General features: G+C 62.3%; 120 protein-coding genes, 1 tRNA gene and 1 riboswitch (2 of these 122 only partly in view). Of the genes, 63 read left to right on the top strand and 58 right to left on the bottom strand.

Annotated elements, in window-relative coordinates:
- The 3 genes in view from paoC to paoA are tightly spaced (at most 3 nt apart) and all read right to left on the bottom strand, a layout consistent with a single transcriptional unit that may run on beyond the window.
- Positions 1-86, bottom strand: partial view of an aldehyde oxidoreductase molybdenum-binding subunit PaoC gene (paoC, locus tag ACN9MX_RS13600; protein WP_363830700.1) — the 5' end (the start) only. It extends 2,128 nt beyond the left edge of the window; only the first 86 of its 2,214 coding nucleotides appear in the window; it begins with the start codon at positions 84-86; its stop codon lies off the left edge, out of view.
- A 3-nt stretch (positions 87-89) separates the two neighbouring features.
- Complete coding sequence (locus ACN9MX_RS13595) at positions 90-1,040, bottom strand: FAD binding domain-containing protein (RefSeq protein WP_363830697.1); 951 nt, start codon at positions 1,038-1,040, stop codon at positions 90-92.
- Positions 1,037-1,687 (bottom strand): aldehyde dehydrogenase iron-sulfur subunit PaoA, encoded by a 651-nt coding sequence (gene paoA, locus ACN9MX_RS13590; protein WP_363830695.1) that lies wholly within the window; start codon positions 1,685-1,687, stop codon positions 1,037-1,039. Before paoA ends, ACN9MX_RS13595 begins: the two co-directional genes overlap by 4 nt.
- A gap of 258 nt (positions 1,688-1,945) precedes the next feature.
- On the opposite strand from paoA, the gene ACN9MX_RS13585 reads away from it, so the two are divergent.
- Positions 1,946-2,020 (top strand) — tRNA-Gly (locus ACN9MX_RS13585).
- A gap of 351 nt (positions 2,021-2,371) precedes the next feature.
- Here the strand turns inward: ACN9MX_RS13585 and ACN9MX_RS13580 are convergent.
- Genes ACN9MX_RS13580 through ACN9MX_RS13555 form a run of 6 tightly spaced genes read right to left on the bottom strand, consistent with a single transcriptional unit; the run spans position 2,372 to position 14,202 of the window.
- Complete coding sequence (locus ACN9MX_RS13580; RefSeq protein WP_426387101.1) at positions 2,372-3,283, bottom strand: restriction endonuclease; 912 nt, start codon at positions 3,281-3,283, stop codon at positions 2,372-2,374.
- 3 nt (positions 3,284-3,286) lie between these two features.
- Positions 3,287-6,592, bottom strand: coding sequence for a DUF499 domain-containing protein (locus ACN9MX_RS13575; protein WP_426387100.1), 3,306 nt, complete (start codon positions 6,590-6,592; stop codon positions 3,287-3,289).
- A 12-nt stretch (positions 6,593-6,604) separates the two neighbouring features.
- A complete protein-coding gene (locus ACN9MX_RS13570; RefSeq protein WP_426387099.1) occupies positions 6,605-9,388 on the bottom strand; it encodes a DUF1156 domain-containing protein in 2,784 nt (927 codons plus the stop codon).
- Positions 9,388-9,816 carry a hypothetical protein gene (locus tag ACN9MX_RS13565; RefSeq protein ID WP_426387098.1) on the bottom strand — a complete coding sequence of 143 codons (429 nt, stop codon included), beginning with the start codon at positions 9,814-9,816 and terminating at the stop codon, positions 9,388-9,390. The genes ACN9MX_RS13570 and ACN9MX_RS13565 overlap by 1 nt, the downstream gene beginning before the upstream one ends.
- Positions 9,813-13,316, bottom strand: a complete 3,504-nt coding sequence (locus tag ACN9MX_RS13560; protein ID WP_426387097.1) for a helicase-related protein — start codon at positions 13,314-13,316, stop codon at positions 9,813-9,815. Before ACN9MX_RS13560 ends, ACN9MX_RS13565 begins: the two co-directional genes overlap by 4 nt.
- A 22-nt stretch (positions 13,317-13,338) precedes the next feature.
- Positions 13,339-14,202, bottom strand: coding sequence for a WYL domain-containing protein (locus tag ACN9MX_RS13555; RefSeq protein ID WP_426387096.1), 864 nt, complete (start codon positions 14,200-14,202; stop codon positions 13,339-13,341).
- Between the two features lie 103 nt (positions 14,203-14,305).
- Between ACN9MX_RS13555 and ACN9MX_RS13550 the strand changes: the two genes are divergently transcribed.
- The 8 genes from ACN9MX_RS13550 to ACN9MX_RS13515 all read left to right on the top strand — a co-directional run bounded on the left by ACN9MX_RS13550 (position 14,306) and on the right by ACN9MX_RS13515 (position 23,538).
- Entirely contained in the window at positions 14,306-14,542 is a 237-nt protein-coding gene (locus ACN9MX_RS13550) for a DUF2188 domain-containing protein (protein WP_426387095.1), read from the top strand.
- A 2-nt stretch (positions 14,543-14,544) separates the two neighbouring features.
- On the top strand, positions 14,545-15,552 hold the full coding sequence (locus tag ACN9MX_RS13545) for a CBASS cGAMP-activated phospholipase (protein WP_426387094.1): 1,008 nt from the start codon (positions 14,545-14,547) through the stop codon (positions 15,550-15,552).
- Between the two features lie 4 nt (positions 15,553-15,556).
- Entirely contained in the window at positions 15,557-16,807 is a 1,251-nt protein-coding gene (locus ACN9MX_RS13540) for a nucleotidyltransferase domain-containing protein (protein WP_426387093.1), read from the top strand.
- Positions 16,808-16,922: 115 nt separating this feature from the next.
- Complete coding sequence (locus ACN9MX_RS13535) at positions 16,923-17,504, top strand: hypothetical protein (protein ID WP_426387092.1); 582 nt, start codon at positions 16,923-16,925, stop codon at positions 17,502-17,504.
- A gap of 175 nt (positions 17,505-17,679) precedes the next feature.
- Entirely contained in the window at positions 17,680-18,885 is a 1,206-nt protein-coding gene (locus ACN9MX_RS13530; protein WP_426387091.1) for a DUF932 domain-containing protein, read from the top strand.
- 132 nt (positions 18,886-19,017) lie between these two features.
- Positions 19,018-21,159, top strand: coding sequence for a ParB/RepB/Spo0J family partition protein (locus ACN9MX_RS13525; protein WP_426387090.1), 2,142 nt, complete (start codon positions 19,018-19,020; stop codon positions 21,157-21,159).
- A gap of 115 nt (positions 21,160-21,274) precedes the next feature.
- Positions 21,275-22,309 carry a DUF7146 domain-containing protein gene (locus tag ACN9MX_RS13520; protein WP_426387089.1) on the top strand — a complete coding sequence of 345 codons (1,035 nt, stop codon included), beginning with the start codon at positions 21,275-21,277 and terminating at the stop codon, positions 22,307-22,309.
- 302 nt (positions 22,310-22,611) lie between these two features.
- Positions 22,612-23,538 carry a DUF2493 domain-containing protein gene (locus ACN9MX_RS13515; protein WP_426387514.1) on the top strand — a complete coding sequence of 309 codons (927 nt, stop codon included), beginning with the start codon at positions 22,612-22,614 and terminating at the stop codon, positions 23,536-23,538.
- Between the two features lie 105 nt (positions 23,539-23,643).
- Here ACN9MX_RS13515 and ACN9MX_RS13510 read toward each other — a convergent pair whose 3' ends face one another.
- From ACN9MX_RS13510 to ACN9MX_RS13495, 4 genes are all read right to left on the bottom strand, one after another.
- Entirely contained in the window at positions 23,644-24,147 is a 504-nt protein-coding gene (locus tag ACN9MX_RS13510; RefSeq protein WP_426387088.1) for a hypothetical protein, read from the bottom strand.
- A 97-nt stretch (positions 24,148-24,244) separates the two neighbouring features.
- The gene (locus ACN9MX_RS13505) at positions 24,245-25,426 is read right to left on the bottom strand and encodes an ImmA/IrrE family metallo-endopeptidase (protein WP_426387087.1); all 1,182 of its coding nucleotides are present in this window, start codon (positions 25,424-25,426) and stop codon (positions 24,245-24,247) included.
- Positions 25,423-26,799, bottom strand: a complete 1,377-nt coding sequence (locus tag ACN9MX_RS13500; protein WP_426387086.1) for a 7-cyano-7-deazaguanine synthase — start codon at positions 26,797-26,799, stop codon at positions 25,423-25,425. Before ACN9MX_RS13500 ends, ACN9MX_RS13505 begins: the two co-directional genes overlap by 4 nt.
- The gene (locus ACN9MX_RS13495) at positions 26,799-27,338 is read right to left on the bottom strand and encodes a hypothetical protein (RefSeq protein WP_426387085.1); all 540 of its coding nucleotides are present in this window, start codon (positions 27,336-27,338) and stop codon (positions 26,799-26,801) included. Before ACN9MX_RS13495 ends, ACN9MX_RS13500 begins: the two co-directional genes overlap by 1 nt.
- Positions 27,339-27,707: 369 nt before the next feature.
- On the opposite strand from ACN9MX_RS13495, the gene ACN9MX_RS13490 reads away from it, so the two are divergent.
- From ACN9MX_RS13490 to ACN9MX_RS13415, 16 genes are all read left to right on the top strand, one after another.
- The gene (locus ACN9MX_RS13490) at positions 27,708-27,872 is read left to right on the top strand and encodes a hypothetical protein (protein WP_426387084.1); all 165 of its coding nucleotides are present in this window, start codon (positions 27,708-27,710) and stop codon (positions 27,870-27,872) included.
- Positions 27,873-27,959: 87 nt separating this feature from the next.
- The gene (locus tag ACN9MX_RS13485) at positions 27,960-28,454 is read left to right on the top strand and encodes a hypothetical protein (RefSeq protein WP_426387083.1); all 495 of its coding nucleotides are present in this window, start codon (positions 27,960-27,962) and stop codon (positions 28,452-28,454) included.
- 578 nt (positions 28,455-29,032) lie between these two features.
- On the top strand, positions 29,033-29,359 hold the full coding sequence (locus ACN9MX_RS13480) for a DUF736 domain-containing protein (protein ID WP_426387082.1): 327 nt from the start codon (positions 29,033-29,035) through the stop codon (positions 29,357-29,359).
- A 196-nt stretch (positions 29,360-29,555) separates the two neighbouring features.
- Positions 29,556-29,810 carry a helix-turn-helix domain-containing protein gene (locus ACN9MX_RS13475; RefSeq protein WP_426387081.1) on the top strand — a complete coding sequence of 85 codons (255 nt, stop codon included), beginning with the start codon at positions 29,556-29,558 and terminating at the stop codon, positions 29,808-29,810.
- Between the two features lie 114 nt (positions 29,811-29,924).
- Positions 29,925-30,197, top strand: coding sequence for a DNA -binding domain-containing protein (locus ACN9MX_RS13470; RefSeq protein WP_426387080.1), 273 nt, complete (start codon positions 29,925-29,927; stop codon positions 30,195-30,197).
- 111 nt (positions 30,198-30,308) lie between these two features.
- Entirely contained in the window at positions 30,309-30,599 is a 291-nt protein-coding gene (locus ACN9MX_RS13465) for a transcriptional regulator domain-containing protein (RefSeq protein WP_426387079.1), read from the top strand.
- Positions 30,550-31,065, top strand: coding sequence for a DUF2285 domain-containing protein (locus ACN9MX_RS13460; RefSeq protein ID WP_426387078.1), 516 nt, complete (start codon positions 30,550-30,552; stop codon positions 31,063-31,065). The genes ACN9MX_RS13465 and ACN9MX_RS13460 overlap by 50 nt, the downstream gene beginning before the upstream one ends.
- A gap of 138 nt (positions 31,066-31,203) precedes the next feature.
- Positions 31,204-31,485, top strand: a complete 282-nt coding sequence (locus ACN9MX_RS13455; protein WP_337829523.1) for a helix-turn-helix domain-containing protein — start codon at positions 31,204-31,206, stop codon at positions 31,483-31,485.
- A 113-nt stretch (positions 31,486-31,598) separates the two neighbouring features.
- Positions 31,599-32,648 (top strand): replication initiator protein A, encoded by a 1,050-nt coding sequence (locus tag ACN9MX_RS13450; protein WP_426387077.1) that lies wholly within the window; start codon positions 31,599-31,601, stop codon positions 32,646-32,648.
- Positions 32,649-32,751: 103 nt separating this feature from the next.
- Positions 32,752-33,273, top strand: a complete 522-nt coding sequence (locus tag ACN9MX_RS13445; RefSeq protein WP_426387076.1) for a DUF2840 domain-containing protein — start codon at positions 32,752-32,754, stop codon at positions 33,271-33,273.
- Positions 33,270-33,827, top strand: a complete 558-nt coding sequence (locus ACN9MX_RS13440) for a S26 family signal peptidase (RefSeq protein ID WP_426387075.1) — start codon at positions 33,270-33,272, stop codon at positions 33,825-33,827. Before ACN9MX_RS13445 ends, ACN9MX_RS13440 begins: the two co-directional genes overlap by 4 nt.
- Positions 33,828-33,895: 68 nt before the next feature.
- Positions 33,896-34,243, top strand: a complete 348-nt coding sequence (locus ACN9MX_RS13435; RefSeq protein ID WP_426387074.1) for a DUF736 domain-containing protein — start codon at positions 33,896-33,898, stop codon at positions 34,241-34,243.
- Between the two features lie 4 nt (positions 34,244-34,247).
- A complete protein-coding gene (locus ACN9MX_RS13430) occupies positions 34,248-34,952 on the top strand; it encodes a lytic transglycosylase domain-containing protein (protein WP_426387073.1) in 705 nt (234 codons plus the stop codon).
- A gap of 231 nt (positions 34,953-35,183) precedes the next feature.
- Positions 35,184-36,923 carry a relaxase/mobilization nuclease domain-containing protein gene (locus ACN9MX_RS13425; RefSeq protein ID WP_426387072.1) on the top strand — a complete coding sequence of 580 codons (1,740 nt, stop codon included), beginning with the start codon at positions 35,184-35,186 and terminating at the stop codon, positions 36,921-36,923.
- Between the two features lie 24 nt (positions 36,924-36,947).
- Complete coding sequence (locus ACN9MX_RS13420) at positions 36,948-38,939, top strand: conjugal transfer protein TraG (RefSeq protein WP_426387071.1); 1,992 nt, start codon at positions 36,948-36,950, stop codon at positions 38,937-38,939.
- 5 nt (positions 38,940-38,944) lie between these two features.
- Positions 38,945-39,406 (top strand): CopG family transcriptional regulator, encoded by a 462-nt coding sequence (locus tag ACN9MX_RS13415; RefSeq protein ID WP_426387070.1) that lies wholly within the window; start codon positions 38,945-38,947, stop codon positions 39,404-39,406.
- Here ACN9MX_RS13415 and ACN9MX_RS13410 read toward each other — a convergent pair.
- The 3 genes from ACN9MX_RS13410 to ACN9MX_RS13400 all read right to left on the bottom strand — a co-directional run bounded on the left by ACN9MX_RS13410 (position 39,393) and on the right by ACN9MX_RS13400 (position 41,492).
- On the bottom strand, positions 39,393-39,680 hold the full coding sequence (locus tag ACN9MX_RS13410) for a hypothetical protein (RefSeq protein ID WP_426387069.1): 288 nt from the start codon (positions 39,678-39,680) through the stop codon (positions 39,393-39,395). The two genes, ACN9MX_RS13415 and ACN9MX_RS13410, sit on opposite strands and share 14 nt — an antisense overlap.
- A gap of 158 nt (positions 39,681-39,838) precedes the next feature.
- Entirely contained in the window at positions 39,839-41,086 is a 1,248-nt protein-coding gene (locus tag ACN9MX_RS13405) for a type II toxin-antitoxin system HipA family toxin (protein ID WP_426387068.1), read from the bottom strand.
- Between the two features lie 70 nt (positions 41,087-41,156).
- Positions 41,157-41,492, bottom strand: coding sequence for a helix-turn-helix transcriptional regulator (locus ACN9MX_RS13400; RefSeq protein ID WP_426387067.1), 336 nt, complete (start codon positions 41,490-41,492; stop codon positions 41,157-41,159).
- 390 nt (positions 41,493-41,882) lie between these two features.
- On the opposite strand from ACN9MX_RS13400, the gene trbB reads away from it, so the two are divergent.
- The 11 genes from trbB (at position 41,883) to ACN9MX_RS13345 (ending at position 51,601) form a co-directional block, all read left to right on the top strand.
- Positions 41,883-42,869 (top strand): P-type conjugative transfer ATPase TrbB, encoded by a 987-nt coding sequence (gene trbB, locus ACN9MX_RS13395; RefSeq protein ID WP_426387066.1) that lies wholly within the window; start codon positions 41,883-41,885, stop codon positions 42,867-42,869.
- Positions 42,866-43,198 (top strand): TrbC/VirB2 family protein, encoded by a 333-nt coding sequence (locus ACN9MX_RS13390; protein WP_426387065.1) that lies wholly within the window; start codon positions 42,866-42,868, stop codon positions 43,196-43,198. Before trbB ends, ACN9MX_RS13390 begins: the two co-directional genes overlap by 4 nt.
- A complete protein-coding gene (locus ACN9MX_RS13385) occupies positions 43,198-43,479 on the top strand; it encodes a VirB3 family type IV secretion system protein (protein WP_426387064.1) in 282 nt (93 codons plus the stop codon). The genes ACN9MX_RS13390 and ACN9MX_RS13385 overlap by 1 nt, the downstream gene beginning before the upstream one ends.
- A gap of 10 nt (positions 43,480-43,489) precedes the next feature.
- Positions 43,490-45,928 (top strand): conjugal transfer protein TrbE, encoded by a 2,439-nt coding sequence (gene trbE / locus ACN9MX_RS13380; RefSeq protein ID WP_426387063.1) that lies wholly within the window; start codon positions 43,490-43,492, stop codon positions 45,926-45,928.
- Positions 45,925-46,698, top strand: a complete 774-nt coding sequence (trbJ, locus tag ACN9MX_RS13375) for a P-type conjugative transfer protein TrbJ (RefSeq protein ID WP_426387062.1) — start codon at positions 45,925-45,927, stop codon at positions 46,696-46,698. The genes trbE and trbJ overlap by 4 nt, the downstream gene beginning before the upstream one ends.
- Positions 46,699-46,707: 9 nt before the next feature.
- Positions 46,708-47,004 carry a putative entry exclusion protein TrbK-alt gene (gene trbK-alt / locus ACN9MX_RS13370; RefSeq protein WP_426387061.1) on the top strand — a complete coding sequence of 99 codons (297 nt, stop codon included), beginning with the start codon at positions 46,708-46,710 and terminating at the stop codon, positions 47,002-47,004.
- A 2-nt stretch (positions 47,005-47,006) separates the two neighbouring features.
- A complete protein-coding gene (gene trbL, locus ACN9MX_RS13365; RefSeq protein WP_426387060.1) occupies positions 47,007-48,344 on the top strand; it encodes a P-type conjugative transfer protein TrbL in 1,338 nt (445 codons plus the stop codon).
- A gap of 9 nt (positions 48,345-48,353) precedes the next feature.
- Positions 48,354-49,037: a conjugal transfer protein TrbF gene (gene trbF / locus ACN9MX_RS13360; protein WP_426387513.1), complete on the top strand. Its 684-nt coding sequence runs from the start codon at positions 48,354-48,356 to the stop codon at positions 49,035-49,037.
- A complete protein-coding gene (trbG, locus tag ACN9MX_RS13355) occupies positions 49,034-50,098 on the top strand; it encodes a P-type conjugative transfer protein TrbG (RefSeq protein ID WP_426387059.1) in 1,065 nt (354 codons plus the stop codon). Before trbF ends, trbG begins: the two co-directional genes overlap by 4 nt.
- 113 nt (positions 50,099-50,211) lie before the next feature.
- A complete protein-coding gene (locus tag ACN9MX_RS13350) occupies positions 50,212-51,363 on the top strand; it encodes a TrbI/VirB10 family protein (RefSeq protein WP_426387512.1) in 1,152 nt (383 codons plus the stop codon).
- Between the two features lies 1 nt (position 51,364).
- Positions 51,365-51,601 carry a DUF2274 domain-containing protein gene (locus ACN9MX_RS13345; protein ID WP_426387058.1) on the top strand — a complete coding sequence of 79 codons (237 nt, stop codon included), beginning with the start codon at positions 51,365-51,367 and terminating at the stop codon, positions 51,599-51,601.
- A 90-nt stretch (positions 51,602-51,691) separates the two neighbouring features.
- Here ACN9MX_RS13345 and ACN9MX_RS13340 read toward each other — a convergent pair whose 3' ends face one another.
- From ACN9MX_RS13340 to ACN9MX_RS13315, 6 genes are all read right to left on the bottom strand, one after another.
- Positions 51,692-52,699: a LysR substrate-binding domain-containing protein gene (locus ACN9MX_RS13340; protein WP_426387057.1), complete on the bottom strand. Its 1,008-nt coding sequence runs from the start codon at positions 52,697-52,699 to the stop codon at positions 51,692-51,694.
- A gap of 179 nt (positions 52,700-52,878) precedes the next feature.
- Positions 52,879-53,721: a 3-methyl-2-oxobutanoate hydroxymethyltransferase gene (gene panB, locus ACN9MX_RS13335; protein ID WP_426387056.1), complete on the bottom strand. Its 843-nt coding sequence runs from the start codon at positions 53,719-53,721 to the stop codon at positions 52,879-52,881.
- Positions 53,715-54,188: a cupin domain-containing protein gene (locus tag ACN9MX_RS13330; RefSeq protein WP_426387055.1), complete on the bottom strand. Its 474-nt coding sequence runs from the start codon at positions 54,186-54,188 to the stop codon at positions 53,715-53,717. Before ACN9MX_RS13330 ends, panB begins: the two co-directional genes overlap by 7 nt.
- 22 nt (positions 54,189-54,210) lie before the next feature.
- A complete protein-coding gene (locus ACN9MX_RS13325) occupies positions 54,211-54,609 on the bottom strand; it encodes a VOC family protein (RefSeq protein ID WP_426387054.1) in 399 nt (132 codons plus the stop codon).
- Positions 54,610-54,649: 40 nt separating this feature from the next.
- The gene (locus ACN9MX_RS13320; RefSeq protein ID WP_220428616.1) at positions 54,650-54,958 is read right to left on the bottom strand and encodes an antibiotic biosynthesis monooxygenase; all 309 of its coding nucleotides are present in this window, start codon (positions 54,956-54,958) and stop codon (positions 54,650-54,652) included.
- Positions 54,955-55,401 (bottom strand): MAPEG family protein, encoded by a 447-nt coding sequence (locus ACN9MX_RS13315; RefSeq protein WP_426387053.1) that lies wholly within the window; start codon positions 55,399-55,401, stop codon positions 54,955-54,957. The genes ACN9MX_RS13320 and ACN9MX_RS13315 overlap by 4 nt, the downstream gene beginning before the upstream one ends.
- Before the next feature lie 100 nt (positions 55,402-55,501).
- Between ACN9MX_RS13315 and ACN9MX_RS13310 the strand changes: the two genes are divergently transcribed.
- On the top strand, positions 55,502-55,993 hold the full coding sequence (locus tag ACN9MX_RS13310; RefSeq protein WP_426387511.1) for a winged helix-turn-helix transcriptional regulator: 492 nt from the start codon (positions 55,502-55,504) through the stop codon (positions 55,991-55,993).
- Between the two features lie 288 nt (positions 55,994-56,281).
- Here ACN9MX_RS13310 and ACN9MX_RS13305 read toward each other — a convergent pair whose 3' ends face one another.
- The 3 genes from ACN9MX_RS13305 to ACN9MX_RS13295 are packed head-to-tail and all read right to left on the bottom strand — an operon-like array spanning position 56,282 to position 59,648.
- Positions 56,282-57,172, bottom strand: coding sequence for a plasmid partitioning protein RepB C-terminal domain-containing protein (locus ACN9MX_RS13305; protein ID WP_426387052.1), 891 nt, complete (start codon positions 57,170-57,172; stop codon positions 56,282-56,284).
- On the bottom strand, positions 57,169-58,053 hold the full coding sequence (locus ACN9MX_RS13300) for a plasmid partitioning protein RepB C-terminal domain-containing protein (RefSeq protein WP_426387051.1): 885 nt from the start codon (positions 58,051-58,053) through the stop codon (positions 57,169-57,171). Before ACN9MX_RS13300 ends, ACN9MX_RS13305 begins: the two co-directional genes overlap by 4 nt.
- The gene (locus ACN9MX_RS13295; protein ID WP_426387050.1) at positions 58,050-59,648 is read right to left on the bottom strand and encodes a recombinase family protein; all 1,599 of its coding nucleotides are present in this window, start codon (positions 59,646-59,648) and stop codon (positions 58,050-58,052) included. Before ACN9MX_RS13295 ends, ACN9MX_RS13300 begins: the two co-directional genes overlap by 4 nt.
- Positions 59,649-59,685: 37 nt before the next feature.
- On the opposite strand from ACN9MX_RS13295, the gene ACN9MX_RS13290 reads away from it, so the two are divergent.
- The 3 genes from ACN9MX_RS13290 to ACN9MX_RS13280 all read left to right on the top strand — a co-directional run bounded on the left by ACN9MX_RS13290 (position 59,686) and on the right by ACN9MX_RS13280 (position 61,837).
- On the top strand, positions 59,686-60,054 hold the full coding sequence (locus tag ACN9MX_RS13290; protein ID WP_426387049.1) for a hypothetical protein: 369 nt from the start codon (positions 59,686-59,688) through the stop codon (positions 60,052-60,054).
- A 176-nt stretch (positions 60,055-60,230) separates the two neighbouring features.
- Complete coding sequence (locus tag ACN9MX_RS13285) at positions 60,231-60,887, top strand: TauD/TfdA family dioxygenase (protein ID WP_426387048.1); 657 nt, start codon at positions 60,231-60,233, stop codon at positions 60,885-60,887.
- Complete coding sequence (locus ACN9MX_RS13280; protein ID WP_426387047.1) at positions 60,884-61,837, top strand: hypothetical protein; 954 nt, start codon at positions 60,884-60,886, stop codon at positions 61,835-61,837. The genes ACN9MX_RS13285 and ACN9MX_RS13280 overlap by 4 nt, the downstream gene beginning before the upstream one ends.
- On the opposite strand, the gene ACN9MX_RS13275 is transcribed toward ACN9MX_RS13280, so the two are convergent.
- The 3 genes from ACN9MX_RS13275 to ACN9MX_RS13265 form a co-directional block, all read right to left on the bottom strand.
- Positions 61,807-63,090, bottom strand: a complete 1,284-nt coding sequence (locus ACN9MX_RS13275) for an integrase arm-type DNA-binding domain-containing protein (RefSeq protein ID WP_426387046.1) — start codon at positions 63,088-63,090, stop codon at positions 61,807-61,809. The two genes, ACN9MX_RS13280 and ACN9MX_RS13275, sit on opposite strands and share 31 nt — an antisense overlap.
- Before the next feature lie 485 nt (positions 63,091-63,575).
- Positions 63,576-65,435: a phosphomethylpyrimidine synthase ThiC gene (gene thiC, locus ACN9MX_RS13270; RefSeq protein WP_363830692.1), complete on the bottom strand. Its 1,860-nt coding sequence runs from the start codon at positions 65,433-65,435 to the stop codon at positions 63,576-63,578.
- An 11-nt stretch (positions 65,436-65,446) separates the two neighbouring features.
- A complete protein-coding gene (locus ACN9MX_RS13265) occupies positions 65,447-65,854 on the bottom strand; it encodes a DUF2065 family protein (protein ID WP_363738669.1) in 408 nt (135 codons plus the stop codon).
- A 55-nt stretch (positions 65,855-65,909) separates the two neighbouring features.
- A riboswitch (TPP riboswitch) is annotated at positions 65,910-66,020 on the bottom strand.
- A gap of 83 nt (positions 66,021-66,103) precedes the next feature.
- Here ACN9MX_RS13265 and ACN9MX_RS13260 point away from each other — a divergent pair.
- From ACN9MX_RS13260 to kdsA, 6 genes are all read left to right on the top strand, one after another.
- Positions 66,104-66,400, top strand: a complete 297-nt coding sequence (locus tag ACN9MX_RS13260) for a hypothetical protein (protein ID WP_363738667.1) — start codon at positions 66,104-66,106, stop codon at positions 66,398-66,400.
- A 395-nt stretch (positions 66,401-66,795) separates the two neighbouring features.
- Positions 66,796-67,368: a hypothetical protein gene (locus ACN9MX_RS13255; RefSeq protein ID WP_363830689.1), complete on the top strand. Its 573-nt coding sequence runs from the start codon at positions 66,796-66,798 to the stop codon at positions 67,366-67,368.
- A 2-nt stretch (positions 67,369-67,370) separates the two neighbouring features.
- Positions 67,371-67,661 (top strand): winged helix-turn-helix domain-containing protein, encoded by a 291-nt coding sequence (locus tag ACN9MX_RS13250; protein WP_363830686.1) that lies wholly within the window; start codon positions 67,371-67,373, stop codon positions 67,659-67,661.
- Between the two features lie 240 nt (positions 67,662-67,901).
- Positions 67,902-68,681 carry a DUF4253 domain-containing protein gene (locus ACN9MX_RS13245; RefSeq protein WP_363830683.1) on the top strand — a complete coding sequence of 260 codons (780 nt, stop codon included), beginning with the start codon at positions 67,902-67,904 and terminating at the stop codon, positions 68,679-68,681.
- 284 nt (positions 68,682-68,965) lie between these two features.
- Entirely contained in the window at positions 68,966-69,205 is a 240-nt protein-coding gene (locus ACN9MX_RS13240) for a hypothetical protein (protein ID WP_414714662.1), read from the top strand.
- A 5-nt stretch (positions 69,206-69,210) separates the two neighbouring features.
- Complete coding sequence (kdsA, locus tag ACN9MX_RS13235) at positions 69,211-70,038, top strand: 3-deoxy-8-phosphooctulonate synthase (protein ID WP_363830681.1); 828 nt, start codon at positions 69,211-69,213, stop codon at positions 70,036-70,038.
- Between the two features lie 105 nt (positions 70,039-70,143).
- On the opposite strand, the gene ACN9MX_RS13230 is transcribed toward kdsA, so the two are convergent.
- The 3 genes from ACN9MX_RS13230 to ACN9MX_RS13220 all read right to left on the bottom strand — a co-directional run bounded on the left by ACN9MX_RS13230 (position 70,144) and on the right by ACN9MX_RS13220 (position 74,840).
- Positions 70,144-71,409 (bottom strand): glutamate-5-semialdehyde dehydrogenase, encoded by a 1,266-nt coding sequence (locus ACN9MX_RS13230; protein ID WP_363738662.1) that lies wholly within the window; start codon positions 71,407-71,409, stop codon positions 70,144-70,146.
- A gap of 313 nt (positions 71,410-71,722) precedes the next feature.
- Positions 71,723-72,367: a class I SAM-dependent methyltransferase gene (locus ACN9MX_RS13225; RefSeq protein ID WP_363738660.1), complete on the bottom strand. Its 645-nt coding sequence runs from the start codon at positions 72,365-72,367 to the stop codon at positions 71,723-71,725.
- 181 nt (positions 72,368-72,548) lie between these two features.
- A complete protein-coding gene (locus ACN9MX_RS13220; protein ID WP_363738659.1) occupies positions 72,549-74,840 on the bottom strand; it encodes a CDC48 family AAA ATPase in 2,292 nt (763 codons plus the stop codon).
- 338 nt (positions 74,841-75,178) lie between these two features.
- Here ACN9MX_RS13220 and ACN9MX_RS13215 point away from each other — a divergent pair, with 338 nt between their 5' ends.
- Together ACN9MX_RS13215 and ACN9MX_RS13210 are read left to right on the top strand one after the other, a co-directional pair.
- On the top strand, positions 75,179-76,060 hold the full coding sequence (locus ACN9MX_RS13215) for a LysR substrate-binding domain-containing protein (RefSeq protein WP_363738657.1): 882 nt from the start codon (positions 75,179-75,181) through the stop codon (positions 76,058-76,060).
- A 77-nt stretch (positions 76,061-76,137) separates the two neighbouring features.
- Positions 76,138-77,301: a GGDEF domain-containing protein gene (locus ACN9MX_RS13210; protein ID WP_363738957.1), complete on the top strand. Its 1,164-nt coding sequence runs from the start codon at positions 76,138-76,140 to the stop codon at positions 77,299-77,301.
- 38 nt (positions 77,302-77,339) lie between these two features.
- On the opposite strand, the gene ACN9MX_RS13205 is transcribed toward ACN9MX_RS13210, so the two are convergent.
- Positions 77,340-78,011 (bottom strand): glutathione S-transferase family protein, encoded by a 672-nt coding sequence (locus ACN9MX_RS13205; RefSeq protein ID WP_133652694.1) that lies wholly within the window; start codon positions 78,009-78,011, stop codon positions 77,340-77,342.
- 283 nt (positions 78,012-78,294) lie between these two features.
- Between ACN9MX_RS13205 and acs the strand changes: the two genes are divergently transcribed.
- Positions 78,295-80,238: an acetate--CoA ligase gene (gene acs / locus ACN9MX_RS13200; RefSeq protein ID WP_363830678.1), complete on the top strand. Its 1,944-nt coding sequence runs from the start codon at positions 78,295-78,297 to the stop codon at positions 80,236-80,238.
- Positions 80,239-80,258: 20 nt separating this feature from the next.
- Positions 80,259-80,771 (top strand): cytochrome b, encoded by a 513-nt coding sequence (locus tag ACN9MX_RS13195; protein ID WP_363738653.1) that lies wholly within the window; start codon positions 80,259-80,261, stop codon positions 80,769-80,771.
- Between the two features lie 57 nt (positions 80,772-80,828).
- Here the strand turns inward: ACN9MX_RS13195 and uvrB are convergent, their stop codons facing one another.
- On the bottom strand, positions 80,829-83,012 hold the full coding sequence (gene uvrB / locus ACN9MX_RS13190; protein WP_363830675.1) for an excinuclease ABC subunit UvrB: 2,184 nt from the start codon (positions 83,010-83,012) through the stop codon (positions 80,829-80,831).
- Positions 83,013-83,064: 52 nt separating this feature from the next.
- On the opposite strand from uvrB, the gene ACN9MX_RS13185 reads away from it, so the two are divergent.
- From ACN9MX_RS13185 to ACN9MX_RS13165, 5 genes are all read left to right on the top strand, one after another.
- Positions 83,065-83,601: a DUF3617 domain-containing protein gene (locus ACN9MX_RS13185; RefSeq protein ID WP_363738649.1), complete on the top strand. Its 537-nt coding sequence runs from the start codon at positions 83,065-83,067 to the stop codon at positions 83,599-83,601.
- A gap of 9 nt (positions 83,602-83,610) precedes the next feature.
- On the top strand, positions 83,611-83,886 hold the full coding sequence (locus tag ACN9MX_RS13180; RefSeq protein ID WP_133652689.1) for an HNH endonuclease: 276 nt from the start codon (positions 83,611-83,613) through the stop codon (positions 83,884-83,886).
- Positions 83,887-83,958: 72 nt separating this feature from the next.
- Positions 83,959-84,468 (top strand): DUF3617 domain-containing protein, encoded by a 510-nt coding sequence (locus ACN9MX_RS13175; protein ID WP_363738647.1) that lies wholly within the window; start codon positions 83,959-83,961, stop codon positions 84,466-84,468.
- A gap of 210 nt (positions 84,469-84,678) precedes the next feature.
- Positions 84,679-87,288 carry an EAL domain-containing protein gene (locus tag ACN9MX_RS13170; protein ID WP_363830673.1) on the top strand — a complete coding sequence of 870 codons (2,610 nt, stop codon included), beginning with the start codon at positions 84,679-84,681 and terminating at the stop codon, positions 87,286-87,288.
- 93 nt (positions 87,289-87,381) lie between these two features.
- The gene (locus tag ACN9MX_RS13165; RefSeq protein ID WP_363830671.1) at positions 87,382-88,122 is read left to right on the top strand and encodes a DUF72 domain-containing protein; all 741 of its coding nucleotides are present in this window, start codon (positions 87,382-87,384) and stop codon (positions 88,120-88,122) included.
- 304 nt (positions 88,123-88,426) lie between these two features.
- On the opposite strand, the gene ACN9MX_RS13160 is transcribed toward ACN9MX_RS13165, so the two are convergent.
- Positions 88,427-88,612, bottom strand: a complete 186-nt coding sequence (locus ACN9MX_RS13160) for a PspC domain-containing protein (RefSeq protein ID WP_133652685.1) — start codon at positions 88,610-88,612, stop codon at positions 88,427-88,429.
- Between the two features lie 427 nt (positions 88,613-89,039).
- Here ACN9MX_RS13160 and ACN9MX_RS13155 point away from each other — a divergent pair, with 427 nt between their 5' ends.
- On the top strand, positions 89,040-89,432 hold the full coding sequence (locus tag ACN9MX_RS13155; protein WP_414714661.1) for a gamma-glutamylcyclotransferase family protein: 393 nt from the start codon (positions 89,040-89,042) through the stop codon (positions 89,430-89,432).
- Between the two features lie 301 nt (positions 89,433-89,733).
- On the opposite strand, the gene ACN9MX_RS13150 is transcribed toward ACN9MX_RS13155, so the two are convergent.
- Positions 89,734-90,294 carry an FKBP-type peptidyl-prolyl cis-trans isomerase gene (locus tag ACN9MX_RS13150; protein ID WP_133652683.1) on the bottom strand — a complete coding sequence of 187 codons (561 nt, stop codon included), beginning with the start codon at positions 90,292-90,294 and terminating at the stop codon, positions 89,734-89,736.
- 83 nt (positions 90,295-90,377) lie between these two features.
- Positions 90,378-90,584: a 30S ribosomal protein S21 gene (rpsU, locus tag ACN9MX_RS13145; protein ID WP_004208618.1), complete on the bottom strand. Its 207-nt coding sequence runs from the start codon at positions 90,582-90,584 to the stop codon at positions 90,378-90,380.
- A gap of 224 nt (positions 90,585-90,808) precedes the next feature.
- Here rpsU and ACN9MX_RS13140 point away from each other — a divergent pair, with 224 nt between their 5' ends.
- The 6 genes from ACN9MX_RS13140 to ACN9MX_RS13115 all read left to right on the top strand — a co-directional run bounded on the left by ACN9MX_RS13140 (position 90,809) and on the right by ACN9MX_RS13115 (position 97,227).
- Complete coding sequence (locus tag ACN9MX_RS13140) at positions 90,809-91,579, top strand: class II aldolase/adducin family protein (RefSeq protein ID WP_363830666.1); 771 nt, start codon at positions 90,809-90,811, stop codon at positions 91,577-91,579.
- A gap of 139 nt (positions 91,580-91,718) precedes the next feature.
- The gene (locus tag ACN9MX_RS13135; RefSeq protein ID WP_363830663.1) at positions 91,719-93,587 is read left to right on the top strand and encodes a CHASE3 domain-containing protein; all 1,869 of its coding nucleotides are present in this window, start codon (positions 91,719-91,721) and stop codon (positions 93,585-93,587) included.
- A gap of 50 nt (positions 93,588-93,637) precedes the next feature.
- Positions 93,638-94,882 (top strand): putative DNA modification/repair radical SAM protein, encoded by a 1,245-nt coding sequence (locus tag ACN9MX_RS13130; protein ID WP_363830660.1) that lies wholly within the window; start codon positions 93,638-93,640, stop codon positions 94,880-94,882.
- Positions 94,883-95,011: 129 nt separating this feature from the next.
- Entirely contained in the window at positions 95,012-95,308 is a 297-nt protein-coding gene (locus tag ACN9MX_RS13125; RefSeq protein WP_363738955.1) for a hypothetical protein, read from the top strand.
- A gap of 53 nt (positions 95,309-95,361) precedes the next feature.
- Entirely contained in the window at positions 95,362-95,826 is a 465-nt protein-coding gene (locus ACN9MX_RS13120; RefSeq protein WP_363830658.1) for a hemerythrin domain-containing protein, read from the top strand.
- 6 nt (positions 95,827-95,832) lie between these two features.
- Entirely contained in the window at positions 95,833-97,227 is a 1,395-nt protein-coding gene (locus ACN9MX_RS13115; protein ID WP_363830655.1) for a UdgX family uracil-DNA binding protein, read from the top strand.
- Between the two features lie 45 nt (positions 97,228-97,272).
- Here ACN9MX_RS13115 and ACN9MX_RS13110 read toward each other — a convergent pair whose 3' ends face one another.
- Complete coding sequence (locus ACN9MX_RS13110) at positions 97,273-97,671, bottom strand: DUF1489 family protein (protein ID WP_363738629.1); 399 nt, start codon at positions 97,669-97,671, stop codon at positions 97,273-97,275.
- Between the two features lie 28 nt (positions 97,672-97,699).
- A complete protein-coding gene (gene mgtE, locus ACN9MX_RS13105; protein ID WP_363738627.1) occupies positions 97,700-99,127 on the bottom strand; it encodes a magnesium transporter in 1,428 nt (475 codons plus the stop codon).
- Positions 99,128-99,530: 403 nt separating this feature from the next.
- Between mgtE and ACN9MX_RS13100 the strand changes: the two genes are divergently transcribed.
- A complete protein-coding gene (locus tag ACN9MX_RS13100; RefSeq protein ID WP_363738625.1) occupies positions 99,531-99,983 on the top strand; it encodes a peptidylprolyl isomerase in 453 nt (150 codons plus the stop codon).
- 16 nt (positions 99,984-99,999) lie between these two features.
- On the opposite strand, the gene ACN9MX_RS13095 is transcribed toward ACN9MX_RS13100, so the two are convergent.
- From ACN9MX_RS13095 to rpsC, 20 genes are all read right to left on the bottom strand, one after another.
- Complete coding sequence (locus ACN9MX_RS13095) at positions 100,000-100,665, bottom strand: hypothetical protein (RefSeq protein ID WP_363738623.1); 666 nt, start codon at positions 100,663-100,665, stop codon at positions 100,000-100,002.
- Positions 100,665-101,240 carry a hypothetical protein gene (locus ACN9MX_RS13090; RefSeq protein ID WP_363830652.1) on the bottom strand — a complete coding sequence of 192 codons (576 nt, stop codon included), beginning with the start codon at positions 101,238-101,240 and terminating at the stop codon, positions 100,665-100,667. The genes ACN9MX_RS13095 and ACN9MX_RS13090 overlap by 1 nt, the downstream gene beginning before the upstream one ends.
- 126 nt (positions 101,241-101,366) lie before the next feature.
- The gene (locus tag ACN9MX_RS13085; protein ID WP_363830649.1) at positions 101,367-102,407 is read right to left on the bottom strand and encodes an acyltransferase family protein; all 1,041 of its coding nucleotides are present in this window, start codon (positions 102,405-102,407) and stop codon (positions 101,367-101,369) included.
- Positions 102,408-102,543: 136 nt separating this feature from the next.
- Positions 102,544-103,083 (bottom strand): SRPBCC family protein, encoded by a 540-nt coding sequence (locus ACN9MX_RS13080; RefSeq protein WP_363830646.1) that lies wholly within the window; start codon positions 103,081-103,083, stop codon positions 102,544-102,546.
- 197 nt (positions 103,084-103,280) lie between these two features.
- Entirely contained in the window at positions 103,281-103,937 is a 657-nt protein-coding gene (locus tag ACN9MX_RS13075) for an adenylate kinase (RefSeq protein ID WP_363830643.1), read from the bottom strand.
- 48 nt (positions 103,938-103,985) lie between these two features.
- On the bottom strand, positions 103,986-105,350 hold the full coding sequence (secY, locus tag ACN9MX_RS13070; RefSeq protein ID WP_363830640.1) for a preprotein translocase subunit SecY: 1,365 nt from the start codon (positions 105,348-105,350) through the stop codon (positions 103,986-103,988).
- A gap of 249 nt (positions 105,351-105,599) precedes the next feature.
- On the bottom strand, positions 105,600-106,124 hold the full coding sequence (gene rplO / locus ACN9MX_RS13065; RefSeq protein ID WP_025547286.1) for a 50S ribosomal protein L15: 525 nt from the start codon (positions 106,122-106,124) through the stop codon (positions 105,600-105,602).
- Positions 106,125-106,262: 138 nt separating this feature from the next.
- Positions 106,263-106,442, bottom strand: a complete 180-nt coding sequence (gene rpmD, locus ACN9MX_RS13060) for a 50S ribosomal protein L30 (RefSeq protein ID WP_133652666.1) — start codon at positions 106,440-106,442, stop codon at positions 106,263-106,265.
- Between the two features lie 6 nt (positions 106,443-106,448).
- A complete protein-coding gene (gene rpsE / locus ACN9MX_RS13055) occupies positions 106,449-107,156 on the bottom strand; it encodes a 30S ribosomal protein S5 (protein WP_133652665.1) in 708 nt (235 codons plus the stop codon).
- Between the two features lie 2 nt (positions 107,157-107,158).
- Positions 107,159-107,512 (bottom strand): 50S ribosomal protein L18, encoded by a 354-nt coding sequence (gene rplR, locus ACN9MX_RS13050; protein WP_133652664.1) that lies wholly within the window; start codon positions 107,510-107,512, stop codon positions 107,159-107,161.
- Position 107,513: 1 nt separating this feature from the next.
- Positions 107,514-108,047 carry a 50S ribosomal protein L6 gene (gene rplF, locus ACN9MX_RS13045; protein ID WP_133652663.1) on the bottom strand — a complete coding sequence of 178 codons (534 nt, stop codon included), beginning with the start codon at positions 108,045-108,047 and terminating at the stop codon, positions 107,514-107,516.
- Positions 108,047-108,442: a 30S ribosomal protein S8 gene (gene rpsH / locus ACN9MX_RS13040; protein ID WP_025547278.1), complete on the bottom strand. Its 396-nt coding sequence runs from the start codon at positions 108,440-108,442 to the stop codon at positions 108,047-108,049. Before rpsH ends, rplF begins: the two co-directional genes overlap by 1 nt.
- A gap of 12 nt (positions 108,443-108,454) precedes the next feature.
- Positions 108,455-108,760, bottom strand: coding sequence for a 30S ribosomal protein S14 (gene rpsN, locus ACN9MX_RS13035; protein WP_007707881.1), 306 nt, complete (start codon positions 108,758-108,760; stop codon positions 108,455-108,457).
- A 51-nt stretch (positions 108,761-108,811) separates the two neighbouring features.
- Positions 108,812-109,384 carry a 50S ribosomal protein L5 gene (gene rplE / locus ACN9MX_RS13030; protein WP_133652661.1) on the bottom strand — a complete coding sequence of 191 codons (573 nt, stop codon included), beginning with the start codon at positions 109,382-109,384 and terminating at the stop codon, positions 108,812-108,814.
- Complete coding sequence (gene rplX / locus ACN9MX_RS13025) at positions 109,384-109,695, bottom strand: 50S ribosomal protein L24 (RefSeq protein ID WP_133652660.1); 312 nt, start codon at positions 109,693-109,695, stop codon at positions 109,384-109,386. The genes rplE and rplX overlap by 1 nt, the downstream gene beginning before the upstream one ends.
- Positions 109,695-110,063 (bottom strand): 50S ribosomal protein L14, encoded by a 369-nt coding sequence (gene rplN, locus ACN9MX_RS13020; RefSeq protein WP_007686569.1) that lies wholly within the window; start codon positions 110,061-110,063, stop codon positions 109,695-109,697. Before rplN ends, rplX begins: the two co-directional genes overlap by 1 nt.
- Before the next feature lie 200 nt (positions 110,064-110,263).
- Positions 110,264-110,527 carry a 30S ribosomal protein S17 gene (rpsQ, locus tag ACN9MX_RS13015; protein ID WP_006960320.1) on the bottom strand — a complete coding sequence of 88 codons (264 nt, stop codon included), beginning with the start codon at positions 110,525-110,527 and terminating at the stop codon, positions 110,264-110,266.
- A 12-nt stretch (positions 110,528-110,539) separates the two neighbouring features.
- Positions 110,540-110,743 (bottom strand): 50S ribosomal protein L29, encoded by a 204-nt coding sequence (gene rpmC / locus ACN9MX_RS13010; RefSeq protein ID WP_066700948.1) that lies wholly within the window; start codon positions 110,741-110,743, stop codon positions 110,540-110,542.
- 3 nt (positions 110,744-110,746) lie between these two features.
- Complete coding sequence (gene rplP, locus ACN9MX_RS13005) at positions 110,747-111,178, bottom strand: 50S ribosomal protein L16 (protein WP_007686573.1); 432 nt, start codon at positions 111,176-111,178, stop codon at positions 110,747-110,749.
- Between the two features lie 21 nt (positions 111,179-111,199).
- On the bottom strand, positions 111,200-111,272 hold the 3' portion of the coding sequence (rpsC, locus tag ACN9MX_RS13000) for a 30S ribosomal protein S3 (protein WP_021239758.1). It continues 623 nt past the right edge of the window; 73 of the gene's 696 nt are visible here — the last part of the coding sequence; its start codon lies beyond the right edge, outside the window; it ends in the stop codon at positions 111,200-111,202.

Here is a 111,272-nt window from a genome sequence, read left to right as displayed (position 1 = left end):
GCGGCGCCATCAATGCGGTCATGGGGAATGCCGATGACGCGGCCCCGGTCGATCGGGTTGGTGGTGGCGGGCGTGTCGAACTTCATGGCTCAGGCCCCCTTCTGACGGTAGATCGAAGCAAGCGTGCGGGCGGTCAGTTGCTGCTTGAACGCATTATGCGCCGTGGGACGCGCGCCGGTGAGCGCAGCCTCCGCCACGGCCGCCGCGCCGGATGGAGCCGCCGCATCGGCGGCATCGGTGCGCCAGGGCCTGGCCCCTATGCCGCCGAAGGCGAAGCGCGCCTGCCCGTCCTTCGCGAACACCGCCGCGACGGAGACCAGCGCGAAGGCATAGGAGGCCCGGTCGCGCACCTTGCGATAGACATGGGTGCCGCCCAGGGGCGTGGGCAGCGTGACGGACGTGATGAGTTCGCCGGGTTTCAACGCATTTTCGATATGCGGCGTTTCGCCGGGCAGCAGGTGGAAATCGGCGATCGGGATGGACCGGCGGCTGCCGTCGGCCCCCACGGCGTCGACCTGCGCGTCAAGCAGGCGAAGCGCCACCGCCATGTCGGAAGGGTGCTGGGCGATGCAGGCATCGCTGGTCCCCAATATGGCGAGGCTGCGGCTCATCCCCTTGAGCGCGCCGCAGCCGCTGCCCGGAACACGCTTGTTGCAGGGCATGCGCGTGTCATAGAAATAGGGGCAGCGGGTGCGCTGGAGCAGATTTCCGCCCGTCGTCGCCTTGTTGCGCAGCTGCCCCGAAGCGCCCGCCAGCAGGGCCCGGCTCAATACCGCATAATCGCGGCGGACGACCTTGTCGGCGGCCAGATCGGTATTGCGGACCATCGCCCCGATCCTGATGCCGCCTTCCGCCGTCGGCTCGATACGATCAAGGCCGAGGTGGTTGACGTCGATCAGATGGGTGGGCGTCTCGATCTGAAGCTTCATCAGGTCGAGCAGATTGGTGCCGCCCGCGATGAAGCGCGCGCCCTGGGTGGCGGCAGCGGTGCTTGCCGCCTCCTCGACGCTGGCGGCGCGGCTGTAGGTGAAGGGCCTCATGCCTTGTCCTTCCCCGTTCCTTGGCCGGCGACTTCGCTGATCGCCGCGACGATATTGGGATAGGCGGCGCAGCGGCAGATATTGCCGCTCATCCGCTCGCGCACTTCGCTCTCGGAAAAGGCCACCCGGTCCAACTCCTCGGTAACATGGCTGGGTATGCCAGCCTCAATCTCCGCCAGCACAGCCACCGCGGAACAGATCTGGCCGGGCGTGCAATAGCCGCATTGATAGCCGTCATGGGTGATGAAGGCGCGCTGCATGGGGTGAAGCTTCTCCGGCGTGCCGAGACCCTCGATAGTGGTCACATGGTCGCCCTCATGCATCACGGCCAAGGTGAGGCAGCTGTTGATCCGCCGCCCCTCCACGATCACGGTGCAGGCGCCGCACTGCCCGTGGTCGCAGCCCTTTTTCGTGCCGGTCAGGTGCAGATGTTCGCGCAGCGCGTCGAGCAGGGTCGTGCGGGGATCGAGTTGCAGATGCACCTCGCGGCCGTTCACGGTCAGTCCTACTGCGCTCATGCGGGCTTGCTCCTTCTGGCTTTGCGGGCGGCCGGACGCTGCGGCCTGCGCCTCGCCCAGCACGGGAACGGCAGCGGCCGCCGCCGCGCTGCCCTGAAGCAGGCCACGGCGGGTCAATGGTTCTGGCATGCGTGCTCCTCCTCCGGCGCTCCGCCTCCAGGGCGAAGAGCGATCATATCCGTCGTTGCTCAATGATTTAACGGGCAAAATGGTAGCATAGGTTGGATCACCGCCAGGCCGCAAGCCGGATAAAGTCGTGAGGGCGTGGGGGCAAATCGGGCCTGAGCGGAAAAAAATGACTTTATGCAGATTCTCCCTTGCCGAGGTGGGAAGCCGCTGCTAGTTGCCCCCCACCCGCCGAGAGGGACACTTCCTCCGGCCGCCAGAGCGGGCGTAGCTCAGGGGTAGAGCACAACCTTGCCAAGGTTGGGGTCGAGGGTTCGAATCCCTTCGCCCGCTCCAGTTTTTCCACGGAAAAGCAAGCAGTTAAGCGATCCTACGGGTCGCTTTTTCTGCTTACGCGCCCTGCAAAACCACAAAAGTAAGCGCCGCGTAAGCAACGAAACCCGCAGAAATGGCGGTATTTGGGTGCCTCCCGGCGGAGTTCATCATCCAGCCGGCTATTTTGAGCGGTTTTCTGCGGCTCACGCTGGTCGATTGCGGGCGGCACGCGCCCAGACGCGTAGCATCGACGCTGCTTACGCAAGCCAAAATATCCGCTTACGCGAGACCGGATTCTGCTTACGCGACGATATGAGCCGGCTCTCGTCAGGAAGGCGTTGCAAACGTCGAGAGCCTGCCTCGCCAAAATTCTCAACTGCCCCGTAGATTGAGGTCGCGGACAGGCACAAACGCCCGATTCGTCTCAGCGGCTCTGCGAGCCTTTTCCTCTAGCACATCGATCAGGGACACCGTGCCGGACAGAGCCTGATGGAGATCGAGCGCATCCATGCAAATGAGGTTGGTCTGCCGTCCACGAGCAAAGGCCTCAAGCCCTTCATCGGTAAATCCGGAATAGCTGACAAACAGCCCACGTGACCAAGCGGCCTTGCCAGAGACCTTTCCCGAAAAGGTCATCAGATCAGCAAAGCCGATCTTGGGGCCGTGCCACTTTGCTTCGACCAGATAGGTATGGCCTTGCAGCTTGAAGCTGCCGTCGATCTGCTCGCCAACGACGCGAAACGATTCGCGTGATGCGAGGCCGAAGCCCGCAAACAGGTCTTTGATGAAGCCCTCAAAGCGCAGCCCGCGAATTTGAGGGGCCAACCCAGAAATCTCGATGAGCAATGCCCCGAGTTCTTGTCGTTTGGCAGCGCCGAGGTCTTGCGACGGTGGCTCACTTGCTGCGCCATTAGGTTCTGGAAACGTGCTCAGGAAGGCGGGATCGAGCAGATCAGGGATTTTGAATTGAACACCCGGTAAGAGGGTGTTCAGGCGATCGATCTCGCTGCGGCTCAGGGGATTCCCTTTGCCGCGCCGGTAGGTCATCGATTGTCGAACGATGGCCAAAATCAGCTTGGTGAAATGCGACCGTCGTTGCTCAAGAGTCGTGGTCAGGAGCTGGACGACTGCGGGTCGCTTGCTCCCTCCCGTCCAAAATTCTCCTACCCCAGCTTGGTCCGCCGCGATCGGAAATGCCGTTCGCGAATTCCCACTGCCGGGGAGGAAATCATAGAGCAAGTCCGCCAGGTTTTCGATGGCCTGGGCTTCGCCGAGCGTCAGCATAAGCTATTCGATCGACCTCTCAACGAAACCCAAGGTGTTGGCGTTCTCAACCAGCGTCCTGACCTTTGCTCGATCGAGACCAGATGGGACATCGGCCTCGATTTCGAGCCTGAGCTTCACAGCGCTACCGGGCAGGGTCGTGAGTTGCTCGACAATGGCTTCCACGATCTGGTGGATGTCTCTCGCAGGCCGATCGGCTGAGATCATGACGGCACCAGTAAAGCGGGTCGGCACCTTTTCCGTTGGCGGCGTCTCAGGCGGACCTCCCGGCGGGGTCTCTCCGGGACCTGGCGCCGGTTCTCCGCCGCCACCGTCGCCGGTCTCTCCACTGCCTGATGTCGGCTGCGTCGGTGCCGGACGGTGCGCCTCCGCGGCATCGGGCTTGATGATCACGCTGTCCCCGTCGATCACGACAGTCGCATTCGTCGCTCGCTCGATCGCCAGGCCAAGATACGTGCCTGACTTCTCATCCCAGCGCTCGGCGTAAGCAAACGGGCCAGGCAGCATGCCGGTCACCGCCGCTTGAACGGCCTTGATCAACACCTCCTGATTTTTCAGGCGGGGCAAGTAAATGTAGCGGTTGAGATATTCCCGCAGGTCTTTCAGGCTGAGGTGCGGTTTGCCGTTCCAGATGTATTTCTGGAGATCTCGATCCAGGCGCGTCGGCCCGAGTTCGGTGAGCAATCCTTCATCGGCGACCAGCTTCTTGCTCGCCCGTGCCAGCAATCCATCCTGGGCAGGAATCTTTCCGGAAACCCACTCTACGTCAGCCTGCGCGCGCTCCTGAGAAGGGTAGTGCAGATAGCACCACGCTTCTTTCAGGCGCGTCTTCATCGTTTCCTTCGCTTCGGTCAACTTCGCCTCAGCAAGCTTTTGGTCGCTGGGGCGAAGTTCCAGACGCTCCTTGTCCCGAACAATCTCTCCCCACGCCAGAACCGACCGCACCGCGTCCTTCAAATGGTCGAGCTGGCGGGCATCCGCAGCGATGAAGACGAGCATGTTGCGGTAGACACGAGGCGTGCTGCCCCGCTGCAACAGGATGTCCTTTGCCTCTTTAAGGGCATCAGAGCCGTCCCGGCCATGATGGGGGTGAGCAACCCCCAGGACTACGGCACGCACACCGCCCGCTTCGTCAGGCACCTCCGCCGAGGTGGTGGGCGCGACCTGGACCGCATCGAAATGACCACGATCGGCCAAGCCATTCACGTATTTGCCCAGCTCGGCATCGATGTTCATATCGACAAGCGCGGCTTCGATCTGTCCGGCTTTGTCGGCCGCAATGCGATTGAGGCTCGCTGACATCGAATACCAATACCGACCAAGGTCGGCATGCATGAACTTCGCCTGGTTGGTCAGACGGCGTAGCGCATCGCTGAAGATCGCGGGGCGCTCACCGGGCTGGACGACGCCCAAGTTGATCTGCTTGTCATCAAGGCCCGTATTCTGCTGCTGATGGGTCGGTGCAGTCCCCATGAAGATGGCGCGGGCCACACGCCTCGTCGCTGAATAGCGATTGAGGTTGGGAGCCGACTGATCGATCTTGTAGGGCGTTGAGGCCGTTCCATCGACATCGCCAGCAATGATCGACTGCCAGCTAACGTCAAGGTAATGCAGCAGCTCCGGTTCGACGCGGGGCGAACTAACTGCAACGCTGCCCGGCATGATCATGACCGAAGGGTCGCCGTTCATCCAAAGTTCGTGAATGGCCTGTGCCATTAATCGCAGCACGCCGCGCGTTCGCTGGAATTTTTCGAGCGAGCCCCAACTGGTATAGAGCTGGTCGAACAGTTCGGGGTGGATCGGGTAGGCCTTTTCCAGTTTGCGCCGGTAATCTTCGTCTGCGCAGCCTTGCGGGAAATCATCGGCATTTTCGCGATACAGCTTCGCAAACTGCTTCAGCGTGTTGTCGCGATGATGGAACTTGTCGCCCGGGATTTCCTTGAAAAGCCGTCGGCGAACGATCTCGTAGCTCTCTTCCTGGCTCGCAGGGCGCCATGACGATTCCACGCGGCTGAACGTCTGCTTGAGGCGGGCGAGAGCTTCCTGCCCACCTTCGCCGCCGACTTCGATCTGCGATGCCGGCAACGACGCAACCAGCAAGGTGCCGGGGCTGGCTTTAACGGCCTCCGTCAGAGACTGAACGAACGAAAGGTTCGCGTCGAACGACCCGGAGGGTAGCCCCTCGACCTTGTAGACTTGGCGGAGGTAAGCGACCCATTCGTCGATCAGAATGAGGCACGGCGCAAACTTCTTGAAAATCGCTTCAAGCAGATGAGAACCGGGCGCGATACCGTTGGCGTCATTCTCGGCAATCATGTCGAAGGCTTCGACACCACCGAGCTGCCATGCCAGTTCGCCCCAGGTGGTGCGGATCTTGCGGCCACCTTCGGCGTTCAAGACGTCCTGCGGTCCGCGCGATGTGCCGACGAGAACGGCACGGTTGATGCTGTTCGGGACGCTCAGGCCATGCTGTTCAAGCAATTGGTCGAGACCCGAGAGGTCCTGCGTCGGCGTAGGGCCGGCCATATGGTAGAGGGCCAGCATCGAGTGGGTTTTGCCGCCGCCGAAGTTGGTCTGGAGTTCGACGACGGGATCGCCGCTGCTGCCAGACAGCCGTTTGGCTGCGCCGACCAGCAGCGCACTAAGACCCTCCGTCAGGTAGGTGCGGCTGAAGAACTGGCGTGGATCGCGATATTCCGGCGGCGCGCTGCCTGAATGAACCTTGGCGAGGTCGGCCGCGAATTCCGCTTGCTGAAACTCACCGGTGGCAACGTCCTGATGGGGCTCGACCACGTCACGCCATGGCAGCAGGCCCGCCACAGTCTCGACCGAGATTTCCAGACGCTGCGTCTTGCGGCGTTCCTCGTTGCGCTGAAGCTCGGAAAACTTCGTCCGCAGGATGGTATCGCGCATCTTGGACAGCTGCTCTGCCGTCTCACCCGCGCTGATTGCTTCCATGAGGCGTCGCATCGTATCGAGGGCACGCTCGGCATCGTCGTATGTGAAGTTCTCGTTGTGGGAGAGCTTGTTCCGCACATCACCAAGTTCGTTCACCAACGACCGCTCGGCACGGCCGAGAACGGTCTTGAATGCCTCGCCCCAGAAGCGGTCCATCGCGTTGAACAAGGCGGCCTGATCCCACCCGACCTCACCGCTGCTGTTGGGCCGCAGGCTTGGCAGCTTCTCAAGGACCTGGACCTGCCAATGGCCCTTGAGGGAGTTTTCCAGCCGCTTTTCTACGAACGGGATGAGCGCCGCCGGCAGCAGCTCCATGCCTTCGAAAACATACTGACGGGTGCTTTTTGCCACGCCCTATACCCCTCAAATATCCATGCGGATCTGGCGATTTCCGCTCGTGTCGTGGATCGCCGCTGCTTGTCGCGTCATTTCCGTCCAGTCTGCAATCAGCCCGTTGTAAGCCATGGCTTCTTTCGCATCTTTCCGTTTGTTCGCGCTGATGTCGAAAAGGCAGTAGGCGAGATCCTTCACTGCCTCAGCTTGGGTGCCGAGCTTCTTCAGCAAGACCACTGAATCATGAGAGATTCCGCCCTTTTCGTGGCGCTTGACCAAGTGTTGCAGGCATTCCCAAACCGTCAGGTGATTGTCACTCTCAGGCTCCCAGTCATTTGAGAGCTCGTCACGAGACAGAATGCGAACCTTGCCGGCCGCACTTTCGACGATTCCGGCATGTTTAACACTCTCGACAGAAATACCGCGTGCCGTGGCAATGCTATTGGCCGTTCCGTAATCGCCTTTGCCCATGCCGTTCTGCTCGAACCACGTGATAGTGAAGCGCGTGTCGGCATCAAATTCACCTTGGATGCCGCCCAGATATTCGTCCAATTCACGGTTGATCAGCTGAAGCGCAGTCTTCACTGCCATGGGGCTGTCGTCGGATTCGAGGACTGCCTTGTATCGGGAAAAAACGCCCATTCCTGGGCCGATAGCCGACTGCGGCATGTCTGCCGGGGTGATATTAGCCGCCTGAAGTTCAGCAATGGCCGGTGGCAATTCACGCTTCAATGCCCTGATGAACTCTGCACGAGTAATAGATTCTGCATCGACCTCTTTCTTCCGGCAAACCAGAACGACCGAGCTCGCAAGAACATTCATGCCGACTTTTAGACCGGTATCGCGTTCCGTCCGGACCGGCCAAGTCCCGACTATGGCGTACCCGGCGTTCATCACTGCTGAAAGAAAAGTTGCCCAACCCGTGGAGCTTATTCCTTCGGCGGCCACCTCACTCTGCTTGAATGCGTAAAATATTGCAGCAGGGTACTCCCCAGAAGATTGGCTTGCCATTTTCGCAATGGCGGCAGTCATGCCGCTAAGGAAGAAGTTCTCGGCAGCCTCCTTGCCACCGTGACGGTAAGGGGCAGCGACTAGTTCATCCGCTTTCGGCGTTGCCAAAACGCTAAAAATCTCGGGATAAACAGATTTGAGTGCGGAACTCATCCACACGTAAAAGAAGTCAGATAGATCTGCATAACCTATATTGTCATAGTATGGCGGGTCTGTAGATATGGCCGCATCACTAGTATATTTATTTGATTGAGCGTCTGATTGAGTTTCGTATCCAAGGGCGGCAGGTGAAAATCTCAGTAAAACTTTAATTATGCTATTGAGTGATGTTCTATAGTCTCCGGCCATATCAGAGAACAGTCCGGTCTCGGCGAAGCTCCAGACCATAGGAATGGATTGTCGACCAAAAAGATGGACCGCCTGATTGGCGGAGCTAGACCAAACGCAAAGTGAGTTACAAATGTCTGCAAGTCTACTAATGCCGAATGTTAAATATACACTCACGGCTTCAGCATAGGCCTTCGCGCCAGTTCCGCCCTCGCGCAAAGGCTTTCCGTCAGATGAGAGGCCCGCCGCCAAGGCGTCTGCCTCGATTTGGGTTCGCGCTTCGTGCACCAACTCACTGTAGGTGTTCAGCGCAACCAACTGGCGATCAGTGAAGAGGTCGCCAAAGGTTGTCAGGCCATAATCCACAGTCCAGAAATTGCGCGGATCATTCGGCAGGCTGGTTGCGGGCTCCCAGTGCGGCTTCGCAGAGAACGCCAGCGCTTCGTGCTCTGCGGTTGGCGAAACAAAGGCCCGGCTCCGATTGCCTTCAGCGACGATGGCAATCAGAGTTTGTCCCATGCTTCCAGCTTTACCGTGCCGTTTCACGTATTCTGGAGTGATTGCTGTATCTGAGATGAGGCAGCTGAAATTGGCGCCGCGACCCGCCTTGGTACCTTCCTTTGCCGCCGCGATCTGTTCCTTTGTTCCCCCGTTCCTAACTCGGTAGGAGATGGTCTTTGCCTGCTTGTCGATGATTGGTTCCACCCACGACTCTTTGCCGCTCTTGGAACTCAAAAGGAAACTCGACGCGATAGGCACGTGAACACCCGAAAATGCTGGGTCCGGGCTGGGCACTGTCCTTGCCCAGATCCAGGCGATCACTGTCGCGTCTCCGCCGCCAAGTTCTTTCGGCAGGGTCACGGGCGGATAAAGATGGCCTATGCGGTCCAAAGCCCTATCGCGCATCCATTCGCCGTAGTGACGTACATCCTCAGCTAGACCTTCGGAATTTCGGTAAAACTGTCGCTCTCTAATGTCGGGATGAATTGGCCCACCGTCTTTGAATTTCGGGGGAATCTCGATCATCGCTTTGCCGATCATTACCGCGACAGGATTTAGATCAGATCCAAAGGCAGGAAGACCGAGCCTTTGCGCTTCTAACGGAATGGAGCAGCCACCGGAAAATGGATCGTAGACTGGCGGCAGTTCACCACCGCAACTCCGTCGGATCTCTGCCCGCGCCTCTTCTAGCACTTCCTCATTCGTGGAATTCTCCCACTGCACCAACTTCTCAATGATAGCGAACAGCCGCTTACGTTCCGCCTCCTGAGCGTCATGCGTGGGGAACTTGTCGGGGTGGCTCGACGGATCGTCTACGAGCTGAGTGAAAAGCACTGCACGGCAGGCAGCAAGCGGCCGTCGCGCCCACCACAAATGCATAGTCGATGGATGCCCGTGCCGGATCGACTTCTCTCTGGCTGAAGCTTCATTGATCGCCTCGAGTGGAATGGCAACTTCGATGAGCTTTTTCTTCACTATCTATTCTCCACGAGGCGGCGCTCGAAATTGGCACTTAAATTTGAGAAGCTTTGAGGAGGGTTGAAGCTGAACTCATTTCTCAAAGATTCGAGATCCATCGGATTTTCAAAAATGATCGCCTCTTTTAAGTGGATGGCGAATACATATCCGTCGGGCCCAATGTATCTTTCCAGTTCAGCTTCCGTAATGCAGCCTTCGTCTTTACATTTTATGGCTTCATCGAGCCCGACTTTCTCAATAAAATTGAGATCTGAGAATCCAATTATCTTTTTAACCGGAACGCCAACATAGAAAAATACGCGGTCGGGGGGCAGTACTGGCCTCCTTTTTCGGAAAAACACCTTCACCTTTTTGCGAACAAGAGATTTTTCCCATCGTCCATTAAATGAATAGACGACGGAATATTTCTCTGTTTTCCGTTTCATGCTGGCTCCCCCCCACGTTCCAATAACCGTGGCAAATGGAACTGAACGGCCGTCTCCAAAAAGGATGGCTCACGATCCAGCAGAGGGCCACGCACATAGCGCGGCGCATGCGCAAAACCGCCGTTGACCGACACGACCGCCAGAATGAACTTCTCTGGCTCGTGGAGCGAAGTGATGATCTCCTGCCGTGTGATCATCACTGAATTCGCACCGTCGATCCGCCCCTTCACTTCAATGAAGCGCAGATGGCCGGTGTCCGGATCATGCGAGGCGATGTCGTAGCCGATTTTCTGGGCTGACACATCGACTGGGCTGTTCCCCAACGCGCGCTCCGCCGCCATTACCGCTTCCATCGCGGCAAGCTCGATGGCCCGGCGCGCCGCCGGATCTTCGGCAAAGCGGTTCGGCATGACTGGAGCCCGGCGCTCTTCCAGCAGGCCGCGCGGTATGACCACCATGCCACCACGGACCCGCGGCGGCTGCGATGAAATGAACCGCTCCTTCTCGAGCTGATCCATCCGGCGCTTCTGACGCTCCGCCAGATCCTCGGCACGGCGTTGGGCATTCTGCCAGCTGAGCCGAGTCTTCTTGCCCGCCTTCTCCTCCTCCTTCAGTTCGAAAGCACGCGAATCCCAGTAATTGATTTCCTTCTTGAGGCGAGCGCGAACCTCGCTCTCGACCTTGTCAATCTCGGGGATACGCCGCGCCTTGACCTCCGCGACATGGCCCTGCGCCAACTCGACTGTGGCGAACCGAATGGCGACCTTCTCCAGCTCGGTCGTCAGCCAATCCTCGTCGAGAAGGTCGCGCACGGCATCGACCTCCTCCGGTTTAGCCGGGCGGAGATTGAGGTGGGGAGCAATACCCGCGTTGACGGCGTGTCCGGTCTTGTCGATCGCCGCGAACTGAAGCCGCTGCGAAATCACATGCGGCTTGCCAAGGCTCGTCATGCGACCGTCCTGGATGCTGTGTTCCAGCAGGAAGATAGCGGACAGCGTATCGCCGGCATCGGTATCGTCGAGGAGGATCGCACCTTGCCGCATGATCTGGTCATATTGCTCGCGGATTAGGCTGATCACCGCCTCCAGCAGCGGATGCCCGGGGCAGACGAATGCGGCCACAGGCTGCTGGTTGATCTTGCTCTTCTCGAAACAGATGCGCTCATACTGCTTCTGAACCGGCGCGGCCGTGCCGATCTGGCGATCCCGCTCGCGGATGCGTACCGGGACATGGGTGATCTCCCAGCGCCCTTCTTCGCGGCGCTTGATGCGCCCGCCGAGGTGCTGGAAAGCTTCAACGAAGAAGCTCTGGATGTGGTGCGGCTGAAGGCGCAGCACTTCTGCCCGCTCCATGTCGAGGCGCAGTTCCTCGACCTTGGCCTCGGGCATTGTGTCGTTGGTAAGCGCCCGGCGGCGAAGCAGTTCGAGCAAGTGTCCTTGATCGACAGCACCATCGACTTGACGGAACAGGCGTGCCTTCACTTCCTCCTGTTCGCCGTACTGGATGGCTTCAAACAGCAGATCCTTGAGCGCCGTACCCTCAAACAGTTCGCCAAGCACATCATAGACCCGGCCGCCGAGAGCTTCGCGCGCAGCCTCCAGCTTCTCAAGCAGGCGGGCATAGACCTCGCCCTCGCGCGTGTCAGCGGCAACAAGGTTCCACAGGTGGCACACCTCGGTCTGGCCGATGCGGTGGATGCGGCCGAAGCGCTGTTCGATCTTGTTGGGGTTCCAGGGCAGATCGTAATTCACCATCAGATGGCCGCGCTGGAGGTTCACGCCTTCACCGGCGGCGTCATTGGCGATCAGGACCAGCATGTCCTTGTCCTGCATGAAGCGTTCGACAACCTTGCGGCGCTCCTCACGCGACACACCGCCATGGATGACGTCCACGGCCTCGGGATTGCCGAGACGGGCGCGCACCTTGTCCAGCAGGTAGTGAAGCGTGTCCTTTGGCTCGGTGAAGATGATGAGTTTGCGGCGATTGCCCGACCCATCAATCATCAAATCGTCGTCGAGAATCTGGTTCAGCTGGGACCACTTGGTATCGACGCCTGAGCGCAGCACGCCGAGCGCCATTGTCTCGAGCCCCTTGAGCGTCTCGACCTCGAGCGCCAACTGCTCGACCGTCTCTGCAGTCGTCGCGCCGGTCGAGATCAGATCTTCAAGCTCGTCGATTTCCTCCTGCCCATATTCCTCGATATTGCGGAGCATGTCCGCGCTGAACTTCGGCTCCTCGATCCCGACGCGCCGCCCCTTCGAGGCAAGCCGGGCTTCGGCCAGCTCGTTTTCCAGTCGTTCGCGGCGGCGTTTCAGGGACTGGTAGATCGCAGCCGGCGACGAAGCGAGGCGGCGCTGGAGGATCTGCAAGGCGAAGCCGACATTGTTCCGCTTCTTGCCATCCCCTTCGGCGAAGCGCTGCACCCGGTTCATCTCGGTGCGCACATATTCGGTCACAGCGGTATAAAGGGCGGCCTCGCCCTCCGACAGCTGGTACTTCACCGTCCGCGCCCGCCGCTCAGGGAAAAGCGGTCGCCCATCGAACTTGAGCAGCTCTTCCTTGGTCAGGCGCCGCATCATGTCGGCGGTGTCGGCATAGTGGACGCCGTCGCGGAACCGGCCCTCGAACCGGTCGCCGTCGAGTAGGGCCATGAACAGCTGGAAGTCCTCTTCCTTACCGTTATGCGGCGTTGCCGACATGAGCAGCAGGTGACGGCAGGCCTGCCCGAGCTTCTGTCCGACCTGGTAGCGCCGGGTATATTTGACCTCGCCGCCAAAATAGGTGGCCGACATGCGATGGGCTTCGTCGCAGATGATGAGGTCCCATTCGCGGGCGCTCATGAGCTTGTCTTGAAGGTCTTCGTTGCGCGCCAGGACGTCCAGGCGAACGATCAGTCGATCACGGTCGCTGAACGGATTTCCCGACCGGGAATTCTCGATCATGTCGCGGCTGAGGATGTCGAACTCGAGATTGAACTTCTGGCCAAGCTCATCCTGCCACTGTTCGACCAGGCTGCCCGGGGCAACCACGAGGCAGCGCTCAAGATCGCTGCGCGCGATCAGTTCCTTGATCAGCAGACCGGCCATGATGGTCTTGCCGGCGCCGGGATCGTCCGCCAGCAGGAAGCGCAGAGGCTGGCGGGGCAACATCTCGCCGTAAACCGCCGAAATCTGATGCGGCAACGGATCGACCAAGCTGGTGTGGATGGCGAGATAGGGATCGAAGTAGTGGGCCAGCTTGATGCGGTTGGCCTCGGTCACAAGTCGCAACAGTTCGCCGTCGGCATCGAACGACCAAGGCCGCCCGTTCTGCTCTACTTCCAGGCGATGTTCATCGTCGCGATAGAGAACCGACTCGGCCACCGTGCCGTTGTGATCGCGGTAGACGACATTGATCGCCTGATCGCCAATCCAATCCACGGATAGAACCTGCGCCGACTGCGTCGAGGCAATACCTCGCACAGATGCGCCGTTCTTGATGTCCTCAAGCCTCGCCCCCATTACTTGTCACATCCCCATACCGTCACAAACGCAACTCCGCTTTCTCAAGCGCAGCCTCTGTTTCTTTGCGGTTTATCGTAACAATATGCTGAGTGCGAGCGCTCTGCTTGGCAGCATCCCCTAGCAGCCCCAGCCGCTTGAGCACATAGAACAGCATCGCATAGCGAACGCTGAGCACGCCGTTGCCGTGGTCCAGCCCATAATCCTTCGCCACAACCTTTTTCTGGCTGTCGGTCAGATCAGGGTGCGGTCCGATCTGGACATCGAAATAGTTGTTCCAGAGCCAGTCCTCTTCGCCAGTGGCGCCCGGCTTGTCCTTCCCGCGAACCTCGAGAATGCGCGGCAAGAGGAAGTCCTTGAACTTATGCTCGAGGTGGCAAAACCCCCGAACGTGCCAGCGAAAGCCGTCATGGCCGAACGCATGCGGGGTAATGCGCCGCCACGTGGACTCCGGCCGCGCAGCGTTCATGGACTGGTAGAAAACTTCGATCGAGGCGCCCTCCCGCACCGCGTCGAGCACCTTGCGCAGGACCTCCATGTCGATGTCGCGCTTGGGCGTCAGAGCCACATCCGCGCTCGGCAAATTGGCAATCCACGATTCGTGTGACGGAACCGCGCCTTCGGCCACCGAGCGCAGCTGCGAGAGGTAGACGTAAGGGTCAGGGTTCAGGAACCGCAGCATGAACTTGTCGGCGGCAACGTACCGCTTGCCGCGCTTGTCGTACTCCATGTTTCCGGGCGCACGCTCTTGGTAGAGGGCGAGGTCTTTCGACGCCTGCGGAACCGACACAGCGAAGTAATCCACGATATCAGCGCGGTTGATCGTCCCCTCCCAGAACAAGCGGAACTCAATAAATTCAAGCCTTTGCTCGATTCCCCAGCGCACCCAATCGCCCTTAATGAGAGTAGAAACTATACGTACTTGACAAAAGTCACGTATAGTTTCTACTCTCATGGTGTTAGTGAGTCAACGCCGAAAGGGGGCCGCCATGGCCGATCGATACGTTACCAAGCATCCGCGGGGCTGGGCCGTTCAGGCTCCCGGCGGCGAACGCGCAAGCAGCGTTCATACCACCCAGAAGGCTGCCGAACAGGCCGCCAAGCAGACGGTGCGCAACCTCGGCGGCGGCGAGGTCCGCATTCAGGGGCGCGATGGCCGCTGGCGCGACTCGGACACCGTGGCCCCGGGCAACGATCCGTGCCCGCCCAAGGACAAGAAGTACTGAGCATGGCCAGCCAGCCGATCATGCCCGTGCCCGAGGATAGGCCCGTGAAGCGGATACTGACCATCGATGGTGGCGGTATCCGTGGCACGTTCCCGGCCGCGTTCCTCGCGAACCTCGAACAGGACCTTGGCGAGCCCATTGGCCGCTATTTCGACCTGATCTCCGGCACCTCGACCGGCGGCATCATCGCGATTGGCCTCGCGCTCGGCATGCGCGCTTCCGACATCCTCAAGCTCTACGAAGAGCAAGGGCCGGCGATCTTCGCGCAGACCCGCACCGGCATTGCTGGCTGGATCGATCGCCGTGTCCGGACCGGGCGCTGGCTGTTCTGGGGTCCAAAATACAGCACGCAGCCCTTGCGCGATGCGCTTCATGGCGTGCTGGGGGATCGCAAGCTTGGCGAAGCCCAGACCCGGCTCGTCATCCCGGCGTGGCATCCCCAGACCCAGGGCGTCTACATCTTTAAGACCGCGCACCATCCGCGCCTGCGGACCGACTTCAAGGAACTGGCCATCGATGCGGCCTTGGCCACGGCGGCGGCTCCCACGTATTTCGCCCAGCATGTGACGGCCAATGACGTCGGGCTCGCCGATGGCGGAATGTGGGCGAACAATCCGACCGGCATCGCGGTGGTGGAGGCGGTGGCGACGCTGGGTTGGTCAGCTGACGAAATCCGCGTCCTGAGCATCGGCTGCCTCGACGACATCAAGCTTGTTCGCGAGGCCTATGGTGCCGCGCGCCTTGCTCCGCAGATGGCCAGTCTGTTCATGGCCGGCCAATCTCACGGATCGCTTGGTATTGCACAGATTCTGACCGGCGACCCCCATGATCGCAAGGCGATCTACCGGGTCTCCCAGCCAGTGCCCGACGGCTTCTATTCGCTCGACGACACCAGCCGCATCCGCAGCCTGAAGGACCGGGCCTTTGCCGAGGCCCGCATTCAGAAGCCCATTCTCCATCCGCAATTCTTCGGCGCGCCGGCCGAAGAATTCGTGCCGCACTACAGGTGACATCATGACCATCTACGATAAGAATCTCGCCAAGTCGCACGACGACATCCTCGAACGGATGGCCGAAGCGCTCGATATTCCGCCCTCCAAGTTTGAGGAGGCCAGCAACCGCTACCATGCCATCGGCAACTGGCTCGATCGTCCCGAATCCGAGATCGCGCAGTTCAAGCCCGCAATCTCGCCGCAAGGCTCGTTCCTGCTTGGCACCGTGACGCGCCCGTTTACGGATGCCGAGGAATACGACGTCGATCTCGTCTGTCGGCTTGAGGCCACCAAGGCCGACTTCACCCAGAAGACCCTGAAGGAGGCGGTGGGCCGCGAGGTCGCGCTTTACGCGGAGGCACATGGCATGGCCGACCCGGACGAGGGCCGGCGCTGTTGGACGCTCAACTATGCCGCAGGGGCGCAGTTCCACATGGACATCCTGCCCGCCCTGCCGGATGCCCAGCACTATCAGGGTGTTCTGCTCGAAAAGGGGTTCCGGGCCTTGGCAAGCGATGCCGATCTCACCGGGCGCGCCATTGCCATCACCGACAATACCCTGCCCAACTATGAAATCGCGTCGGCCAACTGGCCTCTCGGCAACCCCTCCGGGTATGCGGTCTGGTTCCGCAACCGGATGAAGGTGCGGCTCGATGAAGCCAAGCTCGCCTTCGCCAAGCGGGCGCACATCTCCGCCAGCGTCGATCAGATCCCCGACCACAAGGTGAAGACGCCGCTCCAGCGCGCGATCCAGCTACTCAAACGTCACCGCGACTGCATGTTTGCCGGTGATTGCGAATTTCGGCCTATCTCCATCATCATCACGACACTGGCCGCCCATGCCTACAACGAAGAGACGACCATTGCCGGTGCCTTGCAGAGCATCCTGACCAACATGGACCGCTATATCGAGGATCATGACGGGGTGGCATGGGTGGCAAACCCGGTGAACCCGAGCGAGAACTTCGCCGACAAGTGGGTGGGCGAGCCCAAGAAGCGCGCGAATTTCTACACATGGCTCGACCAGGCTCGCCGCGATTTTGGTCTCTACCTGCGCGCCAGCAAGTACGACGAAATGCCGACCGAGCTGCGCAAGAACCTGGGTGAAGACTTCGTCGATCGCATGATGAAGGCGGCAGTCCCGGCTTCGGCCCTTGGCATGCCTGCGATCGCAGCGACCGCCGCCAGCGCAGACGACATGCGGCGCGCCGAGCACGCGATCCATCAGATCAAGCAGTCCGGTTCGCAGTCGAAGCCCTGGGCTAAGGCCTAGGGTCACCGCCCACTTGCTGACGCTCGAAACGGTTCAGGCGGCGATCGCGTTCGATCAACCCAAGCTGCACGCTCGGCTTGTCGAAGAGCAAATCCTGATCGAGGGCGGGTTTCTGGTGACCGAAAGCGGCATGGCTGCCGTGCCCGGTGGGCCGATCACGGAATTTGCCATCCGCATGGAGGTAAGCTGCCGCTATCCCTCCGTTGAGCCCAAGGTCTTCGAGACGGGTAACTGGATTCCTCGCAACCCCGATCGCCATATCAATCTCGATGGCGATTGCTGCGTCACGGTGTGGGAACATTGGCTCGCCACCGCTCCCAACCACTCCATCGGCAGCTTCATCAACGGCCCGCTCAATGAGTATTTTCTCAGCCAGTTCTGGTTCGAAAAGACCGGGAAATGGCCTTTCGGCGAGCGGCCCCATGGCGATGCCGGGATGGAAGAAGCATTTGCTGATGCACTGGGAATCGCCAACCGGCGAGAAGCGTTGCTCTGCCATCTGAGGCTGTTGTCCCAGGCCTGGCCCAAGGGTCATTGGGCTTGCCCCTGTGGCAGCGGCAAGATTGTCCGGAACTGTCACCGCGAGGATCTGATGGCACTGCACGAACGGATCGCGCCATACATCGCTAAGCGGATGCTTCGCCGTCTTCACGAAAGCCAGAACGTGAGAGCGCGTAGGTCGATTGGTCGCCGTTAACAGAACGGGGGTTGTTCGGGGAACGTCTTCCCCTGCGGCCGAGCCAGCGTCTCTGTCTACCCCTTCTGCGGGGACACCCCGCAACGCCCCGGAAAGAGTGAGAGAGGGGCAAGAATTTCCGTGACGGAGAAATGCGGGGAGAGAGGCTTCTGGCGCCCGTCATGGAGGTTTTCCCATGAACATGCAGGTTCTCGATGCCCGCCGCGATGTGAGCGGCGGCTACAAGGTCGATGTCTCGCGCGGAGAGCGCGTGGGTCGCGTATCGTCGGAGTGGTTCTCGCGGCCCGACGATGAGCGGTATCTCTCGCTGGGTGATCTGGCCCGCTCGGTGCGCGGCCGTTCCGAGCGCAGTCGGACCCGTGTTGTGGAAACGGCCCGCATCCATGTCGAGGCGAACCGCAACGATCCCGAACGCCTGTCGCTCATCCTCCCCGGCGCCGACGCGCCCGTCGCCCCGACGCATTGGAGCTTCGGCCAGCTGGCAAGTCAGGTCGGAGCACCTGCGGCCTACCTGCGCCAACTTCCGGCGCCACTCGCGGCGATCAATCTGCAATACGGGCTGACGTCGCACCGGGCCGAACAGATCAAGACGCTGGAGACCGATGATGGTCGTTCCGGGGGCAGGCTGGAACTGCGCGCGGTAACGGGGCCTGATTACGGCCGGATCTACGATCATGAACTCGTCGAGGCGGTGCAGAAGATCGCGGGCAATGGCACCGGCGACACGCGCTGGAAGGTGCCGGGCGTGCTCGACTGGTCGACGGGCATCTACAATCCGCGCGTGGATATCACCCGCGACACAACCACCCTCTATGCTTCGGACCGGGACGTGTTCCTGTTCCTGGTCGATGACCTCAATCCGATCGAGGCAGGACGGCTGCCCGACGGATCGCCCGATCTCTACTTCCGGGGTTTCTACTGCTGGAACTCCGAGGTCGGGGCAAAGACGCTGGGTATGGCGAGCTTCTACCTGCGTGCCGTCTGCCAGAACCGCAATCTGTGGGGCGTGGAGGATTTCGAGGAAATCACCATCCGCCACAGCAAATATGCCGCCAACCGCTTCGCCCATGAGGCAGCCCCGGCCCTGGAAGGCTTTGCCAACTCCTCCCCGCAGCCCTTCGTGAACGGCATCCAGGCCGCCCGCGAGCGCATCGTTGCCCGCACCGATGAGGACCGCAGTGACTTCCTGCGTAAGCGCGGATTTTCCAAGGCCGAGACGGGCAAGATCATTGAGACCGTGCTCGCCGAGGAAGGTCGCCCGCCCGAATCGATCTTCGATTTCGTCCAGGGCATCACCGCGCTGGCTCGCGACAAGTCCCACCAGGACGCCCGCCTCGATATGGAGGGCAAGGCCAAGAAACTGCTCGACCAGGTTCACTGACCTCTGCGGAAAAGCCTTAGTTTCCCCAGCGTTGCGCTGCCCCTCCGAAAGGAAGAGGGCGGCGCTTCGCTTCGTGACGGGTTGAGGTCCGAGAGAGAGGCTTTCGGGCAGCCCGTCGCGAAAGGTAAACCCATGGCAACTGCTGCCCAGAAGATCAGCCTGTCGTCATCGCGCGACATCCCCTTTAACAAACTGGTACTCAGCCAGTCCAACGTCCGGCGCGTGAAGGCCGGTGTGTCGGTCGAGGAACTGGCCGAATCCATTGCTCGGCGCGGCCTCATCCAGTCGCTGCATGTCCGGCCAGTGCTGGATGCTGACGGCGTCCAAACCGGCATGTTCGAAGTGCCGGCAGGCGGACGCCGTTATCGCGCGCTCGAACTCCTCGCCAAGCAGAAGCGCCTAGCCCGCACCACGCCTGTGCCCTGCGTCGTCGGGGACGCCGCCAGCGACATCCTCATCGATGAAGTCTCGCTGGTCGAAAACATCGAACGCGTACCGCTCCATCCGCTCGACCAGTTCCGCTCCTTCCAGGGACTGCGGGACAAGGGCATGACCGAAGAAGCCATCGCTGCGGCCTTTTTCGTCGGCGTCAATGTCGTGAAGCAGCGTCTGCGCCTTGCGGCCGCCGCGCCCACCTTGCTCGAGGTCTACGCCGACGACGGCATGACCCTCGAACAGTTGATGGCCTTCGCCGTCTCGGAGGACCACGCGCGCCAGGAGCAGGTCTGGGAAGCGATCCGCGACAGCTGGCAAAAGGAACCCTGGCAGATCCGGCGGATGCTCACCGAGACCACCGTCCGGGCGTCGGATAAACGGGCGCTTTTCGTCGGCATCGACGCCTATGAAGCGGCCGGCGGCATCGTGCTGCGCGATCTGTTCCAGTCCGACGACGGCGGTTGGCTTCAGGATGTGGGCCTGCTCGACCGGCTTGTCGCCGAAAAGCTCCGCGTCGAGGCCGACCGGATCGCCATGGAGGGATGGAAGTGGGTCGAGGCGAGCCTCAGCATCCCCTACGGCGTCACCCACGGGATGCGTGAAATCGTCGGCACGCCGCTCGAAATGATCGACGAGGAGCAGGCCACGCGCGCCGGATTGCAGGCCGAACTCAATCGCCTGACCGACCAGTATGAGGACGCCGACGAGCTGCCGGACGAAATCGATCAGCGGCTCGGTGAGATCGAGGCGGCCCTGGAGGCGCTCGACAACCGGCCCATGCGCTATGAGCCCGCCGAGATCGCGACCGCCGGCGTGTTCGTCACCATCGACTCTGACGGATCGCTGATCGCCGACCGCGGTTATGTCCGCCCCGAAGACGAGGCACCCATCCCATCCGACCATGATGATGACGGAACCGCCGAGACAGGGTACAGCGAACCGTCACTGGCTCACGCCGTCAGGCCTGTCGTCGTCACCATGGTTGGTCAGTCCGTGCCGGTCGAGGACGAAGAGGAAGACGGCATCAAGCCGCTGCCCGAACGTCTGGTGACCGAGCTGACTGCCCACCGCACGCTGGCATTGCGCGATGCTGTTGCCCAGAATCCGCAGATCGCGATGACGGCGCTGCTCCACAAGCTCGTCTCGGATGCCTTCCACCACCGCTCGATGAGCGGCGTTCTCGAGGCACAGGTCCGGCACATCTTCTTCCCGGCCCAGGCTGAGGAGCTGGGTGACAGCATGTCGGTCAAGTCGGTCGATGAACGCAACGAGCATTGGAAAAACCGCATCCCTGCCGATGACACGGCGCTGTGGGATTGGCTGACCGGGCTCGACGAGGAGAACCGTCTGGCGCTCCTCGCCCACTGCGTGAGCTACGGCGTCAACGCGCTTTATGAGCGGCCCAATCCCTACAGCGGTTCGGGCGTCAGTGAGTACGGTCTGCAATTGCGCTTCGACCAGGCCGACCGCCTTGCGCGGGAAACCGGCCTGGACATGGTGCAGGTTGGCTGGCGGCCGACTGTCGGCAACTACCTCGGCCGCGTAACCAAGTCCCGCATTCTCGAGGCCGTGCGCGAGGGCGCTGGCGAGCGCGCCGCCCAGCTCATCGACCATATGAAGAAGGGCGACATGGCGAAGGAGGCCGAACGCCTGCTCGCGGATTCTGGCTGGTTGCCCGAGCCGCTGCGGCTTGCCGACCCCGATGGCATCTCCGGCGCCGACCTTATCGATCAGGATGAGGGCGAAGCGGCGCTTCCGGCATTCCTCACCGACGACGGTGACGATGAGGAGCACGAGGAAAGCGAGAACGAAGAAATCGCCTCAATCGCTGCCGAATGATCACCATGCGCGGAGGGTGGGACGTCTGGTCTCCGCGCGCCTTTCGAAGGGAACGTGCCATGGCCGATTTGCCGATGTCAACAGGCCGCGTGGTCTTCCAGTTCCTCGTGGCCTGATGGCTCAAATGAATGCAAGCGACCTTGCTCATCGTCTCGGCCGCCAAGCCGAGGCGGTGTGCCGCCGATACCTCAATGCTGGCCGCAAACAGGGCAATTACTGGCTGGTTGGCGACGCAAACAACACACCGGGACGCTCCCTCTTCGTCCGGCTCAATGACTCCCCAAAAGGCCCCGCGGGGAAGTGGCAGGATGCCGCTACCGGCGACCACGGCGATTTGCTCGACCTGATCCGACTGGCACGGGGACTGGTAGATTTTGCCGATGTTGCCGAGGAAGCACGCGCTTTTCTGAGTCTGCCACATCCAGAGCCCGCACCGTTGCAGCACAAGTTTCCGCGCGCTGTATCTGGCTCGGTTCAAGCCGCGAAGCGGCTCTTTGCCATGTCGCAGCCAATCGGCAGTTCATTGGCCGGCACCTACTTGCGTCGGCGCGGCATTGCAGATCTCCCAGGACCAGCAAGCCTGCGTTTCCATCCCCGCTGCTACTATCGGCCCGAAACCGGTGAGGTCACCCAGACTTGGCCAGCGATGGTCGCCGCCGTCACAGACCTCAATGGCCAGACCACCGGGGTTCATCGCACCTGGCTTGCACCCGATGGCAAGGACAAGGCGCCCATCGAAACGCCGCGCAAGGCGATGGGAGACCTGCTCGGCCATGCGGTTCGCTTTGGCCTGCCCGGCGAAGTCATGGCCGCCGGTGAAGGCATCGAAAGCGTGTTGTCCGTTCGCGAAGGCGCACCTGGTATGGCCATGGCGGCAGCCCTTTCGGCAGCGCACCTTGCTGCGATCGCATTCCCTGATGCGTTGCGCCGCCTCTACATCATCCGCGACAATGACCCGGCAGGGGACTGGACGCGTGATAGCCTGGTCGAAAGAGCCAATGCGGCCGGGATCGAGGCGATCGTGCTGTCGCCGGCACTCGGGGACTTCAACGAGGAGCTGTGCGAACACGGTCTCGACGCGCTGCGGGCAAGTATCCGGGGCCAATTTGCCCCGCAGGATGTTGCTCGTTTCCTGGATTTCGCGGCTTAACCCGCGGCCTGGGTGGTTCGTGCGGTCCTGTGCCGTCGTAGCCATCACGAGTTCTTACCATCGACAGAGGCCGCGCCCGGCCTTCGAGAGGGCGATAGGCCCACAAGCGTTCTGGCCCGGCAATGGCGGCGGCCAGCTATTTTCCGGCGGCGCGCGTTGCACGCCTTTCCATCGCGAAACAAAATAGCAGGCCTCTGCCATCCTCCGCGTTCGCTCCGGCCCTCCGGGTGCAGGGCCAGCCCGTTCGTGGGCTTCATCGCCATGAAGGCCGCGAGGGCGCGGTCCAATCGATGGAGCATCCGATGGACGAGCACGACGACTTTGAACCGCATCACAACTCTTCCCCCACCGACCATGTTTTGCAGGAACTTCAGCTCTACGGCTACCGCCCCTTCGAGGATGAACCTGATCCCCGCCCGCTGCCCGAAGGCAATCGTGTCGCCGGTGCCATCGCAGACATTTTCGACGCCCTGATTTCCAGCCTGGAAGACACACGCCTCGAACCCGACCTCGACGATCTTCTGTGGTCGACCGTCAACCTCTTCCATCGCGCCTGCCAGAGGATCGAACGCGAACTCGACGACAATGAGGTGGGCCAACGCCGCCTCCAGAACGAGCAGGATGGCAGCGAGGTGAAGTCGGTCGAGCTGGAACGCCTGACCGCCCAAGGGCAGAGCCTCCTCGAACGGCGCGATGCCTTCGAACTGATGCGTGACCAGGCCGCTGAGCATTTCGAGCGGCAGACCCGGTCAAGCTGGAAACCGCACTCAGGCTCCATGGTCAATCATCGGCACCTGACGTCCGCCATGATCGATAGCCGAGATTTCCTCAGTGCCAAGCGGCGCGCCGAAACGGAAGTGCTCCTCCCCGCAGGGCCTAAGATCGCATTTTCCGGCGGTGAGAGTACGGACCATCAGCTGATCTGGGCCAAACTCGACCAGATCCGGACCAAGTATCCTGACATGGTGCTGATGCACGGCGGCTCACCCAAAGGCGCCGAGAAAATCGCTTCGCGTTGGGCTGATACCCACAAGGTGCCGCAAATCGCGTTCAAGCCCGACTGGACCAAGCATGCGAAGGCCGCGCCGTTCAAGCGCAATGATCAAATGCTTGCCGTCATGCCGATCGGTGTGATCATCTTCCCCGGCACGGGCATTCAGGACAATCTTGCCGACAAGGCCCGCAAGCTCGGAATTCCGGTCTATCGATTTCACTCCGGAAACTCGTGAGGTCAATCAAATTGGCCCTGAAAGCGCTGCCGAGAATACGAGGCCCGTGCAAGTTCGATCATGTCGAGACGGATTATTGCCAAAGCTTGAGGCCCCCTGAGTTTGTCACTCGAAGCAATGGCTTCTGGCAATTCTTGAGGATCGCGGCAGGCTCGTACACAAGGCTGCCCGCTCCTGCCCAATCGTTTTGACAACCCATGGAATATGCCTTTCCTGGACTCGCATCCGAGCCCGCGTCAACGCGTTGAAGACTGATTCCGCTAATTCAACCGCGCCAAGTTCAGCCAGAACCAGTTCGTGCACGAGAAGGTCGGTCGTGGTTGCCATCGGGAGAGAGAAGCGATCTTGACCGATGGCCAAACCCTTCTTTTCATCGATTACCGGAATGCCACCATTTGCCACTGCCCACGCTATTGTGGCGGCCTCACCATCGTCGAGAGTTGCCGCGCCTGAACCCGACACCATCGCCAGAAAGTTACCTTCACAATCTGCTGAGAGCGATTCTAGCTGGGCACGCCCTGAAACCACGAGTGCTGCAACCATATCAGCGTCGGTACGGCCTTTTAGCCGCCCCGCTTCTAACTCTCGCGCAACTACATCGACGATCACGATCGCGTTAGGGATAGCTCCGAGAATTCTGGACGCATTCCCTGTCGCGTTAAGATTGATTGCAACGCTTGCATCGAGGACGAGGGGAACGGACGAATTAGACCAGCAGCTTGGGAGCCCCATCGGCCTCGCTCCCTTCATTTCCCAACCCATCCAAGAGGTCGCGCAACTCCAAACGGTCGAGCCGTAACAGGCGAGCCAACTGCCCTTCGCTTAGGAGCTCACGTCGCCAAACTTCGTCTGCCATCATGCTCATACGCAGCGAAATCGGGCGATCTGCATCATCCTTGTGCTCATCCTTGGGCAAAGCACCCAAGACCTGGATCACTTGCTCGTCAGTTATACCCCCGTTTTCAACGAACCAATCCCAACTGTCTCGCTTAATTAATCCCAGATCCTCGAGTCGCCGAACCAATGCTTCGCGCGATACCCCGAAGTAATTTGCAAGCACGATGATATGGCGACGGCTGAGCGAAGAAGCCCCCACCGTTATGTCTTGGAATTTCTGCTTCACCGCTCGTGCGGGCATCAGGAATGCTCGGCCAAAGGCATTAGCATAGCGCTCCTCACGAACGGTCTCCGACGTCCCATCATCTAAGATATCGGCAAATCTCCTAGTAGACATGAAGTGGCCGGTCTCATGAGCTGCGGTATTTGCGCGCAGGTCACGACGGTGATTTGCATTGAGCAAAATGCATGGCCCCACAGCATCATCAAAAGCGAAAAGGCCAGAGATGCTAGACGGCAAACGCCGGACATATACTCGGGCGCCAAGTTGCAATTCTAACAAGCTAATAATGTCGCTGATAGGATTGAGACCAATTCCTAACCATTGCCGGAGATCGAAAGCATCTTGTTCGGCTTGCAAGCGAACATTGCCTGGCAAGATGGGCGTCTCGGGAGGATAAGCAATAGATCGAGAAATTCCGAGCAATTGCTCCAGTTCGACTTCTGCGCGCACAAGGTCATTGAGCAACCTCACGGCGTGCTCAACGCTCGCATCTTCCGATGCAGATATTTTCCGAAATTGCGCCAGGAGATTGATCTGGACCGGCTCCCGTCGAAGCACTTCGTTGATCGTCGTCCCGTAAACACTCGTCAGAGTTTGAAGCTCATCGAGACGCAGGCGGCGCTGGCCCTTTTCAATTGCCACAAGCGTCGTTCGCGCCATGCCTGCGGCGGTCGCAGCGGCCGCTTGCGTGAGCTTTGCGCTATCACGCGCTAGGCGTAGTCGTTCGCCGATGTCTTCGAGAGGAAGGGATTCCAGTGGCGAGATCATGACACGCTAGCCGTCCACTGACGGATGAATGAGTCCGAACCAAGCGAATTGACAAAGGCGTGCCATTCGTCGCGGTGGCGACGAAGAAGTGAGATAAGTTTCATTTCGGTGTCTTCATTGGTGAGGTTCAGAGATTTTGCGATCTGCGCCGCGTGGCGTTTAATGAGTGACTGATGGCGCGGCGAGTCCACCAACCCGGCAAGGTGGTCCATGTGCATAGTGCCGGCGATCGCGTATTCCCGCAGCGCCGGTGTGATTTTAGAAAATCCGACTGCGGCGCCGTCTTCAAATTTTGTCGCGCTAAGGTTCTCCCAGACATAACGATCAGAAGGTTCGGTTAGGCCGGCGGCATGGACACTCAGCCGCCGGAGCATACAAGCTGCACAAATGCCACATTGTCGTTTGCGACCTTCGACGGCCACGTGACGATTTTGCTGCCAGCACGAAATCGTGTCGTTCCAGTCGTCCGGCTGGGCAGTCTCGGTCACAAAGGCTTTGAGAGTTTCGCCTTTCGTGAACCAAAGTCTTGGAAACACGTATGAAACATTGTGCCCAAGAAGGGCGGCGAAGAACTTCTCCATCCGTTCCGTAAACCTCGGATGATTCCGATAATCTGGATAGGCTTGCACTACAGGAATCAAGGGCGGCCCCAATGCTCCTTGCCCGCTCTCGGGCAGGATTATCGTGCCCACATCAGCAAGATACGCAGCAATGCCAGCGATCATGGAGAATTTGAAACCGCGCGATCGGTTGCTGCTCTCGACGAAACGCTTTTCGCTTGGCTTCACCTTGTAAGGGATATTCGTGAACGGCTCACGTCGACCATCATTTTTGGGCTGGTCGTGCGTCTTACTCCCAAGCCGAACGCGGATGATGGATGATCCAAGCTTTGCTGCGGTCAGGGCAGCAACAGCCCGCGAATCCATTCCATCACTAAAGGGTACAATGGCTTTAGCGCCGCTTGGTAATGCCAAGGTCGCCTGCGTTCGTGACGCTTCTGCTGCCTTGCGGCCAATAAATGAAATGCGCCACCGGTCTCCAGTCAGAAAGCTAAGTGCGGAGACGAGCGATTCATTGACGCTGTCGCTTTCCCATAAGTCTTTATCGTGAACGGGAATCTCCAGATGAATATCTCGACTCCAACCAATTGTTGGACGTTTTTGGAAGCGATCACAAAATTCCACGGCAGCAGCGACAACCAGCATGTCAAAGACAATCGGCTTCCATTCCGCGAAGCAATATGAAAGCAATTTGCTCTCGTTGAATTGAATGTGCTCTCCGATTACGCACGAAACACGTCCTCCTCGGCGCTTACGCTTCTCTGAGATGACGACTTCGAGTTGTGGTATGTCTTTCGGAGTGACGTTGTTCATTAGAAGTGCACTCCATCATCCAGGCCCGTGTGTCGGGTGGGCGCACGGATTACCATCGCGCGGCCGCCTTGAACGAGGCGCGAAGTCAAATCCGACATTTGTCGGCCGTCTAGAATGGCTCCAACGCGTGACGCGAAATGCGACGCGCGCTTTGCGCCGGTTTCGCGCTGATAATGCTCCTCCATACCGCGCGCGTGGCGGTCTAAGATTTCATTCGCAGCTTCGCTGCAAGCAGATGCGAGTGCCGCTTCGCCGGTTTTTCCAGAATCGACGGCATCGATAGCGCAGTCGATCAACAAGGAGCCGATAGGAGATCCATTCGCCTGCATACGGAGATTCTCAATTTCCTCTCCAGACGGGGCGAAAAGTGACCCCTGGTCAGATTCGCAAAGGATGTGCCGTAGGCTGGTCATCAGTGCGTCGGGAATTTCTCGAGAAAATTCGCCAAGGACGGCGGCATCGCGCCGCTCCAGCACTTCCTCGTCAGAGAACAGCGCGTTGTCTATGCATTCCGCCAGCTTCTTCCAACGTCTGCCCATAGGCAAACTCCGATGGGGTCCATCGCTCATACATGCCTCCAATGCGACCAACGTGCCTCGGGAATTCCAAAATGTCAAATCATGATAAAAATATGGCGACAATGTCAGATTGGGGTGAATGGACTCATTCTGCAGCGATCATGTTCGCGAACCCTGAGATCCATTTCGTTGGCGTTGGACCATCCCGCTTCAAACGCGCTGATCCTTGGCCCGGCCAAGGGCCTGACGCCATCAACCCGTAAAGGGTCGGACTACGCAAAGCGTGCCGCCGCACTGGCTTTACCAGCGCGGTGATTGCAGCCCTTGGCCGGTCACTTCGGGCGCCTGTCAGCGGGGGATGAGCCTCCGCTTCGCACAGGAGCAGGTCCGATGTCCTTCAATGACGCACAAGCCTTTGCCTTCAGCCTCGCAGCCACTTTGATGGTCGCCATAGTCATTTTCCGCGCCGGTGACGGCAGCCTGTCGGTCGTGCCGGTCACCGAGTTCGATCACGATGCCGAAGTTATCGCGGAAATCGATCCGTTCGCGTTCTGACCACACCCAACCGCTCGAGCGGAGCGGGACCGGTAACGGTTTCCGCTCCCGCTGGCCCCCGACTTCCGCTATAACGCAATTCGCGCCGTGGTGGTGGGGGAGGCGCGACCGTCAGACCATTTCTCACGGGAGACCACCACCATGCTTATTCTTGGTATTTTGCTGTCCATTGCGGCAATCGGCTTCTTCTGCTGGTTGCTGTTCACTCTTGCGGTGTTCGCGTTGCCCCTTTTTGTCGGCATGAGCATCGGCGCATGGGCCTATCAATCCGGAGCCGGCTTGCTAGGCGCGATATTCGCCGGACTGCTTGCGGCAGGCCTGACGCTTGGCTTGGGGCAGATCGGCCTGATGCTGGCGCGAACGACCTGGGCAAGGCTGCTGATCGCACTCGTCTTCGTCGCACCTGCGGTCATGGCCGGCTATCATGCCACCCACGGCATCGTGAAACACGCCATGCCCTCCGAAGCCTGGCAGCAGTTGTTCTCGGTGATCGGCGCGATTGCAGTCGGCTGTGCGGCATTCGTTCGGGTAGCAGGCATGGCGGGCACCCTGCCGTCGTCGGGTAATCTGGCGAGTACCTGAAGCAACCCGGCAGATTTATTGGACGAACAATGAGGCGAAACACTTGCTGTCCTGCACGAAATGAGTGGCAAAGCGGGGCCACATAGTCGGATCAAGCTGGCCCGGGCTGTCCCCGGAATACCACCGTCCGAACGACCAACGGTTGCCCGATTTACGCGGAATATGACCAACACGTGGTCCGGGGCGTTTGGTGAAGCGTGCTGCGTTTGATGGCGCACCAGCTTGTCTGGCGCCGGTGAGATCGTGGTGTTGGCGGGCCGCGCCGGTCTGAAGGACGATACCGTATCGCCACGAGTCCCGTAACAGATCGCTCGCGCCCGCTCCAAACGGCCTCAGTCATGGGCTGATCTGGCCGAAGACCGGCTGCGCCTCGACCGCCTATGCCGCAACAGCGTCTCGCCAACTTTCTTCCCCTGCCGGCCAGGGCCGTCATTCCTCGCGAGGCAAGAAAGCTGGCTTCACGCGGTCCTACGCTTCGCTGCGGCAGCAAGCTGTGCGCCGTCGGTCGTCTCCGGCCTCTCGATCGCCATCGAGACCGCAACGGTGCGGGTTCGAAAACGAACGAACGGAGATTTCTCATGGCTACCATCGGCACCTTCAAGAAGACCGGCTCGAACGAGTTCACCGGCGACATCATCACCCTCAGCGTACAGGCCAAGGGCGTGCGCATCATCCCCGACCTGCGCGCCACCGGCGAAAACGCCCCCAGCCACCGGGTTGTGGTCGGCCGCGCGGAAATCGGCGCAGCCTGGTCCAAGCGTTCGGGCGAGGGCCGCGACTACCTGGGCCTCAAGCTCGATGATCCCAGCTTCAACGCCCCGATCTACGCCAACCTCTTCGACGACGAAGACGCCGAAGGCTACTCGCTGATCTGGTCTCGCCCCAATGGTCGCCGGGGCGACTGAGGTCCCTGCCAGGCCCCGGCCAGAACGGCCGGGGCCTTTTGGCATTCGGGCGACCGAATCAGTTCCGCCAACTGCACAAATAGTTCGCGGTTCAAGAGGTCGATCGGCGCAGGATAGAGGTGGTATTTACGGCAAGGGCGACTAATATAGTCGTAGTTCTGGCGCGTTCATCCGCGGCGGTGGGAGGCGATCATGCATGATCACCGCTCGCCAATCGCGGGCCGCACGCGCGTTGCTGGGATGGACACAGGAGACGCTCGCTGACAAGGCCCAGGTCTCACTGACCGCGCTCAAACGCCTCGAATCCGAAAGCGGGCTCGAAGTGTATGAAACCACACGCGATCAGGTGCGCAGGGCTCTTGAATCTGCCGGTGTCGTTCTTCTGTCCACGGAGAAGGGCGAAGGTGTTCTGCGGCTCCATCATCCAGGGGATCGATCGACCCGGCCGTGAGGCTGGCTGTCCTACTCGTCAGCGACCGGAAAAATTCTGCGAGCCGCTGTCCTGGATCAATGCTAGGGCCGATGAAAAGTCGCAAATACACCTAGAACAACGTGGTGGCCGGTGATGGACGAGTCTACACCGCAGTTTCTTGATGAACCGCCGCAAGGCCAGCAACTCACCTCTTACGATCGTGAGCACATGGTGCTGTATCTGCGGCTCCTGGATGCCCACCGAGACGGCGCCGACTGGCGTGAAGCCGCGCAAATTCTATTCGGCCTGGACCCCGCGATTGATCCGGCGAGATCCCGCAAAGTGCATGATGCCCATCTGGCACGCGCGCAATGGATGACTGAGCATGGCTACCGCGAACTGCTGCGCAAGGGCGAGCCGGATTAGCAGGTGATGCCGCTCCGGCATCACCTGTTGCCGAGATGGGGGCTTCCGACGTTTGTCGCAGCGAGGAATCTTCGCCCTCCCGTAATCGATTGAGGCCGTGGGAGAATCGTGATGATGCCGGATGCATCTCAATGGCGTTCTACTGCACGCTACGAGCCCGTCGAACACATGAGCGCCTCGAGCCTTGCCTGGGAATGGCTTCGTCGAAACGAAGCCTATAGCCGCGATTTTGATGCCCTGTCGGCGCATGACGCCGACATACCCATGCTGACGGACGCGATCCGTCAGCGCTGGAGGTTGCGATTTCGCAGTAGATCCCGCACTCGATCACGCTGCCGCTACCGTTTTCTGGATGCCTCAGGACGACACGAGCATCGTCGTTCTGGCCGAAGCTCCCTCTGAGCTGGCCTTTGAATCTGGCGATGGCCCGATGTCCGCCGCGATCACCGGAAGTGACGGCGAGGCCATGGTCCGGCTTGCCAACGGCGAACGTATTCAGATTCAATTTTTGGCATCAGCGTCCAGTCCAGCGGTGGCCGTCATTCCTTTGGACCTCAATGGATTCGGCAGGCTTGAGGCCGCGCATCGCCTTCTGGCGGCGCTTCACGGACGGGCCGTTCCGCCCGACACCAGATTGACACGGCAGCAACGAATGCGGGCGCGTCGGATGCTGCAAGCGTTCGATGGGGCGCGTGATGGTGCCACCCAACAAGACATCGCTCGCGCCTTGTTTCGAATTGGCCCGGTTAGCCGCGACGAGTGGCAAGCCTCCTCCACGCGCCATGCTGTCATGGGGCTGCTGCGGGATGCCCGCGCGATGATTGCGGGGGGATACCGGAACCTCCTGAGGCACCGGCGACGGTCCTGAATCATCTCCCGACTACCGGTGTGCGAATTTAGCCGGGACCAAAATCCCGCTGCAACTCGCCGATTTCGCTTCGCCATTGTGGCCTTCGCCCGCCGTCGATCTCCGACGGCACCAACGAAGCTCACGAAAGGCCGACTTATGCGACCTGATCTCGCCGTTCTGCCGCCACGCTACCTGCGCACCAAGGAAGCTGCCGCGTTTCTCAGCCTTTCGCCGCGAACGCTTGAGAAGCACCGGACCTACGGCACCGGCCCCGCCTACAAGAAGCTCGGTGGCCGAGTGGTCTACTCCGTCGACGATTTGCAGCATTGGGCCGAGCGCGGTGCCGTCACCTCGACGTCCGACCCACGTGGCACCGTGCTGCCAGCGAAGTGGCATCCGGACGATGTCGTTCCCATGGCCGGCCGCCTGGCGCGCTGACCTGCCGGGATTTGCACATGGCGCCTCGCCTTCAATCCCCCCCTGAGCGCGGACAGCTCGATCTGTTCCGCACGATCCCAGGCGATGTCGCACCACGAGACGCGCAGGACCTCATGGCCTATCCATTCTTCTCCCTGTCCAAGACCCACCGCGTCACCCCGATCGACTTTGCCGCTGGCAATGTTTCGATCCGGGTCGAGGCCGTGCCGGATCATGGCATGGCGACCATCTGGGACGCGGACATCCTGATATGGGCCGCCAGCCAGATCGTCGAGGCGCGCGATGCGGGATTCCGAACGTCGCGGCTGATCGTCGCAACGCCTTACGAGGTGCTGAAGTTCATCGGACGCGGTACGTCTTTGCGTGACTACCAGCGCCTGAAAGCTGCGTTGGATCGGCTGCAATCAACCACCGTGGCCACCTCGATCCGCCAGCACGCTGAAGGACGGCGGCACCGATTTTCATGGATCAACGAATGGAAGGAGCGTCGGGACAGCAATGGCCGACCCGACGGCATCGAACTGATCCTGCCCGACTGGTTCTATCAAGCCGTACTCGACGACGCCCTCGTGCTGACCATCGATCGGGCCTATTTCGATCTCACCGGCGGACTTGATCGCTGGCTCTATCGCCTGGTCCGCAAGCACGGTGGCAAGCAGCGCCATGGCTGGCGCTTCGACTTTCGCCATCTGCATCAGAAGTCCGGCAGCCTGTCGCCCTTCAAGCGGTTCGCGTTCGAACTTCGGGACATCGTTCGGCGCCAGCCGCTCCCGGGCTACCTCCTGTTCCTCGAAGTCGAGGCCCGCGGCCGTACACTGCTCGCATTCAAGCCATCGGTACCCGGTGGAAAGCCTGTGGACGGCGTCGTGCTATCGGGAACCGGAAGGCGCGTGCCATCAGGAACCCCAGACTCGTGCCAACGGGAACCCGATCCGGGGTTAAGCCTCGACAGCGCAAGCCGAATTCGCGCCCGTAACTTAGAATCTAACCAAGAATCTAACTTTGAAGAGCGCGCGCGCGATGTGCGCAGCCTCATCGATACGGTCCGCAACAGCCTCACGGTCAATGCCCGGCAGCGGCGATCTCCCTCCCACGGCGAGCAGGACTTAAGCGCTGCGGCCGAACTTCCCTTCGATGCACCGCCTCATGAGCAGCCATGCTGATGCAACGCCTCTTCTCCGCAACAGCGCAGCACAGTCGCCGCCCGGCAATCTCCCGCTGGCGCGCCGTGAACCGATCATTTCCTAACTTGCCTGGAGACCCATCATGACCAGCGCCACGGGCTCCGGCCCGCAGCACGGCCCTGCGCCACTCGCCCGTTATGCCGACACCCTGACCCATGTTGAGCTGACGCATATCGAAAAGCGGATCGAGAACTGGATCAGGTTCGGACGTCATGTCAGCGATCACATCCTCAATCGACGGCGGCGCGTGCTTTCCTATCGACCGGGCAGTGTTTTCGGCTTTATTCGCTGGGCTGCAAACGACTTCGGCACCGTCGCCTCGCGGATCGACATCGTTCGTGCCGTGGCACCTGGTGAAGCCTATCAGACGCTGCCCTACATTCGACCCGGCGGCGAAATCCTGCTGACTGTCGATGGCTGGCCCAAGGTTTGCCAAATGCTTCGGCTGATTGATGACGTGGAAGCCGTCGGACTCGATGCCTGCGACGTAGCCCCCGATCACTGGCGCCATGTCGCGAACCGGATGAGCGTCGGTCAGGCACCGCGTGCATACACACCAGAACGTCATCAGGCATGGCTTAAGCGCCGGGAGATCGAGGGATGACTCGCTTCGGCTACGTCATGACGACGTATTTCTGCGTGCTGGCCATCGGCATCGCTTCGTTCGTGCCCGTGCCGCTCCGGTTGGTCTGGAATGCATCGGCCAGTGTTCCGATCGGTCTCTATGGGCTTGAACCGCCGCGCGATCTTCGCGTCGGCGATCTGGTCGCCGTGGCACCGTCCCGGCATCTGGCCGACTTCATGGTTGAGCGCGGATACCTTGGCAGAGGCGTGCCGCTGATGAAGCATGTTGCGGCGCTGCCGGGACAGATTGTCTGTCGGCTGAGGAGCACGATCACCGTGGATGGCGCGGCCCTTGGCGAGGCGCTCGACCGCGACAGCAAAGGGCGCAGGCTGCCGGTTTGGCAGGGTTGTCGCCGCGTCGCAGTGGGCACCGTCTTTCTGATGAATTCCGCTGTGCGGGACAGTCTCGACGGTCGCTATTTCGGCCCCATCCCGGCGCGCACGATCATTGGACGAGCAACGCCGATCTACACCGATGAAGCGGCGAACGGCCAATTCGTCTGGCGCCCAAACGCCCGTCAGACGGCGCGCTGACCGCCACCGTTCAGCCTCGCCATTGCTCATTAGTCAGCATCTCAACCGGCAACGCAAGGAGACTTCCCATGCCACAGATCGGCACCTTCACCCAGCATGCGGACGGCTTCGTCGGACGCATCCATACGTTCGCGCATTGCCGTGAGATCGGCATCCTGCCCGCCGAACCGTCCGATGCCGAGAATGCGCCGGACTTTCGTATTCACCTCCGTCATGACGACAGCATCGAGGTCGGACCGGAGATCGGTGCGGGCTGGAAACGTACCGGCGAGCGCGCTGGCACCTTCATCGCGCTGATCATCGACGATCCCGCTCTGCCGCAGCCCATTCGCGCCAATCTGTTCCGCGACGCCGCCGATGGCACGTCCTGGTCGCTGCACTGGAATCGCATTTCCAAGCGCGATGCACGGGATTGATGCCATGCGCCGCTCCACACTCCTCTTCCTTTCCGGCCTGACTTGCGCATGCCTCTTGCCGAGCGCCGCGCTCGCGCAATCGGCTGCGATCGAACGCGCAATGCCCGGCATTCCGTTCGGCGAATTTATTGCCGAGGCAGCGTCGCGTTTCGCCCTTCCTTCCGCCTGGCTGCACGCCATCATGCACGCGGAAAGTCGCGGAAAGCTCCGCGCAGTTTCGCCCAAAGGGGCGATGGGCCTGATGCAAATCATGCCTGCGACCTGGGACTATTTGCGCGCCCGGCACCGATTGGGGCCGGATGCTTTCGACCCGCATGACAACATCATCGCAGGCGCTGGCTATATCCGCGAACTGTTCGATCGCTACGGTTCGCCGGGCTGGATTGCCGCCTACAATGCTGGCCCCGGACGCTATGAAGCAGCGCTTCGGGGGCGCCCCTTGCCTGCCGAAACGCGCGCCTATGTCGCGATGGTCGCACCGGCGATCGCTCCGACTGGCACGGCCAATGCCACGGCAGTTGCCATGGTCGATCACTTCGCGTGGTCACGTTCGCCGATCTTCGTTGCGCGCGCGGCACCATTCATCTCGTCATCGGCTGAGTCCGCCGACCAGCAACTCGCCAAGCCAGCACAGTTCGGTGAACCTTCGGCTGCACCGCAACCGCATGGGCTGTTTGCTGCGCGAGCGACGGGGGATGGCCTTCGATGATCGGCACATCCGCCCATCGCATTGCCTCGCAGGATAGCGGGAGATCGGGGGAGACTGTCCCCACGACCGAAGGAGGGCAGGATAAAAGGGCGCACGTTGCGCTTGTGTCGGTTGGTTGCTTTTCCGAGGTTTTTGCGGCCTTCGCGCACCTTGCGCCGGGTATCGGCAAGGTGCCGAACCCACCTAACATTCTGTTTCTCCATCACCATTGGCACATTGTTCGGTGCGCCGATGGCCGATGATCGCGAGTTTCGCATCCGTCCCGGCCGCGTTCGCTCATCGGGTTCGCAGCGCGCGAGACCGTTCATTGCCCAAGCATTGGCGGCAGCCCAGCGGGCTGGCGGCGGCATCTCCCGGGCCGGACGCATCAAGACGGGCCACACCTCGCGCTTCGGCCGAGGACAACGCGCCAGCATTCAGGCCAATAGGCTCATCACCGCGCGCGCACGCGGTGCCGTCGTCAAAGCACGCATCGTTCGGCACAATGCGCGCAGCGCGCCTCTTGCCACCCATCTCGACTACCTGCGCCGCGAAGGCGTCACCCGCGATGGCGAGAAGGCTCGCCTGTTCGGCCCGGAGCCAAGCAACGTAGAGGCCGCGGAGTTTGCAGAGCGCTTCAAGGACGATCGCCATCATTTCCGGTTCATCGTCTCACCTGACGACGCACTGGAGATGGCGGATCTCAAAAGCTTCACCCGTGATTTGGTCGCTCAGATGGAGAAGGATCTCGGTTCCCGGCTCGATTGGGCTGCCGTCGACCATTGGAACACCGAGCATCCCCATGTGCACCTGATCGTTCGCGGCGTGCGCGATGATGGGCAGGATCTCATCATCGCCCGGGACTACGTCAAGGCAGGCATGCGGGATCGGGCGCGCGACCTCATCACCCAGGAACTGGGGCCGCGTACCGATCTCGATATACGCCGGTCCCTTGAACATCAGATCGGCGCCGAACGCTGGACCCAGCTCGATCGGCAACTGGTGCGTGATGGTGACAGGGGCGGTGTCATCGATGTGGCTCCGCTGCCGGGTGGCGACCCTGATCCGTTCCAGACGCTCAAGGTCGGGCGGCTCCGCAAGCTGGAAACGCTCGGCCTCGCGACGCAGATCGGTCCCGGCCAATGGACCATTGACGACAAGGCCGAGGCGACCTTGCGCGAAATCGGCGAACGCGGCGACATCATCAAGCGCATGCACCGGGCGTTGACCGATCGCGGCATCGAGCGCGCATTGGCCAATTACGTGCTGGCAGCAGAACATCTCGACCTGCCGGTTGTGGGCCGCCTGGTGGCGCGCGGTCTCGACGATGAACTGACAGGCAGTGCCTTTGCAGTGGTCGATGGCCTTGATGGTCGCACCCATCACATCAGGCTTTCCGACCTCGAAGCGGCAGGCGACAGTGCGCCCGGCTCGATTGTCGAACTGCGCAGCTTCGACGATGCCCACGGCATCCGGCGCGTGGCGCTGGCCGTCCGGTCGGACCTCGACATCGACCGCCAGATCACGGCCTCAGGTGCGACTTGGCTGGACCGGCAAGCTATCGCCCGCGCGCCTGCCTCGATGTCGGATAGCGGGTTCGGAGGCGAAGTGCGCGAGGCTCTGGAACGCAGGGCCGAACATCTCATGAAGCAGGGCCTTGCCGAACAGCGCGGCTCTCAGGTCAGCTTTACCCGCAATCTCATCGAGACACTGCGGCGCCAGGAGATCGCGTCGGTAGGCGACCAGCTTTCCGCCGAGACCGGCAAGCCCTTCAACCAGGCAGGAGGCGGCGAATATGTCGCCGGGACCTACCGGCAGCGCCTGACGCTGGCTTCAGGCCGCTTCGCAATGTTGGACGATGGTCTCGGCTTTCAACTCGTGCCCTGGACGCCCGCCCTCGAAAAGCACCTCGGTCGCCACGTCTCAGGCGTGGCCCGCACCGACAGCGGCATCGACTGGAGCTTTGCCCGCAAACGCGGCCTCGGCCTCTGACCCACCATCTCGAAAGGACTTTCCATGGCCGCCACCAAAATCCTCTGGGGTCAGATCATCACCGTCTTCCTGATCGTGCTCACGACCACCTGGACCGCGACCGAATGGGTAGCCTGGCGCCTCGCTTTCCAACCGGAACTGGGCGGCCCATGGTTTCACCTCTTCGGCTTCCCCTTCTATCCGCCACCCTCATTCTTCTGGTGGTGGTATGGCTTCGATGCCTACGCCCCGGCCATTTTCATAGAAGGCGCCTATATCGCGGCGTCTGGCGGCATCATCTCGGTTGGCGTTGCCATCGCCATGTCGGTCTGGCGCGCACGCGAGGCGAAGAAGGTCGAGACTTACGGTTCGGCGCGCTGGGCTGAGCCAAATGAGGTTCGTGCGGCCGGTCTGCTCGGTCCGGACGGCGTGGTGCTCGGGCGTTTCCACCACGACTATCTGCGGCACGATGGCCCGGAGCATGTGCTGTGCTTTGCCCCGACTCGGTCAGGCAAGGGCGTCGGCCTGGTCGTACCATCGCTGCTCGCATGGCCGGGTTCCGCCATCGTCCACGACATCAAGGGCGAGAACTGGCAACTCACCGCAAGCTTTCGCGCACGGCATGGCCGGGTGCTACTGTTCGATCCGACCAACGTGAAATCGGCCGCTTACAACCCTCTGCTCGAAGTTCGGCGCGGCGAGTGGGAGGTGCGCGACGTCCAGAACATCGCCGACATCCTCGTCGATCCTGAAGGCAGTCTCGAAAAGCGCAATCATTGGGAGAAGACTAGCCACGCGCTGCTGGTAGGCGCGATCCTCCACGTGCTTTACGCCGAAACCGATAAGACGCTCGCCGGCGTCGCCGCTTTCCTTTCCGATCCCAAACGGCCCATCGAATCAACTCTCGCCGCGATGATGACGACGGCGCATCTGGGGAAGGACGGCCCGCATCCGGTCATCGCCAGCGCAGCCCGCGAGCTGCTCAACAAATCGGACAATGAACGGTCGGGCGTGCTGTCCACGGCCATGTCCTTCCTTGGCCTGTATCGTGATCCGGTGGTCGCGGCAGTGACCCGGCGCTGCGACTGGCGCATCACCGATATTGTCGGCAGTCAGCATCCAACGACGCTCTACCTCGTCATCCCTCCATCCGACATCAACCGGACCAAACCGCTCATTCGGCTCCTGCTCAACCAGATCGGACGTCGCCTCACCGAGGATTTGCAGGCAAAGCGCGACCGGCATCGGCTGCTCTTGATGCTCGACGAGTTTCCCGCCTTGGGCCGCCTCGACTTTTTCGAAAGCGCACTCGCTTTCATGGCAGGCTACGGGCTGAAGAGTTTCCTGATCGCGCAGTCCTTGAACCAGATCGAAAAGGCCTACGGCCCCAACAATTCGATCCTCGACAACTGCCACGTTCGCGTGAGTTTCGCCACCAACGATGAGCGCACCGCCAAGCGCGTGTCGGATGCGCTTGGCACCGCCACCGAAATGAAGGCGATGCGCAACTATGCCGGGCACCGTCTTTCGCCCTGGCTTGGGCACCTGATGGTTTCGCGCTCGGAGACTGCACGTCCCTTGCTGACGCCGGGCGAGATCATGCAACTTCCGCCCGCCGATGAAATCGTCATGGTGGCCGGAATCCCGCCGATCAGAGCCCGCAAGGCCCGCTACTTCGAGGACGCGCGCTTCAAAGAGCGGATCTTGCCGCCGCCTGCCTTGGTTGTCCCGAAACAAATACAGGCAGATGACTGGACCGGCTTGGCGGTGCCGCCGCAGATTACTTCCGCCCCGGCATCGCAGGTCGCGAGTGGTGACGACGACGATACGACTGATTCCGAACGGCGGCAGCAGCCCGAGCTGAGCCTGACCCAACCCATCGCAAACCAGCAACCCATACTCAATGAGTTCGAGATCGACAGCGATCACAACGATGAGGGCGATGATCTGGCTGCACGAAACCGCGCGTTGACCGGGATCATGCAGGGCGTGGCGCGGCAGGCATCGCTCGATTTCGGCGATGGAATGGAGATCTGATGACCATGTCCCTCCGCAAGAAGAAGGCGCAGATTTCCGTCTATCTCGATCCCGATGTCATGACGATGCTGGCCGATTATGCCGCGCGCCGAAATCAGTCGCAGTCGTTGGTGGCTGAAGCGGCTATCGCTTCGTTCCTTTCGCCCGATGGGGCCGATCGCCGCGAAGCCGCTTTCGCGAAACGGCTCGATCAGATCGATCGGCGCATGGCGCGGACGGAACGCGATGTGGGTATCGGAATCGAGACCTTGGCGGTTTTCATCCGATTCTGGCTGGCGACCACACCCGCCTTGCCAGAACCGGCGGCCCAGGCTGCCCGGGCCAAGGCCGGCGAACGCTACGACGCCTTTGTCACGGCACTCGGCCGACGGTTGGCCAAAGGCCCGAGGCTGCGTCAGGAAATCCCGGAGGACAGCATGGGTGAAGGCGGCAGTGCTTTGCCTTCTCAACCGCTCAAAACGGAATGACTCCATTGCGGAATGCGGCAACGACATCCGACCGATCCACAAAATCCCGCTTATTTTCGGCGTTCCAGTCAGGGAAGGAGAGGAACAACGGATCAGCGAGAACGCCGATCTTGGGCTTGTGTCTGGCGAACTGGTGGGCGGTCAGATCATAGCTCCAGTCACCCACCATGACCCAGAAATGGTGCTCATATCCGCAAGCCTTGGAACCCTTGATGATGCGGACATTGTCGAGCCGATATTTCTCTTCGAGGAGATAGGTCAGGATGAGCGACACGCTCTCGCAGCAATTCTTCGGGTAGGAATATCCGAAGGGGTAGTCGAAGATCCTCTCGAGCCTGTTTCTCTCCAGGAACCCCAGCAACCTGGTCGCTGAACCATCGATGTCGGTTTTGCGGATCTTGGCATTCCCATTGCTGCCGCGAACTGCTCCCGTCAAAGCTGCGGTGCTCCATCGACATAGCCTTCGAAAGCGTAGTCGTTGAAGAACTGGCGGCGCCACAGATATCCGCGATCGACCTCGCTCAGCTTGGCTTCGTCGCAGATGTCACCCCACAATCGGGCGATCTTCACGATCTGGTCGTTAATCAGATCACGGGCATCGCGGTCGCCCAGCAGGAAGTTCGACGCCGACAGCCGGCAGCTTTCCAGAAGGCTGCGCTTGTCCTCGACATCGCCTTGGCGAAAGACCAGCATCGCCTGATTGGCCTCCCGGCCGTTACGCGGCTGCGGGCATATGTCGTAGCCCGGTGTGAGCGTGAGATTGGCGCCATTCCAGAAGGCGGCATGATTGCGGGCATGGTCATCGGTATTGCCCGTCAGCACGTTGAAGACCATCCGTCCGAACAGTTCGCGCAGTGTCGCTTGCGGATCGGTGAAGCGCGCGCGCACAATCTCGGCGAGATCGACATAGCTCGCATAGCGCGCCTGCATTTCTCCCAGCCCGAACATCGTCAGGGCGGAGACCATTGCCCGGCGAGTCCAGCCAGTGCCGTTCCATTCGCGGTCGAAACGGCGCACCAGGAGGACATCCTTGCCGCTCGCCTGCGTCAGTTGAACGGGTGCGACGTCGAGGCCCACTTCTGCCGCGAGGCGCATCGCAACGAACTCGGCCTTCACCACGGCCATGGTGTCGCTGGTGCCTGAGAATTTTGCGATGAACTTGTCCGCGCCATCCTGGATCAATGCCTTGGGACGTGCGCCGCCGATGGAACTCCCGTGGAACAGCGCCTTGTCGAGAGCCTGGGGAATGGGTTCGCCTCGCTCGACCCGTTCGGCCGCCTCGAGCAGTTCCTCAAGCGTCGCGTTGTCCTGCTCACGAGCCTGATACCGATCGGCTGACGTCTGGAAGTCGAGCGCGCCAATGCGGTCGGAACCCGAATTGAGCATGAAGGTCAGTTCATCGAACTCGACATTGTGCGCTGCCTCGCCGCGAAGGCCCGTCAGACGATTGATGATGACCCGGCGCCCCCATGCGTCCGGCGCGCCGTCGCGCAAGCACCCAGCCATATCGAGCGGGGCTTCGGGCAAGATCCTGCCGCGTTGGAGTGGCAGCTCCGGCGCATAGATCGGCATGGCGTCGGCACGTTCGAGATAGGAACGGCCATAGTTGAAGGCATAGAGACCACCGTCCAACTCGATCCGCCCGGCAATGACGGGCTCAAGCGCACCTGGCAGCCACATCCACACGAAAGCTTCCGTAGCCGGCGGGATAGGACCTTGAGCAGCAGCCGCAGCAGCGGACTGAAGGCGATCAGAAGTCATCTTTCACCTCCGAGCGCGGATGCCGCACCGACTGCGGAAGGAGCGCCAGCTTGTCGTTGACCCTCGAAATCTCGGGAGCAAGCCGGGAAGGTTCGTCAACGAAGAGCGGTACACCCACCAGCGTCGCGGCCTCGAAGACCAGCCCAATTTCTACCTTGGGGTGCCCCTTTTCGATCAGTTGCAGCGTGCTGCGCGCGATACCCACCCGGGCTGACAGGTCAGCCTCCGACATCCTGCGCTGCTTGCGCGCGAGACGAATGAGCCCACCCATCATGGTCAGGGCTTCGCGCGTCATGCGGGAATATGTGCGGGGATGCTCCGTCATATGAACCTCAATGTCGGTTATAGCGGTCATAAAACAGTTTCCCGACCGCGATAACGGTCAATACCATCAACAATGCTAAAAAACAATGGAATGACCGCGAAGGCAGTCAGAAAGCCCATTCGTGACGGTTATGGCGGTCATTTTCAGCTTTGTCGGCAAAAGTTCAAGGTACTGGACATGCCGAACGCCGGCCATTGCTCTGTTGCTGGCGACTGAGGCGCCGTGCGTGGTTCCATTGCCTTCCCAGATCCCCGGCACTCCGCCGTTTCCCTGTATTTGCACGCCACGCTTCTACTACGACCGAAACCTGTTGAACCGGACAAATTTCCGGCTCTCTTAATCATCCCCAAGCCGGGGAGCGCCTGTTCTCCCCGATGAAACGGGGACCAGATGGCGGCTTCACATCATAATTCGCAAAGGTCGGCCCGAGGCGCACGCATGCTGCGCACCGCGCTCGGTCCCGCCATTGCCCGCCTGCTTGAAGACCCGTCGGTCGTCGAAGTCATGCTCAATCCAGACGGACGGCTCTGGATCGACCGCCTGTCCGAGGGTCTCTCCGATTCCGGCGAACGGCTCTCGGCTGCCGATGGCGAGCGCATCGTTCGCCTGGTCGCACACCATGTCGGCGTCGAAGTCCACACTGGCGCACCGCGCGTATCCGCCGAGCTTCCCGAAACGGGGGAGCGGTTCGAGGGGCTGCTTCCGCCTGTCGTCGCCGCGCCGACCTTCGCCATCCGGAAACCCGCCGTCGCGGTCTTTACGCTGGGCGACTATGTGGCTTCCGGGATCATGACGAGCGACCAGGCCGAGGCCTTGCGCTCAGGCGTTGTCGCCCGCGCGAACATCCTGGTCGCAGGTGGCACCTCGACCGGCAAGACCACGCTCACCAATGCACTCCTGGCCGAAGTCGCGAAGACCGACGATCGCGTCGTCATCATCGAAGACACGCGCGAGCTGCAATGCACCGCGCCGAACCTCGTCGCTATGCGCACCAAGGACGGTGTCGCATCGCTGTCCGAGCTGGTGCGCTCGTCGCTCCGCCTTCGTCCTGACCGCATTCCGATCGGCGAAGTGCGCGGGAGCGAAGCTCTCGACCTCCTGAAAGCCTGGGGCACCGGCCATCCCGGCGGGATCGGGACGATCCACGCTGGTAGCGCCATCGGCGCCCTCCGTCGGATGGAGCAACTCATCCAGGAAGCCGTCGTGACCGTGCCCCGCGCGCTGATCGCGGAAACCATCGATCTCATCGCCGTCCTCGCCGGTCGCGGCGCCTCTCGCCGCCTGGTCGAACTCGCCCGCGTCGAGGGTCTGGGTCCGGACGGCGACTACCATGTCACTCCCATCATCCCTCAACCCGCAGAAGGAGCCTGCCAATGAATGCGTCTGTCCGTCGTCCCTATCACCGCCTGACAACGGCCCTGTCCGCGCTCGTCCTCACCACGGTCATGGCGCCCGCCGCCCACGCTTCGGGCTCCTCCATGCCCTGGGAAGCCCCGCTGCAATCCATCCTCCAGTCGATCGAAGGACCGGTCGCCAAGATCATCGCGGTGATCATCATCATCACCACGGGCCTGACGCTGGCGTTCGGCGACACGTCAGGCGGTTTCCGCCGTCTGATCCAGATCGTCTTCGGCCTCTCAATCGCATTTGCCGCATCGAGCTTCTTCCTGTCGTTCTTCTCGTTCGGCGGCGGGGCGCTCGTCTGATGATGGGCGGTGTCGAACAGGGCGGCGAGATCGCCGGCTATACGGTCCCGGTTCACAGGGCGCTCACCGAGCCGATCCTGCTTGGCGGCGCACCGCGCGGTCTCGCCATCCTGAATGGCACGCTCGCAGGCGCTGTCGGCCTCGGCCTGCGCCTCTGGCTCATCGGCATTGGCATCTGGGCAATCGGCCATGTCGTCGCCGTCTGGGCCGCCAAACGCGATCCGCTCTTCGTCGATGTGGTGCGCCGCCATTTGCGCATCCCCGGCCATCTTTCCGTCTGAGGGGGCACACGTGTTCAACCTGGCCGAATACCGCAACCGCAACAGCCGGCTCGCCGACTTCCTGCCCTGGGCGGCTCTGGTCGGCCAAGGCATCGTTCTCAACAAGGACGGCAGCTTCCAAAGGACCACGCAGTTCCGAGGGCCGGATCTCGACTCTGCGGTGCCTGCCGAACTGGTCGCTGTGGCAGGAAGACTCAACAATGCCTTCCGCCGCCTCGGATCGGGCTGGGCGATCTTCGTTGAGGCTGATCGTCACGCCGCGGCCCACTATCCTGGCTGCCGGTTTCCCGATGCTGCGTCGGCGCTGGTTGATGCCGAGCGCAAGGCCGATTTCGAGGAAGCCGGCGCGCACTTCGAGTCCGCCTACTTCCTCACCATCTGCTATCTGCCACCAGCGGAAGATGCTTCCCGCGCGGAAAGCTGGCTTTACGAGGGCCGGGAACATTCCGGCATCGAGCCATTCGAAGTCCTGAGCGGGTTTGCTGACCGCACCGATCGCATCCTGCGGCTGATCGAAACCTTCATGCCCGAATGCCGCTGGCTCGATGACGCCGAAACGCTGACCTACCTCCACGGCTGCGTATCGACCAAGCGGCATCGAGTCCGCGTGCCCGAAACGCCGATGTATCTCGACGCGCTGCTCGCCGATCAGCCGCTTACCGGCGGCCTCGAGCCGCGCCTCGGTGCGTCGCATCTGCGGGTTCTCACCATCACCGGATTCCCGACGGCCACCACGCCGGGTCTGCTCGACGAGTTGAACCGCCTGGCCTTCCCCTACCGATGGGCGACACGCGCGATCCTGCTCGACAAGACCGATGCAACCAAGCTGCTGACCAAGATCAGGCGGCAATGGTTCGCCAAGCGCAAGAGCGTTGCCGCGATCCTGAAAGAGGTGATGACCAACGAAGCATCGGTCCTCGTCGATACCGACGCGGCGAACAAGGCCGCTGATGCCGACCTCGCGCTTCAGGAACTCGGCGCGGACTATGCCGGCATGGCCTATGTCACTGCTACCGTGACGGTCTGGGATACAGATCCGCGCACCGCGGATGAAAAGCTGCGCCTTGTCGAGAAGATCATCCAGGGCCGAGATTTCACCGCCAGCCCGGAGACCATCAACGCGGTCGATGCCTGGCTCGGCTCCCTGCCGGGGCACGTCTACGCCAATGTCCGGCAGCCGCCCATCAGCACTTTGAACCTCGCCCACATGATACCCTTGTCAGCGGTGTGGGCGGGGCCGGAACGGGACGAGCATTTTGCAGCGCCCCCACTGCTCTTCGGCAAGACCGAAGGCTCAACCCCGTTCCGGTTTTCCCTTCACGTCGGCGATGTCGGGCACACGCTCGTCGTCGGCCCGACCGGCGCGGGCAAGTCCGTTCTCCTGGCCCTCATGGCGCTCCAGTTCCGGCGCTACCCCGGTGCCCAGGTCTTTGCCTTCGATTTCGGTGGTTCGATCCGGGCGGCGGCGCTCGCCATGGGCGGAGACTGGCACGATCTCGGCGGCGGGCTCACCGATGCCGCGCAGACATCCGTCAACCTGCAACCGCTCGCGCGAGTGCATGATCTGGCCGAAAGGGGGTGGGCTACTGACTGGATCGGCGCGATCCTGACACGCGAAGGCGTGGCAATGACGCCTGACGTGAAAGAGCACGTCTGGTCCGCGCTGACCTCACTGGCCTCGGCGCCCGTCGACGAGCGGACGATCACTGGACTTGCTGTCCTGCTCCAGTCCAATGACCTTAAGCAGGCCCTCCGGCCCTATTGCGTCGGCGGTGCCTATGGCCGCCTGCTCGATGCCGAAGTCGAATATCTCGGCAGCGCCACGGTGCAGGCTTTCGAGACCGAGGGACTCATCGGCACCGGAGCGGCATCCGCGGTCCTGGCCTACCTCTTCCACCGGATCGAAGACCGGCTCGACGGATCGCCAACGCTCATCATCATCGACGAAGGCTGGCTCGCGCTCGACGATGAGGGATTTGCCGGCCAGCTGCGCGAATGGCTGAAAACACTGCGCAAGAAGAACGCCAGCGTCGTCTTCGCCACGCAGTCGCTGTCCGACATCGACGGGTCGCCCATCGCACCCGCCATCATCGAGAGCTGCCAAACCCGGCTTCTTCTGCCCAATGAGCGCGCGATCGAGCCCCAGATCACGGCCATCTATCGCCGCTTCGGGCTCAACGATCGCCAGATCGAGATCATCGCGAGGGCAGCTCCCAAGCGCGACTATTACTGCCAGTCCCGGCGCGGCAACCGGCTCTTCGAGCTGGGTCTGTCCGACGTCGCACTGGCGCTCTGCGCCGCCTCATCGAAGACCGTTCAGGCCGCCATCGCCAAGATCCTCAGCGAGCACGGACGCGAAGCCTTCCTCATTCAATGGCTTCGACACCGAGGGCTCGGTTGGGCCGCTGACCTCGTCCCCAACCTCACCAATCAGGACAAAGCACCATGAAACTGCGTAACCCCCGCAGCGTTCGGCTCATTGCCGCGCTGCTTGTCGCCCCGGTCGCTCTCACGCCGATGCTGGCCGCGCCGGCATACGCCCAGTTCGGGTTCGGCGGGATCGTCTATGACCCCTCGAACTACGCGCAAAACGTGCTGACGGCGGCGCGATCGCTTCAGCAGATCACCAACCAGATCACGTCACTGCAAAATCAGGCGCAATCGCTGATCAATCAGGCCCGCAATCTGGCGAGCCTGCCGTATTCCGCGCTCCAGCAGCTCCAGCAGTCGGTGCAGCGCACCCAGTCGCTCCTGAGCCAGGCCCAGAACATCGCCTACGACGTGCAGTCGATCGATCGCGCGTTCCAGCTCAAATACGGCAGCACGGCGATGTCGGCGAGCGATACCCAGCTCATCGCCGATGCCCGCGCGCGCTGGCAGAATACCGTCGGTGGCTTGCAGGACGCCATGCGCGTGCAGGCAGGCGTCGTCGGCAATATCGACACCAATCGCACCCAGATGTCGGCGCTGATCGGCCAGAGCCAGGGCGCTACCGGTGCATTGCAGGCGGCGCAGGCCGGCAATCAGCTTCTCGCCCTCCAGGCTCAGCAACTGGCCGACCTCACGGCGCTCATTGCTGCGAATGGCCGGGCGCAGGCGCTTCAGTCGGCAGAACAGACGGCTGCGGCTGCACAGGGCCAGGAGCAGCGCCGCCGGTTCCTGACGCCGGGCACCGGCTACCAGCCCGGCAACGCCAAAATGTTCCAGTCGGGCAACTGAGGTCAGACGATGGACGGCAAGACCCTCGCACGCATCGGCGCTGTCGCCTTCGTGGCCTTCGCGGTCACGGCGACTGCGATCGATATGAACCGCAGCGATGCAGGTCCGGAAGCGGCCACAGAGAAGCCGCCGTCCATCGTCCGGCACGACCCGCTGGATGACCAGCTTGCCCGCTGTTCGCAGGCAGGCGAAGCAGGCGCCCATGATCCGCAATGCCTCAAGGCATGGGCTGACAATCGGCGCCGTTTCCTCGGGGCTACGCCTGCGCCGGACCAATTCTCATCCGACCGGCCGGAGGTCCGCTGATCGTGGGCGGCACCGGCGTCATCGACCATTTCCTCGAGGTCTTTACCCGCTACATCGATGGAGGCTTCGGGCTCCTGCATGGCGAAGTCGCATTCATTGCAACGACGCTGGTGGTTATCGACGTCACGCTTGCCGCGCTGTTTTGGTCGTGGGGCGCCGACGACGACATCATGGCGCGCCTCATCAAGAAGACGCTGTTCGTGGGCATGTTCGCCTACATTATCGGCAACTGGAACAACCTTGCCCGCATCGTCTTCGAAAGCTTCGCAGGCCTCGGCCTGAAAGCGAGCGGAACGGGGTTCAGCACCGCAGATCTCCTTCGCCCTGGCAAGGTCGCGCAGACTGGGCTGGACGCCGGGCGGCCGTTGCTCGACTCAATTTCCGACCTGATGGGCTACTGGTCGTTCTTCGAGAACTTCATCCAGATCGCCTGCATGTTGTTCGCCTGGGCGCTCGTGCTGCTCGCCTTCTTCGTCCTCGCCATCCAGCTTTTCGTGACCCTGATCGAGTTCAAGCTCACGACGCTGGCGGGGTTCGTGCTCATCCCTTTCGGCCTCTTCGGCAAAAGCGCCTTCATGGCCGAACGTGTGCTCGGCAACGTCATCTCGTCGGGGATCAAAGTCCTCGTTCTCGCCGTCATCATCGGCATCGGCTCGACGCTCTTTTCCGAATTCACCGCAGGCTTTGGCGGGGCAACGCCATCGATCGACGACGCCATGGCCATCGTCCTTGCCGCCCTGTCGCTTCTCGGCCTTGGAATCTTCGGGCCAGGCATCGCCAATGGCATCGTATCGGGCGGACCGCAGCTCGGCGCAGGCGCCGCCATCGGAACTGGCCTTGCCGCCGGCGGCGTCGCCGTCGCCGGGGCCGCCGCAGCCGGTGCTGTCGCATCGGGCGGAGCTGCTCTTGCCAGCGGTGCGGCCGCCGCCGCTCGTGGCGGCGCTACGCTCGCAGGCGGTGCAACGACCGCGTACAGCCTCGGGGCCGCCGGGCAATCCGGCGTTGCAGCCGTGGCATCCGGTCTCGGCAATGTCGCCAGTACCGGCGCACAGGCCGCTGCCTCACCATTCAAGCACGCAGCATCGAAGGCCGCCGATAGCCTGAAATCGAACTACCAATCCGGAGCCAATGCCGCGGCCGAAATCGCGGGCGCCACATCCGATGCTGAACCGGCCGCCGCCGCTGCACCGAGCGGGGCTACCGTGAACCAGCCCGATTGGGCCAAGCGCATGAAGCGCAATCAACAGCTTTCCCAAGGCGTTCAGGTCGCCGCGCACGCCGTCAAATCGGGCGACAGCCACGGCGGCGGTGCTTCCATCAACCTCTCAGAAAGCGACTGAGCCATGAGCATCTTCAAACGACCATCGACCCACTACGGCAAATCGCCCGAACCCGAGACACCTTACCAACGTGCAGGCCAGGTCTGGGATGACCGCATCGGCTCGGCCCGCGTCCAGGCCCGCAATTGGCGGATCATGGCCTTCGGTTCACTAACCTTGTCGGCAGGTCTGTCCGCAGCGCTCGTCTGGCAGACCGCCAGCGGTTCGATCGTTCCCTGGGTGGTGCAGGTCGACCATCTGGGGCAGGCTCAGGCCGTCGCTCCCGCGACAGCCGACTATCAGCCAACCGATCCGCAGATTGCGTTCTATCTCGCGCGCTTCATCGAGCAGGTCCGCAGCATTCCGGCAGATCCCATTATCGTGCGCCAGAACTGGCTACGCGCCTACGACTTCACGACACAGGCCGGGGCTCTCGCGCTGGGGGACTATGCCCGTGCCAACGACCCCTTCGCCAAAGTCGGCAAGACGCAGGTCGCGATCGACGTTTCCAGCGTCATCCGGGCTTCGCCCAGTTCGTTCCGCGTCGCCTGGGTCCAGCGAACCTATCAGGACGGCGCGCTCGCTGCGACCGAGCGCTGGACCGCCATTCTCACCATCGCCGTGCAGCCGCCCCGCGATCCCGAGAAACTCCGGGCCAATCCGCTCGGCATCTACATCAACGCCATCAACTGGTCGAAGGAGCTTGGACAATGACACCCACCTTACGCAAAGCCTGGAGCCCGAGCGTATGGTTCCCGGCTTTCCTGTCCGCAGCCATCCCCGCCGTGCGCAGATCTGCGCTGCCGTTCCTGTTAGCCACGTCCACGCTGGGCGGCTGCGCCACGGTGCAAAAGCCGCCTGCCATCAATTTCGACGATGCGCCCGCAGCCGTGCAAGCGGTCGAACCACCGGCGCCCGTCAGCGTCGTCGAAATGCCGCAGGTACTCCCGCTGCCGGGACAGCTAAAGCCAGTCGGCGGGGAGGGGCCGTCTACGTCCGACTTGGCCGATCCAGCCTCGCGCGTGAACGCCGCCAACGCCGCAGCGCGCATGCAGCCGGTCAAAAACGGCTTCATCAACGCCATCCAGGTCTACCCGTTCGTCGATGGGGCGCTTTATCAGGTCTATACCGCGCCGGGGCAGATCACCGACATCAGCCTGCAACCGGGCGAACAGCTCGTCGGCGCCGGCCCCGTTGCAGCCGGCGACACGGTTCGCTGGATCATCGGCGACACAGAAAGCGGCGTCGGCGCATCGCGGCAGGTCCACATCCTCGTCAAGCCGACGCGCGCATCGCTAATGACGAACCTCGTCATAAACACCACGTCGCGCACCTACCACATCGAGCTGCGCTCCACCGGGAAGACCTACATGGCGTCGGTTTCGTGGCAGTATCCGCAGGACCAGCTCATCGCGCTCCGCCGGCAGAATGCCGAGGCAAGGGCCGCCGAGCCCGTCGCATCGGGTATCGATCTCACCCGCGTCAATTTCCGCTACGAGATCGCGGGCGATCGTGCGCCGTGGAAGCCTCTGCGGGCATTTGACGACGGTCGCCAGGTCTTCATCGAATTCCCACGGGGCGTCGCCCAGGGCGAGATGCCGCCGATCTTCGTCGTCGGCCCCGAAGGCAATACCTCAGAGCTGGTGAACTACCGGGTCCGGGCCAACTACATGATCGTCGACCGGCTCTTTGCCGCTGCGGAACTGCGCTTCGGGTCTGGCAAGCGCCAGCAGCGGGTCCGGATCTCCCGCTCGGACGGGAGGCCGGGATCGTGACCGAACAAGATGAACCCGGAAGGGAGGATGGTGCGGTGGCGCAGGGTACTGCCCCGCCGGATGCGGAAGACGGCGACGGCGCGCTGCCGCTCGTCGGCGAACCAGTTGCCCGCATGCGACTGCGGTCCGAACCGCCCCGCGTGACCCGCCTATCACGCAAGGTGCTGGCCGGGGTCGGCATTGTGACCGGCCTCGGCATCGGTGGCGCGCTGATCTATGCGCTCCAGGCCCAGCACGGCGGCAAGGCGACCGAGGAACTGTACACGACGGACGGTCGCAGCGCGCCTGATGGCCTCGCGGGACTGCCCAAGGATTACAGCGCTGTCCCACGGCTTGGGCCGCCGCTGCCCGGCGATCTCGGGCGCCCGATACTCAATGCCCAGAATGGCGGCCAGCCCGTTCCTGCACCGGGTATGGCGCCACTGACTGCCGCGCCTGCTGCTCCCGATCCGGAAGTCCAGCGCCGCCAACAGGAATTGGAGGCGGCACGGACGGCTCGCCTGTTCTCTGCTTCCCAGGCTGTTTCCGGCAACCTGTCGTCTTCGTCCCCGCCGGTAGCAGCTCCAAGCGCGACGGATTCGGCCGGGCTGGGTCTCGCACCGCAGTCGGCCACACCAACAGCGCAGGACCGGCAATTGGCTTTCCTTGGGCAAAGCCCCGAAAAGCGCACGGTTGCACCAGACCGGGTCATGGCGCCAGCTTCCGCCAACGTGCTTCAGGCGGGCGCAGTCATTCCCGCTGCCCTGATCACCGGCATCCGCTCCGACGTGCCCGGCCAGATCACGGCGCAGGTCACGCAGAACGTCTACGATAGCCCTACCGGTCGTATCCTCTTGGTGCCTCAAGGGACCCGGATCATCGGCCAGTATGACAGCGGCGTCGGCTTCGGCCAGCGCCGGGTTTTGCTGGTCTGGAACCGTCTCATCATGCCCGACGGCCGCTCCATCGTCCTTGAACGGCAGCCCGGTGCCAATGCGGAGGGCTATGCGGGCCTGGAAGATGGCATCGATTTCCACTGGGGCGAGATGTTCAAGGCCGCGGCGCTTTCGACGTTGCTTTCGGTGGGCGCCGAGGCAGGAACCAGCCAGAACGAGAGCAGCCTGTTGCAGGCGCTGCGCTCAGGAGCCTCGAACAGCATCAGCCAGACGGGCCAGCAGATCGTCAGTCGGCAGCTCGGCATCGCGCCGACTCTAACCGTCAGACCCGGATTTCCGGTCCGGGTGATGGTGACGCGCGACCTTGTGCTCGAACCCTATGGAGGCTGAGATGGCAAAGCTGAAACTTGGTCCGATCGCAGACGACAAGCCGGTCAAGGTCACACTGGAGCTGCCGGCAAACCTCCACCGCGATCTCGTCGCCTATGCTGCGATACTCGGCCGCGAGGCGGGACATGTGACCACAGATCCGATCCGTTTGATCGTGCCGATGCTTGAGCGCTTCATCGCCTCGGATCGGGGCTTTGCCAAAGTCCGGCGCGGTGCCCAACACCGAACCGGTGATTGATAGCCTGGGACTGCGGTCCGAAATTTGCATACATGTTTCGGACACGGGCAATCGACCTGCTCCGCGTTCACCTCATCGGAACCAAAGGTTCTACGGATCGGTGTCCCCCTTGCCGGGGAATCGGAAATTGAACGCGGATTGTTCAACCGCACTGGTCATTGAGCGGGCCAGGTCGAGAAGACCTGCCAGCGCGGGGTTGCCGTTGCTCGCCGACCAAACCCCGCAGAAGGGCAGAACTTCATCTTCGATGGGCCGGAATACGACGCCGGGGAACAGTGCTCCCGTGGTGGCTTCGCTCGTGACCGTAAGCCCGCGCCCCAACGCAACCAATTGCATCAGATTATCGCGTCCAACCAGGTGCTGATGGATGTCTGGATGCCTTCCGAGACTGGCGATCCGCTGCACCAGGTAGTCGTGGATTTCCTCTCCCGGCGCAGCCTCGCTCACCATGAATGGCTCATGGGCCAGATCCTCGAAGTTGACCTTCAGGTCACCTGCGCGGGGATGATGGGTGGGCAGAACTGCGAATACCCGTTCGGACCAGAGATGCTGGCTGGCACAGCCCGGCCACGAGCCCGCGCCGGTAATGAAGGCGACGTCCAACTGGTGCTGGCGGATCGCCGCCAGATGCTCGGCCGGATTTCCATCGATGAAGGTGAGTTGCACTGCCGCATGTCGCTCGCCAAAAGCTTGGACGAGCTCGGAAAGGAATCCCGAGGCCAATGACGAGAATATGCCGATCTTCAGGTGGCCGTCATCTCCGCGGCCAATGGCCGAGACTTCGGCCTTCGCTATGCCGATCTCCGACAGCGCTTTGCGTCCGCGCTGGACGAACTGCTTGCCTGCATGTGTGAGTTTTACGCCACCAGGAGAGCGGATGAAGAAGGTTGTGCCCAGTCGCCCTTCAAGGTCACGAATGCGACGGCTGACGGCCGACTCCTGAATGCCAAGAGCGGCTGCAGCCCGGCGGAAGCTGCCATGGTCAGCGGCAGCGACCACATAGCGGATGTGCCGCAATTCAATACGTGATCCCGGCAGAACCGCGTCCTTCCGGCACTTGAGCTGAACCTCGCAATTGGCGAAAGCAGGGCGACGCAATGCTCATAAGGACCATTTGAGCGAGAGTGAGTTGCCCGATTACGGCGGCTGGATTCCTTGGTCGCGATTTCAAATGGGTGCCAGATTTATACTTGCACCCGTGGGCAAGCCCAGAGCATGCCCACCGCCGAACTCAAGGCCCGCGTCATCAATACCCTTGGGAACGTCGCAGTCACCGCTCACGTCTTGGCCCCATAGAGATTGTCTTGAGTGGGGAATGCCCCGTTGCGCACCGCAGACGAAAACGCAGCGATCCCTGCGTCCATGGTTGATCTGAGATTGGCGAACCGTTCAACGAAGCGAGCCGTTCGCTCGGTCATGCCCAGCATGTCCTCCAGAACCAGAATTTGCCCGTCACAGGCGGCGCTTGCGCCGATGCCGATCGTCGGAATGGTGATTCTGGCTGAAATGTGCCGGGCCAGCGGTTCAACTACCGCTTCGATCACGACGGAAAAAGCTCCGGCAGCCGCGACGGCTTCCGCATCAGCCTCAATCGAGCCCGGCGCGTTGGACCGCGCCAAACTGGCCGCTTCCTCACGCCCTCGCGCCCTGAAAGAGCCCAGAGTGTGAATGGACTGCGGCGTCAGGCCGATGTGGGCCATGACGGGGATCCCGCGCGCTGTCAGAAAAGCGATCGTTTCGGCAAAGTGAACGCCGCCCTCGATCTTGACGGCCCCACAACCGGTTTCCTTCATTACCCGTGCTGCCGATGCGAAGGCCTGCTCCTTCGATTGCTCATAGGACTCAAACGGCATATCGACGACCACAAGTGCGTAGCTGGTTGCGGCCACAACAGCGCGCCCATGGGCGATCATCATCTCCAGCGTCACCGGCAGCGTCGATTCAAAACCATACAACACGTTGCCCAGTGAATCGCCGACAAGCAGGATATCGCAATGTGGGTCGGCCAATGATGCACTGAGGGCATGGTAGGCTGTTAGGGCGACCAGTTTCTCGCCCCCCTTGGCCGCCAGCACATCCCCTGCTGTGCGGCGCTTGATCGAAGTTTGTGCGCTCACCACGCGGTTCCATCCTTGCGGGTAAAGCGCCAGCCGCCTTCGGACCATGCGGCGGCCAGGTCATCCTCGGGATATTCGCCTTGGTCGGTAACACTCCGGTCGCCCACTTCTAGATAGTGGACGTCCTCCCCGGTAAGGTTGACCAGATGATGGGCCATGCCGCCCGCCGGGAACCCTATGCACATCCCCGGTGCCAGCGGAACCTCGCCTGCGTCGGTGCGCAGAGTGGGACGACCGGAGAGGATGTAGATAAACTCTTCCTGCTCTGTATGCCGATGCAGCAGGGCGGATTGCGCGCCCGGCGGCAGCACGGTGAGGTTCACCCCAAAGCGCGACAGGCCAAAGGCATCGCCAAGCTGGCGCTTGACCCGACCGGATACGCGCGCGGCAAACTGCGGCGGGTAGTTGGAGGGCTTCGCACGTGGCGCGATGTCCATGGCGCGGCGTGGCACCGGCGGAGAAGTGGTCATGCGATATGCCTCCGCGTGATCGTCAAGAATTGTCGGCCTGATGACAGACAATGCATATCTTGTTGCCGTCGAGATCCCGGAAATAGGCACCGTAGTAATGGGCGTGATACTGTGGTCGTAAACCCGGGGCGCCCTCGCTCGTTGCGCCGGCTGCTATTGCGATCGCGTAGGTGCGGTCGACCGTGGCGCGATCAGGCGCCAGCAGGGCCACCATGCCGCCGTTGCCCGGATCGGCCGCTTGCCCGTCGAAAGGCGGACCAAGTACGAAAAGCGGGCGGGTCGACTCCGCCGGGTTCCAGATCACCAGATGCGAGGGGGCTTCGGAATGCCGACGGCGCCACCCCAGTTCACCCATGATCGGGGTATAGAAGTCGCTCGCCCGATCAAGGTCATTCGCGCCGACAAAGACATGGGAAATCATCGCTGCACTCCTTGAAGAGAGTTTGACGCGTTCACGTGCGTCAGAGGATTTTTGCTTCGATTTCGTTGAGATAGAGGAATTCCGGCGCGCAAACGCCCGCGACACGCCGGATCTCGACCAACCTCGGGGATTCGAAGAAAGCGCGCGCCGCGTCCAGCGAGGTCCAGCGAGAAAAGTGGACGACGCGCCTTGCATCCGTGTCATAGGCCAGAAGCTGATAGGCTATCTCGCCCGCCTCCCGCCGGATCGTCGCGGCATCATCGAAGATCGCCTTCCACCTCTCGTAGTCCTCGACCTCATGGATGATGAGGACATGGAATCCATCTACGCCTTCCAAAGGGGTGGTCACATCCGGACTCCAGTGTGGGCTAGGATATCCACGACGAAGCCCAGCCACATAGCGAACAACGCGACGCTCGAGGCAATATAGACGCGAGCACGGGTCCTGATCGTATTGGGGCCGATATGGATGATGCTATGCACCAGCCGAAGGGCGACAAAGACCCAGGCCAGCGCAACCTGTATGCCCGAAGCGCTGCCCGTCACGATCAGCAGGGGCACCAGAGCAAAATAGAGCACGGGCATTTCGAACAGGTTGGCCAGGTTCTGCGCGGGCCGTTCGACGGGGCGAAAATAGTGCCCAACGGCTTCCGCGCTAGCGAAGTCGGCAGCCGTCGGCCGGTTGGCGGCAATATGGGCGAAGCGCTGCCGCAGAAGCACCGACCAGACCGAGAATATCACCGCAGCCATCGCCACTGTTGGCCAGATAACGGCCAGATTCGTGTCCCTCATCGCTGCGCGCCTCCTCGCTTATCAACCTATTCTGAGTCCAATTTACATACTTAGACATAGACGCTGGATTTGCTTTTGCAACCCAGATATTCTCCAACGCATGGCCACACCCCCGTTTCGACGTCAGTCCCCGATCCACATCAGCCGCTGCACGCTCGCAGCAAGCTTCGATTTCCTAGGGGATCGCTGGTCATTGCTCATCCTGCGCAGCGCCCTCTTTGGTGTGCGTCGCTATGATGATTTCCACACCGAGATCGGCATACCGCGGACCGTTCTTGCCGATCGCCTCAAGCGCCTCGTCGCCTCGGGGCTGATGGTCCAGCAGGACTACAAGGCGGACGGGAGCCGACCGCGAAAGGAATATCTCCTCACCGAAATGGGCGAGGCGCTGAGGCTACCTTTTCTGGCGATGCGCCAATGGTCGGACCGGTGGGTCGGCCAAGGACGAACGCCGCCGATGAGGCTGATGCGCAAATCGGACGGTTCTGAGATAAGCGTCGCGTTCGTCGATCAAGCAGGTCGCATTGTGCCCCCGGACGACCTGATGGCAGGGTTCGAAGACTGGGCGTCCGTCCCAGCTACCGAGAGTTGATCGCTGGCCCGAAGGCTAGCGTCGCCGTCTCGGACGGGGCTTTGCGTCCGCTCTGGACGAACTGCGCACCTGGGCGCGCCGACGACCTCTTGTCCCTAGACCGGCGCGCCCTTCCTATGATGAACATACCGAAATTGCGGCATGCAGTCAGTCCTATGACGACTGACCTAGCGGGCTTCCTGCGGGTTCGCCGCCACTCCCGCCACCGCCCTTGATCCGCCCCTTGCGGCGGCTTCTCCGACGGTCCCGGCGCTTGAAGGGTCCCGGTCCCCGAAACGCTATTGCCCTTCAAACCGTGGATGCATGATCGAGCGAAGTCGCCTGCACGATGGCTCGAAAATTCTCGGAAAACTCCGGGTGCCGGGTCTCCAGAAATCTCTCGATCTCGGGCTTCGACATCAAACGCTCAAGGAAGCCTGACGCGACGACAAGCACCAGCATGTCATCGCCGTAGGAGACCTCCAGTTCCTTGTAGTCATCGTTCAACGAAGCCATTTCCCGCTCGAGCCGGGCCATCTGCTCGGTCGAAAGACCTGTCGATTTCTTGAGGTCGTCCGGCTTATGAAGGTCGGCGGGCTTTGAGGTCGCAAGCAGCGCCTTGGCGTAGGACGATGTGTAGTTGTTGGCCGACACCATGAGTTCGGCGACTTCCAATTGGCGGATCGGCTTCATTTTGCGCAGCTTCTGGAAGGCATTGTGGCCGACCGGCTTGTCCTTCAGCAGTTCAGCTACATCCTGGCTGATCCCCGAGAGGAGATGGCGCCGTTGCCGGATGACCTTCACATCGACATTCAGTGCGCGGGCGAGTTTTTCCTCGGACACGCCGCGCTCGAGCGCCCGCACGATCATATAGTGTTCCTGGACCGTGGCGAGGCGGTTCACCCGCTTATTGTAGGTGAAGGACTCGTCGTCACTGGCCACGACGCAGGCGGTCTCCGTCGCCCCAAGTGCGCGCAGCGCATCCAGGCGGACATGGCCATCAAGGATGAGAAACGTCCCGTCCTTCTGACGAGCGACCGAGATCGGTTCGATAAGCCCGACTTCCGCCACGGAGGCGGCGATCCGGCGGTATTTTGCGCTTTCATGCATGCCCTTGGGCAGAACCCGCGTTGCCAGCAATTTGCTGATCGGGATCTGGAGTACTTGCTGCTCGAAAGCGATTTTGACGGGGCTGTTCATGGTCGCTCCACCGGTCCGATCCGCTCGGCCAGTGCCTGCGGGATGCTGTTAAGCCCTTCGGCGCGCAGCAGCGTGACGAAATGTTCGTCCGTCAGCAGGCGGCGCATGGCATTGGTCACGAACAGGAGTCGGCTGCGGGCAAGGGACGCCCGCTTGATCAGCAGCTTCTGGCGCTCCGTCTCGCGCTGGTAGGAGCGGATGAGGCTTTCCGATGTCACCGGTCGTGACCGCCATGGGCCTTGACCGCGCTTGTGCATCTGCTTGCCGCTGCTGTTGCGCTGCTCGATGATCTGCCGGATCGCGAGCACCTGATTGCCCGGGATAGCCTTTTCCTCATAGGCCTGAGCCAGAGCTTGCTGGACCTCGCCATCCTTAGCCCGGGCAATCTCCATGGCGATGGTATGCGGGATGACGCCGCGTTCCACCGCAGAAATCAGCTTTTCTTCCCCGTTGTCGAGAAGCACGCAAATGGCGGAAACATACTCGGGCGAGAAATCGACCTTGGCTGCGATCTCATTGTGGGAATAGCCGCGAGCCGCCAGCGCGCCAATGGCATGGACGAGTTCCAGCGGACTGTGCTGCCGCCGGGCAAGGTTCTCGACCAGGCTCATGACATAGCAGTCCTCTTCCGAGGCATCGACGATGATGGCCGGGATTTCGGCCTGCCCAAGCGCAATGAACGCTTCGAGCCGCCCCTGTCCGCAGACGAGGTCGTAGCGGGTCTTGCCCGGACGCTGGCTAACCGTGATCGGCTTCTTCAAGCCGAGATGGGCAATGCTGTCGACCAGCTCCTGGAAGATGCGCTTGTTCCGGACGCGCGGATTGAGAATCGTGATGAGGTCTACGGGCACCATGCGGATTTCGGGGTTGGCGTTGCTCATGCCGCCGCTCTCAGCGCCGCACGACGTGTCAAATCCATGAACGCATCGAGTGTCTCGTACCGATAGGCATCGAGCAGAATGCCGTTTTCGGGCGCCAGCCTGAGGTCAGGGGTCTTGCCGAGGTCAAGCCAAGGGAGAAGGTAGTAGTCCCGGATCGCGCGATTATCATCTTCCATCCGCACCGCGATCGTAATTCCCGGCCGAAGGCCCTGATCGAACCGGATCTTCCAGCGTAGGCTTCCTGCGGGACTAACCTGGCAACGGGCGATGACCAGCGCCGCCGTGAATTCCTCGTTGATGTGCAGCAGATCGGAAACCGGGTCTCGGCGAACTGAGCCGCCAGCACTCTCGATCCCGGCAATCACCTCCTGGACCACGTCAGGATGGAGCGCCCGCAAGGCACGGTTGGTTTCGATGTATCGATAGTCCCGCGCAGGCGAATAGCCGACCAACTCATAGGCCCGCACAAGGCTCCCGAACCGGTGGCGGAATGTCATGCTCGACGGCATGTCCTCGACTTCGTCGATGACCAGCCCTGAAAGCCAACCCTTCTCGGCCAGCAGGGCCGCAAGTCGGTCGAGCAGTTCCTGATCGGTATAGCGTTTGCTGCGGGCATCTATGATGCGCTGCGCCGCCTCATAGAAGTCCCGCTCGACGATGGGCTCGAAGGCGCCGTCATGGCGGACCCACATGTCGGGCGGGTTGAGGACCCGTTTGGCCTTCAGCTTGAATGACACCCGGTTGTAGACGTTGTTACCGATGTATTTTTCGTTGGTCAGGATCTGGTGGACCGTGCCTCGGGTCCATGGACGGCCGAGATCGGTCAGGAACCCTTCGACATTCAGTATTCCGGCGATTTCGCTTTCGGTTCGCTGCTGAACAACGAACATCCGGTATAGGCGCCGGACGATCTCGACCTCCTCGGGCGGGCCGGGCTGGAGAATAACGCGATCTGTTTGCAGGCTCTTCTGCTCGCCGCGTTCGAGCGTGGTCTTTGGGTTGCAATGTTCATCGACCAGCACCCGCCGCAGCCCGAAACCTGCTGGTCCGCCCTGTCTGAAGCCAAGCCGTATAAGCCGACACTGTCCCGTGAAGACCTTGGCGGACAATTCCCGGCTGTATTCGCCGGCCATCGCCCGCTTCATGCTTTTGATGATCGTGGCGCTCAGGCTGCCGTCATTCTCGAACTGCTCTGCACAGTAGTGGACCTTGATCCCGCCTTCCCGGCAGATGAACTCGTAATAGGCGCTTTCGTCGGCATCCTGGAAGCGGCCCCACCGGCTGACATCATAGACGAGGACCACTTCGAAATCGGTGTTCCCCGAGCGGACATCGGCGATCAACTTCTGAAGTGAGAGGCGCCCATCCAGCTTGAGGCCGCTCTTCCCCGAATCCTCATAGGTCCGAACGATCTCGAAGCCACGGCACGCGGCATAATCTGCAATGATCTCTGCCTGGTTCTCGGTCGAGTATTTCTGATGCTCGGTCGACATGCGCACATATTGTGCCGCCCGGATCAGGCGTTCAGGCTTGTCATCGCTATTGCCTGAAGTGTTCGTCACGGCCGATGCTTCCAGTTCGCTCCCAGGAGACACGCTAAACTCCTCAAAAACTTATCGAGAGGAGGGGCGAATGTCGTTCACCAAGAAGGACCGAAAGATTCAGTCGGAAAACGGAAAAGCTTTTCCGGCGATCACGCCGGAGTCTCTGGCGCAAGTGATCGCGGCAGCACTGCGGGCGGAATTTGGCGCAACGCCGTCAGCGGTCAAGACAGTCGCCCGCCTGACGCATTCAAACGAGCGCGCGGTGCGCAACTGGTTCGACGGCAAGAACGGCCCCAGCGCTGATAATCTGGTGGTTCTGATGCGACATTCCAACATCGTTCTCAAGGCGGTGCTGGAATTGGCCGACCGACCGGATCTCGTCCTCGCCGTGGGAATTCTTGGGCTGAGAGACCAATTGGTCGGCGTGGTTGCTGCGATAGACAAGGCCCGCGAATGAGCAATCGGTCCGGCAGATTCGAAAGTCCTGCTGACCCGGGATTGCGTCCCGTCCAACAGTTTCTTACGGGATAGGGCGTTCACTTCCGGCGCAGCTAAGGTGTATATCAGGTGTTGAATGATTTGCGCCTTAGCATCTTCATCGACTAAGCTCAGCCTCCTGCGTAATGTAACGGAATGCCGAGATATTTGCTTAAATTGCGCACGCGTGGTTTTGCCTTCATGCCAAGCTTCTACGCTGAAGCCGGAAGCAACGATGTTGTCGATGTGCTAGGGCGTCGGTGCTCTGGACCTGTCGGCCATTTACATCGCCTCATACCTACGGCGGCCAGTATCGGGTCACCCAACACCTACAGCGGCCGTTATGGCTTCGACGAATTCCCGTTTCACACCGACCTTGCGCACCATCTGGCGCCTCCTCCCTATCTGCTCCTGCGCTGTGTTCGCGGTCATGAGGCGGTGCGCACCCAATTGATTGACGGCGCGGAGATAATTCAAGCGGTCGGCCCTTCGCTGCTGACCAGAGCCCTGGTTCAGCCTCGGCGTCCACGCAACGGCAGGCGACCGCTCATGTCGATCTGGGAGCCGCACGTCGGGCAAGGCCAGCTGCGATGGGACCCGGAATACCTGAAACCGGCAAGCAGCGCGGGCGAAGCGGCGATGTGTTCGATGACCGATGCAATCGCACTGGCACGTCCAATGGAAGTCGCCCTTTGCCGACCCGGGGATACGCTGATTATCGATAATCGGCGCATGCTACATGCCCGCTCCCCGATCCCTTTGGCATGTCGAGATCGTGTAATTGAACGTGTCTATCTGGAGGACGTACATTGAAGCAGACAGTCGTTCCTGGTGAACTGCCGGCGGCATGGTCGGCCGACGCGCTCTACAAGAAGGCGGTGCGCTACGCAGAAAAGATGCATGCCTGCGCAAGTGACAGCTGGGAACACGCCTTGTGGTCTGGCCTGTGCCTGGAACTGCTCGCGCGCGCTGCACTAGCCAATATCTCGCCAGTCCTGTTGGCGGATGCCCAGAGGTGGTCCAACCTGACCCATGCGCTGGGTTTTCCACCCTTCGAAGCGAAATTCGCGCCCAACTCAGTGGGCACGACTACCGTTCTCATGCGGTTGCGGACGCTCCTTCCCGACTTCGATGTGGAACTCGAAAATTTCTGTGTGGCGCACACGGGGCGACGCAATGAGGAACTGCATTCGGGCGCGCTGCCCTACGATGGCGTCAATGGGTCCCAGTGGCATGGCCAGTTTTACCGGGCGAGTCAGGTACTCCTCACCTCAATGGGCTACAAACTGAAGGACTTTATTGGCGCGGATCAGGCGAAGGTAGCCAAGAAGGAGGTCGAAGCGGCAATTGATGCTGCGGCGAAGTCCGTCCTTGGAGACGTCGAGGCGCATCGCAAGGTGTGGGACTCGAAAACCGCGAAAGAAAAGAAGAGTCTGGCCGCACGGGCAGGCCTGTGGGCCTCGCGGGAGGCAGGACATCGCGTCGAATGCCCAGCGTGCAAGAACGCCGCGCTTGTTGTCGGGGAGCCGATCGCCGAGCCCCACAGGCAGTTGGATGGTGACGAGATTTCCGAACGACAGGAGCACCTGCCTTACATGTTCCAATGCGTAGCTTGCGGGCTCAAGATCCACGGGCTGTCACGTATTTCGGTGGTGGGCTTGGGTGATCGTTACATTAAGACCCAAACCTATGATGCATCGGAATACTACGCGCCCGAGGATTCATACGAGGGCTACGAAGATGACAATAACGAGCCATTCTGATCATGAGCTTTGTCGTTACGGGCCTCTCCACGGTGCAGGATAGTGGCGATCTCGCCTGACGTCCGTTCCACGGCGAGTCGCAGCGCCTCGTCCACATGGATATAGCCCTGCGTTACCGTTTGAGCGGCATGTCCAAGCATCGCGGCAATGGTCAGCTCGGAAAAACCTAGGTCTCCAGCGACACTGCCAAATGTATGTCGCAGCGTATGCGGCGTGGCATCGGCGATCTTGGCGATTGCGCATAAACGCGCGAGACAATCCCGCGCAGTCGTGATCGGACCATCGGTACCCGCAGACGGAAATACATAGGGATTGCTGGCTACAGCGGGTTGACCCTGTATCAGAGTAATCGCGGCGGCACCGATCGCTCTGAGCTGCGCATCCCCTTTCGTATCAGGGAACGCCACATAGCCTCCCCCTGCGTTCAACCAGTTGCGTTGCATGGCCTGACCCTCCTGGCGCCGGAAGCCGGTCAGCAACAAAAGCTTGATGATGGCGATCCCCACTGGGTTTTCTCCGTGACGCTCAGCCACGGCCATTGCTGCGCCCAGATCTTCGATCTCAGCCACGCTCAAGCGCCGCTTCTTCTTGTTGGTCGCGAGTTTACGGGCGCCCTTGGTCGGATGCTCCTTCAACAATCCCTTGTGCTTCGCATGGCCAAGCACACTTTGAAGCGTACTCACCACGCGGGGAGCGACGCCTGCGCCGCCAGTGCTGACACCGCCGCGACCGCCGGCGCGCGGTTTCGCCGTTTTTCCATTTACGACGTCGGCCTGCATTGCCTCGACGTCAGCGACCGTCAGATGGCGCGCTTTGCGCTGACCGACCAACGGCTTGATGTGTGACTTGATCCGACTCTCGTCCATATTGAGAGTCGAGGCCTTGATGGGTCTGTTGCGCCGCCCCAGAATGCGGCCGGCGCGGGCCTCTTCCAGATACCAATCACACAACTCGGCAACGGTGACATCCTTGCGAGCCTGGACCACTGCCTCAGCAGGGTCGCCGCCAGCCGCAACTTCACCTAGCTTGATCTTGGCCAGATCGCGCGCTTGCTCGACAGTGAAAATGCCATACCGGCCGAGCTTGACCCTACGGGAGCGCTCATCGACGTTGCGATACTGGATGACGAAGGTTTTCGCCCCCGATGCGCCAACGCGGATTCCAAAGCCCCGAGTTTCAGTGTCCCAATGGAAGGTTTGTCCCTTCGAGGGGATCGGCAGGGCGTCGATCGCTTTCTTGGTGAGTTTTGCCATGTCCGCCTCGATCCTGCGTGTACCGCTTGCTTACGCGGGTCGCTTCTAGACCAAAAGTAAGCAATACGTAAGCAGAAAAGGGTGTTTTATCGGCTATGGCAGCGTGTGGTGGCGAAAGCGGATATTCGCAAGTTACTGTTTTTAGTGATATATCGTGTTCAATCGCGCCACAGCGGATCAAGATTTCAAAATTGCCAAGGTTGGGGTCGAGGGTTCGAATCCCTTCGCCCGCTCCAGTTTTCCTGCCTTTTTGAGGGCAGTGCAGCCCGAATTTAGCCGAAAATCGAAAAACGCGCGCCAGTCGATCACCTTTGATTGGCCGGGTGCGCTGTCAACACCTTGGCTGTGCTGGCGGGCTCGGCCGGGACAAGTCCGGCTTTACGCGCCCTGTTGCGGCACGGCCTCTGCCGGAGCGCCAGTCAGGAGCAGGACCGCCCCCGACCAGCGTCCCGGTCAATCACGCCTGGCCAGAGGCAGCCGCGCGCTCAATCATGCTCGCGGCCGCCGGCACCCATGTACAGCTCGCCGCCGGTTTCGCGGAAGACCTGGCTCATTTCCTTCATGCCCTTTTCCGCATCCTCGGCCGCGATGAAGCTGTCTGCCGGCTGGTTCTGCTTCGCCGCGAAATCCCGGACTTCCTGCGTGATCTTCATCGAGCAGAATTTGGGGCCGCACATGGAGCAGAAATGGGCAGTCTTGGCGCCTTCCGCCGGGAGCGTCTGGTCGTGATATTTCTCGGCCGTGTCGGGATCGAGCGACAGGTTGAACTGGTCGCGCCAGCGGAACTCGAAGCGGGCGCGGCTCAAGGCGTCGTCGCGGACCTTGGCGGCGGGGTGGCCCTTGGCCAGATCGGCGGCGTGGGCGGCGAGCTTGTAGGTGACGACACCGACCTTCACGTCGTCGCGATCGGGCAGGCCCAGATGCTCCTTGGGCGTGACGTAGCAGAGCATCGCCGTGCCGTACCAGCCGATCATCGCCGCGCCGATGCCCGATGTGATATGGTCATAGCCCGGTGCGATGTCGGTGGTGAGCGGCCCCAATGTGTAGAAGGGCGCCTCGCCGCAGGCCTCAAGCTGCTTGTCCATATTCTGCTTGATCTTGTGCATGGGCACATGGCCCGGCCCTTCGATCATCACCTGCACATCCTGTTCCCAGGCGCGCTTGGTCAGTTCGCCCAGCGTGTAGAGTTCGGCGAACTGCGCTTCGTCATTGGCGTCCGCGATCGATCCGGGGCGCAGGCCGTCGCCAAGGCTGTAGGCGATGTCATAGGCCTTCATGATCTCGGTGATCTCGTCGAAATGCTCGTAGAGGAAGCTTTCCTTGTGATGGGCGAGGCACCATTTCGCCATGATCGACCCACCGCGCGAGACGATGCCGGTGACGCGCTTCGCCGTCATCGGGATATAGGGCAGGCGCACGCCCGCATGGATGGTGAAATAGTCGACGCCCTGCTCGGCCTGCTCGATCAGCGTGTCGCGGAAGATTTCCCAGGTCAGTTCCTCGGCAATACCACCGACCTTTTCCAGTGCCTGGTAGATCGGCACGGTGCCGATCGGCACGGGCGAGTTGCGCATGATCCATTCGCGCGTGTCGTGGATGTTGCGGCCGGTGGAGAGGTCCATGACCGTGTCGGCACCCCAGCGGATCGACCAGACCAGCTTGTCGACTTCGCTCGCCACGTCGGAGGCGACGGCGCTGTTGCCGATATTGGCGTTGATCTTCACCAGGAAATTGCGGCCGATCGCCATCGGCTCCGATTCCGGGTGGTTGATGTTGCTGGGGATGATGGCGCGGCCGCGGGCGACTTCATCGCGGACGAACTCCGGCGTCACATAGTCGGGGATCGACGCCCCCCAATCCTGTCCGTCGCGGACATATTCGGCGAGGCGGGCGCGGCCCAGATTCTCGCGCTCGGCGACATATTCCATCTCCGGCGTGATGATGCCGCGGCGGGCATAGTGCATCTGGGAAACGTTCATGCCGGGCTTGGCGCGCAGCGGACGCTTGACCGTGTTGGGGAAGGGCTGAACGCCGCCGCTGCGGTCCGGACCCTTCAGACCATTATCCTCAGGCAGGATGGCACGGGCGTCATATTCCTCGACATCACCCCGGCCGATGATCCAGTCGCGGCGCAGTTGCGGCAGGCCCGCCATGATGTCGATCCGGGCATCGGGATCGGTATAAGGGCCGGAGGTGTCGTAGACGCGGACGGGCGGCTCCCCGCTGCCGGGTTCCAGGTCGATCTCCCGCATGGCGACCTTCAGGGGGCCGATATGAATCTTGCGCGATCCGCGAATGGGTCCGGTGGTGACGCGCATTTCGGTGCGAGCTGGAACGTCGGCCATATGCTTTCCTTTCAGGCGATGACGGTGGCGCGGCCGGTAAGGCCGGCGAGGAAGAGGAGAATGCCAAGAACGATGCTGGCGATCGCCCAGGCTCGTGTGGAATTGAGCGACCAGCGGCCGATCTTCAGCAGCGGGTCGGGAATGGCGAGCAGCAGCGCCCCTTCGATCAGCGCGACATAGCCAATGGCCGAAACGACGATCGAGAGCGGATCGCGCCAGATGCTGTGGATAAGGACGAGCGCCGCGCCGACCGCGAAAACCGGAAAGGCGAGCGCCATCACCAGTCCCGGCGAGCGTTCCAGATCGTCCATCATCTGCCGCCAGCGTTGCGGCGCAACGAGGCCGCCTATGCCGATGACGATCATGTAGAGGCCGATGGCTTCGGCCAGACGCAGGGTCAGGACGGAAATGCTGTCCATGGCTTGCCGTCCTCTTCTTCGCATCGGGGCGGAGGGCGGGCGCGGGTTGCTGCAAGCGAACAAGCCGTTCCCTCCCTACGCCGGTCTTATCCGGATCAGGTTCAGCGGGTCGCGGCCACGTCAGCCGCCTCTCAACCGCCTGTGGACGGTCCCCCGGGGATAGCCCGCATGTAGCCCAAGCGGAGAGCGAACGAAAGCCCCGTTCTGACGCTGGACAGCAGGTCGCCTTTTCCGCTTTAGTGGTCCGCGATGAAGCATCCCGATCTGTCGACCAAGGAAGGGCGCAAGGCGCACCGGCACGAGATGCGCATGATCGCGGTCAGGCCGCGCCGCTGGGGATTATGGTTGCTGACGGCGGGCTTCCTGCTGGTACTGGCGCCATCCGCGTTGAACATGCACAGCCTGTTCGGGCTTTGGCCGCCGATGCTGGGCGCGATCTGCATCATGCTGGGCGTGCCGCTGCTGGTGGCGAGCGTGCTGTTGAAGCGCCGCTATCTGCGGCAGCGTGTGGCCGGGCAGGCAATGGTGGGGCGGATAAAAGGCTGATATTTCCGCTGTTTTCCGTCGAAGTTCACACCATATGCGCGCGCGTGCCTGGGCGCGCGTAGGCCGGGTGACAATGTGTCGGACGTTTCAAAGAGGGCTGCGGCTTAGGCCGGGCCGGGCGGAATAGGACAGGCTGAATCTGCCGCCGGTTCGAGGAAATAGGATGGTTTTTCAGGAGCCTGTTACCTTTGGGACACAGGGGATGCCGATGTTGGCGGAGAGGGTTCCGATCCTGGGATTCTAGTCATTCGCGGATCGCGCGATCGATCGTGAAACTCGCAGCTCGTTTAGGGAAAAGCAGAGCGACACTGCGTTTCATGACATCTATCAACAAATAACTTTGTTTGACAAAGTACTTTTTTGCTCCATAGGATCATGTGTCAACCGGAGTCGATATGATGATCAGCAAGTCCGAAGCCGCCGAAGCTCTGCGCGATATGAAGCAGGTCCATCGCCGCACCAGCGCGGGCAGCGCTTATGCCAAGGCGAGCCCGCATCTAGTGCTCGGCGGTGTCCTGTGGGCGATCGGCTACGCCGCCTGCGGGCTGCTTCCGCCCGAACGCTGGGGGTCGGTCTGGGTGCCGATTGGGCTGGTCGGGGCGATCGCCAGCTATATCGTCGCCCTGCGGGCGCAGCGCTCGGTGGCCAGCAATCCGGCGGCGGGTGCGGTTCAGGCGGCGCATATTCTGTGGCTGATCGCCACGACAATGGCGTTCATCGCCACCTGCTTGCTGTTGTTCCAGCCCGCCGATCCGCTCGTTTTTCTCGCTTTTCCAGGGCTGGTGGCGGCGTTCGTTTATGTCCTGCTCGGAAGCCTGGGCTTGCCCCGCTTCCGCTGGATCGGTGCGGCGATGTTCGCGCTTCTGATCCTGGGGCTCATCGTCGAACGCGAAGCGATCGCCTTCTGGATCGCAGCGGCCGGCGGCGGTGGCCTGGTTCTGGGCGGCCTCTGGCTGCGCCGGGCATGACCATGACGGCGCCGAATGAAGTGATCCACCAGTCGCTGCGGCTGAAGATCATGGCCGCGCTGAATGCAGCGCGGGAGGATGGACCCCTGGAGTTTACGCGGTTGAAGGCACTGACGGGCGCTTCCGATGGCAATCTCTCGACGCATCTCTCGACGCTGGAGACGGCAGGCTATGTGGCGATCGAAAAGGATTTCGTTGGCAAGCGGCCACGGACGCGTGTGGGCATCACCGAGCCCGGCTCGATCGCATTTCTGGCGCACAGCGCTTACCTAAGGAGCATTATCGACAGTTAATCGGGCAAGAGAGAAAAAGGGCCCGTGCGTCGAACTTGCGCTACGGTGCTTTGGCGAACGGCGTGCCGCGATGTCGGCTTACGACCATTGTTTGCCTTTTGTTATCGATCTTTGCCACGCCCGTTGCAGACATTAAAGATCGTGTGCGATGCTGCTAGCATGACATTGACGCGAAGATCAGTGATTGGCGGAATTGCGGCTGTGGGTCTGTTCGGCGCACGGGGGAGCCAAGCTCAGCAGATGAACCCTGACCTCAGCCATCTAACGCCTAAGCAGCGGGCGGAATATGAAGCCATGCATGCTCGAATGATGGCAGCGTTCAAGTATGAACGGATCACTGTTCCGGGCGCAGCGGCGTTGATAGAGTGGGAGAAGTTGAAAGGGGCGGGTCGAGGGTGGCCGGTTATCGTCGGTGACGATGAAGACCTCGAACAAATCGCAGGCCAGTTTACAATAGCTGACCATGCTGTTTCAGGTGCAACTATACCGGGCCTGTCGTTGCGTTCGCCCGATGAGATTTTGACAGCCGCCACAACGCTACGGTTTCCCACCGATCTGCAAACGTGGTCAGGCGCATACAAACCTGAAGACCTGACCGCGCCAATAGGCTCGTGGCCATCGAGGGTGGACAATGATCCTCCGGGGCCGACCATCGCAACCGACATCCTCTCCGGCAAATTCCACGACAGGGTCCACATTATACTCATCCCGACTAGGTCGAGTTGGGAGGTTCCAGCCTATCTGCGATGGGGGGACTGGAACGCCTGCCCGCCTCCAGAATATCATGTCGCAGCATTGCGGACATGGCATGAACAATTCGGCGTGGAGCTGGTTGGCCTCAACGGCGACACGATGAACTTGCGAGCGGGAAGGCGACCGATCACCCGCCAACGAGCAACGGCACTCGCCAAAGATCAATATGCATACTGCCCCGACATCGTAGACCAAGGTGTCGGCACGGTGTCTGCGCTTGCAGCGACGCTCATGTCATCGGAGTGGTGGTATTTGTGGTGGGATTGAGATAGGCACGCCCGTGTCGGCTAACTGACCTTTGCGCGTCAAAACCCGACCTTCCGCAAACCAACCCCTTTCCGCAAACGCTGTCGTGCTCCTGCGCAGGCAGGAGCCCAGTTCTGACAGGTGGACTGGGTTCCTGCCTGCGCAGGAACACGTTGCATCCCTTCAACGGGTCCCCTTTCCACCCATCCGTCACACCCCAATAGCGTCGAACATCAGCTTCATGCCCGTCCTTGGCCGGATCGTCGGGCGGCTGATCGGTTCGGCTCCGCCTGCTCGCGATACATTTGGTGGTAGAAGCGCGCACCGCGCGGATCGAAACCGGCGAGGTGGAAGACTTTACGCTTGAACTTTTCCCTGGCCCCTGTCCACATCGGGCCATGACGACAGCCGAACGCGATTACTGCTATTTCCTGGACCATCGCGGATACGGCCGAAACGCCGGCTGGTTCTGCTGGAATTATCATCCCGGCAAGGGGCTGTGGCGCGGCCTGCTCTTGCGTCGTTTCGTCAAAGCGCCGAAGTGAGCGCCATGATGACAGCCAAGCATGTTTTGATCGGGCCGGTTACCGTCGGCAACGACCTGCCCTTCGTCCTGATTTCCGGTCCCTGCCAGATCGAGAGCCGCGATCACGCGATGATGATGGCGGAACGGCTGTCGGGCATCGCCGCGCAGAAGGGCGTGCCGTTCATCTTCAAATCCTCCTTCGACAAGGCGAACCGGACATCCGTGTCGGGGCAGCGTGGCGTCGGGATCGATGCGGGGCTGGCGATCCTGGCGGAGGTGAAGGCGGCTTTCGGCTGCCCCGTGCTGACCGATGTGCATGAGGCCGGACAGGTGGAGGCGGCGGCGCAGGCGGTGGACATACTCCAGATCCCCGCCTTTCTGTGCCGCCAGACCGATCTGCTGCTGGCGGCCGGGCGGACCGGCGCCGTCGTCAATGTGAAGAAGGGGCAGTTCCTTGCGCCCTGGGACATGGCGGCCGTGGCGCAGAAGGTCGCCTCGACCGGGAACGAACGGATCCTGCTGACCGAGCGGGGGGCGAGCTTTGGCTATAACACGCTGGTCAGCGACATGCGCGCGTTGCCGGTCATGGCGCAGACGGGCTATCCGGTGGTGTTCGACGCGACCCATTCGGTGCAGCAGCCGGGCGGGCTGGGTTCGGCATCGGGCGGGCAGCGGGAATTTGCGCCGGTGCTGGCGCGCAGCGCCGTGGCGGCGGGGATCGCCGCGATCTTTGCCGAGGCGCATGATGACCCGGACCATGCCCCTTCGGACGGGCCGGTGATGCTGCCGATCGAGTGGGTCGGGTCGATGCTGGAGACGCTGAAGGCGATCGACGGCGCAGTGAAGGGCTGAGCCTGGCGCGATGTGCTTCTGCGGAGGCAGGAGATCAATTCAGGCCGTCCGATAATCCACGGAGGGCGGGACTGGGCTCCTGCCTCCGCAGGAGCACGACACTTATTACGGCCGGGTCTGGCCGGTTCCGCGCACCAGCCATTTATAGGTGGTGAGACCTTCCAGCGCGACCGGACCCCTTGCATGGAGCCGCCCGGTCGAAATGCCGATTTCCGCGCCCAAGCCGAATTCGCCGCCGTCCGCGAACTGGGTGGAGGCGTTCCACATCACGATCGCGCTGTCGACCGCGTTCAGGAAGCGCTCGGCCCTTTCGGCATCCTGCGTGATGATGGCGTCGGTATGGTGGCTGGCATGGGCGGCGATATGGGCGAGCGCCTCATCGAGCCCGTCCACCACCCGCACCGAGACGATGGCGTCGAGATATTCGGTGTCCCAATCCTCGTCCGCGGCCGCCGCAACCCGGCTGTCCATCGCCTGCACGGCTTCGTCGCCGCGTACTTCACATTTGGCGTCGAGCAGCGCCTTCACGATGGCGGGCGCCTGGGCATAGGCCCTGTCGATCAGCACCGTCTCGGTCGCGCCGCAAATGCCGGTGCGGCGCATCTTGGCGTTCACCACCAGCTTCTGCGCCATGTCCGGATCGGCCGCGCCGTCGACATAGCTGTGGTTGATGCCGTCGAGATGGGCGAGCACGGGCACGCGCGCCTCCTCCTGCACGCGGGCGACCAGGCTCTTGCCGCCCCGGGGGACGATCAGGTCGATGAACTCCGCGGCTTTCAGCAGCGCGCCCACGGCGGCGCGATCCGTGGTGGGGACCAGTTGCACGGCATCGGCGGACAGGCCGGCGGCGGCGATCCCCTCGACCATCGCGGCGTGGATGGCGCGGTTGCTTTCCTTCGCCTCGCTGCCGCCGCGCAGGATCACGGCATTGCCCGCACGCAGGCAGAGCGCGGCGGCATCGGCGGTCACATTGGGGCGGCTTTCATAGATGATGCCGATCACGCCCAGCGGCACACGGACGCGCGAAAGTTCCATGCCATTGGGGCGAACCTGCCTGTCGATCACGCTGCCGAGCGGATTGTCCAGCGTCGCCACCTGTTCCACGCCGGCCGCGGTCGCAAGGACGCGATCCTCGTCCAGTTTCAGCCGGTCGAGCATGGCGGGCGACAGGCCGTTGGCGGCGGCATTTTCCATGTCGCGGGCATTGGCGGCGATGATCTGCGGCGCCTGGTCCCGCAGGGCCTGCGCAGCGCGGCGCAGCGCGTCGATCTTCTGCGCGTCGCTGGCGGTGGAAAGCTGAGCCGCCGCCACGCGGGCGCGGGCGCCCATCATCGCGATCAGCATTTCGGGGGTCTGGGTCAGGTCGTTCATGAACTATCTCGCCGTGTTATGCGCCGGGCCTTATCATGAAAGCCGGTCGAAGCGAAACCATCGTTGCACGCAAAGCGGAGAGCGCTTCATCACGTGGAGGGGCGAACCCTGTGCTGTGACGATGCGACAACAATCGGGCGCGCATAGCCGGCAACCGGGCCACGGGTCGCAATATGACCCGGCCGCCGGAGGCAGAAGGTCTGCCTGTGCCGGCGCTTAGTGATCAACTCCGCGAGGCGCATACCCCAAATAGGGGATCAAACCTGCCGGACGATAAAAATCCCGATGCAGATTCAACAGGATGACAGGGAAGTCAGGCCACCTGCGCCAGGATTTCGCGCTTCACTGCCGTGAACATCCGGCAAGGCGGAATGTTGCGCCACTCCACCCGGTCGACGGTCTCATCGAACAGCGGCGACAGCAGCCGCCGCATATAGCCGGAATATTGATAGACCAGAAAAGCCCCGCCGGTTTTCAGCACCGATCGGGTTTCGGCGCAGATCGCCTCCCCCACGCCTTCGGGCAGGGTAGAGAAGGGAATGCCGGACAGGACATAGTCCGCCTGGGCATAGCCCGCCTCCTTGATGAAGCGACGGACGTCAGCGGCCGAGCCATGGACGATGCGCAGCCGGGGATCGTCGATCTCCGCCTCCAGATAGGCGACGAAGTCGAGGTTGAGGTCGATCGCCAACAGGGTCGCGTCCGGATGCAACCGGTCGAGAATGGGACGCGTGAACGTCCCGACGCCCGGACCATATTCCACGAACAGCCGTGTCCGTTGCCAGTCCACGCCCTCCAGCATGCTGTCGACCAACATCCGCGAAGACGGGATGACCGATCCGATCATGCCGGGATGCTTGATGAACTGCCGGAGGAACATGCTCCATTGACCCAGGAAGGTGGAGGATGGTTTTCCGGAAACGGCCCGGTTCTTTTTCTTCAAAGGGATGGAGGCCATTCATTCTCGCCTGTCTGCCTTGCCTGTCCGACTCGCAAAAATCGCACGGCCATGCAAGCGACTTCGCCGGGGAAAGACAAATAGGCCAGAGGGTAAGGCAGGCCGCCGGGCCAAAAACATGACCTGACCTGGCGCGACAATATGTTCCCGGACCGGCCGTCGCGGGAACATATTGCACCTCTCAATCCCTGGTTCGCGTCCGCAACATGCCGGGCGATACGAAGCCGATGGGATCGATCTGCATCACGCTCTGCTTCAGCGTCGCCTGGATCTGCTCATATTCGCGTTCCATTTCGGGCGTGACGGAGGCGCGGGTGTCCTCCAGCGCGGCCTCGAAATGCGCCTGGGTGACCCGGTCGACCGACAGGGACTGGCGCAAGGCGACCAGGCCGGCGCGGCGGACCAGATCCTCCAGATCGGCCCCGGTGAACCGCTCCGTACGCTCCGCCAGCACATCCAGGTCGACATCGTCGGCAAGCGGCATCTTGCCCGTGTGGATGGACAGGATGCGCTTGCGGCCTGCCTTGTCGGGCACGGGAACATAGATCAGTTCGTCGAACCGGCCCGGCCGCAGCAGCGCTGGATCGATCAGCGTCGGCCGATTGGTCGCGCCGATGACGACGACGGACTGCAATTCCTCCAGCCCGTCCATCTCGGCCAGGATGGTGTTCACCACCCGCTCCGTCACCTGCGGTTCGCCCAGGCCGCCGCCGCGGGCGGGAACCAGGCTGTCCAGTTCGTCGATGAAGATGACCGTCGGCGCCACCTGCCGCGCGCGGGCGAAGAGGCGGGCGATCTGCTGTTCGCTCTCCCCATACCATTTGCTGAGCAGGTCGGAGGATTTGGTGGCGATGAAATTGGCCTGCGCTTCCCGCGCCACCGCCTTCGCCAACAGGGTCTTGCCGGTGCCGGGCGGGCCGTAGAGCAGGAAGCCCTTGGCCGGGCGGATGCCGATGCGGCGGAAGGCGTCGGGATCCTTGAGCGGCAGCTCCACCCCTTCCTTGAGGCGCATCTGCGCATCGTCCAGGCCACCAATGTCGGCCCAGCCGATATTGGGCGCCTGCACCATCACCTCGCGCATGGCGGAAGGCTGGACCCGCTTGATCGCGGCCATGAAGTCGTCGCGCGCGACGGACAGTTCCTCCAGCACGTCGGGGGGGATCGTGCCTTCCTCCAGATTGAGCCGGGGCATGAAGCGGCGCACGGTCTCGATCGCCGCCTCGCGGGTCAGCGCCGCCAGGTCCGCGCCGACAAAGCCATAGGTCATGCGCGCCAGTTCGCCCAGGTCGACGCCGTCGGCAAGCGGCATGCCGCGGGTGTGGATGCCCAGAATCTCCCGCCGTCCGCGCTCGTCCGGCACGCCGACGATGATTTCCCGGTCGAAACGGCCGGGCCGGCGCAGCGCCTCATCTATCGCTTCGGGCCGGTTGGTGGCGGCGATGACGACCAGATTGGTGCGCGGTTCCAGCCCGTCCATCAAGGTCAGCAACTGGGCGACGAGGCGCTTTTCCGTTTCCCCGGTCACACTGCCGCGCTTGGGCGCGATGGAATCGATCTCATCGATGAACAGGATCGACGGCACCGACTTGGCGGCCGCCTCGAAAATCTCGCGAAGCTGCTTTTCGGACTCGCCATAGGCCGAACCCATGATCTCCGGCCCGTTGATCAGGAAGAATTCAGCCTCCGATTCATTCGCGACGGCGCGGGCAAGACGCGTCTTGCCAGTGCCCGGCGGACCATGGAGCAGCACGCCCTTGGGCGGATCGACGCCCAGTCGCTCGAACAGTTCGGGATAGCGCAGCGGCAGCTCCACCATCTCGCGCAGCTGGTCGATCGCCTCGGCCATGCCGCCGACATCGTCATAGGTGACGTCGGCGCGCCGCGATTCGCGCGGTTCCTCATATTCGGCGCGCAGCTCCACCTCCGTATCGGCGTCGATATGGACGATGCCCTTGGGGACGGTCGACACCACGACCAGGCGGATTTCCTGCAAGGCATAGGCCGGCGCGGCCAGCATCTGGCGCAACTGGGGCGGCATGTCGCCGGGCGGCACCTGTTGCTGCCCCGACGTCGCGACGATATCGCCGGAGGTCAGCGGGCGCTGGAAGAAGACGCGCTTCAAAGCCTCCGGATTGCCCTGCAGCCGCAGATTATTTTGTGCAGGCGCGAACACGACGCGCTGGGCAGGCCGGGGATCGATCTTACCGATGACGACGAAATCACCCGATCCGACGCCGGCATTGGCGCGCTGAAGCCCGTCGAGGCGCAGGACGTCCAGCCCCTCATCCTCCTTATAGGGCCGCACCACCCGCGCAGGGGTGGAACGCTTGCCGGCGATCTCGATCACATCGCCTTCCGCAAGGTGGAGTTCCGTCATCACCGCCAGCGGAAGGCGCGCAAGGCCCCTTCCCGCGTCCTCGGGCCGGGCGTTGGCCACCTGTATCCTACGTCCTGCGGTTTCTTCGTCGGCCACTTCGACTTCCCCGTTCTGTTCGCTGGCAAACGAGATAGGGAACGTCGGGGCGGAGGGAAAGGGGCCATCGAGAACCCCGGAACGAATAAAAAAAGGGCCAGCCCGAAGGCCAGCCCGGAAAGTTTTTAGGAGAGGATGCCTGAAAGGCCTTTCCTATGTGCAGTGCGGCAGGTATTTTTGCAAGTGCGAAAAGAATCGAGGAGTTGCAATTTTTGCATCTTGTCAAAAGTCCTTTTTTACTGCTCATTGAAATGAGGATGCTTGGAGCCGGTTTGCGCGCCGCTAAAGAATAAGCAATGACGCGTCGCAGCGGACAGGCCGGATGAACATGACGATTTATGCGTAGATTGCCGCCCCTTACGGCCCTGGAGGCCTTTGTTCAGGTTGCCCGCCTTGGATCGGTCAAGGCAGCGGCGGAGGAGCTTGCGCTTTCGACCCCCGCGCTCAGCCGCCGTGTCCAGGCGCTGGAACGCTTCATCGGTCGGCCGCTGTTCGACCGCAAGCATCAGGCGCTGGAAATCAACGCCGATGGTCAGCGTCTGCTGGACGACATCGCCCCGGCGCTTGATTCGCTGAGCCAGGCGCTGGAGAATATCCAGAGCGGCGGCAACCAGCTGCGACTGCGACTGGCCGTCATGCCGCTGTTCGCGACGCAGCGGCTGTTCCCGCATCTGGGCGCCCTGCGGCAGCGGCATCCGCAGCTTCACATCGACATCGAGACCACGCCCTATGCCGTCGCCCGTCTGGGCGAGGGGCTGGACGCGGCGATCGTGCTGGCGAAGGACATTGATCCGGCGCTTTATGCCCATGAGCTCGACCATGACGAAGTCTATCTGATCGGCCGCAAGGCGTTGCTGGAAACGCCCAATGCGCTGACCGCCCCGCAGGAGCTGGCCAATCACACGGTCCTGCTGCATCGCGACATGGCGCTGGCGTTCGATGCGTGGAAGGAGGCGGTGCACCTGCCCGATCTGCAGCCGCTGGCGATCGACAATTATGATTCCGGCCAGTTGATGCTGGAGGCTGCGGCACAGGGGCTGGGCATCGCCGTCATGCATGCCAGCCATTATAATGAAGCGCAGGATTCCCGGCTGGTCCGGCTGTTTCCGGAACATCGGGTGGAAAGCCCCTATCGCTATTTCTTCGTCTGCCGGCCCCGCGCGCTGCAAACCCGCGCGGTGCGGATTTTCCGCGACTGGTTGATCGGCGCGGACATATAATCGAGGTCAGCCAGCGCCTTGCGCTTTTTCGCTTGGCGCGTCCTTAACCTTGTTTGCGCCCTGCCGTTCTGGTGAGCATGACTGGGGCATCATCTTCCGCAAACGCGCAACATGGCCTGACGGATCGCCTGGCCCGCTGGGCTCGCGGCCTGTCCGGCAAGACCGACGACGAAGCCATGGACGTCCCGGAGGAGCCGCAGCGCGCCCGGCATGGCAGCGCTTCCAGCCGGGAAGCCATCCGGCGGCGCAAGCTGTACGAGGACATAGGCGATTTCCTGTTCGCCCATGATCTGGACCTGACGCCGCTGAATTTCGGCGTGGCGCATGACTATCTGACCGGATCCCATATCGGCGTGGAGAAGGCCGTGAAGGCCGTGCTGGCCGAACAGGGCAAGATCTCCAATGGCTGGGTCGAAAATGTCGCCGCCGAACAGCGCACCGACGAGGTCACGGCGGAAGCGCTTGCCTCCATGCTCGACAGGGTCGAGGAGAATCTGTCGCAATTCACCGGCCTGATGACCGAATCGCGCAATTCGGCCAAGGATTATGGCGCCGCGCTGCAGGAAGAGGTCAAGGGGCTCTCGGCCGGTTCGGAGAGCCAGCCGGTGCTGGCCCGCCTGGTGGCGCTCACCCGGTCGATGGTCGAAAAGACCCGGCAGGTCGAAAGCCAGCTTCGCGACAACCAGAAGCAGACGCAGCTTCTGAAATCCAATCTGGAAAGCGCGCGCCGCGCCGCCGAACATGACCATCTGACCGGCCTGCCCAATCGCCGCGCCTTTGAAGGAACGCTGCGCGAGGAACTGGCGCAGGCGCAGAAGGAAAGGCAGCCGTTGGCCGTCGCCTTTTGCGACATCGATCATTTCAAGCTGATCAACGACAGCCATGGCCATGACACCGGCGACCGGGTGCTGAAGTTCGTGGCCGGATTGCTGTCGAAGGTGAGCAACGAACAATGCCATGTCGCGCGTCATGGCGGCGAGGAATTCGTCATGCTCTTCCGTGGCAAGACGGCGGCCGAGGCGTGCGAGGCGGTGGACAATGTGCGGCAGGACCTGTCCACCCGCAGCCTGGTCAACCGCGCCAATGGCGAACGGATGGAGCGCGTCAGCTTTTCCGCCGGGGTCGCCAATGTGCTGGCCTATGACGATCCTCGCGCTGCGCTGAAAGCCGCGGACCGGGCGCTCTATCTGGCCAAGGAACATGGCCGCAACCGGGTATATCTGGCCGCTGAAATGGATTGACCGTCGCCCCCTCTCCTGACGGGAGGGGCGTTGCGGGTTCAGAAATCCGGCTTTTCATAATGGGGCGGCGGGGTGATCACCTCCATCCGTTCGGACAGCAGGGGCCGGAAGGACGGGCGCGACTTGAAGCCGGCATACCAGCGCTTCACCGTCTCATGCCCGGCCCAGTCGATGCCGCCCAGATAATCGGCCACCGAAAGATGCGCGGCGGCGGCGATGTCGGCCAGGCTCAGCGTGCCGCCCGCCATCCAGGCGCGGTGGTCGAGCAGATAGTCCATATAATCCATGTGGACATTGGCCCGCTTCATCGCCTCCCGCAGGACGCGGGCATCGGGCGGCGCGCGTTCGATCAGCCGCTTCTTCATCCGTTCATGCAGCAGCGGGCCAACCACGTCGCCGTAGAAATTCTGGTCGAAAAAGGCGGTCAGCCGCCGCACCTCCGCCCGGCCGGCGGCCGTGCCGGAGATCAGCGGGAATTTTTCCACCGTCTCCTCGAAAAATTCGCAGATCGCCTGGCTGTCGATCAGGGTGACGCCCTTTTCCTGATCCACCATCACCGGCGTCGTGCCGGCCGGATTGAGGTCCAGAAACTCGTCGCGCGCCTCCCAGGGGGATTCGCGCGCCAGATCGTAGCCCACCCCCTTTTCACCGAGCAGCAGGCGGACCTTGCGAGAAAAGGGGCAGAGCGGAAATTGGAAAAGTTGCCACATATGCCCTTCCTGTTAGGCCCGGCGGGCGCGCGCGAAAAGCGGCAAAATAGCATCATCCTGCTTAAATCCCGACCGACAAAGGTGGAAACTGTGGCGAGCGCAGAACGATCCCATCTTCCTGTCGTCGCGCCTTGGCTCTAGAGCGGGTTTCGATCCGATTGAATCGGATCGCCGCTCTGGATTCCTGGTTTTCCGCGATTTCTTGACCAGCGATCGGCTCCGGTCGCTTGGCAATCGCTCCAGGACCTCCAAAGCGAGAATTTCGCAGAGGAAGGATGCCCGCATGTCTGACGATTATTTCCCGGTTCCTGCAGAGTGGGCGGCGTCCGCGCTGTTCGACCGGGAGGGCCGCGCGGCCGATTATGCGCGGTCGGTCGAGGATGCCAATGCCTATTGGCTGGAACAGGCCGGGCGGCTGGATTGGGTGAACTTTCCCACCAAAGCCGATGAGAGCAGCTTCGATGAGGCCGATTTCGGCGTGAAATGGTTTGCCGACGGCGTGCTGAACGTCAGCGCCAACTGCATCGACCGGCATCTGGCCGAACGCGGCGATCAGACCGCGATCATCTGGGAACCGGATTCGCCGGACGCGCTGCCGCGCCGCTTCACCTATGCCGAGGTGCATGAGGCGGTGTGCCGCTTCGCCAATGCGTTGAAGGCGGCGGGCGCGAAGAAGGGCGACCGGATCACCGTCTATATGCCGATGATCCCGGAGGCCGCCTTCGCCCTGCTCGCCTGCGCCCGCATCGGCGCGGTCCACAGCGTCGTGTTCGGCGGTTTTTCGCCCGAGGCGCTGGCGGGACGGATCACTGATTGCGACTCGACGCTGGTGATCACTTCAGACGAGGGCTGCCGCGCCGGCAGGAAGGTGCCGCTCAAGGCCAATGTCGACGCCGCGCTGACGCTGTGCACCAGCGTCCGCAAGGTGATCGTGGTCCAGGCGACCGGCGGCGCCATCGAAATGAAGGAAGGCCGCGACCTGTGGCTGCATGAGGAAACGGCCAGGGTGTCGGCCGACTGCCCGCCCGAACCCATGAACGCGGAGGATCCGCTGTTCATCCTCTATACCTCCGGATCGACGGGCAAGCCCAAGGGCGTGCTGCACACGACCGGCGGCTATCTGCTTTGGGCCAGCCTGACGCATGAGCTGTGCTTCGACTACCGGCCCGGCGACATCTACTGGTGCGCGGCCGACATCGGCTGGGTCACGGGGCACAGCTATATCGTCTATGGCCCGCTGGCGAACGGGGCGACGACGCTGATCTATGAGGGCGTGCCGAACTGGCCGACGCCGAGCCGCATCTGGGAAGTCATCGACCGGCATCAGGTGCAGACCGTCTTCACCGCTCCCACGGCGCTGCGGTCGTTGATGAAGGAAGGCGACGATTTCGTGACCCGCACCAGCCGCAAGTCGCTGCGCCTGCTGGGGACCGTCGGCGAGCCGATCAATCCCGAGGCGTGGCGCTGGTACCATCATGTCGTGGGCGAGGACCGCTGCCCGATCATCGACACATGGTGGCAGACCGAGACCGGCGGGGCGATGATCGCGCCGATGCCGGGCGCAACGGACCTGAAGCCCGGCTCCGCAACCCTGCCCATGCCGGGCGTGGTGCCGCAGATCGTCGACGCGGAGGGGCATGTGCTGGACGGCGCGACGGAGGGCAATCTCGTCATCGCGCAGAGCTGGCCGGGGCAGATGCGCACTGTCTGGGGCGATCATGAGCGCTTCTTCCAGACCTATTTCACGACCTTCCCCGGCAAATATACGACCGGCGACGGGGCGCGGCGCGACGCGGACGGCTATTATTGGATCACGGGCCGGGTGGACGACGTCATCAACGTGTCCGGGCACCGCATGGGCACGGCTGAGGTCGAGAGCGCGCTGGTGCTGCACGAAGCGGTGGCCGAGGCGGCGGTCGTGGGCTTTCCGCACGACATCAAGGGCCAGGGCATCTACGCCTATGTGACGCTCAACAGCGGCGAGGAAGCGAGCGACGCGCTGCGCCAGGCGCTGGTCAAATGGGTGCGCAGCGAGATCGGGCCGATCGCGACGCCCGACGTGATCCAGTTCGCCCCCGGCCTGCCCAAGACCCGGTCGGGTAAGATCATGCGCCGCATCCTGCGCAAGATCGCGGAGGGTGAGGTGTCCCCGCAGGCGCTGGGAGACATTAGTACACTTGCCGATCCTTCGGTGGTGGATAATCTGGTCGCCAATCGTCAGGGGTAAAGGTCAGGCAGGAGTATTGGATGGATCGCTACAGTCCCGTCGCCCGCGCATTGCACTGGATCATGGCGATCCTCATCCTCTTCAACCTCTTCCTGGGTTTCGCGCATGATGCGCTGCCCAGGGAATGGAAAGTGATGCCCGTCCATAAATCGATCGGGCTGACGGTTCTCGCATTGACCGTCGCGCGCATATTGTGGCGCCTCACCCGCAGGTCGCCGCCGCTGCCCGCCGAAATGCCGGCGTGGGAGAAGGGAACCGCGCGTGTCACGCATTTCGCCTTTTACGCGTTCATGCTGATCGTGCCGTTGAGCGGATGGATCATGACCTCCGCCGGCGACCGACCCCTGAACTGGTTCTTCCTGTTCGACGTGCCGAAATTCGCGGTGGCGAAGGGCGACGCGATCGTCGGGATTTCAGGCGAGGCCCATGAGCTTCTGGCCTTTGCCTGGGCGGCACTGCTGATCCTGCATGTGCTGGCGGCCGTGCGCCATCATGTCATCCTGAAGGATGGCGTGCTGCGGCGAATGATCTGACCTCCTGATACCGCATTTCCCGAGCCGTCGGCCGTAGACGGTCAACTTGAAATCGCTCTAGCGTCCGAACTTCTTCTGCACCTTTCCATAGCGCAATTTGCGCGTTCCCGGCTTGCCCTCGGTGGCGCGTCCCCGAGGCGCGGCCACCTGCTGATCGGCAGGGAGGCCCAGCTCCTCCGCCTCCAGCTTGCGGATCTCGTCGCGGATGCGCCCGGCCTCCTCGAATTCCAGGTCGGCTGCCGCGGCGCGCATCTTCTTTTCCAGATCCTCGATATAGGCGCGCAGATTGTGGCCGACGAGATGGGGGCGGTCCTCCAGCCCGGTATCCACCGTCACCTGATCCTTCGACGCGACATGGGCGATGATGTCGCCGATGTTGCGCTTGATCGTGGTGGGCGTGATGCCATGTTCCCGATTATAGGCCATCTGCTTTTCGCGACGGCGCGAGGTTTCGTTGAGCGCCCGCTCCATCGATCCTGTGACCCTGTCCGCATAAAGGATCACCCGCCCATCGACATTGCGCGCCGCACGCCCGATCGTCTGGATCAGCGAGGTTTCCGACCGCAGAAAGCCCTCCTTGTCGGCATCGAGGATCGCCACCAGGCCGCATTCGGGAATGTCCAGCCCCTCGCGCAGCAGGTTGATCCCCACCAGCACGTCATAGACGCCCAGTCGCAGGTCGCGGATCAGTTCGATGCGCTCCAGCGTCTCGACGTCGCTGTGCATGTAGCGGACCTTTATCCCCGCCTCGTGCATGAACTCGGTCAGGTCTTCGGCCATCCGCTTGGTGAGCGTCGTCACCAGCGTGCGATAGCCCTTCTTCGCCGTCTCCTTCGCCTCATGGATCAGGTCGTCCACCTGATCCTCCACCGGCTTGATCTCGACCGGCGGGTCGATGAGGCCGGTCGGGCGGATCACCTGTTCGGCGAAGGTGCCGCCGGTCTGCTCCATCTCCCACGAGCCTGGCGTTGCGGAGACGCTGACCGTCTGCGGCCGCATCGCGTCCCATTCGTTGAAGCGGAGCGGCCGGTTGTCGATGCAGCTCGGCAGGCGAAAGCCATATTCGGCCAGCGTGATCTTCCGCCGATGGTCGCCCCGTGCCATCGCCCCGATCTGGGGCACGGTCTGGTGGCTTTCGTCGACGAACAGCAGCGCATTCTCCGGCAGATATTCGAACAGGGTCGGCGGCGGCTCGCCCGGCAGGCGGCCGGTCAGGAAGCGGGAATAATTCTCGATCCCCGCGCAGGAGCCGGTGGCGGCGATCATCTCCAGATCGAAATGGGTCCGCTGCTCCAGCCGCTGCGCCTCCAGCAGCTTGCCCTCGGCCTGCAGTTCCTTCAGCCGCTCGGCGAGTTCGAAACGGATCGCCTCCATCGCCTGCTTGAGCGTCGGGCCGGGCGTGACGTGGTGCGAATTGGGGAAGACCTTCACATAATCGAGGCTGGCGACCTTCTTCCCCGTCAGCGGGTCGAATTCGACGATGTCCTCTATCTCATTGCCGAAGAAGCTGACGCGCCAGGCGGTATCCTCATAGTGCGACGGGAAAATTTCCAGATTGTCGCCCTTCACGCGAAAATTGCCGCGCGCGAAGGCCGCATCGTTGCGCTTGTACTGGAGCGCCACCAGCTTGCGGATGATCTCCCGCTGGTCCTCGATCTGGCCCTTCTTCATCGAAAAGGTCATGGCGGAATAGGTTTCGACCGAGCCGATGCCATAGAGGCAGGAGACCGACGCGACGATCAGCACATCGTCCCGCTCCAGCAGCGCGCGGGTCGCCGAATGGCGCATCCGGTCGATCGCCTCGTTCACGCTCGACTCCTTTTCGATATAGGTGTCGGAGCGCGGCACATAGGCTTCGGGCTGGTAATAGTCATAATAGCTGACGAAATATTCGACGGCATTGTCCGGGAAGAAGCTCTTGAACTCGCCATAAAGCTGCGCGGCCAGGATCTTGTTCGGCGCCAGCACCAGGGCGGGCCGCTGCAATGCCTCGATCACCTTCGCCATGGTGAAGGTCTTGCCCGATCCGGTCACGCCCAGCAGCACCTGGTCCTTCTCGCCCTGCAGCGCCGTTTCAACCAGTTCGGCTATGGCAGTCGGCTGGTCGCCCGAGGGTTCATAATCGGAAACCAGCCTGAACGCCCGTCCGCCCTCGCTCTTTTCCGGACGCGCGGGGCGGTGGGGGACGAAGCCTTCGCCGGTCTGGGGCTCGTCCAGCGTGGTGCGGATTTGAATTGTCATCGCCGCTTGATATGGTCCCGCCATCAGCGGGGTGCAACAGGGAGGATTTTCAATGCGTAAAACTGTGTGGTTCCTGATGGGAGCGGCCGCTCTGCTGTCGGCCTGCGGCGAGAAGAAGGCGAGCGAGCCGCAGACTCGCGAGGAGGTCCGCCAGGAGGTGCAGAAGGTTCAGCTCAAGCCCGGCCAGTGGGAGGGCAGCTATGAGCTGGAGGACATCGACATGCCGAACATGCCCGGCGGCGCCGACCAGATGAAAGAACAGATGAAGAAGATGATGAGCCGCACCTCGATCAAATATTGCGTCTCGCCGGAGGAAGCCGCCAATCCCAGCGGCAAGATGTTCTCAGGGCAGGAGAACAAGGACTGCACCTATAAGGGGTTCGACGCCAGCGGCGGGTCCGTGAAGGGGGAGATAAGCTGCAAGTCGCAGGGCGGCACGATGAACGCCGTCATGTCCGGCAACTATGCGCCCGAAAGCTATGAAATGAACATGGACATGAAGATGACCGGCGCACCCAACGGCATGAACATGAGCATGAAGGCCAAGACCAGCGGCAAATGGATCGGCGCGACCTGCTCAGCCAAATAAGAGCGGGACATGGGCGAGGCGCCTGCCTGCTGGTTGTGTGAGCGACCGCTGGGCAGGCGCGTCGAATGGCATCATCCCGTGCCCAGGAGCAAGGGCGGGCGGGACATGGTGCCCGTCCATCCGATCTGCCATCGCGCCATCCACGCGAATTTCGCCAATGCGGAACTGGCCCGCGCCTATTCCGACGCCGACGCGCTGCGCGCTCATCCCGCGATGACGCGCTTTCTGGCCTGGGTGGCGAACAAGCCGCCCGATTTCCACGCCCCGACCCGCGCCAGACGATAGCAGATTCCTCTTGCGCTTTGCGCGGCTTGGCGCGAGCCTGCCCCGGTTCCAACAGAGAACAGGGGAGAGGATATGCAGAAATTCGCGCTGGCGGCCCTGCCGCTTGGGCTTGGGCTTGCTCTTGGCTTGGCCGCCTGTGGCAGCAAGCCGGAACCCGCGCCCGAAACGACCGAAGCGCCGATCGTCATGAAAGCGGGCGAATGGGCGCTGACGCGAAAGACGACCGGCTACAACACGCCCACGGTGACCCCCGCCGAATATCAGGCCGCATTGAAAGAGGTCAGCGAGGACAGGATATGCATCGCCGTCGATGCCGCCGGCGTGCCGGATGCCAATGCGCTCGCTGGAAATGAGGGCAAGGACTGCACCTACAAGGACAAGCTGCTCCGCAAGGGCCGCCTGATCGCGACGTTGAGCTGCACGTCCGGCAAGGGCACGTCCGAAGTGGCGCTGGAGGGCAATTTCACCGCTGACACGCTGACGCTGGGCAGCACCATGACGAAGACCGAAGGCGGCCAGCCGGTGCTACGCACCACGCATGACGTCACGGGCAAGCGCGTCGGGGAATGCACCAAGGCGTGAGATGACAAAAAAAGCCGGAGCGCGCGACCTGCGTCAGTTTGACGCGGCGCGCTCCATTGAAACCGGGCGCATTCCGGGCCTTGTCCGGCATGGCAAGCTGTCCGTGCGTCCTCTATTTCGACTGCGCGACAATGGCTGCCGGCAATCGACCATCGCTCACCCCGGCGGCGCGGTAAGTTTCTTTCAATCTCTTGCCGTTACGCGGCATATATGACTTCCATGCGGGCAAATCTGGCAGAATTGCATTCGCGGCGGCCCAATCTTGTCGCGGCGCTCGGCCTGGTGGAAAGCGATGTCTCCATCAATGCTTCCTGGATATCCGGCGCGTTCGTTCATATCGCGCGGATGTGGCCCCTCATCCTGCTGGGAAAGCTCTGCGTTACCGCCCTGCTGCACGTTCCCTTCTACCGGCAGGGCGATGCCGGCCACGCCGCCGCCATGGCGGCCATGCTGCTGATCGACGGTGTCGCCATTGTCGTGCCGCGCGGGGCGCAGTTCCAGCAGCTGCGGCCGCATCACCAGAAATGGCTGATGCTGCCCATGGTGCTGCTGTCGGGCCTGAGTTTCAGCCTGCTGCTGGGGCCCTCGCTGATCGTGGGAGAGCCTTCGCGCAATTTGACGGCGGAAATGGCGGTCGCACTGATGGCGGTGTCGATCTTCGGCGACCGGCGCCTGCTTGGCGCCAGCTATTTCTGCGGCTTGCTGATCGCCGCCATGCTGCACCGGAGCGAATTCATGCAGATCGGCTTGCTGATCAGCTGTATCGCGGTGATATTGGTAGCCGCGCTGCGCCAGGCGCAGGCCGACATGAACCGGGCCATCGCCGTCCACCAGCGCGACCTCAGGGCGCAGCGTTCCGACCGGCTGCTGCATGAATATGAACAATCGGGCCGCGGCTGGTTCTGGGAAACCGACCGCCATGGCTGCATCGCCTATATTTCCGACACATTGGCCCGGACGATCGGCCTGGGCAGCGATGCGCTGATCGGCCGCCCGATCACGGAGATCATTCGCCCCGGCGACCGGCAGGATGGCGATGGCGAGCGCACCCTGGGCTTCCACCTGTCGGCGCGGACGGGCTTTGCCGAAATCCCGGTGCGCGCCGCCATGGCGAAGGACGAGCGCTGGTGGTCGATTTCGGGCCAGCCCGTGTTCAACGAATTCGGTCAGTTCCACGGCTTCCGGGGCAGCGGCACCGACCTTACCGAAATGCGCCGCAGCCAGGCGGAGGTGACGCGGCTTGCGCAATATGACTCGCTGACCGGGCTCGCCAACCGGGTGCAGATGATGCGCTCTCTGGAGCAGGCGGTCGCGGGCAAGAAGGGGCAGCCGCGCGACTGCACGCTGATGATGCTGGACCTGGACAGGTTCAAGATCGTCAACGACACGCTGGGCCATCCGGCTGGCGACGCGCTGCTGCGCCAGGTCAGCGAACGCATCCAGCGCGTGGTCGGCAACAAGGGGCTGGTCGGCCGGCAGGGCGGCGACGAGTTCAAGATCCTGCTGCCCGGCCGGTCCGACAAGATATCGCTGGACGATCTGGCGCGGGCGATCATCACCGACGTGTCCCAGCCTTACAAGGTGGAGGGAACGGCGGTCGTCATCGGTGTGTCGATCGGCATCTCCTTCTGCCCGCAGGATGGCGTGACGGCGGAAGAACTCATCCGCAATGCCGACCTCGCTCTCTATGCCGCCAAGGGCGACGGGCGCGGCATCCATCGCTTCTACTCCCCGGAAATGCACGCCGATGCGGAGGATCGCCGCCAGTTGGAGGAGGACCTGCGCAAGGCTCTGGTCGAAGATGCCCTGCACCTTGTCTACCAGCCTGTGGTCTCTTCCCGTACCGAGCAGATCACCGGCTATGAAGCGCTGCTGCGCTGGCACCATCCGGTGCGCGGCGCGATTTCCCCGACCCTGTTCATCCCCATTGCGGAAGAAAGCGGCCTGATCGGCCCGATCGGCGAATGGGTGTTGCGCACCGCCTGCCGCGATGCGGCGCAATGGGCGGAGGACGTGCGGGTCGCGGTGAACGTCTCGCCCATCCAGTTCACCAATCAGGGCCTGCCCTCCATCGTCATGAATGCGCTGGCCGCTTCGGGCCTGGCGCCGGACCGGCTGGAGCTGGAGATCACCGAAAGCGTGTTCCTGAACGACGACGACGGCACCGACTCGATGTTTTCGCGGCTCAAGAGCATAGGCGTGCGACTGGCGCTCGACGATTTCGGCACGGGTTATTCCTCGCTCGGCTATCTCAAGAAAGCGCCGTTCGACAAGATCAAGATCGACCAGAGCTTCGTGCGCGGCGCGGCGATCAAGGGCAGCCCCAACAGCGCGATCATCAAGGCGATCGTCAGCCTGGCCGAAGCGCTGGGCATGGACACGACGGCCGAAGGCGCCGAAACGCAGGATGAGCTCGCGCTGATCCGCAATCTGGGGTGCAGCCATATCCAGGGCTATGTCTATGGTCGCCCGCTGCCGGCGGCGGACGTGCTGGTCCAGCAACACCGTCCTTGCGGCGTCGTATTGCCGCAGGGATTCCAGTTGAGCCGGCCGGAACGCCGGACCATGCTCCGCACGGTCGCCGTGCAGCATGAGGGCCATGTCTACGCTGGACGCATCCGCAACATTTCCGCCACGGGCGCGCAGTTGGAAGGCTTGTGGAACGTGCCGGAAGGCACGCGGTTCACGATCGATCTGGGCGACAATCAGACGGTCGACGCCATCGCGCGCTGGTCCCGCGAGGATCGGCTGGGCGTGGAATTTGTCCAGGCGATCAACCTGTCCCCACCGCGCGCCGCGCCGCGTTCCGCGACGTCCTGAACGGCGAACGGCCAGCTTGTCCTGCAAGGGCAGCTTTTCCCTCTGGTCCTGATCCCCTTTGCCGATCAGGATGGCGGGAAAGGAGAGTCCGGGATGAGTGGAAAGATAAGGGTCGGGATCGGCGGCTGGATCTTTGAACCATGGCGCGGCACCTTCTATCCAGAAGGGCTGCGACAGAAGGACGAACTGGCCTATGTCGGCCAGCATCTGACCGCGACGGAAATCAACGCCACTTATTATAGCACGCAGAAACCGGCGACCTTTGCCGGTTGGGCAAAGGCCGTTCCCGATGGCTTCCAGTTCGCGGTCAAGGCCTCGCGTTTCTGCACCAATCGGCGCGTGCTGGCGGAAGCGGGCGAGTCCATCGCCAAATTCACGCAGCAGGGACTGGTCGAACTGGGCGATCGGCTGGGCCCCATCCTCTGGCAGTTCATGCCGACCAAGACATTCAATGCCGATGATTTCGCCGCTTTCCTGAAGTTGCTGCCGGACAGCGTGGATGGCGTGCCGCTCCGCCACGCGCTGGAGGTACGGCATGAGAGTTTTGACGATCCGGCCTTTTTCGATCTGGCCAAAAGGGCGGGTGCAGCCGTGGTCCATGCCGACCATCCGGAATATCCTGCGCTGCAGGGCCATGATGTTGGTTTTTCCTATGCCCGGCTGATGCGCACGCGGGAGGAGGAACCGACCGGCTATTCTGCGTCCGAAATCCGCCGATGGGCAGACGAGGCGCGCGAACAGGCCGCAAGGGGCGATGTCTATGCCTTCTTCATCAGCGGGGCGAAGGTTCGGGCGCCCGCCGCGGCGCAGGCCATGATTGTGGCTTTGCAGTAACAACGACTGTTGCATTTGCTGCAACCGCGAAGTCGTCCTTTGCGATTGTTACATTATCCAGCGGGGCGCATAGGCCTGTTCGCCCTTGAGGCGATAAAGAATAATGATTTGCAGGACGAATGATATGCGACACACTGTTCAGGGCGTTGCCCTTATGGTTGCGGTCGGTGCACAGATGCTGACCTTCTATTCGGTGTTGTTTGCCTGAGCGCAACACGACCCGATCCAAGCAGTCCGTCATGGACGTAGAAAGAGCCGCCCTGGATATTACCATGGGCGGCTCTTTCATTATCGCTGGACTTGATCAGCCCTGCGCCAGCCAGCCGGCCAGCAGATAGGCGACGACGCCGACCGGACCCAGCGCGCACAGCGTCAGCAGCACGAGCGCGATCCGGATCAACGTAACATCCATGCCGGTGCGGTTGGAAAGCCCGGCACACACGCCCATGATCTTTCCATTGCGGCGGTCGAGGGTGAAGCTGTTGTTCATGAATCTGGCCTTTTTTTAGAGCGATTTCCAAGCGATCGGCACCGATCGCTGATTAAGAAATTGCGGAAAACAAAGAATTGAGAGCGGCGATCTGATTCAATCAGATCGAAACCCGCTCAAGAGATGCGGCGGGATCAGGCGATCGGTGTGACCGGGACGGCGGCGCCGATGAACAGCGCGGAAACCAGCAGCGCGCCGGTAAGGGCGAAAGCGACATTTTGCAGCTTGGCGAACATGATATACTCCCTGACATGCGATGGGCCGAACCATCCGGCCTCGATGCCGGGAAGATTGCAGGAGCCGTGCCAATTTCCATTTCGGCCGCAATTTCCGGGGTTTTCGCCAGTCCACGCCTGATTTTTTGCGGGAAAATTTCCGTTATTTGGGTAAATTTCCTGCAAGTCAGGAATATTTGCGGGGTTTAGACCTGAACGAGACGCTCCTCTTTGTCTATGGCACGCTTCGACCGGGCTGCGACGATCCGATGGCGCGTTGGTTGCGCAACGCGGCCCGACATGTCGGGCCCGCGATCGCGCAGGGCCTGCTCTATAGCGTGGGGACCTATCCCGGCTTTGTGCCCGATGGATCCGGCGTGGTGACGGGCGACCTGTTCGCGCTTTCCGATCCGGAGCCGGTACTCGCCGCACTCGACGACTATGAGGAATGCGCCTCCCATTTTCCGCCGCCCCATGAATATCGGCGCGAACGACTGACCGTCCGCTGCGAACATGGGCAGGTCGAGGCATGGACCTATATCTACATGCTCGACAGCCGCGGGTTGAAGCGGATCAAGAGCGGTGATTTCCTCGCCCGGGAATAGGTGCGCCGGGCGCGGTCAGGGAAGGGCCGAACGAACCGGACGCCGGTAAGAAAACCAGCGTACCCGCCATCGCTGGAGCGTGGGGCGGAAAGGTCGGAACCGGCTTTCCGCTTGCAATGTGTGGTGCGCGCGGCCTGCGCCTGATCGGACCCGGCGCGCTCCAGGGCGGCGGCCTGGGCCGATCAGATCGGAACCAGGATTAGAGCGATTTCCAAGCGATCGGAACCGATCGCTGGTTAAGAAATCGCGGAAAACAAGGAAACCAGAGCGACGATCTGATTCAATCAGATCGAAACCTGCTCTAGTGGGCGGGCATGCCCTGCGGCATGCCGCCCTGCTGCATCATCTGCTGCATGCGCATGATGTCCGCCTTGGACTTGAAGTCATGCAACTGGACATCGAAGACCAGCACCGAATTGGCCGGGATCGGGCCCGCCGCCTGCTCGCCATAGCCAAGCTGCGGCGGAATCCACAGGCGGTACTTGCCGCCCTTCTTCATCTTCTGCAGGCCTTCGGAAAAACCGGGGACCACGCCGTCCACCGGCATGGCGGTCTGCGGATTTTCGTCGAACACCGTGCCGTCGAGCAGCGTGCCCTTATAGCCCACCAGCGCCACGTCGGCCGGCGTGGGGCTGGGACCGCTGCCTTCTTCCAGCACCTTGTACTGCAGGCCCGATTCGGTCGTGACCACGCCGTCCGCGCCACGATTATGCGCCAGGAAGCTGGCTGGCGAAGCCTCCACGCCCCGCTGCCCCGCCCAAGCCAGGCCGCCGGCGGCAAGCGCCACCGCAGCGACACCGATCCAGAGCCGCGTCAGCGATCCCTTGGCGATAGGACGAAGGGGAACGGCTGTGGTCGACATGCGCTATGCCTCGCAAATTGGTGCGGGTGATCTGTCAGCAGAGGGAAGGGACGATCAGGCGACCGCCCCGATGACGACGGTCCTTACCGGACGCCGTCACGCTCGGCGCGCTTGCGCTCCAGCTTGCGGGCGCGGCGAACGGCGGCAGCCTTTTCGCGGGCGCGCTTTTCCGAGGGCTTCTCATAGTGACGGCGCAACTTCATCTCGCGATACACGCCCTCACGCTGCAGCTTCTTCTTGAGCGCGCGCAGGGCCTGGTCGACATTGTTGTCGCGAACGATGATTTGCATAAGCCAGTCAAACTCCAGTCGAAAAACAGACGGGCCGCCAGGAAACATAACCCTTCCCGACGGGCCACCCGAATGAAATAGCAGTGAGTCGCCGCAGGTCACCCTGCGCCGTGTGGGGCGCGCCCTACCAGCAGAGTCGCGCAAATTCAACCCAAAAGCCGTTTTTCTCGACAGCGCCGGAGGACTGGCGGATAGTCCCCCAATAAACAAGAAGGAGGATCGCCATGGCAACCATCGCCAGGAGCATGGGCAAACATCCCGACATGCCGGCCGCAGAATGGACCGCGCGCCAGCAACTCGCCGCCTGTTACCGCATTTTCGACCATCTGGGCTGGTCGGAACTGATCTACAACCACATCACCCTGCGCGTGCCGGGGGAAGAAAATGCCTTCCTCATCAATCCCTTCGGCCTGCTGTACAGCGAAGTGACCGCATCCAGCCTCGTCAAGATCGACATTGACGGCCATGTGCTGGACGGCAACCCCTATCCGGTCAACCGCGCCGGCTTTACCCAGCATAGCGTCTTCCACCGCCACCTGCCCGATGCGCATTGCATCGTCCACACCCACACCACCGCGGGCATGGCCGTCAGCGCGACGCGGGAGGGACTGACACCGACCAATTTCTATGCTGCGGCGTTCATCGGCCGAATCGCCTATCACGACTTCGAAGGCATCACGATCCGGCCGGAGGAAGGCGAGAGGCTGATCGCCCATCTGGGCGAGAGGCGCATCATGATGCTGCGCAACCATGGTACGCTGGTCATGGCCAAGTCCTTGCCGGAAGCCTTCCTGACCCAGTGGATGCTGCAACGCGCCTGCGAGGTCCAGGTCGCGACCGGCGCGGCCGGCACGCCGATGAACATCCCGGCGGAGGTCATCGCGGTGCATCAGCGCGACCTTAGCGGCGTGCAACTGCCGGCCGGCCCCGGCGTGCCGGATTTCGAGGCCATGGTGCGCAAGATCGACCGGATCGATCCAGGCTGGCGGGAGTAGAGCGGGAAGAGCCGGGGATCGGCGCGCTCGCGGCGCTTTCCAGAGGTGCTAAAGCGTCGATTTCCCTGCCATAATCCTTTTGGCTGGATATCCTTTCCCGGCTTGCCCCCCTCGCCTTTTTTCCGCATCTTCCGCCGCCATGCCCGCAATCCGCCCTGAACGATCGATCTTCCTGCTGCTGCTTGCCCTCCTTGTCGGCGCGCTTGCGGTAGGCAGCACCTATTGGATCTACGCGGTGCAGCAGCGGGTCAATATCTGGGTCCAGCACACATTGCGGATCGAGAACCAGCTCTCGACCCTGCTGCTTCACGCGCAGGAAGCGGAAAGCGCGCAGCGCGGTTTCATGCTGACGCGCAAGAAGTCCTTCCTTGGTCCCTATGAGAGTTTTCGCAGCGAATGGCGGCAGGAACTGGCCACGCTGCGCGTGGAGATGCGCGACAATAGGCTGCAGGCCCGATCGCTGGAGGAACTGGAGGAACTGCTCGACGACCGCCTGTTCCTGATGCGGGCGGGCATAGAGCGGCGACAGCGTGGGGAGGTGTTCGAGGCGGACGATTACGATGCGGGGATGATAACGATGACCCGCATCCGCGCATTGGTCGCGACGATGCGGGCGCGTGAGGCGCAATTGCTGAAGAACCGGACCGCCAACGACAATCGGCTGAGCACGATGGTTTCAGTCGGGCTCACGCTATCCGCCGTGCTGATCACCCTGTTGGGAGCGCTGGCGCTGCGCACCGCCTATCGCCGCGTGGCCGAAGCGACCGAAAGCCAGCAGGCGCTCGCTCACATCAACCAGCGCCTGATCGAAGAGGCGCAGGATCGCGAGGCGGCCGAAGGGCAGTTGCGCCAGATCCAGAAGATGGAATCGATCGGGCAACTGACCGGTGGCATCGCCCATGACTTCAACAATATGCTCGCCATCGTCATCGGCTCTCTCGACATCGCAAGGCGGCGGCTGACGCCGGATTCGGACCCCCGGATCATCAAAGGCATCGACAATGCGGCAGAGGGCGCCCAGCGCGCCGCCCAGCTCACCGCGCGCCTGCTCGCCTTCTCCCGCCAGCAGCCGCTGGATCCGCAGCCGATCGACGTGAACAAGCTGGTTGGCGGCATGTCGGAGCTGCTGCGCAGGACCATCGGCGAAGCCATTCGGGTGGAAACAGTGCTGGCCGGCGGGCTGTGGCGCGCCAGCATCGACGCCAGCCAGCTCGAAGCAGCCATCATCAACCTTTGCGTCAATTCGCGCGATGCCATGCCCATGGGCGGCAAGCTGACGATAGAGTCGGCCAACGCGCATCTCGACGATGCCTATGCCGCGACCCACAGCGACGTCACCGCCGGCCAATATGTGATGGTATCCGTCAGCGACAGCGGCACCGGCATGCCGCCCGAGGTGGTGGAACGCGCCTTCGAACCCTTCTTCACGACCAAGGGGGTCGGCAAGGGCACCGGGCTCGGCCTCAGCCAGGTGTTCGGCTTCATCAAGCAGTCGCGCGGCCATGTGAAGATCTATTCCGAACCCGGCGAGGGCACGATCATCAAGATCTACCTGCCGCGATATTATGGGCCGGAGTCGGTCGGCGGGACCGTGACGGTGACGCCCGCCGAACTGCCCCGTGCCAAAGGGGAAGAGATCATCCTGGTCGTGGAGGATGAGGAGCGCGTCCGCCACATGTCGGTCGATTCGCTGCGCGAGCTGGGCTACACCATCGTCCAGGCTTCCGACGGGGAGCAGGCGCTGGAAATGCTGACGATCCAGCCGCGCATCGACATGCTGTTCACCGATGTCGTCATGCCCGGCATCAACGGGCGCATCCTGGCCGATCGCGCGCGGGAGAGCCATCCCGGCCTCAAGATCCTCTACACGACCGGCTATACCCGCAACGCCATCGTCCACAACGGCATGCTCGACCCCGGCGTCTCCTTTCTCGCCAAGCCCTTCACGCTAGACCAGCTGGCGGTGAAGGTCCGCCAGGTGCTGGATGCGGACTCCCCACCGGCCTGACTGATCGAGATTATGGACAGTGGGGGATAGGGAACATATGATGAACAATCATGACCGCCCTCTCCATCCGGCAAAAGCTGGAAATCCTTGCCGACGCCGCCAAATATGATGCGTCCTGCGCGTCGTCCGGGACGGCGAAACGGGACAGCGCATCGGGACGCAAGGGCGGCATCGGTTCGACCGAGGGCATGGGCATCTGCCATGCCTATGCGCCCGACGGCCGCTGCATTTCGCTGCTCAAGATCCTGCTGACCAACAGTTGCATCTTCGACTGTCACTATTGCATCAACCGCCGGTCGAGCGATGTGCGGCGCGCCCGCTTCACCGTGCGGGAGGTGGTCGACCTGACGCTGAGCTTCTATCGCCGCAACTATATAGAGGGCCTGTTCCTCTCCTCCGGCATCATCCGTTCGTCCGATTATACGATGGAGCAGTTGGTGGCCGTCGCGCGCAGCCTGCGCGAAGAACATGATTTCCGCGGCTATATCCACCTCAAGACCATCCCCGACGCCGACCCCGAACTGGCCCGCCAGGCGGGCCTCCATGCCGACCGGCTGTCGATCAATGTCGAACTGCCCACCGAACAGGGCCTGCGCAGGCTGGCGCCGGAGAAGGACAAGGGGCAGATCGAAAGCGCCATGGCGGGGATGCGCGACGCCATTGAGGAAAGCACCGACGCCAGCCGCCGCTACACCCATGCGCCGCGCTTCGCCCCGGCGGGCCAGTCGACCCAGATGATCGTCGGCGCGGACCAGGCGGACGACAGGGCCATCATCCAGCGGGCAAGTTCGCTCTACAGCCGGCACAAGCTGCGCCGCGTCTATTACAGTGCCTTCTCGCCCATCCCCTCGCCCAGCAGCGTGCTGCCGTTGAAGCGTCCGCAGCTGATGCGCGAACATCGGCTCTACCAATCCGACTGGATGATGCGCTTCTACGGCTATTCGGCGCAGGATCTGGAAAGCGCGACCGATCCCGCCACCGGCTGCCTGCCGCTCGACATCGATCCCAAGCTCGCCTGGGCGCTGCGCCATCGGGAGGTCTTTCCGGTCGACGTCAACCATGCCCCGCGCGACGCGTTGCTGCGGGTCCCGGGGCTGGGCGCGAAGGCGGTGGACCGGATCGTCGCGAGCCGACGCCACCGCCGGTTGCGGCTGGACGACGTCGCCCGCCTGACGCGGAGCATCGCCAAATTACGGCCCTTCCTGATCGCGGCCGACTGGCGGCCGGTCCAACTGGCCGATCGGCTCACCCTGCACGTGGCGCCGCCGCCGTCACAATATGAGCTTTTTGAATGAGTCGCGCTCATTTTGCCGTTGATCGGAAAGGCGGTTCATGTTTTTCTTGCCCGACGCAAGGAAAGGGCCGGATTTTTGGCGACGAAGTGGAACGATGGTATAACGCGCCGCACGGGCCATGCCCAGCGGATGAGTTCCCATCTCGCCGCTGCGCTTGTCATTTTCTGCCTGCTCCAGATTTTCATTGTCGCCAAAATGGGCGGATCGCTGCTGCTGCATCTGGGCATCATCGTGGCGATCGGCGGCTTTGCCGTTGCCGCGCGGGGGCTGGAGCGGCGCTGGGAGCTGCTGGATCGCAGTGGCCTGCCCGCGCACGGCCTGGATCTTCGCTTCCGCCGCGATCTGGTGCAGCTCTGGGCGGCCAGCATTGGCGGCGGCCTGCTCTGGATTCCTGTCGCGATCATCTTTCGCGCGCTGTTCGGCTGAACCCAAAGGCCGGGTCCATCGTTGTTCCTTCCGCAAGAGAAGGAGCATCCCCCATGGCCGACCGCAGCATTTTCGACCGATTGAAGCAGGATCATGACGCCCACCGGCAGCTGTTCGACAAGATGGCTGACGCGAAGGACGAGCCCGATCGGCTGGAAAAGCTGTTCGAACAGTTCAAGGTGGAAGTGACCGCCCATGCGGCGGCGGAGGAGGAAACGCTCTACGCCACCATGCTGGCGCGCCCCGACCTGCGCGAGGACGCGCAGCACAGCGTGTCGGAGCACAAGGAGATCGACGACTATCTGGAGGAGCTGGAAGAGCTGTCCTTCAACGGCGAGGAATGGAACCACGTCTTCGCCCAGCTCAAGAAGCGCTACCTCCACCATATCGAAGAGGAAGAGGAGGAGATGTTCCCCGACGCCGCCAAGGAACTGACCGCCGAGGAGGAGCAGAAGCTGGCGGCCCGGTTCACCCAGCGCAAGCCGGCGGAATTGCAGCGCGCAGAGGCGAATGACTAAGGGGCGATGCATCGGGCGCGGCTGAACGGACCGGATGATTTCGATGGTTGGCGCCAGGCCGCGCGCGCCTTTGCCCTTGCCGGCACGGAGCCGGCCGACATTGTCTGGCAAACGGGCGATGAAGGAGATCTGTTCGCGGCGGACGAACCCCCTCCAGCGACTAACGGCGCCATGTTTTCCGTCCCTCGCGCCTTTGTCGAGCTGGCTGAAACGGCAATCCTGCACAGCGATCCGGAACGTTTCGCCCTGCTCTACGCCCTGCTCGTGCAATTGCGCGGGCGCCCAGCCAGCCTGGACGATCGCGCCGACCCGCTGGTCCGCCGGGTGGAGGCGCTGGCCAAGGCGGTCCGGCGCGACATGCACAAGATGCGCGCCTTCGTCCGCTTCCGCGAACTGGCCGATGCGGACGGCGCGCGCTTCATCGCCTGGTTCGAGCCGGAACATCATATCGTCCGCGCCAATGCGGGTTTTTTCGTGCGCCGCTTCGCCTCCATGCGCTGGTCGATCCTGACGCCGGAGATCAGCATCCATTGGGATGGCGAGACGTTGACCGAAGGGCCGGGCGCCACGCGCAACGATGCGCCCGCGCAAGATCCCGTCGAGGATATCTGGAAGGGCTATTATGTGTCGATCTTCAATCCCGCACGGCTCAAGGTCGGGGCGATGCTGTCCGAAATGCCCCGAAAATATTGGCGCAACCTGCCGGAAGCCGCGCTCATTCCCGAATTGGTGGCAAGCGCCCAGTCACGGGAGGCAGCCATGATCGCAACGCCGCCCAAACCCTCCGCCCGGCAGGGAAATGCCGACGCGGCCTGGAGCGCGCTGCGCGAGGAGGCGATGGGTTGCACCCGCTGCCCGCTCTACCGCGACACGACCCAGACAGTGTTCGGGGAGGGACCAGTCGATGCCCCGCTGATGTTCATCGGAGAACAGCCGGGCGATCAGGAGGATCTGGCCGGACATCCCTTTGTCGGGCCGGCCGGGCAATTGTTCGACCACGCGCTGGAGGAGGCGGGGATCGACCGCAGGCGCGCCTACGTCACCAATGCCGTCAAGCATTTCAAGCATGAGCGACGGGGCAAGAGGCGCATCCACCAGACGCCGGAAACGCCCGAAATCCAGGCTTGCCGCTGGTGGCTGACGCAGGAGCTGGAGCTGGTCCGGCCACGGATCATCGTCGCCCTGGGCGCCACGGCGGGGCGCGCTCTGCTGGGGAAGGCCGTGACCATCAGCCGGGTCCGGGGCGCGCCCCTGGCTTTGGAGGGCGGCGCGCAGGGATGGATAACGGTTCATCCAAGCTATTTGCTGCGGGTACCGGACGCGGCACGCAAAGCCGAGGAGAGAAAGCGCTTCATTGCGGAATTGCGGGAGGTCGGCGCGCAGGTGAAGGCGCTTGCCTGAAAAAGACCCCGCCCCCGCGAAGGCAGGACGGGATGATGTGAGACCTTAGAGCAACCCGAGCCGCGACAACTCCCCCAGCAATCGCGTCGGCATCGCATCCAGATCATTCGCCTCGCCTGCGCCCAGATCGGCCGGGGCGTCCTTCTCCTCCAGATAGCGCCAGCCTTGATGCGCCCGCTTGGGCACGGCGCGCACCGGGATCAGCCGTGGCTCCAGCCTGATCCAGTAACGGCCCTGTCCGGTTTCCTGAAAGCCCAGCAGCGGACTGCGCCCGACAAGCTGATGCCCATGAATCCAGAAGAGCGAACCGCCCTCCAGCTCCTCGACCCGCTTGGGCAGATAACGCGTCGTCAGCCTTGCCTCCTCCGCATGGCTTTCCAGCCAGGCGCGGAGCGTTGCAGGGCTTTCGCTCTGAAAGGCGATCTTGGTCAGGTGAAGCGGCATGGCAGGAAGATGGGCGCTGACCGGCCGATTACAAACCCCATATCGTGGCAAGGCCGAGGAAGGAGAAAAAGCCCATCACGTCCGTCATCGTCGTCACGAACACGGCGGAGGAAACGGCGGGATCGACATTCACCCTGTCCAGCGCGACCGGGATCAATATGCCCGATAGCCCCGCCACCAGATTGTTGATCAGCATCGCCAGCCCGATAACGATCCCCAGATCATGATTGCCGTAGATCAATCCCACCGACAGGCCGATCAATATGCCGAGCGCGGTGCCATTGGCGCTGGCGATGCGGAATTCGCGGACGATCTGGCGCATGGTGTTGGAACTGGTGAGCTGGTTGGTGGCGAGCGCGCGCACGGCGACGGCCATGGTCTGCGTCCCCGCATTGCCGCCCATGCCCGACACGATCGGCATCAGCACGGCCAGCACGACATATTTGGAGATTGTCGCCTGGAACAACCCGACCACGGAGGCCGCCAATATGGCCGTGCCCAGATTGACCACGAGCCATTGCAGGCGCGTGCGCACGGTTTGCAGGATGGGCTGGTTGATGTCGCCCTCACCCGCGCCCGACAGGCGAAGAATGTCTTCTCCCGCTTCCTCGGAGATGATGTGGACGATATCGTCGACCGTTATCATGCCGACCAGCCGACCGCTGCCGTCCACCACGGCCGCGGAAATCAGCGCATATTTCTGGAAGCGCAGCGCCACCTCTTCCTGGTCCATGTCGACCGGGATCAGCGTCTGTTCGCGCTTCATGAGGTCCGCCATGGCGACGCTGCGCGGGCAGGTCAGCACCCAGCTGAGCTGGCAGGTACCGATCGGCCTGTGCGCTTCGTCGACCACGAAGATTTCCCAGAAGTCGGTCGTCAGGTCGCGGTTGTCGCGCAGATAGTCGATCACCTGCCCGACCGTCATATGTTCCGGCACCGCGACCAGATCGCGCTGCATCAGGCGGCCGGCGGACTCCTCCGGATAGGACAGCGCGCTTTCGATGGCGGCACGATCTTCGGGATCAAGCGCGTCGAGGACAGCCTGCTGGTCGGCCTCCTCCATATCCTCGATGATGGCGACGGCGTCGTCGGTGTCCAGTTCGGCAGCGAACTCCGCCACCTGTTCGGGGAGCAGCGCGTCGAGCAGGTCGTCGCGGACATAGTCGTTGAGTTCGGACAGAACCTCCGCACCGACCAGATCGCCCAGCGCCGCGGCCACCTCGCCCCTCCGTTCGGACGGGGTGAGTTCGAGAAGGTCGGCAATATCGGCCGGATGCAGCGGCGACACCAGTTCGCGGGCACGCTCCCGGTCATCCGCCTCTACCGCATCCAGAACGGCATCGACGAATTCGCCCTTCAGCCGATCATCCTCGTCATGGCGGGATTCGACCTGCCCGGCGGCAATGTCCTCAAAATCGTCCGGCCGGGGTTCGGCCAAATCGGCTCGCTCGCTCATCGCGTCCCCTACTGTCCGGTTCCTGTAGCATTTCGCTGCTTTTGCCCATGCCCGTCATAATTGCAATGGCTTCCATCCCCGTCTCAGGGTCTAAACTCAATTACGGCGAGGATCGAGGCAGGCTTGTCCGGGATGCTGTGGGAGAAGAAGCGCGAGAAGCGGGCGCTTTGCCCGGTCGAGCGCTTCGACGCTCCGCAGCGCCCGGACAAACCTGCTCCGAAGGAGTGGGACGAAAAAGCCCGCTGGCGCGGTCGGCCGCTTGCCGGATAGCCCCGCTATCTGGCGGCGCGCCCTCCCTCCCAGCGGGCTTTTTCGTCTCCATCTCGACCTCACCGTAATTGAGTTTAGACCCTAACGCTCTATATGGTCCATCTCCCCAATTTTCCCCGGAAGAGGATTTTTCATGGCCGACGACACCCTGACCCTTACCCTCGACAGCGGCGGCGACGTCGTCATCAAGCTGCGCCCTGACCTGGCGCCCGGCCATGTCGAGCGCATCACCCAGCTTACCCAGGACGGCTTCTACGACGGCGTCGTCTTCCACCGCGTCATCCCCGGCTTCATGGCGCAGGGCGGCGACCCGACGGGCACCGGCATGGGCGGATCGAAGCTGCCCGACCTCAAGGCCGAATTCAGCCGCGAACCGCATGTCCGGGGCGTCTGCTCCATGGCCCGCGCGATGAACCCGAACAGCGCCAACAGCCAGTTCTTCATCTGCTTCGACGACGCCACCTTCCTCGACGGCCAGTACACCGTCTGGGGCGAAGTCACGTCGGGCATGGAACATGTCGACGCCCTGCCCAAGGGTGAGCCGCCCAAGACCCCGGGCAAGATCGTGAAGGCGACCATTTCCTAAGGCATTTCCTGCGGCATCATTTTGGCCCGTCAGTGGCGGAGGCGGCGTTGCCCGCCGTCTCCGTCGCTTCTCCAGCCGGTGGCTGATAGGGGCCGACGCTCTCTATATGCCAGCGGCGATCCGCCTCGCTGGTGCCGGGGACGTCATTGGCCCGCCGCAAGGTAACCTGCCGCAGCCGGTACCAGGGCTTGCCGTTCGCGGCCAGACGCCCATAGACCTGCACCGGCACCGTCACGAACAACGATCCCGCCGCACCTTCGATCACGCCCGGGGCGCCCACCTGGGCATGGATTTCGCTGAACCCGCGAAAGCGGGCAGCAAAGCGCGCATCGTCCTCCGCTCCCATGGCGCTGCTGTCGTTCCACAGGTCCTGCGCGTCATTATAGCGCTTTTCCTCCAGCAGGCCGTAATAGCCCTGCACCACCTGGGCGGCGCCCTGCGCGCCCTTGGGATCGATGGAGTCTTCCTCCACCACCGGCTGCGGGTTGACCGGCAGGCCGCCGGGCATGCCGGGCGCAGGAGGATTCAGCGGCTCCAGCACCGCCTGCGCCTCCGCCCGGACGCCGTTTTCGACCTGTGTAGCATTGGCGCCATTGGCCAGATTGTCGATAGCGCTCTCCTCCCGGCCATCGCAGGCCGCGAGCAGCAGCAGGCCGAGAACCACAGTGGACCCAAGCCGCATCAGTTGCGCCGGCCCCGCCAGCCATCGCGTCCGGACCGGCCGCCGGATCGCGCGCCGCCGTCCCCGCGCGTGCGCGGCGCGCCCCAATTGCGGTCAGCCCGTGATGTCGTCATATCGCCTGATCCCCTTCCTGTCGCCTGCGCGCCCGCAGCGGGATTGCCCTGCGGGGCATTCCTCCAGCCGCCATTCCATCGATTGCCGTCGCCGCCGGAACGCTCCCGCCAGCTCTGTCGCGGCACGCCACTGTTCCAGTCGCCGCGCGAACCCCCGTCGCGGCGCGCATCCCTGCGTCCTTCCCAATAGCGGCGCTGACCATCATTCCAACGCTGGCGATGACCGCTGCGATTGTACACATAATAGCCGCTTCCGGGATAGTAGTAGCCATCATACCAGCCGCCATAATATCCTGGACGATAATAGCCGGGGCCCCAATAATCATCATAATAGCCGCCGCCATAATAGCCGCTGCCCACGCTCACGCCGCCATAATAGCCGTCGTCATAAGCGCAACCGCCAAGGGCCAGCGAGCCGGCAAGGCCGATCGCGGCAAGCAACCTTCGTCCGGTCCAGGCCATTGCCTTTCTCCTTCGTCCTGCATCCATGCCATGCATAACGCGGGCTGCTTGAATTGGTTGTGAATGGCGAGCATGGGGAGGCCAGTCCAGCGCGTGAAATCGGCTTCGGCCGCGCAGCCGCGTCGCTCAGGCCTGGCTCGGCGTGCCTTCGGCGGGCACAGCCCTTTGCCGATGCCCCCGCCACCAGCCTATGATCGCTTCCCCGGCGGGCCGCTCCACCAACCGGTTGATCAGCGTCCCCAGGGTCAGGGCCACGGCAAAGGCCGTCGCAAAAGCTGTCCAGGGACCATATCCCGCCTGCGCCATCTTCAGCATCACGACGAAGCCGACATGCTGGTGGATGAGGTAGAAGGAATAGCTGATCCCCCCCAGCCAGACGAGCGGACGAAGCCGGAGGAAACGCAGCCCCCCCGCGATCAGCGTGGCGAACGCCGCCAGCAACAGGACGCCCGCCAACAGGATGTCCGGACTGTCGACCGTCGCGATCGAGAGCAGCGCAAGCGCCGCATAGGGTGCCTGCTGGCGCCAGCTCCGCTGCCCTGCCCATACGCGATAGGACAGCATGCCGATGATGAAGAAGGGCACGTAACGCAGCACCAGCAGCATCACGATCCGTTCCGGCATGCCTGGCCAGAGCGCGTAGAGCCAGCGCAGGATCAGCCAGCCGATCAGCACGGGCTCCAGCCGCTTGAGGCCCTTGCATTTCCAGATCGACACCATGCAGGCGTAAAAGGCGATCTCGACCGTCAGCGTCCAATAGGCGCCGTCCACCTCCGGCAGGAAGGCGAAGCCCTGCAACATGGTGAAATTGGCGAGGACGGCACCCGGTCCGACCAGTAGTTGCGAAACCCGTGCCAGGGATTCGATGCCCAGGGTCAGCAGCATCGCGACGAGATAGGCGGGATAGAGCCGGGCGAAACGGTTGACCAGGAAATCGGCGACCGTGTGGATGCGATCAAGCGTGAAGAATATCGCGAAGCCGGAAATGGCGAAGAACAGCAGCACCCGGTAATTGCCGCCCAGGAAGCTGAAGGGCACATGGGCCGCCTGCGGGAACAGTTCGTGAAATCGCGTCGAATAATGGAAGATGAGCACGCACAACGCACCCAACCCCCGCAAGGCGTCCAGTTCCGTCAGGCGGCGATTGGAAGGACGCGACCCCGTCATGCGGCGGACATAGCAACATTACGGCAATCATTCCGTTAATATCGTGGTTAACATAGGGGCCGATGGCATTGCCGGAACTCAGCACCTGTACCGTTTTGGGAGGAGCGCAGTCGGGACCATCCACGGGGAAGCATCTTCAGGGTTGTCCTGATTCGGCGGCGCGTTTCAGCCCTTGCAACTGCTCGGCCAGTACCCGGTCGACGACAGGCGCCATGCCCGCCGCGCCCGTGCGGAGATAGCCGCCAACGGCATAGCTCATCCTGACCTGGACGCCCTTGGCGTTCGGTACGATGTCAAAGGTCAGCGTCCCGGTCACCGCCTCGGCCTGCAATGGCCCCAGCGCCCCGGAGAGGCGCAGCAGGCGGTCCGGCGCTGCATGGATCACGCGCGCATGTTCGACGCTGCCGGGCTGGCCGGGCTTTCCCGGCACTTTTTCGCAAAAGCAGCCGCCGGCCACGGGATCAAGGGAGAGATTGGCGGCGTCGCCGCTATAGCTGTGCTGCCCGTTCCACCAACGGGCAGGTTGAGCCAGGAGCTGGTAGACTGTGGCCGCATCAGCCGAAACATCGACGCTGTTTTCGACGGCGAAGCCCTGTTCGTTGCTGCCCGTGACAGCAGAATGGGCGGGCACGGCCATCGCCATACCCGCCCATATTCCGATCCGATGCTTTCCCATCGCGGTCCCCCTCCCTGATCAGGAGGACGAGCCTAGAGCGATTTCCAAGCGATGGGAACCGATCGCTGGCTAAGAAATCGCTACAAACAAGGAATCCAGAGCGGCGATCTGATTCAATCAGATCGAAACCCGCTCTAGTTCCGATTGCCGCATTTGCCGAGGGGGCAGATGTGATGATCGAGCGCGAAAAATGAAGTTCAGGCGCTCTTGCCGTCCAATATGGCGGCAATCGCGACCGTCACCTCGTCCATGTCGGCCATGCCGTCGACACGGGAAACAATGCCCCGCGCTTCGTAGATCGGCAGGATCGGCGCGGTCTTGGCCCGATATTCGGCCATGCGCGTGCGGACGGTTTCCTCATTGTCGTCCGGGCGGCGCTTGAACTCATGCCCGTGGCATTTGTCGCACTCGCCCTCGACCTTCGGCTGCTTGAAGCTGTCATGATAGCCCTCGCCGCAGGTCGCGCAGGTGAAACGGCCGGTGATACGCTCCACCAGGGCGTCCTCATCCACTTCCAGCTCGATCACATGATCAAGCGTCCGGTTGCGGTCGGCCAATATGCCGTCCAGCGAATGCGCCTGCGCCTCGGTCCGCGGATAACCGTCGAAGATCACGCCGGTTTCAGGCGCCAGGGCATCCAGCGCCTCCCCGATGATGCCCGACACGATCTCGTCCGACACGAGTTCGCCGGCCTCCATCACCGCCTTGGCCTTGAGCCCGACGGGCGTTCCCGCCTTCACCGCCGCGCGCAGCATGTCGCCCGTCGACAGTTGCACCATGCCCCGGCTGTCCACCAGACGCGTCGCCTGCGTTCCCTTGCCGGCGCCCGGCGGGCCGAGCAGAATGATATTCATGTCGCGCATTCTCCCCTGTTCTTCGCGCTTTTTTCCGTTCCGCGCCGCCTAGCGCAGACGTCCCTTCAACTTCGCCTTCTTGATCAGATCCCCATATTGATGGGCGAGCAGGTGGCTCTGGATCTGGGTCACGGTATCGACCGTAACATTGACAACGATCAACAGGCTAGTCCCACCAAGGTAGAAGGGAATGCCCGCCCGCGCGATCACGAATTCCGGGACCAGGCAGATGAACGCCAGATAGGCCGCGCCGATCACCGTGATGCGGGTGAGCACATAGTCGAGATAATTTTCGGTGTTCTTGCCCGGACGGATGCCGGGAATGAAGCCGCCGTTGCGCTTCAGATTGTCGGCCGTTTCCTCCGGGTTGAACACCACGGCGGTGTAGAAGAAGCAGAAGAAGACGATGCCGAGGCCGTAAAGCCCCATATAGACCGGGCTGCCGTGCGACAGATACTGGTTCAGCGTCAGCACGAAATCGCCAAGCTTGCTCTCGCCCGCGACGGTCCGCCCGGCGAACTGCGAGATGGTGAGCGGCATCAGCAGCAGCGAACTGGCGAAGATCGGCGGGATCACGCCTGCGGTATTGACCTTCAGCGGCAGATGGCTGCGGTCGGCCTGCATCAGGCCCTGCCGCGTCTGGCGCTTGGGATATTGGATCAGCACCCGGCGCTGCGCCCGTTCCATGAAGCAGATGAAGGCGATGAGGCCAAAGCCCAGCACGATCACCAGGAAGATGACAAGGCCCGAGATTGCGCCCGTGCTGCTCGACTTGAACAGATTGCTGAGCGTCACCGGCAATTGTGCGACGATGCCCGCCATGATGATGAGCGACACGCCATTGCCGATCCCGCGGGAGGTGATCTGCTCGCCCAGCCACATCAGGAACATGGTGCCGCCGATCAGCGAGATCACAGCCGCGACGCGGAACAGATAGCCCGGATCGACCACGGCCTGCACACCCGACTGGGCGCCGAAGCTTTCCAGGCCCACGGCGATGAAATAGCCCTGCACCGCGGTCAGGCCGACCGTGCCGTAACGGGTATATTGGTTCAGCTTCTTGCGGCCGCTCTCGCCTTCCTTCTTGATCGCTGCAAGCTGCGGCGAGAGGGAGGCGGCAAGCTGCACCACGATCGAAGCGGTGATGTACGGCATCACGCCGAGCGCGATCAGGCTCATGCGCGAGAGCGAACCGCCCGAGAAGGTGTTGAAGATGTCGAGAATGCCGCCATTGGTCTGCTTGTAAAGCTGCGACAAGGCGGTCGGATCGACGCCCGGCAACGGCACGAAGCTCAGGAAGCGGAAGACGATCAGCGCGCCCAGCGTGAACCACAGGCGCTTCTTGAGGTCGGTCGCCTGGCTGAACTTCGCCAGGCTGAGATTGGATGCGAGCTGGTCGGCTCTCGATGCCATCTTGGCTGCCCTTCAAAACATCTTGCCGGATTGGAAAACCCGGAGCGGAATCGCTAACCCCTTAGCGGGGTGATGAGGCACTGTCGAACCGGGAATTGCACTCCGTCCATTCCAAATGGCCTTTGCGCCCGTCGCCAGGCCCAGCCTCAACTCGATATGGACGGCGCGGGTTCTGGAGTCCCCAAAACACATGGCCCCGCTCACCCATATCGGGCAGCGGGGCCATGCTTGCAAGCCTTACGGCCTAATTCACGCCTTCTTCGCAGCCTTGGCGCTGCCCTTCTTGGCAGCGGCCTTTTCAGCGGCCGGAACGACGGCGATCACTTCGACCTTGCCGCCAGCCTTCTCGACGGCTTCGACAGCGCCCTTCGACGCGCCGGCGACGAGCAGATTGACCTTGGCGGTGAGTTCGCCCTTGCCCAGCAGGCGCACGCCATCCTTGCCGCCGCGGGCAAGGGCGGCAGCCTTCAGCGCCGCGTGATCGATGGTGGCGTTGGCGTCCAGCTTGCCGGCGTCGATCGCCTTCTGCACCGCGCCCAGGTTCACGATCGCGTAATCCTTGGCGAAGATGTTGTTGAAGCCGCGCTTCGGCAGCCGCATGTGGAGCGGCATCTGGCCGCCCTCGAAGCCGTTGATGCTGACACCCGAACGCGCCTTCGCACCCTTCTGGCCGCGACCGGCGGTCTTGCCCTTGCCCGAGCCGATACCACGGCCGACGCGCATCCGGCCCTTGCGGGCACCGGCATTGTCATTGAGTTCGTTGAGCTTCGTCATTTCGTGCACTCGCTTTCGCTTTTGTCGCGCTGCTCCCAGTCGGGAGCCACCAAAGAGGACGCGCCATTAGCGCCCTTTCTCAAAAAACGAAAGAGGGGTTTCCCCCTCTCCCGCTTCATTCGTCATGATCGAAAGGACTCAGCCTTCGACCACCGCCACCATATGGGGCAGCTTCGCAATGGCACCGCGGACTTCCGCCGTGTCTTCCAGCTCCACCACGCGGTGCATCTTGCCAAGGCCCAGGCCGACCAGAATCTTCTTCTGGGCTTCCGGGCGGCGGATCGGCGAACCGATCTGCTTGATCTTGATTTTCGCCATGCTGTCTTACTCCGCAATCGCTTCGGCGTCGGCCTGGGCGACTTCGGCCGAGGCGCCGCCGCGACGAAGCAGGTCGGCGACCTTCTTGCCGCGACGCTGCGCCACCGCCTTGGGGCTGACCTGCTCACCCAGCGCCGCGAACGTCGCCCGGATCATGTTGTAGGGGTTCGACGTGCCGTTCGACTTGGTCACGACGTCAGCGACGCCGAGGCTTTCGAACACGGCACGCATCGGACCACCGGCGATGATGCCCGTACCGGCCGGAGCCGAGCGAACCGTCACCTTGCCCGCGCCGAAATGGCCGAGGCCATCATGGTGCAGGGTCCGGCCTTCCTTCAGCGGAACGCGAACCATCGCCTTCTTGGCCGAAGCGGTCGCCTTGCTGATGGCCTCCGGCACTTCGCGCGCCTTGCCATGGCCGAAGCCCGCACGGCCCTTGCCATCGCCGACAACGACGAGAGCTGCGAAGCCGAAGCGCTTGCCGCCCTTGACGGTCTTCGAGACGCGGTTGATGTGAACCAGCTTCTCGATCAGCTCTTCACCCTGTTCCTCGTCACGGTTGCCGCGACGGTCGTCGCGACGGCCGCGGCCGCCACGCTCGCCGCGGTTGCGGTCGCCGCCACGACCCCGGCCGCGACGGCCTTCGGTCTGCTCGCCGCCCTCGACAGCGGCGGGAGCGCCCGCCTGTGCCTGGATATCGTTTTCGTCAGCCATGATCAGAACTCCAGCCCGGCTTCACGGGCCGCATCGGCCAGCGCCTTGACGCGGCCATGGAACAGGAAACCACCGCGGTCGAACACGACCTGGGTGACGCCGGCAGCGGTTGCCGCAGCGGCAACGCGCTTGCCGACATCCGCAGCGGCATCGGCAGTGGCGCCGGTCTTACTGCGCACGTCCTTGTCCAGGGTCGACGCGGCGGCCAGGGTCTTGCCCTGCGCATCGTCAATGACCTGGGCGTAGATGTGACGGCCCGAACGGTGGACGCTGAGGCGCGGACGGGTGCCCGAAACAGCCTTGAGCGCGGTGCGAACGCGACGACGACGCCGCGCGAAGAGGGAAAGCTTTGCCATCTTACTTCTTCTTCCCTTCCTTGCGGAAGATGAACTCGCCGGCGTATTTGATACCCTTGCCCTTATAGGGTTCGGGCTTGCGCCAGCGGCGGATCTCGGCGGCAACCTGACCCACCTTCTGCTTGTCGATGCCGCTGATCTCGACCGTGGTGTTATCCGGGGTCTTGATCTCGATCCCTTCGGGGATCTCGAAATCGACGTCATGCGAATAGCCGAGCTGCAGCTTCAGGGTCTTGCCCTGCGAGTTGGCGCGGTAGCCGACACCGGTGATCAGCAGCTTCTTGGTGTAACCCTCGGTCACGCCAGTGATCAGGTTGGCGACCAGCGTGCGCTGCATGCCCCAGAAAGCGCGGGCGCGCTTGCTGTCATTGGCAGGCTTCACGGCGATCGTGCCGTCTTCGATGCTGTAGGTCACTTCGTCGGCCAGCGGCATGGCGAGGGTACCCTTGGGGCCCTTCACCGACAGCTGACCGTCGGCGATGGCGGCGGTCACGCCCGCGGGGACAGCGACCGGCTTCTTACCAGTACGGCTCATCAGAACACCTCCGCCAGCACTTCGCCGCCGACATTCTGCTCGCGCGCCTCGGCGTCGGACAGAACGCCCTTGGGCGTCGAGACAATGGTGATGCCAAGGCCGTTGCGCACGACGGGCAGTTCCTTGGAACCCGAATAGACGCGGCGGCCAGGCTTCGAGACGCGGGCGACATGCTTGATCGCCGGCTGGCCCTCGAAATATTTGAGCTCAATGCGAAGGCCGGCATGCTTGCCGAGCAGTTCCTCGGAATAGCCGCGGATATAGCCTTCGCGCTGCAGCACGTCGAGCACGCGGGCGCGAAGCTTCGAAGCGGGGGACACGACGCTGTCCTTCTTCGCCTGCTGCCCGTTGCGGATGCGGGTGAGCATATCACCCAGGGGATCGGTCAATGCCATCTCAAATGATCCTTACCAGCTCGACTTGGTGACGCCGGGGATCAGGCCCTTGTTGGCCAGATCACGCAGCTGCACGCGGCAGAGGCGGAATTTGCGGTAATAAGCGCGGGGACGCCCCGTCAGTTCGCAGCGGTTCCGAACGCGGGTCGGGTTGCCGTTGCGGGGGATCTCCGCCATCTTCAGACGCGCGATCAGGCGATCGCTGTCATCGGCCGCGGTATCATTCGCGATCGCCTTGAGCTTCGCATAGCGGCCGGCATATTTCTTCACCAGCTTCTTGCGGCGCTCATTCTTGTTGATCGAACTCAGTTTCGCCATGACTTAAGTTCTCTTTCCTTGGGTGTCTTTGGAAAGAGAAGCGGGGCCCTGTCAGGCCGCCTGCTTCTCTTCGATCGGGAAGGGAAAGCCGAAGAGACGCAGCAGTTCGCGCGCTTCATCGTCCGTCTTCGCCGTGGTGGTCACGATGATGTCCATGCCGCGCACCTTGTCGATGCGGTCATAGTTGATCTCGGGGAAGATGATCTGCTCCTTGATGCCGAAGGCATAGTTGCCACGGCCGTCGAAGCTCTTCGGGTTGAGACCACGGAAGTCGCGCACGCGGGGCAGAGCAACGTTGATCAGGCGATCAAGGAACTCGTACATGCGCTCGCGGCGCAGCGTGACCTTGGCGCCGATCGGCATGCCTTCACGCAGCTTGAACTGCGCGATCGACTTGCGGGCCTTGGTGATGACCGGCTTCTGGCCGGCGATCAGTTCCATTTCCTCGGCCGCCGAAGTCACCTTCTTCTTGTCCTGGGTGGCTTCGCCAACGCCCATGTTGAGCGTGATCTTCTCGATCTTCGGCACTTCCATGACGTTCTTGTAACCGAACTTCTCGGTCATCGCCTTGGCGATCTCGGCGTCATAGAGCGCCTTCGAACGGGGGATGTACTTGTCGCTCATTACAGCACCTCACCGGACTTGACGGCGACGCGGACCTTCTTGCCGTCGCGATCCTCGAAACGGACGCGGGTCGGCTTGCCATCCTTGTCGGCGACAGCGACGTTCGAAATATGGAGCGGCGCGGGCTTGCGCTCGATGCCGCCCTGCGGGTTCGCCTGGTCGGGCTTGCGGTGACGCGCATGCACATTGATGCCCTCGACGAGGACGCGGTCCTCCTTCGGCATCACCTGCAGCACCGCGCCGGTGCGGCCCTTGTCCTTGCCGGCCAGGATGACGACCTTGTCGCCCTTCTTGATCTTGGCAGCGCTCATTACAGCACCTCGGGGGCGAGCGAGATGATCTTCATGTGCTTCTTGGCGCGCAGTTCGCGAACGACCGGGCCAAAGATACGGGTGCCGATCGGCTCCTCGTTCTTGTTGATGAGCACAGCGGCATTGCCGTCGAAGCGAATCACGCTGCCGTCAGCGCGACGCACGTCCTTGGCGGTGCGCACGATGACGGCGCGATGCACGTCACCCTTCTTCACCTTGCCACGAGGCGCAGCTTCCTTGATCGAGACGACGATGATGTCGCCCACGCTCGCGAAGCGACGCTTCGATCCGCCCAGCACCTTGATGCACTGGACGCGCTTGGCGCCGCTGTTGTCAGCGACGTCAAGATTGGATTGCATCTGGATCATGGATCCGGTTCCTTCTTATTTGGCCTACCGGGACAATTCCCGGCGGTTCCGAATTTCACTGCCTAGAGCCTTTGGGCGACTCATCTGACTCGCCCTGGAGGAGCCATCTGACTCTACGCGAAGCGCGGGCCTGTACCCTTTCCAGGCGGAAAAGGCCAGCCCCGCGCGACACTTTTATTCAAAGGCCCAGCGAGCCTCCCTCAGGCCGCCGTCTCCGGCGACTTGTGGGTGTCCACGCGCTCGATGACCTTCCAGGTCTTGAGCTTGGAAATCGGAGCGGTCTCCTCGATGCGGACCGTTTCGCCTTCCTTGTAGACATTGCCTTCGTCATGGGCATGATATTTCTTCGAGCGGCGAATGATCTTGCCGTAGAGCGCATGCTTAACCTTGCGCTCTACGCGAACCACCACCGTCTTGTCGGTCTTGTCGGAAACCACCGTTCCCGTCAGCACGCGCTTGGGCATCGTGTGTTTCCTTTACTTCGCGGCCGAGCGCGAACGCTCGGTCTGCAGGGTCTTGATCTGCGCGATCGACCGGCGGACTTCACGCACCCGGCTGGGCTTTTCCAGCTGGTTGGTGGCCGCCTGGAAACGCAGGTTGAACTGCTCGCGCTTCAGGTTGTTGAGTTCGGTCGACAGTTCATCGTCCGTCTTGGTCTTGAGGTCGGCAACGTTCGCCACGGCTTAGCCCTCCAGGTGCGAGGTGTCGCCGAGGCGGGCAACGACCTTGGTCTTGATGGGCAGCTTCATCGCGGCGCGCGAGAAGGCCTCTGCTGCGAGCGGGCCGGGAACGCCGTCCAGTTCGAACAGGATGCGGCCGGGCTTGACGCGGGCCGCCCAATATTCGACCGAACCCTTGCCCTTGCCCTGACGGACTTCGGCCGGCTTCTTCGACACAGGCACGTCGGGGAACACGCGGATCCACAGGCGGCCCTGACGACGCAGGTGGCGCTGGATGGCGCGGCGCGCCGCCTCTATCTGGCGGGCGGTGACGCGCTCGGGTTCCAGAGCCTTCAGACCATAGGCGCCGAAGTTCAGAGCCGAACCGCCCTTGGCGTCGCCCTTGATCCGGCCCTTGAAGGTCTTGCGGAACTTCATTTTTTTCGGTTGCAGCATGACGCTATTACCTTCTTATCTTCAGCGCGCCGGGCGCACGCCGGAGGTCTGAGCCTCCAGCATCAGCCGGTCGGTAGCCATCGGATCGTGGCCA

Origin of the sequence: Sphingobium sp. R-21 (assembly GCF_049913335.1) — a bacterium.
Classification (GTDB): domain Bacteria; phylum Pseudomonadota; class Alphaproteobacteria; order Sphingomonadales; family Sphingomonadaceae; genus Sphingobium.
Note: the sequence above shows the minus strand (reverse complement) of the source record. Positions and strands in the feature narration are given on the sequence as shown.

Coding starts and splice junctions, on each gene's coding strand:
- ACN9MX_RS13090 (WP_363830652.1), bottom strand. CDS start 101,240: ATGGCCTGGACCGGACGAAGGTTGCTTGCCGCGATCGGCCTTGCCGGC.
- rplN (WP_007686569.1), bottom strand. CDS start 110,063: ATGATCCAGATGCAATCCAATCTTGACGTCGCTGACAACAGCGGCGCC.
- ACN9MX_RS13305 (WP_426387052.1), bottom strand. CDS start 57,172: ATGAACAGCCCCGTCAAAATCGCTTTCGAGCAGCAAGTACTCCAGATC.
- trbB (WP_426387066.1), top strand. CDS start 41,883: ATGGCGGCTTCACATCATAATTCGCAAAGGTCGGCCCGAGGCGCACGC.
- ACN9MX_RS13205 (WP_133652694.1), bottom strand. CDS start 78,011: ATGTGGCAACTTTTCCAATTTCCGCTCTGCCCCTTTTCTCGCAAGGTC.
- ACN9MX_RS13550 (WP_426387095.1), top strand. CDS start 14,306: ATGGCCGATCGATACGTTACCAAGCATCCGCGGGGCTGGGCCGTTCAG.
- ACN9MX_RS13480 (WP_426387082.1), top strand. CDS start 29,033: ATGGCTACCATCGGCACCTTCAAGAAGACCGGCTCGAACGAGTTCACC.
- ACN9MX_RS13350 (WP_426387512.1), top strand. CDS start 50,212: ATGCGACTGCGGTCCGAACCGCCCCGCGTGACCCGCCTATCACGCAAG.
- rpsE (WP_133652665.1), bottom strand. CDS start 107,156: ATGGCTGACGAAAACGATATCCAGGCACAGGCGGGCGCTCCCGCCGCT.
- ACN9MX_RS13120 (WP_363830658.1), top strand. CDS start 95,362: ATGGCCGACCGCAGCATTTTCGACCGATTGAAGCAGGATCATGACGCC.
- trbK-alt (WP_426387061.1), top strand. CDS start 46,708: ATGGACGGCAAGACCCTCGCACGCATCGGCGCTGTCGCCTTCGTGGCC.
- ACN9MX_RS13255 (WP_363830689.1), top strand. CDS start 66,796: ATGATGATCAGCAAGTCCGAAGCCGCCGAAGCTCTGCGCGATATGAAG.
- ACN9MX_RS13390 (WP_426387065.1), top strand. CDS start 42,866: ATGAATGCGTCTGTCCGTCGTCCCTATCACCGCCTGACAACGGCCCTG.
- trbJ (WP_426387062.1), top strand. CDS start 45,925: ATGAAACTGCGTAACCCCCGCAGCGTTCGGCTCATTGCCGCGCTGCTT.
- ACN9MX_RS13315 (WP_426387053.1), bottom strand. CDS start 55,401: ATGAGGGACACGAATCTGGCCGTTATCTGGCCAACAGTGGCGATGGCT.
- ACN9MX_RS13115 (WP_363830655.1), top strand. CDS start 95,833: ATGCATCGGGCGCGGCTGAACGGACCGGATGATTTCGATGGTTGGCGC.
- ACN9MX_RS13420 (WP_426387071.1), top strand. CDS start 36,948: ATGGCCGCCACCAAAATCCTCTGGGGTCAGATCATCACCGTCTTCCTG.
- rplR (WP_133652664.1), bottom strand. CDS start 107,512: ATGGCAAAGCTTTCCCTCTTCGCGCGGCGTCGTCGTCGCGTTCGCACC.
- rpmD (WP_133652666.1), bottom strand. CDS start 106,442: ATGGCGAAAATCAAGATCAAGCAGATCGGTTCGCCGATCCGCCGCCCG.
- ACN9MX_RS13170 (WP_363830673.1), top strand. CDS start 84,679: ATGACTTCCATGCGGGCAAATCTGGCAGAATTGCATTCGCGGCGGCCC.
- ACN9MX_RS13290 (WP_426387049.1), top strand. CDS start 59,686: ATGTCGTTCACCAAGAAGGACCGAAAGATTCAGTCGGAAAACGGAAAA.
- ACN9MX_RS13540 (WP_426387093.1), top strand. CDS start 15,557: ATGACCATCTACGATAAGAATCTCGCCAAGTCGCACGACGACATCCTC.
- rpsU (WP_004208618.1), bottom strand. CDS start 90,584: ATGCAAATCATCGTTCGCGACAACAATGTCGACCAGGCCCTGCGCGCG.
- ACN9MX_RS13425 (WP_426387072.1), top strand. CDS start 35,184: ATGGCCGATGATCGCGAGTTTCGCATCCGTCCCGGCCGCGTTCGCTCA.
- thiC (WP_363830692.1), bottom strand. CDS start 65,435: ATGGCCGACGTTCCAGCTCGCACCGAAATGCGCGTCACCACCGGACCC.
- ACN9MX_RS13100 (WP_363738625.1), top strand. CDS start 99,531: ATGGCCGACGACACCCTGACCCTTACCCTCGACAGCGGCGGCGACGTC.
- ACN9MX_RS13245 (WP_363830683.1), top strand. CDS start 67,902: ATGAACCCTGACCTCAGCCATCTAACGCCTAAGCAGCGGGCGGAATAT.
- ACN9MX_RS13095 (WP_363738623.1), bottom strand. CDS start 100,665: ATGCGGCTTGGGTCCACTGTGGTTCTCGGCCTGCTGCTGCTCGCGGCC.
- ACN9MX_RS13285 (WP_426387048.1), top strand. CDS start 60,231: ATGCCGAGATATTTGCTTAAATTGCGCACGCGTGGTTTTGCCTTCATG.
- ACN9MX_RS13185 (WP_363738649.1), top strand. CDS start 83,065: ATGCGTAAAACTGTGTGGTTCCTGATGGGAGCGGCCGCTCTGCTGTCG.
- ACN9MX_RS13450 (WP_426387077.1), top strand. CDS start 31,599: ATGGCCTATCCATTCTTCTCCCTGTCCAAGACCCACCGCGTCACCCCG.
- rplE (WP_133652661.1), bottom strand. CDS start 109,384: ATGAGCGACAAGTACATCCCCCGTTCGAAGGCGCTCTATGACGCCGAG.
- ACN9MX_RS13580 (WP_426387101.1), bottom strand. CDS start 3,283: ATGCTGACGCTCGGCGAAGCCCAGGCCATCGAAAACCTGGCGGACTTG.
- ACN9MX_RS13435 (WP_426387074.1), top strand. CDS start 33,896: ATGCCACAGATCGGCACCTTCACCCAGCATGCGGACGGCTTCGTCGGA.
- ACN9MX_RS13125 (WP_363738955.1), top strand. CDS start 95,012: ATGAGTTCCCATCTCGCCGCTGCGCTTGTCATTTTCTGCCTGCTCCAG.
- ACN9MX_RS13150 (WP_133652683.1), bottom strand. CDS start 90,294: ATGTCGACCACAGCCGTTCCCCTTCGTCCTATCGCCAAGGGATCGCTG.
- ACN9MX_RS13085 (WP_363830649.1), bottom strand. CDS start 102,407: ATGACGGGGTCGCGTCCTTCCAATCGCCGCCTGACGGAACTGGACGCC.
- acs (WP_363830678.1), top strand. CDS start 78,295: ATGTCTGACGATTATTTCCCGGTTCCTGCAGAGTGGGCGGCGTCCGCG.
- ACN9MX_RS13475 (WP_426387081.1), top strand. CDS start 29,556: ATGATCACCGCTCGCCAATCGCGGGCCGCACGCGCGTTGCTGGGATGG.
- ACN9MX_RS13460 (WP_426387078.1), top strand. CDS start 30,550: ATGCCTCAGGACGACACGAGCATCGTCGTTCTGGCCGAAGCTCCCTCT.
- ACN9MX_RS13530 (WP_426387091.1), top strand. CDS start 17,680: ATGAACATGCAGGTTCTCGATGCCCGCCGCGATGTGAGCGGCGGCTAC.
- ACN9MX_RS13325 (WP_426387054.1), bottom strand. CDS start 54,609: ATGATTTCCCATGTCTTTGTCGGCGCGAATGACCTTGATCGGGCGAGC.
- ACN9MX_RS13595 (WP_363830697.1), bottom strand. CDS start 1,040: ATGAGGCCCTTCACCTACAGCCGCGCCGCCAGCGTCGAGGAGGCGGCA.
- ACN9MX_RS13415 (WP_426387070.1), top strand. CDS start 38,945: ATGTCCCTCCGCAAGAAGAAGGCGCAGATTTCCGTCTATCTCGATCCC.
- ACN9MX_RS13470 (WP_426387080.1), top strand. CDS start 29,925: ATGGACGAGTCTACACCGCAGTTTCTTGATGAACCGCCGCAAGGCCAG.
- ACN9MX_RS13310 (WP_426387511.1), top strand. CDS start 55,502: ATGGCCACACCCCCGTTTCGACGTCAGTCCCCGATCCACATCAGCCGC.
- ACN9MX_RS13455 (WP_337829523.1), top strand. CDS start 31,204: ATGCGACCTGATCTCGCCGTTCTGCCGCCACGCTACCTGCGCACCAAG.
- ACN9MX_RS13440 (WP_426387075.1), top strand. CDS start 33,270: ATGACTCGCTTCGGCTACGTCATGACGACGTATTTCTGCGTGCTGGCC.
- ACN9MX_RS13175 (WP_363738647.1), top strand. CDS start 83,959: ATGCAGAAATTCGCGCTGGCGGCCCTGCCGCTTGGGCTTGGGCTTGCT.
- ACN9MX_RS13345 (WP_426387058.1), top strand. CDS start 51,365: ATGGCAAAGCTGAAACTTGGTCCGATCGCAGACGACAAGCCGGTCAAG.
- rplX (WP_133652660.1), bottom strand. CDS start 109,695: ATGAGCGCTGCCAAGATCAAGAAGGGCGACAAGGTCGTCATCCTGGCC.
- ACN9MX_RS13495 (WP_426387085.1), bottom strand. CDS start 27,338: ATGGGCAGACGTTGGAAGAAGCTGGCGGAATGCATAGACAACGCGCTG.
- ACN9MX_RS13330 (WP_426387055.1), bottom strand. CDS start 54,188: ATGACCACTTCTCCGCCGGTGCCACGCCGCGCCATGGACATCGCGCCA.
- rplF (WP_133652663.1), bottom strand. CDS start 108,047: ATGAGCCGTACTGGTAAGAAGCCGGTCGCTGTCCCCGCGGGCGTGACC.
- ACN9MX_RS13265 (WP_363738669.1), bottom strand. CDS start 65,854: ATGGACAGCATTTCCGTCCTGACCCTGCGTCTGGCCGAAGCCATCGGC.
- ACN9MX_RS13400 (WP_426387067.1), bottom strand. CDS start 41,492: ATGACGGAGCATCCCCGCACATATTCCCGCATGACGCGCGAAGCCCTG.
- ACN9MX_RS13195 (WP_363738653.1), top strand. CDS start 80,259: ATGGATCGCTACAGTCCCGTCGCCCGCGCATTGCACTGGATCATGGCG.
- ACN9MX_RS13565 (WP_426387098.1), bottom strand. CDS start 9,816: ATGAAACGGAAAACAGAGAAATATTCCGTCGTCTATTCATTTAATGGA.
- rplP (WP_007686573.1), bottom strand. CDS start 111,178: ATGCTGCAACCGAAAAAAATGAAGTTCCGCAAGACCTTCAAGGGCCGG.
- ACN9MX_RS13520 (WP_426387089.1), top strand. CDS start 21,275: ATGGCTCAAATGAATGCAAGCGACCTTGCTCATCGTCTCGGCCGCCAA.
- ACN9MX_RS13515 (WP_426387514.1), top strand. CDS start 22,612: ATGGACGAGCACGACGACTTTGAACCGCATCACAACTCTTCCCCCACC.
- ACN9MX_RS13405 (WP_426387068.1), bottom strand. CDS start 41,086: ATGTGGCTGCCAGGTGCGCTTGAGCCCGTCATTGCCGGGCGGATCGAG.
- ACN9MX_RS13210 (WP_363738957.1), top strand. CDS start 76,138: ATGACTGGGGCATCATCTTCCGCAAACGCGCAACATGGCCTGACGGAT.
- ACN9MX_RS13080 (WP_363830646.1), bottom strand. CDS start 103,083: ATGGGAAAGCATCGGATCGGAATATGGGCGGGTATGGCGATGGCCGTG.
- ACN9MX_RS13180 (WP_133652689.1), top strand. CDS start 83,611: ATGGGCGAGGCGCCTGCCTGCTGGTTGTGTGAGCGACCGCTGGGCAGG.
- ACN9MX_RS13505 (WP_426387087.1), bottom strand. CDS start 25,426: ATGATCTCGCCACTGGAATCCCTTCCTCTCGAAGACATCGGCGAACGA.
- rplO (WP_025547286.1), bottom strand. CDS start 106,124: ATGACGAAGCTCAACGAACTCAATGACAATGCCGGTGCCCGCAAGGGC.
- rpsN (WP_007707881.1), bottom strand. CDS start 108,760: ATGGCGAAACTGAGTTCGATCAACAAGAATGAGCGCCGCAAGAAGCTG.
- ACN9MX_RS13525 (WP_426387090.1), top strand. CDS start 19,018: ATGGCAACTGCTGCCCAGAAGATCAGCCTGTCGTCATCGCGCGACATC.
- secY (WP_363830640.1), bottom strand. CDS start 105,350: ATGGCATCGAGAGCCGACCAGCTCGCATCCAATCTCAGCCTGGCGAAG.
- uvrB (WP_363830675.1), bottom strand. CDS start 83,012: ATGACAATTCAAATCCGCACCACGCTGGACGAGCCCCAGACCGGCGAA.
- ACN9MX_RS13430 (WP_426387073.1), top strand. CDS start 34,248: ATGCGCCGCTCCACACTCCTCTTCCTTTCCGGCCTGACTTGCGCATGC.
- ACN9MX_RS13130 (WP_363830660.1), top strand. CDS start 93,638: ATGACCGCCCTCTCCATCCGGCAAAAGCTGGAAATCCTTGCCGACGCC.
- rpsH (WP_025547278.1), bottom strand. CDS start 108,442: ATGGCATTGACCGATCCCCTGGGTGATATGCTCACCCGCATCCGCAAC.
- trbG (WP_426387059.1), top strand. CDS start 49,034: ATGACACCCACCTTACGCAAAGCCTGGAGCCCGAGCGTATGGTTCCCG.
- ACN9MX_RS13075 (WP_363830643.1), bottom strand. CDS start 103,937: ATGAATATCATTCTGCTCGGCCCGCCGGGCGCCGGCAAGGGAACGCAG.
- ACN9MX_RS13135 (WP_363830663.1), top strand. CDS start 91,719: ATGCCCGCAATCCGCCCTGAACGATCGATCTTCCTGCTGCTGCTTGCC.
- ACN9MX_RS13160 (WP_133652685.1), bottom strand. CDS start 88,612: ATGAACAACAGCTTCACCCTCGACCGCCGCAATGGAAAGATCATGGGC.
- ACN9MX_RS13110 (WP_363738629.1), bottom strand. CDS start 97,671: ATGCCGCTTCACCTGACCAAGATCGCCTTTCAGAGCGAAAGCCCTGCA.
- ACN9MX_RS13560 (WP_426387097.1), bottom strand. CDS start 13,316: ATGGGGGCGAGGCTTGAGGACATCAAGAACGGCGCATCTGTGCGAGGT.
- rpsQ (WP_006960320.1), bottom strand. CDS start 110,527: ATGCCCAAGCGCGTGCTGACGGGAACGGTGGTTTCCGACAAGACCGAC.
- ACN9MX_RS13385 (WP_426387064.1), top strand. CDS start 43,198: ATGATGGGCGGTGTCGAACAGGGCGGCGAGATCGCCGGCTATACGGTC.
- ACN9MX_RS13445 (WP_426387076.1), top strand. CDS start 32,752: ATGACCAGCGCCACGGGCTCCGGCCCGCAGCACGGCCCTGCGCCACTC.
- ACN9MX_RS13260 (WP_363738667.1), top strand. CDS start 66,104: ATGAAGCATCCCGATCTGTCGACCAAGGAAGGGCGCAAGGCGCACCGG.
- paoA (WP_363830695.1), bottom strand. CDS start 1,687: ATGCCAGAACCATTGACCCGCCGTGGCCTGCTTCAGGGCAGCGCGGCG.
- ACN9MX_RS13140 (WP_363830666.1), top strand. CDS start 90,809: ATGGCAACCATCGCCAGGAGCATGGGCAAACATCCCGACATGCCGGCC.
- mgtE (WP_363738627.1), bottom strand. CDS start 99,127: ATGAGCGAGCGAGCCGATTTGGCCGAACCCCGGCCGGACGATTTTGAG.
- ACN9MX_RS13250 (WP_363830686.1), top strand. CDS start 67,371: ATGACGGCGCCGAATGAAGTGATCCACCAGTCGCTGCGGCTGAAGATC.
- ACN9MX_RS13300 (WP_426387051.1), bottom strand. CDS start 58,053: ATGAGCAACGCCAACCCCGAAATCCGCATGGTGCCCGTAGACCTCATC.
- ACN9MX_RS13230 (WP_363738662.1), bottom strand. CDS start 71,409: ATGAACGACCTGACCCAGACCCCCGAAATGCTGATCGCGATGATGGGC.
- kdsA (WP_363830681.1), top strand. CDS start 69,211: ATGATGACAGCCAAGCATGTTTTGATCGGGCCGGTTACCGTCGGCAAC.
- ACN9MX_RS13500 (WP_426387086.1), bottom strand. CDS start 26,799: ATGAACAACGTCACTCCGAAAGACATACCACAACTCGAAGTCGTCATC.
- ACN9MX_RS13275 (WP_426387046.1), bottom strand. CDS start 63,090: ATGGCAAAACTCACCAAGAAAGCGATCGACGCCCTGCCGATCCCCTCG.
- ACN9MX_RS13215 (WP_363738657.1), top strand. CDS start 75,179: ATGCGTAGATTGCCGCCCCTTACGGCCCTGGAGGCCTTTGTTCAGGTT.
- ACN9MX_RS13225 (WP_363738660.1), bottom strand. CDS start 72,367: ATGGCCTCCATCCCTTTGAAGAAAAAGAACCGGGCCGTTTCCGGAAAA.
- ACN9MX_RS13545 (WP_426387094.1), top strand. CDS start 14,545: ATGGCCAGCCAGCCGATCATGCCCGTGCCCGAGGATAGGCCCGTGAAG.
- ACN9MX_RS13465 (WP_426387079.1), top strand. CDS start 30,309: ATGATGCCGGATGCATCTCAATGGCGTTCTACTGCACGCTACGAGCCC.
- ACN9MX_RS13490 (WP_426387084.1), top strand. CDS start 27,708: ATGTCCTTCAATGACGCACAAGCCTTTGCCTTCAGCCTCGCAGCCACT.
- ACN9MX_RS13165 (WP_363830671.1), top strand. CDS start 87,382: ATGAGTGGAAAGATAAGGGTCGGGATCGGCGGCTGGATCTTTGAACCA.